At 29.9% G+C, this 115,343-nt stretch carries 103 protein-coding genes (1 of these 103 running past the window's edge); 43 read left to right on the forward strand and 60 right to left on the reverse strand.

All coding sequences use genetic code 11. From position 1 onward, the window contains the following. Positions 1 to 648 (forward strand): T9SS type A sorting domain-containing protein (locus tag ACYEKI_RS15750; RefSeq protein ID WP_459212159.1); only part of this gene is annotated, 648 nt, incomplete at its 5' end. 274 nt (positions 649 to 922) lie between these two features. Here ACYEKI_RS15750 and ACYEKI_RS15755 read toward each other — a convergent pair. From ACYEKI_RS15755 to ACYEKI_RS15825, 15 genes are all read right to left on the reverse strand, one after another. Beyond that, a complete protein-coding gene (locus ACYEKI_RS15755; protein ID WP_459212160.1) occupies positions 923 to 3,133 on the reverse strand; it encodes a T9SS type A sorting domain-containing protein in 2,211 nt (736 codons plus the stop codon). A 207-nt stretch (positions 3,134 to 3,340) separates the two neighbouring features. Beyond that, positions 3,341 to 4,135 carry a hypothetical protein gene (locus tag ACYEKI_RS15760; protein ID WP_459212161.1) on the reverse strand — a complete coding sequence of 265 codons (795 nt, stop codon included), beginning with the start codon at positions 4,133 to 4,135 and terminating at the stop codon, positions 3,341 to 3,343. Positions 4,136 to 4,246: 111 nt separating this feature from the next. Then, positions 4,247 to 4,663, reverse strand: a complete 417-nt coding sequence (locus ACYEKI_RS15765; protein ID WP_459212162.1) for a hypothetical protein — start codon at positions 4,661 to 4,663, stop codon at positions 4,247 to 4,249. 111 nt (positions 4,664 to 4,774) lie between these two features. After that, complete coding sequence (gene argH / locus ACYEKI_RS15770; protein WP_459212163.1) at positions 4,775 to 6,070, reverse strand: argininosuccinate lyase; 1,296 nt, start codon at positions 6,068 to 6,070, stop codon at positions 4,775 to 4,777. After that, complete coding sequence (locus tag ACYEKI_RS15775) at positions 6,067 to 7,149, reverse strand: M20 family metallo-hydrolase (RefSeq protein WP_459212164.1); 1,083 nt, start codon at positions 7,147 to 7,149, stop codon at positions 6,067 to 6,069. The genes argH and ACYEKI_RS15775 overlap by 4 nt, the downstream gene beginning before the upstream one ends. Then, positions 7,149 to 7,925 (reverse strand): acetylglutamate kinase, encoded by a 777-nt coding sequence (argB, locus tag ACYEKI_RS15780; RefSeq protein WP_459212165.1) that lies wholly within the window; start codon positions 7,923 to 7,925, stop codon positions 7,149 to 7,151. The genes ACYEKI_RS15775 and argB overlap by 1 nt, the downstream gene beginning before the upstream one ends. Then, positions 7,918 to 8,862: an N-acetylornithine carbamoyltransferase gene (locus ACYEKI_RS15785; protein ID WP_459212166.1), complete on the reverse strand. Its 945-nt coding sequence runs from the start codon at positions 8,860 to 8,862 to the stop codon at positions 7,918 to 7,920. The genes argB and ACYEKI_RS15785 overlap by 8 nt, the downstream gene beginning before the upstream one ends. 123 nt (positions 8,863 to 8,985) lie before the next feature. Then, positions 8,986 to 10,119 (reverse strand): aspartate aminotransferase family protein, encoded by a 1,134-nt coding sequence (locus ACYEKI_RS15790; RefSeq protein WP_459212167.1) that lies wholly within the window; start codon positions 10,117 to 10,119, stop codon positions 8,986 to 8,988. After that, a complete protein-coding gene (gene proC, locus ACYEKI_RS15795; RefSeq protein WP_459212168.1) occupies positions 10,116 to 10,916 on the reverse strand; it encodes a pyrroline-5-carboxylate reductase in 801 nt (266 codons plus the stop codon). The genes ACYEKI_RS15790 and proC overlap by 4 nt, the downstream gene beginning before the upstream one ends. A 9-nt stretch (positions 10,917 to 10,925) precedes the next feature. Then, the gene (gene argC / locus ACYEKI_RS15800; RefSeq protein ID WP_459212169.1) at positions 10,926 to 11,897 is read right to left on the reverse strand and encodes an N-acetyl-gamma-glutamyl-phosphate reductase; all 972 of its coding nucleotides are present in this window, start codon (positions 11,895 to 11,897) and stop codon (positions 10,926 to 10,928) included. Continuing rightward, the gene (argG, locus tag ACYEKI_RS15805; protein ID WP_459212170.1) at positions 11,890 to 13,077 is read right to left on the reverse strand and encodes an argininosuccinate synthase; all 1,188 of its coding nucleotides are present in this window, start codon (positions 13,075 to 13,077) and stop codon (positions 11,890 to 11,892) included. Before argG ends, argC begins: the two co-directional genes overlap by 8 nt. A gap of 3 nt (positions 13,078 to 13,080) precedes the next feature. Next, complete coding sequence (locus ACYEKI_RS15810; protein WP_459212171.1) at positions 13,081 to 13,632, reverse strand: GNAT family N-acetyltransferase; 552 nt, start codon at positions 13,630 to 13,632, stop codon at positions 13,081 to 13,083. 382 nt (positions 13,633 to 14,014) lie between these two features. After that, entirely contained in the window at positions 14,015 to 14,863 is an 849-nt protein-coding gene (locus ACYEKI_RS15815; RefSeq protein WP_459212172.1) for a methyltransferase family protein, read from the reverse strand. Between the two features lie 91 nt (positions 14,864 to 14,954). Then, entirely contained in the window at positions 14,955 to 15,470 is a 516-nt protein-coding gene (locus tag ACYEKI_RS15820; RefSeq protein WP_459212173.1) for a hypothetical protein, read from the reverse strand. A gap of 33 nt (positions 15,471 to 15,503) precedes the next feature. Further along, positions 15,504 to 16,559 carry an SH3 domain-containing protein gene (locus ACYEKI_RS15825; RefSeq protein ID WP_459212174.1) on the reverse strand — a complete coding sequence of 352 codons (1,056 nt, stop codon included), beginning with the start codon at positions 16,557 to 16,559 and terminating at the stop codon, positions 15,504 to 15,506. Positions 16,560 to 16,776: 217 nt separating this feature from the next. On the opposite strand from ACYEKI_RS15825, the gene ACYEKI_RS15830 reads away from it, so the two are divergent. From ACYEKI_RS15830 to ACYEKI_RS15885, 12 genes are all read left to right on the forward strand, one after another. After that, the gene (locus tag ACYEKI_RS15830; RefSeq protein WP_459212175.1) at positions 16,777 to 17,208 is read left to right on the forward strand and encodes a hypothetical protein; all 432 of its coding nucleotides are present in this window, start codon (positions 16,777 to 16,779) and stop codon (positions 17,206 to 17,208) included. A gap of 18 nt (positions 17,209 to 17,226) precedes the next feature. Next, entirely contained in the window at positions 17,227 to 17,814 is a 588-nt protein-coding gene (locus tag ACYEKI_RS15835) for a hypothetical protein (protein ID WP_459212176.1), read from the forward strand. 281 nt (positions 17,815 to 18,095) lie between these two features. Then, on the forward strand, positions 18,096 to 19,937 hold the full coding sequence (locus ACYEKI_RS15840) for a cystathionine beta-synthase (protein WP_459212177.1): 1,842 nt from the start codon (positions 18,096 to 18,098) through the stop codon (positions 19,935 to 19,937). A gap of 127 nt (positions 19,938 to 20,064) precedes the next feature. Next, positions 20,065 to 20,502, forward strand: a complete 438-nt coding sequence (locus tag ACYEKI_RS15845; protein ID WP_459212178.1) for a MarR family winged helix-turn-helix transcriptional regulator — start codon at positions 20,065 to 20,067, stop codon at positions 20,500 to 20,502. Between the two features lie 68 nt (positions 20,503 to 20,570). Further along, positions 20,571 to 21,515: an NAD(P)H-dependent oxidoreductase gene (locus ACYEKI_RS15850; protein WP_459212179.1), complete on the forward strand. Its 945-nt coding sequence runs from the start codon at positions 20,571 to 20,573 to the stop codon at positions 21,513 to 21,515. 179 nt (positions 21,516 to 21,694) lie between these two features. Then, the gene (locus tag ACYEKI_RS15855; protein WP_459212180.1) at positions 21,695 to 22,744 is read left to right on the forward strand and encodes an alpha/beta hydrolase family protein; all 1,050 of its coding nucleotides are present in this window, start codon (positions 21,695 to 21,697) and stop codon (positions 22,742 to 22,744) included. A 149-nt stretch (positions 22,745 to 22,893) separates the two neighbouring features. Beyond that, the gene (locus ACYEKI_RS15860) at positions 22,894 to 23,748 is read left to right on the forward strand and encodes a helix-turn-helix domain-containing protein (protein ID WP_459212181.1); all 855 of its coding nucleotides are present in this window, start codon (positions 22,894 to 22,896) and stop codon (positions 23,746 to 23,748) included. A 97-nt stretch (positions 23,749 to 23,845) separates the two neighbouring features. After that, entirely contained in the window at positions 23,846 to 25,996 is a 2,151-nt protein-coding gene (locus ACYEKI_RS15865; RefSeq protein WP_459212182.1) for a DUF885 family protein, read from the forward strand. Beyond that, positions 25,993 to 26,976, forward strand: coding sequence for an NAD-dependent epimerase/dehydratase family protein (locus tag ACYEKI_RS15870; RefSeq protein WP_459212183.1), 984 nt, complete (start codon positions 25,993 to 25,995; stop codon positions 26,974 to 26,976). The genes ACYEKI_RS15865 and ACYEKI_RS15870 overlap by 4 nt, the downstream gene beginning before the upstream one ends. After that, positions 26,973 to 27,698 (forward strand): class I SAM-dependent methyltransferase, encoded by a 726-nt coding sequence (locus ACYEKI_RS15875; RefSeq protein WP_459212184.1) that lies wholly within the window; start codon positions 26,973 to 26,975, stop codon positions 27,696 to 27,698. The genes ACYEKI_RS15870 and ACYEKI_RS15875 overlap by 4 nt, the downstream gene beginning before the upstream one ends. A 176-nt stretch (positions 27,699 to 27,874) precedes the next feature. Next, positions 27,875 to 29,542: a tetratricopeptide repeat protein gene (locus tag ACYEKI_RS15880; RefSeq protein WP_459212185.1), complete on the forward strand. Its 1,668-nt coding sequence runs from the start codon at positions 27,875 to 27,877 to the stop codon at positions 29,540 to 29,542. A 126-nt stretch (positions 29,543 to 29,668) separates the two neighbouring features. Further along, on the forward strand, positions 29,669 to 30,841 hold the full coding sequence (locus tag ACYEKI_RS15885; RefSeq protein WP_459212186.1) for a Kelch repeat-containing protein: 1,173 nt from the start codon (positions 29,669 to 29,671) through the stop codon (positions 30,839 to 30,841). Between the two features lie 228 nt (positions 30,842 to 31,069). Here the strand turns inward: ACYEKI_RS15885 and ACYEKI_RS15890 are convergent, their stop codons facing one another. The 6 genes from ACYEKI_RS15890 to ACYEKI_RS15915 form a co-directional block, all read right to left on the reverse strand. Further along, positions 31,070 to 31,933: an alpha/beta hydrolase gene (locus ACYEKI_RS15890; RefSeq protein WP_459212187.1), complete on the reverse strand. Its 864-nt coding sequence runs from the start codon at positions 31,931 to 31,933 to the stop codon at positions 31,070 to 31,072. Positions 31,934 to 32,094: 161 nt separating this feature from the next. Continuing rightward, complete coding sequence (locus tag ACYEKI_RS15895; protein WP_459212188.1) at positions 32,095 to 32,667, reverse strand: hypothetical protein; 573 nt, start codon at positions 32,665 to 32,667, stop codon at positions 32,095 to 32,097. Beyond that, positions 32,627 to 32,878: a hypothetical protein gene (locus ACYEKI_RS15900; protein WP_459212189.1), complete on the reverse strand. Its 252-nt coding sequence runs from the start codon at positions 32,876 to 32,878 to the stop codon at positions 32,627 to 32,629. The genes ACYEKI_RS15895 and ACYEKI_RS15900 overlap by 41 nt, the downstream gene beginning before the upstream one ends. Before the next feature lie 91 nt (positions 32,879 to 32,969). After that, a complete protein-coding gene (locus tag ACYEKI_RS15905; RefSeq protein ID WP_459212190.1) occupies positions 32,970 to 33,620 on the reverse strand; it encodes an SMI1/KNR4 family protein in 651 nt (216 codons plus the stop codon). A 125-nt stretch (positions 33,621 to 33,745) separates the two neighbouring features. Next, positions 33,746 to 34,339 carry a DJ-1/PfpI family protein gene (locus ACYEKI_RS15910; RefSeq protein WP_459212191.1) on the reverse strand — a complete coding sequence of 198 codons (594 nt, stop codon included), beginning with the start codon at positions 34,337 to 34,339 and terminating at the stop codon, positions 33,746 to 33,748. A 221-nt stretch (positions 34,340 to 34,560) separates the two neighbouring features. Beyond that, positions 34,561 to 35,436, reverse strand: coding sequence for a nuclear transport factor 2 family protein (locus ACYEKI_RS15915; protein ID WP_459212192.1), 876 nt, complete (start codon positions 35,434 to 35,436; stop codon positions 34,561 to 34,563). A gap of 431 nt (positions 35,437 to 35,867) precedes the next feature. On the opposite strand from ACYEKI_RS15915, the gene ACYEKI_RS15920 reads away from it, so the two are divergent. The 4 genes from ACYEKI_RS15920 to ACYEKI_RS15935 all read left to right on the forward strand — a co-directional run bounded on the left by ACYEKI_RS15920 (position 35,868) and on the right by ACYEKI_RS15935 (position 50,372). Next, the gene (locus ACYEKI_RS15920) at positions 35,868 to 40,211 is read left to right on the forward strand and encodes a leucine-rich repeat domain-containing protein (protein WP_459212193.1); all 4,344 of its coding nucleotides are present in this window, start codon (positions 35,868 to 35,870) and stop codon (positions 40,209 to 40,211) included. Between the two features lie 12 nt (positions 40,212 to 40,223). Further along, positions 40,224 to 41,312: a T9SS type A sorting domain-containing protein gene (locus ACYEKI_RS15925; RefSeq protein WP_459212194.1), complete on the forward strand. Its 1,089-nt coding sequence runs from the start codon at positions 40,224 to 40,226 to the stop codon at positions 41,310 to 41,312. 115 nt (positions 41,313 to 41,427) lie between these two features. Further along, complete coding sequence (locus ACYEKI_RS15930) at positions 41,428 to 48,360, forward strand: T9SS type A sorting domain-containing protein (protein ID WP_459212195.1); 6,933 nt, start codon at positions 41,428 to 41,430, stop codon at positions 48,358 to 48,360. 287 nt (positions 48,361 to 48,647) lie between these two features. After that, complete coding sequence (locus ACYEKI_RS15935; protein ID WP_459212196.1) at positions 48,648 to 50,372, forward strand: tetratricopeptide repeat protein; 1,725 nt, start codon at positions 48,648 to 48,650, stop codon at positions 50,370 to 50,372. 137 nt (positions 50,373 to 50,509) lie between these two features. Here the strand turns inward: ACYEKI_RS15935 and ACYEKI_RS15940 are convergent, their stop codons facing one another. The 35 genes from ACYEKI_RS15940 to ACYEKI_RS16110 form a co-directional block, all read right to left on the reverse strand. Continuing rightward, positions 50,510 to 51,256 (reverse strand): hypothetical protein, encoded by a 747-nt coding sequence (locus ACYEKI_RS15940; RefSeq protein WP_459212197.1) that lies wholly within the window; start codon positions 51,254 to 51,256, stop codon positions 50,510 to 50,512. 289 nt (positions 51,257 to 51,545) lie between these two features. Beyond that, positions 51,546 to 52,991, reverse strand: a complete 1,446-nt coding sequence (locus ACYEKI_RS15945; RefSeq protein WP_459212198.1) for a S41 family peptidase — start codon at positions 52,989 to 52,991, stop codon at positions 51,546 to 51,548. Positions 52,992 to 53,168: 177 nt separating this feature from the next. After that, complete coding sequence (locus ACYEKI_RS15950) at positions 53,169 to 53,939, reverse strand: LytR/AlgR family response regulator transcription factor (protein WP_459212199.1); 771 nt, start codon at positions 53,937 to 53,939, stop codon at positions 53,169 to 53,171. Beyond that, on the reverse strand, positions 53,932 to 54,984 hold the full coding sequence (locus ACYEKI_RS15955) for a sensor histidine kinase (protein WP_459212200.1): 1,053 nt from the start codon (positions 54,982 to 54,984) through the stop codon (positions 53,932 to 53,934). The genes ACYEKI_RS15950 and ACYEKI_RS15955 overlap by 8 nt, the downstream gene beginning before the upstream one ends. A 78-nt stretch (positions 54,985 to 55,062) precedes the next feature. Continuing rightward, positions 55,063 to 55,809 (reverse strand): hypothetical protein, encoded by a 747-nt coding sequence (locus ACYEKI_RS15960; RefSeq protein WP_459212201.1) that lies wholly within the window; start codon positions 55,807 to 55,809, stop codon positions 55,063 to 55,065. Positions 55,810 to 56,033: 224 nt separating this feature from the next. After that, on the reverse strand, positions 56,034 to 56,408 hold the full coding sequence (locus tag ACYEKI_RS15965; protein ID WP_459212202.1) for a VOC family protein: 375 nt from the start codon (positions 56,406 to 56,408) through the stop codon (positions 56,034 to 56,036). Positions 56,409 to 56,479: 71 nt separating this feature from the next. Next, positions 56,480 to 57,337 (reverse strand): DUF6597 domain-containing transcriptional factor, encoded by an 858-nt coding sequence (locus tag ACYEKI_RS15970; RefSeq protein WP_459212203.1) that lies wholly within the window; start codon positions 57,335 to 57,337, stop codon positions 56,480 to 56,482. Between the two features lie 168 nt (positions 57,338 to 57,505). Next, on the reverse strand, positions 57,506 to 58,552 hold the full coding sequence (locus ACYEKI_RS15975) for a serine hydrolase domain-containing protein (RefSeq protein ID WP_459212204.1): 1,047 nt from the start codon (positions 58,550 to 58,552) through the stop codon (positions 57,506 to 57,508). Positions 58,553 to 58,898: 346 nt separating this feature from the next. After that, positions 58,899 to 59,297 (reverse strand): VOC family protein, encoded by a 399-nt coding sequence (locus tag ACYEKI_RS15980; RefSeq protein ID WP_459212205.1) that lies wholly within the window; start codon positions 59,295 to 59,297, stop codon positions 58,899 to 58,901. Positions 59,298 to 59,657: 360 nt separating this feature from the next. Next, positions 59,658 to 60,440, reverse strand: coding sequence for a DUF6090 family protein (locus tag ACYEKI_RS15985; RefSeq protein WP_459212206.1), 783 nt, complete (start codon positions 60,438 to 60,440; stop codon positions 59,658 to 59,660). A gap of 186 nt (positions 60,441 to 60,626) precedes the next feature. Then, positions 60,627 to 61,292, reverse strand: coding sequence for a helix-turn-helix domain-containing protein (locus tag ACYEKI_RS15990; protein ID WP_459212207.1), 666 nt, complete (start codon positions 61,290 to 61,292; stop codon positions 60,627 to 60,629). A 167-nt stretch (positions 61,293 to 61,459) separates the two neighbouring features. Continuing rightward, entirely contained in the window at positions 61,460 to 61,801 is a 342-nt protein-coding gene (locus tag ACYEKI_RS15995) for a hypothetical protein (protein ID WP_459212208.1), read from the reverse strand. A gap of 263 nt (positions 61,802 to 62,064) precedes the next feature. Further along, complete coding sequence (locus tag ACYEKI_RS16000) at positions 62,065 to 63,459, reverse strand: serine hydrolase domain-containing protein (RefSeq protein WP_459212209.1); 1,395 nt, start codon at positions 63,457 to 63,459, stop codon at positions 62,065 to 62,067. Positions 63,460 to 63,610: 151 nt separating this feature from the next. Continuing rightward, positions 63,611 to 64,822 (reverse strand): alpha/beta hydrolase-fold protein, encoded by a 1,212-nt coding sequence (locus ACYEKI_RS16005; protein ID WP_459212210.1) that lies wholly within the window; start codon positions 64,820 to 64,822, stop codon positions 63,611 to 63,613. Positions 64,823 to 64,944: 122 nt separating this feature from the next. After that, positions 64,945 to 65,679 (reverse strand): LytTR family transcriptional regulator DNA-binding domain-containing protein, encoded by a 735-nt coding sequence (locus ACYEKI_RS16010; RefSeq protein WP_459212211.1) that lies wholly within the window; start codon positions 65,677 to 65,679, stop codon positions 64,945 to 64,947. A gap of 200 nt (positions 65,680 to 65,879) precedes the next feature. Then, a complete protein-coding gene (locus ACYEKI_RS16015; RefSeq protein ID WP_459212212.1) occupies positions 65,880 to 66,401 on the reverse strand; it encodes a hypothetical protein in 522 nt (173 codons plus the stop codon). 79 nt (positions 66,402 to 66,480) lie between these two features. Beyond that, positions 66,481 to 67,362, reverse strand: a complete 882-nt coding sequence (locus tag ACYEKI_RS16020; protein ID WP_459212213.1) for a hypothetical protein — start codon at positions 67,360 to 67,362, stop codon at positions 66,481 to 66,483. A 230-nt stretch (positions 67,363 to 67,592) separates the two neighbouring features. Beyond that, positions 67,593 to 68,033, reverse strand: a complete 441-nt coding sequence (locus tag ACYEKI_RS16025) for a hypothetical protein (protein WP_459212214.1) — start codon at positions 68,031 to 68,033, stop codon at positions 67,593 to 67,595. 196 nt (positions 68,034 to 68,229) lie between these two features. Continuing rightward, a complete protein-coding gene (locus tag ACYEKI_RS16030; protein WP_459212215.1) occupies positions 68,230 to 68,700 on the reverse strand; it encodes a hypothetical protein in 471 nt (156 codons plus the stop codon). Between the two features lie 264 nt (positions 68,701 to 68,964). Next, a complete protein-coding gene (locus tag ACYEKI_RS16035) occupies positions 68,965 to 69,624 on the reverse strand; it encodes an SDR family NAD(P)-dependent oxidoreductase (RefSeq protein WP_459212216.1) in 660 nt (219 codons plus the stop codon). Between the two features lie 124 nt (positions 69,625 to 69,748). Next, a complete protein-coding gene (locus ACYEKI_RS16040; RefSeq protein ID WP_459212217.1) occupies positions 69,749 to 70,207 on the reverse strand; it encodes a GNAT family N-acetyltransferase in 459 nt (152 codons plus the stop codon). 161 nt (positions 70,208 to 70,368) lie between these two features. Continuing rightward, entirely contained in the window at positions 70,369 to 71,880 is a 1,512-nt protein-coding gene (locus ACYEKI_RS16045) for a S41 family peptidase (protein WP_459212218.1), read from the reverse strand. Positions 71,881 to 71,945: 65 nt separating this feature from the next. After that, positions 71,946 to 72,716: an AraC family transcriptional regulator gene (locus ACYEKI_RS16050; RefSeq protein ID WP_459212219.1), complete on the reverse strand. Its 771-nt coding sequence runs from the start codon at positions 72,714 to 72,716 to the stop codon at positions 71,946 to 71,948. A 222-nt stretch (positions 72,717 to 72,938) separates the two neighbouring features. Then, positions 72,939 to 73,859 (reverse strand): helix-turn-helix domain-containing protein, encoded by a 921-nt coding sequence (locus ACYEKI_RS16055; RefSeq protein WP_459212220.1) that lies wholly within the window; start codon positions 73,857 to 73,859, stop codon positions 72,939 to 72,941. Between the two features lie 104 nt (positions 73,860 to 73,963). Beyond that, positions 73,964 to 74,950 carry a bestrophin family protein gene (locus ACYEKI_RS16060; RefSeq protein ID WP_459212221.1) on the reverse strand — a complete coding sequence of 329 codons (987 nt, stop codon included), beginning with the start codon at positions 74,948 to 74,950 and terminating at the stop codon, positions 73,964 to 73,966. A 255-nt stretch (positions 74,951 to 75,205) separates the two neighbouring features. Then, positions 75,206 to 75,973 (reverse strand): meso-2,3-butanediol dehydrogenase, encoded by a 768-nt coding sequence (gene budC / locus ACYEKI_RS16065; protein WP_459212222.1) that lies wholly within the window; start codon positions 75,971 to 75,973, stop codon positions 75,206 to 75,208. A gap of 584 nt (positions 75,974 to 76,557) precedes the next feature. Further along, positions 76,558 to 78,018, reverse strand: a complete 1,461-nt coding sequence (locus ACYEKI_RS16070; RefSeq protein WP_459212223.1) for a serine hydrolase domain-containing protein — start codon at positions 78,016 to 78,018, stop codon at positions 76,558 to 76,560. 221 nt (positions 78,019 to 78,239) lie between these two features. Further along, positions 78,240 to 78,887 (reverse strand): alpha/beta hydrolase, encoded by a 648-nt coding sequence (locus tag ACYEKI_RS16075; protein WP_459212224.1) that lies wholly within the window; start codon positions 78,885 to 78,887, stop codon positions 78,240 to 78,242. Between the two features lie 86 nt (positions 78,888 to 78,973). Next, positions 78,974 to 79,717, reverse strand: coding sequence for a LytR/AlgR family response regulator transcription factor (locus tag ACYEKI_RS16080; RefSeq protein WP_459212225.1), 744 nt, complete (start codon positions 79,715 to 79,717; stop codon positions 78,974 to 78,976). Continuing rightward, positions 79,714 to 80,742 (reverse strand): sensor histidine kinase, encoded by a 1,029-nt coding sequence (locus ACYEKI_RS16085; RefSeq protein WP_459212226.1) that lies wholly within the window; start codon positions 80,740 to 80,742, stop codon positions 79,714 to 79,716. Before ACYEKI_RS16085 ends, ACYEKI_RS16080 begins: the two co-directional genes overlap by 4 nt. Positions 80,743 to 80,792: 50 nt before the next feature. Beyond that, positions 80,793 to 83,162: a TonB-dependent receptor gene (locus ACYEKI_RS16090; RefSeq protein ID WP_459212227.1), complete on the reverse strand. Its 2,370-nt coding sequence runs from the start codon at positions 83,160 to 83,162 to the stop codon at positions 80,793 to 80,795. Between the two features lie 214 nt (positions 83,163 to 83,376). Continuing rightward, positions 83,377 to 85,026 (reverse strand): tetratricopeptide repeat protein, encoded by a 1,650-nt coding sequence (locus ACYEKI_RS16095; protein WP_459212228.1) that lies wholly within the window; start codon positions 85,024 to 85,026, stop codon positions 83,377 to 83,379. A 388-nt stretch (positions 85,027 to 85,414) separates the two neighbouring features. Continuing rightward, positions 85,415 to 85,789, reverse strand: coding sequence for a hypothetical protein (locus ACYEKI_RS16100; RefSeq protein ID WP_459212229.1), 375 nt, complete (start codon positions 85,787 to 85,789; stop codon positions 85,415 to 85,417). A 123-nt stretch (positions 85,790 to 85,912) separates the two neighbouring features. Beyond that, a complete protein-coding gene (locus tag ACYEKI_RS16105; RefSeq protein WP_459212230.1) occupies positions 85,913 to 86,722 on the reverse strand; it encodes a hypothetical protein in 810 nt (269 codons plus the stop codon). Positions 86,723 to 86,892: 170 nt separating this feature from the next. Next, the gene (locus ACYEKI_RS16110) at positions 86,893 to 88,041 is read right to left on the reverse strand and encodes an alpha/beta hydrolase-fold protein (protein WP_459212231.1); all 1,149 of its coding nucleotides are present in this window, start codon (positions 88,039 to 88,041) and stop codon (positions 86,893 to 86,895) included. A 319-nt stretch (positions 88,042 to 88,360) separates the two neighbouring features. Here ACYEKI_RS16110 and ACYEKI_RS16115 point away from each other — a divergent pair, with 319 nt between their 5' ends. The 13 genes from ACYEKI_RS16115 (at position 88,361) to ACYEKI_RS16175 (ending at position 97,003) form a co-directional block, all read left to right on the forward strand. After that, on the forward strand, positions 88,361 to 88,924 hold the full coding sequence (locus ACYEKI_RS16115) for a DUF6515 family protein (RefSeq protein ID WP_459212232.1): 564 nt from the start codon (positions 88,361 to 88,363) through the stop codon (positions 88,922 to 88,924). A 4-nt stretch (positions 88,925 to 88,928) separates the two neighbouring features. Further along, positions 88,929 to 89,558, forward strand: a complete 630-nt coding sequence (locus tag ACYEKI_RS16120; RefSeq protein ID WP_459212233.1) for a hypothetical protein — start codon at positions 88,929 to 88,931, stop codon at positions 89,556 to 89,558. Positions 89,559 to 89,599: 41 nt separating this feature from the next. Next, entirely contained in the window at positions 89,600 to 90,607 is a 1,008-nt protein-coding gene (locus ACYEKI_RS16125; RefSeq protein ID WP_459212234.1) for a sensor histidine kinase, read from the forward strand. Next, complete coding sequence (locus tag ACYEKI_RS16130; protein ID WP_459212235.1) at positions 90,604 to 91,365, forward strand: LytR/AlgR family response regulator transcription factor; 762 nt, start codon at positions 90,604 to 90,606, stop codon at positions 91,363 to 91,365. Before ACYEKI_RS16125 ends, ACYEKI_RS16130 begins: the two co-directional genes overlap by 4 nt. A gap of 112 nt (positions 91,366 to 91,477) precedes the next feature. After that, positions 91,478 to 92,239, forward strand: a complete 762-nt coding sequence (locus ACYEKI_RS16135) for a sterol desaturase family protein (protein ID WP_459212236.1) — start codon at positions 91,478 to 91,480, stop codon at positions 92,237 to 92,239. 4 nt (positions 92,240 to 92,243) lie between these two features. After that, on the forward strand, positions 92,244 to 92,942 hold the full coding sequence (locus tag ACYEKI_RS16140; protein ID WP_459212237.1) for a hypothetical protein: 699 nt from the start codon (positions 92,244 to 92,246) through the stop codon (positions 92,940 to 92,942). Between the two features lie 201 nt (positions 92,943 to 93,143). Next, positions 93,144 to 93,641, forward strand: a complete 498-nt coding sequence (locus ACYEKI_RS16145; protein WP_459212238.1) for a hypothetical protein — start codon at positions 93,144 to 93,146, stop codon at positions 93,639 to 93,641. Further along, entirely contained in the window at positions 93,638 to 94,477 is an 840-nt protein-coding gene (locus ACYEKI_RS16150) for an alpha/beta hydrolase (protein ID WP_459212239.1), read from the forward strand. The genes ACYEKI_RS16145 and ACYEKI_RS16150 overlap by 4 nt, the downstream gene beginning before the upstream one ends. A 30-nt stretch (positions 94,478 to 94,507) precedes the next feature. Beyond that, a complete protein-coding gene (locus ACYEKI_RS16155; protein ID WP_459212240.1) occupies positions 94,508 to 94,927 on the forward strand; it encodes a hypothetical protein in 420 nt (139 codons plus the stop codon). Positions 94,928 to 94,937: 10 nt separating this feature from the next. Then, a complete protein-coding gene (locus ACYEKI_RS16160) occupies positions 94,938 to 95,252 on the forward strand; it encodes a hypothetical protein (protein ID WP_459212241.1) in 315 nt (104 codons plus the stop codon). A 26-nt stretch (positions 95,253 to 95,278) separates the two neighbouring features. Then, positions 95,279 to 95,920, forward strand: a complete 642-nt coding sequence (locus ACYEKI_RS16165; RefSeq protein WP_459212242.1) for a hypothetical protein — start codon at positions 95,279 to 95,281, stop codon at positions 95,918 to 95,920. Between the two features lie 50 nt (positions 95,921 to 95,970). Continuing rightward, positions 95,971 to 96,531 (forward strand): hypothetical protein, encoded by a 561-nt coding sequence (locus ACYEKI_RS16170; protein WP_459212243.1) that lies wholly within the window; start codon positions 95,971 to 95,973, stop codon positions 96,529 to 96,531. Between the two features lie 100 nt (positions 96,532 to 96,631). Further along, positions 96,632 to 97,003 carry a DUF2200 domain-containing protein gene (locus tag ACYEKI_RS16175; RefSeq protein ID WP_459212244.1) on the forward strand — a complete coding sequence of 124 codons (372 nt, stop codon included), beginning with the start codon at positions 96,632 to 96,634 and terminating at the stop codon, positions 97,001 to 97,003. A gap of 78 nt (positions 97,004 to 97,081) precedes the next feature. Here the strand turns inward: ACYEKI_RS16175 and ACYEKI_RS16180 are convergent, their stop codons facing one another. The 4 genes from ACYEKI_RS16180 to ACYEKI_RS16195 form a co-directional block, all read right to left on the reverse strand. Next, positions 97,082 to 97,462: a DUF4345 domain-containing protein gene (locus ACYEKI_RS16180; RefSeq protein WP_459212245.1), complete on the reverse strand. Its 381-nt coding sequence runs from the start codon at positions 97,460 to 97,462 to the stop codon at positions 97,082 to 97,084. A gap of 58 nt (positions 97,463 to 97,520) precedes the next feature. Continuing rightward, positions 97,521 to 98,231, reverse strand: coding sequence for a helix-turn-helix transcriptional regulator (locus tag ACYEKI_RS16185; RefSeq protein WP_459212246.1), 711 nt, complete (start codon positions 98,229 to 98,231; stop codon positions 97,521 to 97,523). Between the two features lie 78 nt (positions 98,232 to 98,309). Next, complete coding sequence (locus ACYEKI_RS16190) at positions 98,310 to 98,729, reverse strand: hypothetical protein (protein ID WP_459212247.1); 420 nt, start codon at positions 98,727 to 98,729, stop codon at positions 98,310 to 98,312. A gap of 22 nt (positions 98,730 to 98,751) precedes the next feature. Continuing rightward, positions 98,752 to 99,420 carry a hypothetical protein gene (locus tag ACYEKI_RS16195; RefSeq protein WP_459212248.1) on the reverse strand — a complete coding sequence of 223 codons (669 nt, stop codon included), beginning with the start codon at positions 99,418 to 99,420 and terminating at the stop codon, positions 98,752 to 98,754. Positions 99,421 to 99,687: 267 nt separating this feature from the next. On the opposite strand from ACYEKI_RS16195, the gene cobW reads away from it, so the two are divergent. From cobW to cobN, 13 genes are all read left to right on the forward strand, one after another. Beyond that, positions 99,688 to 100,785, forward strand: coding sequence for a cobalamin biosynthesis protein CobW (gene cobW / locus ACYEKI_RS16200; RefSeq protein ID WP_459212249.1), 1,098 nt, complete (start codon positions 99,688 to 99,690; stop codon positions 100,783 to 100,785). A gap of 32 nt (positions 100,786 to 100,817) precedes the next feature. Next, the gene (locus ACYEKI_RS16205; protein WP_459212250.1) at positions 100,818 to 101,402 is read left to right on the forward strand and encodes a cob(I)yrinic acid a,c-diamide adenosyltransferase; all 585 of its coding nucleotides are present in this window, start codon (positions 100,818 to 100,820) and stop codon (positions 101,400 to 101,402) included. Positions 101,403 to 101,407: 5 nt separating this feature from the next. Then, positions 101,408 to 102,100: a precorrin-2 C(20)-methyltransferase gene (gene cobI, locus ACYEKI_RS16210; RefSeq protein WP_459212251.1), complete on the forward strand. Its 693-nt coding sequence runs from the start codon at positions 101,408 to 101,410 to the stop codon at positions 102,098 to 102,100. Between the two features lie 4 nt (positions 102,101 to 102,104). Then, on the forward strand, positions 102,105 to 103,469 hold the full coding sequence (cobJ, locus tag ACYEKI_RS16215; RefSeq protein ID WP_459212252.1) for a precorrin-3B C(17)-methyltransferase: 1,365 nt from the start codon (positions 102,105 to 102,107) through the stop codon (positions 103,467 to 103,469). 4 nt (positions 103,470 to 103,473) lie between these two features. Next, the gene (bluB, locus tag ACYEKI_RS16220; protein ID WP_459212253.1) at positions 103,474 to 104,127 is read left to right on the forward strand and encodes a 5,6-dimethylbenzimidazole synthase; all 654 of its coding nucleotides are present in this window, start codon (positions 103,474 to 103,476) and stop codon (positions 104,125 to 104,127) included. Beyond that, on the forward strand, positions 104,128 to 105,309 hold the full coding sequence (cbiE, locus tag ACYEKI_RS16225; RefSeq protein ID WP_459212254.1) for a precorrin-6y C5,15-methyltransferase (decarboxylating) subunit CbiE: 1,182 nt from the start codon (positions 104,128 to 104,130) through the stop codon (positions 105,307 to 105,309). Positions 105,310 to 105,428: 119 nt separating this feature from the next. Beyond that, complete coding sequence (gene cobM, locus ACYEKI_RS16230; RefSeq protein ID WP_459212255.1) at positions 105,429 to 107,285, forward strand: precorrin-4 C(11)-methyltransferase; 1,857 nt, start codon at positions 105,429 to 105,431, stop codon at positions 107,283 to 107,285. 3 nt (positions 107,286 to 107,288) lie between these two features. After that, a complete protein-coding gene (locus ACYEKI_RS16235) occupies positions 107,289 to 108,020 on the forward strand; it encodes a precorrin-6A/cobalt-precorrin-6A reductase (RefSeq protein WP_459212256.1) in 732 nt (243 codons plus the stop codon). A 7-nt stretch (positions 108,021 to 108,027) separates the two neighbouring features. After that, positions 108,028 to 109,125: a cobalt-precorrin-5B (C(1))-methyltransferase gene (locus ACYEKI_RS16240; RefSeq protein WP_459212257.1), complete on the forward strand. Its 1,098-nt coding sequence runs from the start codon at positions 108,028 to 108,030 to the stop codon at positions 109,123 to 109,125. Then, positions 109,122 to 109,835, forward strand: coding sequence for a hypothetical protein (locus ACYEKI_RS16245; RefSeq protein ID WP_459212258.1), 714 nt, complete (start codon positions 109,122 to 109,124; stop codon positions 109,833 to 109,835). Before ACYEKI_RS16240 ends, ACYEKI_RS16245 begins: the two co-directional genes overlap by 4 nt. Position 109,836: 1 nt before the next feature. Continuing rightward, on the forward strand, positions 109,837 to 111,513 hold the full coding sequence (locus tag ACYEKI_RS16250) for a VWA domain-containing protein (RefSeq protein ID WP_459212259.1): 1,677 nt from the start codon (positions 109,837 to 109,839) through the stop codon (positions 111,511 to 111,513). Between the two features lie 3 nt (positions 111,514 to 111,516). Then, complete coding sequence (locus ACYEKI_RS16255; RefSeq protein ID WP_459212260.1) at positions 111,517 to 112,809, forward strand: cobyrinate a,c-diamide synthase; 1,293 nt, start codon at positions 111,517 to 111,519, stop codon at positions 112,807 to 112,809. A 32-nt stretch (positions 112,810 to 112,841) separates the two neighbouring features. Next, a protein-coding gene (cobN, locus tag ACYEKI_RS16260; RefSeq protein ID WP_459212261.1) for a cobaltochelatase subunit CobN crosses the window boundary here: on the forward strand, positions 112,842 to 115,343 show its 5' portion. It continues 1,245 nt past the right edge of the window; 2,502 of the gene's 3,747 nt are visible here — the first part of the coding sequence; the start codon lies at positions 112,842 to 112,844; its stop codon lies beyond the right edge, outside the window.

Here is a 115,343-nt window from a genome sequence, read left to right on the forward strand (position 1 = left end):
GGAATAGCAACAATGAGTTTGAATACAACAGATTTTGATTGTAGTAATATTGGGACAAATACAGTAATGCTAACAGTGACTGATAATAACGGAAATACAGCAAGTGCAAATGCTAGAGTAACGATAGAAGATATGATGGCTCCTGTTTTTGATACAAATACATTACCTATTGATCAAGATGTAATTGTAAATAATGCCTCTGATGATGCTTATATCATAGAAGATTTTACAACAAGTATTAGCGCTCAAGATAATTGTAGTATGAATATGATAGTTCAATATCCAGCAGTTGGAACAGCCTTACCATTAGGAGATCACACTATCACTATAAAAGCTACAGATAATAATTCTAATGAGACTATAGCAACGTTTATGATTACCGTAAATACAGTACTAGGAGTAGCAGAAGAAGAATTTAAGAGTATTAAATTATTTCCTAATCCAGTTTCTAATAGTTTTGTTATTGATGGTATAAGAAAGTCAGTTGATTATATTCAAATATATGCTTTAGACGGAAAAATAGTTAAGGAAATTAAAGACTATACTTCAAGAGCTATTAATGTATCTGATTTTGAAGAAGGCATATACCTTGTTAGAATAATAGAAGGGAACTCCTTAAAAACATTAAAATTCTTAAAAAGAAAATAATTAAAATTCACTTTATCTAAAACCTAAAAGAAAGAGATTGTATAAGATATAAAGTGTGATGATAATAAAGAAAGTTTTATTAAGATATAGGTTGAAAATAGCATTATTAATTCTGTATATTTTAATAGTGTTGGGGCTATTAAAAGTGTTAAAAGGGGGATAATATATCGCGATAATGGGGAACGTGATATAATGAAAATATGCAGAGTATAAGGGGTTGCGATATTTCGCAACCCCAATATTTAATGCTAATTATGAATAAACCATAGTAAAACTATTTTTTGATGATTTTTTTAGTATAATTTCTATCGTGATTATCTTGAATTTGTATAAAATAAACACCAGAATTAAGCTTAGAAATATTAATAAGAGTTTCGTTAGTCGTTATAGAACCTTGAATAACTTTTGATCCTTGTAAGTTAATAACCGTATAGGTACCAGAGTTAAAACTCATATTCAAGTTGATGATATCATTTGATGGATTGGGATATATAATAAATTCATTTTGTTCTAAATTGTTATTTTTTCTATGAGTTCTATCACAATCATATTTCAAAGATTTTTTATAAGTAAAAGTACCAGTAAATCGACATTGTTCTCCATTTGCTAATTCAAAAAGAATAGTGACTTCATAAATACCTTCACCAAGAGATGTATCAAAAGAGCTTGTAAAGAGAGGTTGTCCCGCAATATGAGATCCGTTAAAAGACCAACTACTTATTCCAACTCCAGCAAGATTAGTTGGGAAATTAGCGATATAAATTTTTTGATTCTTACAATCATAAGCTAAACTTAAATCATCTGGACAACATTCTTTTATTTCGACACTAGTAGTTACGCCTCCTTTACATTCTTTATTGGATATTTCTACAGTGATAATTCCACTATCAAAAGAAGAAGTAAGTGTAGTGCCTCCTTGTTGTACAATAGTATCATTATAAAACCATGTAATTTCATAGTTGGTATTGTCAAAACCTTGACCAGCAATACTAATAAGATCACCTTTACAAATTTCACCATTTAAACCTAAAACTGGTTGAGGTAAGGGATTAAGAACTTCTATTGTATAAGTAGAAAAACTTCCATCTTCGTCTTCAATAACTAGAGTATAAGTTCCGTATTGATCTGGAGTATAACATTGATCATGAGGATTACTATTACTTACTAAATTTGATGTTTGTGTAACAGGATCATTGTAATACCAATTATAAGTTAAACCACAACCCATATTAGGAGGCCCGCATAATTCTACAAAATTTTTATTACAAATAGATAGTTGTTCTGGTAGGTACATGGGAGTTGAAGGAGAACTGATATTTTCGTACCAAGCAGCTCTTATTGAAGAACCATAAGAAGCCATAATATCCATATCTCCATCATTATCAATATCTCCTGCAGAAACATTAAACACTGCAAATGCTGATGAGTCTATAACTTGTGTAGCAGCAAATGTTCCAGAACAATTCAAGTTATTTTCATGCCATAAAATTTCATGAGGAGTTAAAGTAGATTGATGATAAGTTGATACTATATCTAGATCATTATCTCCATCTAGATCAACTAAAGCAATATCTTTTAACCCTATACCTTGATCATAAATGATTTGCTGTGATCCAAAATTACCTTGTCCATCCGTATTTTCATACCATGCAACACGATTATCTCCATAAGAACCAGATATAACATCCATATCTTGATCACCATCCATATCTGCAGCATAAACAATCAAAGCTTCATTTGCAGCAGTAGTAATAGTTTGTTGAGGTCCAAAATTACCTTGTCCATCTGTATTTTCATACCAAGCAATACGGTTATCATCACGAGAAGCAGATAATACGTCAAGATCTCCATCACCGTCAATGTCTGCAGCATATACATCACGCATGTGATTAGGTGAGGTGATAATAATTTGTTGAGGTCCAAAATTACCTTGCCCGTCTGTATTTTCATACCAGGCTATACGATTGTTGAGAAATGAGGCAGATAATACGTCAAGATCTCCATCATTATCAATATCTACTGCATAGACACTACTTGCTCCATATTCATTTGGAGCGATAATTTGAGGAGGGCCAAAGTTTCCTTGACCATTTAAATGTTCAAACCAATAAACATCTCCCGTACCTAAAGAAGCAGTAATAATATCCATGTTACCATCACCATTAAGATCTCCTATATAAATATCATTCATCCATAGATTGGTATTCATAATAATTTGTTGCGATCCATAAGCTCCTAAACCATCTATATTCTCAAGCCAAATGAATGAATTACTTGAACCACTGGGGTATGAAATGATCGCATCAAGATCACCATCATTATCCAAATCTGATAAATGAGACATAATAACAGAAGATATACCATTATTTAAAAAAATGTCTTGTTCTGGATTAGGAAAGTTTTGAGAGAATAATCTTGAAGGTAATACTAATATTAGCATTAGTAATAAAAATCGTGTCGTAATAATGTAAGAATTTGTTTCCATAAGTTGTGTTGTATTATTTACAGTTTGTCTCAGTTATGAATAAAACTACAACCTAAAAGAAGTACAAAAATGATGGAATTAATTTTTGAAGATTATGAGATTATAAATGTGGCACGAAAATTAATATGTGTTTTTTTGATTTAAGGTAATGTGTTGTAATTCAGTTTTGTGTGAAAAAATCTTGTCTATTTAATAACATGTTGTTTCTTATTCGACTGTCCAATAAGTGTAAATAATAAATGTATCTCCCATATCAAATAAATGAACATGATTATTCCAATCCTTACGCATTAAATAAATTTCTTTAATATCTTCTTCATTAAACCAATCTATTTCTTTTTTAATTTGAGCAGGCTCATGTGATAACTCATCAATTGACATAGGAATACATGCCCCATAAAAAGGATCAAACCATCCTTTTTCTGTAAAATAGCTTAGATCAGAGTATATCATTTTGGCATGGCAAACCCAAATCAAAAATGAAACCCAAAATCCAATCAAATCAATATGTTTATCTTTAGAACCAGAGTATAAATCAATTTGTAGATGGTCATAGTCACCTATACGCTCAATTATAGGTTTAGAAATATTGGGATTGATTTCTATCGTATCTATTCGTTGTTTAATCTTAAAAGGATCAATACTTCTACCAAATTCATCTATCTGATTAATTTCATAAGTATTAAGTGTCTCCAAATAATACCATAAATGTCCATTAATTTTGAAATAATCTGCTACTAATAGAACAAGTTGAGGGTATAGTGTGTTAGAAGAAGATTTCCAATTACTTGAAGATACAGTTATGATGAGTATATTATTATTAATTTCAAAATTAAGATCAAAAGTACATCCTAGTGAATCTGTAATGACATCTGATTGATAAACAATAGTATAATCTCTTTTTTTTAAATGCGTTCTTAACTGAGAATATATATAATCAATTTGACCAAGATAATTATCATTAAAGTGTTTTTTATAATATGTTTGTATTTGCCATTTCATGTTAGTTCACTTAAAGCCTTTATATAAGGATTAAAAAAATATTCATTTCTTATTAAGAATAACGTAGTTTATACTAAACAAAGAAAGCCCATATTAAGGACTTTCTTTATGTTAATTTCTAGTAGCTATACCACTACACATCTCATTGTCATTATTAGGATTTGAGTAGGAATATTGAATTGTATTTCCATCACTTTGTAAATTACCTGATCCAGTTATATTATCAGAATTTGAATCAAAAGTAAAACCTGTACCATTTACTGTAGCACTATAAACAGCATTTGTACCCGTAATGTTTTTAATAGCAATTTCATTGGGATTCCCACTAGTGGAGGCTGTAATTGTTATTTGTAATCCACCACCACTACCTGAACCAGTATCACTGCTACAGCTATACGTGTCAATAGTAAAAACACCTATAAAAGGATTGTTTTGAGTTTCATCATTTCCATCGTCATCACTACTGCAATTGGTAAATAGGATCATGGAAAGCATTAAAAATGTAAGTAATTTGATTTTTTTGATCATTAAAATGTGATTTTTGTTAGGCCTACTTTGTGTTTATAGTCTTTTTTCGGCTAATTCAGACTTATGCATTCTTTGTTAGAGAATAAATTACATGTAAATGTATATATTTTTTTAATGATTTAAAAGCCCGATCGTTATAGACCATTTATTACGTATTTTATCCAATCCCAAATGATGTATACTTCCGATATGAGTATGTTTTTTCTCAGTATTAGGATTAAAAACACTACGAGCTACTTGTTCACTTATAGTTTGGTAAGCATCTCTAAAAGGAATCCCTTCAACGACCAAATTGTTAATGGCGTCTACCGTAAAAAGATCTTGATAGCATTTATTATCAGGTGAAATTTCTTTAACTTTAATTTGTTTGATGCTATATTCAAAAATGTCCAAAACAGTTTTGAGTTGTTCAATACCGTTAATCGTATTTTCTTTGAGTAATTGATAATCCCTGTGATAACCACTAGGTAGATTATTTGTTAGTAATAACATTTCATGCTGTTTTGTCTGAATTTGGTTGCATTTACCTCTAATCAACTCAAACACATCTGGATTCTTTTTATGTGGCATGATGCTACTACCCGTAGTGAGTTCGTCTGGAAAAGAAATAAAATCAAAGTTCTGACTCATATATAAACAGATATCCATAGCAAATTTTGAAAGTGTATTTGCTAAATTACCAAGAGCACTCATCAAAATACGTTCATTTTTTCCTCTAGACATTTGAGCAGCAACTACATTATATTTAAGTGTAGCAAAATCTAATTTTTCAGTCGTAAACGATCTATCAATAGGGAAGGAGCTACCGTAACCAGCAGCAGATCCCAGAGGATTTTGGTCAACTACCTTTAAACTAGCCAAAATCAACTCTACATCATCAATAAGAGATTCAGCATAACTAGAGAACCATAGTCCAAAAGATGAGGGCATCGCTATTTGTAAATGTGTATAACCAGGTAAAAAACAATTTTTATACTGATCTGCAAGTTGTAGCAAGGATTCAAATAGTTGTTCTGTTTTTTGTATGATAAGCTTTAATTCATGTTTGTAATATAATTGTAATGCAACTAGAACCTGATCATTTCTTGATCTAGCGGTATGAATCTTTTTACCAACAGCACCTAATTTTTGAACAAGCTCATATTCAATTTTAGAATGTATGTCTTCAAATTCCTTTTCGATGACAAAATCATTTTTTTCTATGCGTACTAATAAAAGATCTAGTTCCGTAATTAATTGGTTAGCCTCATCATCAGTTATCAGATGTACATGAGCTAGCATTTTGGCATGAGCTTTAGATGCTATAACATCATATTTAGCTATATGTAAATCAATTGTTCTATCATTACCAACAGTAAACTCTTCAATAAGTTTATCTAGTGTAACTTCTTTTTTCCAAAGTTTCATAAGGAGATTTTTTTAATTAAAACATGTGTTAATAATTGGATATAAATGACAATACCTTCTTTTATTTCATCGATATAGATAAATTCATCGGCGGTATGAGATCTTTTACTATCTCCAGGCCCTAATTTTAAAGACGGACAGCTTAATACTGCTTGATCTGATAGCGTAGGTGAACCATAAATGTTTCTACCCAAAGCTACTCCAGCTTGTACTAATTCATGCTGTATCGGAATCGAAGAAGAGTTTAATCTTAAACTACGTGGAATAAGCTCATCACAAGGTGCTTCATTTTTGAGTATGGTTGTAATTTCTTCATTGGTATATAATTCATTTACGCGAACATCAATAACCAAATTTACTTCAGAAGGAACAGCATTATGTTGTTGTCCAGCGTTAACTTGTGTAACCGTCATCTTAACCGCACCTAATGTTTTAGAAACTCTTTCAAATTGATATTGCTCAAACCATTGTAAAACATTACTTGTTTTGTAGATTGGATTATCATCATTATCATGTGCCGCATGACTTGGAGTTCCTTTTACTTTTGCATCAAAAACAATTAAGCCTTTTTCGGCTATAGCCAACTGCATTTGAGTAGGTTCGCCTACAATAGCTACATCAATTTCAGGAAGTAATGGCAACATACTATTTAGTCCGTTTTTGCCACTATTTTCTTCTTCGGCAGAAGCCACAAAAATCAAATTATATGCTAAATCTTGATGTGTATAGAAATAGGTAAAGGTAGCTAATAAGCTAACTAGCGCTCCGCCTGCATCATTGCTTCCTAGTCCATATAATTTACCATCTTGAATAATAGGAGTAAAAGGCTCTTTTGTATACCCTTTATTAGGAAAAACAGTATCATGATGTGAATTCAACATGAGTGTAGGTTTAGCAGCATCAAAATATTTGTTCTTTGCCCATATGTTATTTTTAGTACGTTGGTATTCGATATGATGAAGTTGAAACCAAGAAGCTAAAGTTTCTGCTGTTGTATCTTCTTCGGTTGAAAAGGATGGGGTTGCTATTAATTTTTTCAATAGATCAATAGCACTATATATAAGTTCTCTTTGTGTCATCAGTATTCAAATTTTGTATGTGAAATAGCAGTATCAAATGGAAATTCATAATTTCCTATAGCTACGTGTGCTACACCTTGTGCAATACTGTTAAAACAATTCGTTATTTTAGGAAGCATTCCTGCTGTAAAAGTTCCTGTTGATTCCAATTGTTGGCACCTCTCTGTATTCATTGTTGTGATCACGGAATTAGGAGCGTTAACATTTTCAAGAATACCGTTTTTATCAATACAGTAATACAACGAAACCTTATAATGAGTAGAAAAAGCTATGGCCAATTCGGCAGCAACTGTATCTGCGTTTGTATTCAATAATTGTCCGTTTGTATCATGTGTAATCGGGCAAAAAACTGGTGTAAGTCCGTTAGTGATCAACGGAATTAACCATTGATGATGTATAGATTGAATATCACCTACATAACCATAATCGATTTTGGAAATCGGTCTTTTGCTAGCAACAATAGTATTGCCATCAACACCAGAAAGCCCTATAGCATTGCAATTTTTGGCTTGAAGTTGTGCAACGAGATTCGTATTGATTGTGCCACTATATACCATAGTTACGATATCCAGAGTAGCTTTGTCTGTAACTCTTCGTCCCTCAATCATTTTTGACTCAAGCTGTAGTTTGCTGGACAAATCCGTAGCTAGTTTGCCACCTCCGTGAACCAAAATTTTTGGAGTTTTTAATGCTGCAAAATTCTCTAAAAATGAATCTAAAAGCGATTCATTATCTAATAGTGAACCCCCTATTTTAATGATCTTTAAGTTATTCATTTTTTGGAGTTTTTAAGAGTTGTTTTAAAACTGCTTGCGCAGCATAAGTTCTATTATTTGCTTGATTGATTACTAATGAAGCATCACTATCTAATACGGCATCTTCGACCACAACATTTCTCCTCACAGGGAGACAATGCATAAACTTTGCCTTTTGTAATTTTTCTTTGGTAAGCATCCATGTTGTATGAGATCCCAAAATTTTGCCATAAGATTCATAAGAGCTCCAGTTTTTGGTATAAACAAAATCAGCATCTTTTAGCGCTTCTTGCTGGTCATGTAATACAGTAGTGTCCTTAGTGATTTCTGAATTTAAATCATATCCTTTGGGATTTGTGATGACAAAATCCACTTCTGATTTTTGCATTATTTTAACAAATGAATTTGCTACAGCATGAGGTAAAGCTTTAGGATGAGGTGCCCACGACAACACTACTTTAGGTTTCTTTTTTGTAGTATGCTCCTGTAAAGTCAAAGCATCTGCCAATGCTTGTAAAGGATGTGCAGTAGCACTTTCTAGATTTAAAATAGGAACCGATGCATACTTAACAAAATTGTTTATAATAATTTCGGATTCATCTTTTTGTTTGTCCTTTAGCAAAGGAAATGCTCTAATGGCAATAATATCTGCATATTGTGATATCACTCGAGCAGCTTCTTTAACATGTTCTGAATTTGCTAAATGCATTACTTTACCATCTTCAAATTCAAGATTCCATGCATTGTTAATTTGTAACGAAATGACATACATACCAAGATTTTTTGCTGCTTTTTCTGTGCTTAATCGAGTTCTTAAGCTTTCATTAAAAAAGAGCATGACTAGTGTTTTGTTTTTTCCTATGTTTTTATCTTGAAAAGGGTTTTCTTTACAGTGTTTTACTTCTGTTATCAATTGTGATAACTCTTGTATATCACTTAGGTCTGTATATTTTTTCATTTTTATAATCGTCAATAGTTTTTATAAGGTTATGATAGTTAAGTAGCGCTTCAAATTTTTTTGAAGTTTTATTGTTACAAGGTGGCTTAACTACTACTTGATCACTGTCATTTTTCATATGTGTTAAAGTGTAGAAAGCTCTAATTGCAGGGCTTGGATAAAAATGTCTATATGTTGTTTTTGTAAAGTAAGAGGAGGTAAAATCCTTAATAAGTTAGGATCCTTTGAATTTCCTGTAAAGATGTGATGTTTGTATAACAATTCTTTACGTAATGCAGTGATCGGAAAGTCAAATTCGAGTCCCAACATAAGCCCTCTTCCTTTGAGTTGCTTTATAGCTATAATAGCAGCTAATTGTTTACGGAAGTATTTAGCTATCTCTTGTGTATGTACTAAAAGTTTGTCTTTTTCTAATACCTCTAAAACACTTAACGAAGCTGTACATGCTAGATGGTTTCCACCAAAAGTAGTTCCTAGCATTCCCAATGAAGCTTTGATTTTAGGGTGAATTAAAAGTCCGCCCATAGGAAAACCATTTCCCATACCTTTTGCCATTGTAATGATATCAGGTTTTATCTGGTGTTTTTGAAATGCAAAGAAATCACCAGTTCTTCCAAAACCAGATTGAATTTCATCTACAATGAGTAAAATATCATATTGCTGACATAATTGTGATAGCTCTTGATAGAAAGTGGTTGAAGCTTCACCTAGACCACCAACTCCTTGAATAATCTCGATAATAATAGCACAAACCTCTCCTTGAGATGCTATTTTTTCTACAGTTTCAAGATCACCTAAATCAATAAATTCAACTGGATGATGTGTATTGATAGGAGCTTTAATTTTGAGATTATCTGTAACAGCGACAGCTGCAGATGTTCTACCGTGAAACCCATTTTTAAAAGCGATTACCTTTGATTTTTGAGTATGAAAAGAAGCAAGTTTTAAGGCGTTTTCATTGGCCTCGGCTCCAGAGTTACACAAAAAGAGTTGATATTGAGAACAATCAGACATTGTACACAACTTATGAGCTAAAGTTTCTTGTAGTGTATTTTTGACCGAATTGCTATAAAAACCAAGTTGTTCCAATTGCTGCTGTAGGTTTTTTACATAGGTTGGATGAGAATGTCCTATCGAAATAACGGCATGCCCACCATATAAATCTAAATATTTGATTTGATGTTCATCATATAGATATACATCATTGGCATGTATTGGATTGATGTCAAATAACGGATATACATTGAATAAACTCATATTTGTTCTTTTTTAATGGTATTAATTTTATCGAAAGAAGCTACCATACCTTGAATCAAAGAAGAGCTTAGCCCTTTATGTTCCATATGATTTAAACCTTCAATTGTACAGCCTTTAGGTGTTGTTACTTTGTCAATTTCTTGCTCAGGGTGGTTTCCTGATGCTATAAGTAAACTAGCAGCACCTTGACTGGTAAACATGGCTAGCTCTTGAGCTTCTTTGGTATCAAATCCCAATTGAATGGCAGCTTGAGTTGTCGCTCTGATCAATCGCATCCAGAATGCAATTCCGCTTGCACAAACTACTGTTGCAGCCTGCATCAAATGTTCCTCGATATGTAGTGTATGTCCTAATGTTTTAAAGATAGCTTCTGCTATAGCTATTGATGCAACATCGTTTGTATTTGAAGCAATACAGGTCATAGATTTCCCCACAGCAATAGCAGTATTAGGCATAGCTCTAATAATAGTATGATGACCTCCAATTAGTTCTTGTATTTTTTGGATACTAAATCCTGTTATGGTTGAAATTAATACATGATCTTTTGTAAGTTCATCTTTGATTTCGTTTAGAATTTTAGTCAGTTGTTTTGGTTGTACTGCAAAAACGAGAATATTAGTATTTTTAACAGCTTCTATATTATTATCAGTTACAATAACTCCTTTTTGATCTGTAAAACCTGCTAAAGCTTTTATGTTTCTTTTGGTTAAATACAAACTTTCAAAAGTATCTTCTTGTACCAATCCTTTGGCGATAGATTTTCCTAGATTACCAGTTCCTATAATGGCTATTTTCATATTATTTTTTTAGAAATAGAATGATTTTAATTGTAAACCTTCAGTCTCATTAAAACCAAAATGTAAATTCATGTTCTGTACGGCTTGACCAGAAGCACCTTTTAATAAATTATCAATACAACTAGTGATCAATAATTGATTTTGATACTTGTGTAAATGAATCAAACAGTTATTCGTATTGACTACTTGTTTTAAATGCAAAGGTTGATCTACAATATGTGTATACGGTGCTTTGGCATAAAAGTCTGAGTATAATTGTTGAGCTTCAGATAAGTCACCTTCAAAATGAGTATACAAAGTCACAAAGATTCCTCTTGAAAAATTTCCTCGATTAGGAATAAAGAATAGTTGATGTTTAAAATCACTTTGTATTCCCTGAATCGTTTGCTGTATTTCGTCTAGATGTTGATGCTTAAAAGGTTTGTAATACGAATAATTTGCTGTTCGCCATGCAAAATGCGTAGTTGGAGAAGGCATAACACCTGCACCAGTAGCTCCTGTTACTGCATTTATATGCACATCACTTTTTAGCAAATTGTGATGAGCCAGAGGCAATAAAGCCAATTGAATAGCTGTTGCAAAACAACCTGGATTAGCAATAGCCGAAGCTGTTTTTATGGACGTTTTATGTATTTCGGGCAAACCATACACAAACGATTTGCCTTGAAATGTATGTTTTAATCTGAATTCATTACTAAGGTCAATAAAGATTGTATCTTCCGAAAATTGTTGTGTTGAGAGAAACTTTCCTGAATTGCCATGTCCTAAACAAAGAAATACGACGTCTACATTAGGATTGACAGTTTGTGTAAATTCTTGAGTTGTTTGATGAACCAAATCTTGATGAATCGAACTGATTTTTTTTCCATTATGAGAGGTACTGTATACAAAATCGATAGTAACTTTAGAATGATGTAATAATATTCTAATCAATTCACCTGCGGTATATCCCGATCCGCCTATAATGCCTACTTTAATCATAAGAATTGATGTTTTGAAAAATTGTAGTTTGATTTCCGTAAATTTTAATGAATCCTTTAGCTTCTTGGGCAGACCATAAGGTGTTCATTTCTCCATAACTACCAAATTTGGATTGCATAAGATCATGAGATGATTCAATACCGTCTAAAGTAAAGTGATAAGGCTTTAGCGTGATAAAAACACTACCACTTACATATTGTTGACTAGAACTAAGCATGGCTTCTAGGTCTTTCATTACAGGATCTAAGTACAAGCCTTCGTGTAAATGTGTTCCATACCAATTAGCGATATATTCTTTATGTTGTAATTGCCACTTGGTCAAAGTGTGTTTTTCTAATAAATGATGTGCTTTAATTAATATGAGAGCTGCTGCTGCTTCAAATCCAACTCTTCCTTTGATGCCTATAATAGTGTCGCCTACATGAATATCTCTACCAATTGCATATGCAGAGGCTAGAGTGTTTAATTCTTGTATCAATAGCACTGGCGAAAGTTGTTGATCGTTTATGGCAATAGGTTCTCCTTTTTGAAATGTTATTTTAAGAGATTCGGTTTTTGTTTTTTCTAAAGCAGAAGGATAGGCATCTTCTGGTAATGGTAAATGTGAAGTTAAGGTCTCATCACCACCAATGCTAGTACCCCATAAACCCTTATTGATAGAGTATTTTGCTTTCTCCCAAGTCAATTGTACTCCGTTCTTTTGTAGGTAATCTAATTCTTCTTGTCTACTCAATTGTAAATCTCTAATCGGAGTTATGATTTTAATTTCTGGTTCGAGTGTCTGAAAAATCAAATCAAAACGAATTTGATCGTTACCAGAACCCGTGCTACCATGAGCAATATGAGTAGCTCCTATAGATTTTGCATATTGTATGAGTGCTATCGCCTGAACAATTCTTTCGGCACTAACGGATAGGGGATAAGTGTTGTTTTTTAAGATGTTACCATAGATAAGGTACTTGATGACTTTTTGATAATATTCTTGAGTAGCATCTATATTCTTATAGGTTTTAATCCCTAATTGGTATGCCTTATTTTGAATGGTCTGAATTTCGGAAGCTGTAAAACCTCCAGTATTTACACTTAGGGCATGTACTTCAAAATGCTGTTCTTTGGATAAATAGAGTGCGCAATACGAAGTATCCAATCCTCCGCTATAAGCTAATACTAACTTTTTCATAGTTTATTTTTTATGGGAATTTTCTTTTTTCTTGTGAGTTGGTTCATAGAGCATGCCTGTACATAAGCACATTTTTTGTTGTGTTCTTTGTAGCACATCATAATTGATACAGGTTTGACAACCATCCCAGAAACTTTGATCTGTGGTTAATTCTGAAAAGGTTACAGGTGTATATCCCAGATCTGTATTGAGTTTCATGACTGCTAATCCCGTAGTAATACTAAAGATTTTTGCTTTTGGGAATTTAGCTCGAGAGTGTTTAAAAATTTTCTGTTTAATTTTTTTAGCCAATCCAATACCTCTGTAGTTAGGATGAACAATCAATCCTGAGTTGGCTACAAATTTGCCATGACTCCATGACTCGATATAGCAAAAACCCGCAAAGGTTTGTCCATCGAGAGCAATTACAGCATTACCTTGTGCTATTTTGGTAATGATATAAGCAGGATTTCTTTTAGCAATTCCAGTACCTCTGTCTTTTGCGGCATTGGCAATTGTATCACAGATGATTTGAGCAAAACAGATATGAGATCTATTTGCAATAACAATTTGCATTGTTTTGGATTTTAATTAGTAAATAAAAATGTGATGGGTTTTGAAGAAAGAACTGGACTCACCTAAGTTCCATAAATATGAATGACGCCTTTACAGGCGAGGGCGTAAAAATGGGCGTACAACAAAGCGGTTATCAATAAGGATAACTAAAGCTGTAAGTAGTATGTATATGAAGTTGTACAAAAAGATAAAAAATAAAAATTACGTATAGATATTCGATTACTGTTTAGTAGTTACAGCGACGTCGAATGGGAGCAGGGATGCTTGTACGTATTTTATTTTTTGTTATTGTCATGGGACAAATGTAGTAATTATTTTTAAATGAGAGTTGAAGAATAAATATTTAATGAACTATACAAAAGGATATGATTATACTAGATAATTACTTTCCAATCCTTGGTAGCCATAACCTAACAGACTTTTTATAGTGTAAATATTCGTCTCCAAACCGTTGAAACATATTTTTTTCTTCGATAGGACGTACAACAAAATGCCAAATAAGACCACCTATTAAAGTGTAAATAAAAATAGGTAATGAGGTATATAAAATACTAATAGCTAGTCCTTGTCCCAGTCCAGCTATTGCCATGGGATTTCTTACATACTTATAAGGACCTTTGATGACTAGGGTATTAGTTTGATCAAGTGGAAGAGGTGTTCCTTCACCATATCGAACAATGTAAAATGAACTCGATAAGCCTAGAAAGCTAAACAAACCGAAGAGTATATATGAGATTACACTGATAAATATCGAAGTGCTAATATGATTTTCGAATTGATTAATAAGAATCAGAGGAATTACAACCAAAGTTAAAAACCATACACAGATGATTTGTATAAAGGTTTTTATAGCATTGACAAAGAAATTTTTGGAGTTTGATTCTTGAAAAAACTTAGCATTATAAACTAGAAAAATGTTGTAAAACAATCCTAATGACATCAATAATGTGGGTAAATAACCACTGCTAGATAATATTGTAGCGTTTATACAATATAAAGCACCATATGCGAAACCACCTAGAATAATGAATTCAAAATCTTTAACTTTTTTATACGAACGGATAATTGATAGAACTGTAATGATAACTAAATCTGGAAAGAAAAAGGAATTAAAAGCCAGAGGTGAAATTTCAGGAAATTGAAATGCTTGATAAAAACGATCATTAAATAGTAACCCTAACCACCAAAGTGATACTATAGTTCCTTGAATTAAATAAGCAGTGTTTTTCACTCTTGATGAATTTATAAACAAATATAATCTTTAGAAGGTATGGAAGTTAACGAAGATGACATAATAATAGATAAGTTTTAGAATTTCATTTTCAATCTATCCCTTGAATTTGTAAAACAATCATTTTGGTATCTTCAATTTCAAAAATTAAATCAATACCTATTAATCGATATAAAGCATCACTTTTGGTTATTTTTAATTCGTAAATGGCATTAGCTTTTTTTACAAATTCTTTTTCGATTAAATGGATAAAAAAGGATATAGTTTCTTTAATACGAGAATTTAAATTTGATATGAGGTCATTACTAGAAGTTGTATCTGGATTTTGTGACTCCCTATCGAAATACAATTGTGATTGTAATTTTTCTTTCCAATTGGTACATTTATTTATTTCGAGTTCCCAATCATTAGGGTATACCCCAAAGAGTTCATAAGCATTACTTTGAATGGCATACGCGATATCGCCAGCAGAAAAGTTATATGCAAATAATTTATAATTCATAAAAATACCATTGGTAGAATTCAGTATTTCTAAAGCATTGAGATATCCATTAAGATAAGTCAATTTTGTTTGTAGGATTTGATCGTAGAGTTCTTCGTTTAACATCATTATAAATTTAGATGGATTAATGTGATTTAATTATTTTTTAGATAAAGCTATATAATTATCGCCATTCCAAATAAGAGTATCATTAAATTGCAAAACCAAATCATGAAAACCATTTGTTTTTGAAGATAAAACACCTATTCTTTTTGTCATTACATCAAAATCAATTTCTATATCGTCATTTCCAAATGTTATAGTACAGTCGGTCATTTTTCCCCATCTGGACCATAGATTACAACTAATAGAATCTAATTGATGATCTCCATTAAGATCGTAAACTAAAGAAGCAATGTCATTTTCACTTTCAAACATATCGGATCTTATCTCTTTAATAGCTGTTACTTTTTTCGCTACAAATTGTTCTTTAAGAATTAAAGAATCTTTAGAAACGATAAAGGTTTCATTTTTATAAAAAGGAGGTTCTGTGTTTATTCCTTCATTATCTGTTTCTACGATAAATTCATAATGTTTTTTGTCTTCGACTATATCAATACCGTCCCAATCCCAACCTTCTAAATTCAATAACGAAAAACCTTCTTCAGAGTAGGTGTAAATACGATAACTATTTCCACAACAATTACCACCACAACCATTACTGATTTCCAAAAGAACATCATTGTATCCATTTTGATCAAAGTCTGCTATTTTTTTTATGGAAAAACATTGTTTTGATTCTTTGGGAATTAATACAGTATCTTTTTCCTGTATTTTAACATGAAGTTCATGATGTAAATGGTGAACAACTTCTTCGCTATCCTCTAGAACATATTCGGGGAGGTTAGCATTAGGTTTTAAAACATTAAGATAATAATCAAAAACATAACCTGTTTCTTTAGTGTTTTTAATTTTGACTTTAACCCATTGTCCGTTTAGTTTTTTATTATTTTCGATTATAGATAATGGGATATCAGTTCTTTCTAAAGTTACAACTTCGGTACCTTGCGGAATAGTTGTTATTTTTTGAGCAGCTACCTTGGGATGTTCTCTAAGATTAAGCCCATTAGTTGCAGAAACAAATAAGCTTTTTTCATTAGTACAACTGGACAGGATTAACGTGATGATTATAAAGTAAGAGTATTTTTTTATCATATAAAAAGTTTTGATTGATCTAGCCTTAATAAGGGATTTATGATAGCTATTGACTAGTTTACGTTAGCTGATGTGATAAAAATGCTAAATTTTAATCACAATTAAAAAAACAGTAAGAAAAAATTAATAAGGAGAAGTAATTAAAACTATCCTTGATTATTTTAATTACTTGTTATATTGCGTTTAATAAATACATGAACTTCTTATTATTTGTGTAATGGATAAAGAAACAGTAATAGTCAAAGAAAAGCTTGTGGGGAAGTTTATCTCTAGGTTTAGCTTAGGAGATACTTGGGAATTGTTTATTGATGATTTTTGTCTTTCTGCTCATACAATCGAATTTAAAGAAGAAACTATGATTACAAAGTTAATTCAAGAACATTACGAAGCTTTTAATTATAGTATAGATAAAGAAGATATTTCTAAGGCTACATTAATGGCTTCAAATCTTAGAAAAATGATAAGTGCTATTAGTTTAGACGAGGATAAAAATCTAATTATTGATTTTGAAAAAGGATCAGCATTAAAAATAGCAACTAATACCACTATTGTTGATTGGCAGTGGTATATTAGTAAATCAGGAAAAGATCCATATATAGATTATGATATAGCTTGTTTTTGGGCAGGTGAATTAAAAATTAAGGAGTAACAATCAATAACGAATGTAATGTATCGAAAATCATTGCCTAAATGTGTAAAAAAAGGTTCATATGAGCCTGTATTATATGGACATCTGTGTTTTACAGGAGCAGTACCACATAAATGTTCTACTTGTATACATTTGTTTGAAGGAGAATGTACACGAGCTTTAGATAAATTAGATCATTTATTAAGACTTGATTATGAGTCTTGTCATATTGCTGGCTCGACTGAGCCTATTGCAATTGAAGTTATAAATGAGGATTCAGTTTTTGTACCTAAAAAATGTGTAAACTGTGAACATATTACTAAATCTGATATTTACGGATATTTTTGTAGTTATGAAAAAGATATATGGAAGGATTTTCCTAGAGATTTAGATTGGGGAGATTGGAAACCTGATTATCCATTGATAAGCATAAGAAGGTATCAAAAAAGGAAGACATCATTATTTGATTCAGGATTAGCTGTAATCAATAGAGAATTGATTTTATTATTACAAAATAAAGAGAAAATCAAAGCAATGAAGCTCTACAGAAGTCTAAATAAAATAGATACAATAAAAGAAACTATGGATGATATAAATGAAATGATGGAGAAATTGAATAATAATTAAAAACTTTTAAAAAGATTAAAAGTTACGATATTACTACTAACTCACCTTTTTCATTGGCGAGATGTGTACCCCAATCGTTAGTAACTTTAATAATAGTAATAAGATCATATGGTACATTAAAGGAATCTTTTTTCCTTGTGATATTTAACATAAAATTAGGTAATGTAAAACTTAATTTACGAACTAAGAAAACGCTATTAAATAGATCAATAAAATGCTTTGAAATAGTTTAAAAAAAATCTAATTAATGTATATTACCGGTCTATCAAAAGATGATGATTATGCAAGACAATAAAACAACTAACTATATAAAAAATGTATTAGCTAATATGCCATCTGATTGGCTAAGGCTAACTACACATAGACTTGATATTTATAACGAAGGATTAGCAAAAACTGAGTTTTTAGAGCAGTTAGAGCTATTATACAATGAGAATATTTTTGATCTTACCAGTTTGAGTAATTTACCGACAGCGTATGATTATATAAGATTAGGACATCCACTATCAAGTGTATTAGAATGGGGAATTGCTAAACTTCATAATTTAAATCCCAAGAGTGTTATTAGTTTTTCGTCTAAAACAGTACCTGTATTGGCGGTTCTGCGAAAGAATTTATTCGAAAATAAAAAGACACGTATCGTTCACATGGGATCTTTACCAGTTGCTTTTGATGCTGAGGTGATTAAAAAAGTATATGGATACGATTTTGAGATTGAACAAATAGATGCTGTAGAAAATATCTCCTCATTTGATGGAAGTACTATATGGATTACAGAACAAGATGATGTAGGTAATTTTGAAATACCATCTACAGTAGACTTTCTTATTGCGATTTATCCTGATTTTGGAAGTATTTTGTTGGCAAATGGAACAGCAAATGAAAGCTATGTTTCAGAAATTCAGCATGTGCGTAGGAGAGAAACCATAGCTATGACTCCGGCAAATTGTTTGGTAGTATTACAAACTTTGGTAGGAGATACTGTTGAGCATACAATAAGTGATCGACAAGCTAATAAAGCGAGTGTTATTGCTTCAATCAAAGAAATTACAAATGCAGATACAAAGGCTGTTGTAGGTTCTAGTGGACTTTCTATACAATATGCTATTATGATGGGGTTAGTACATAATGCACAAGAACATCATCCAGAGAAACCTATTCGATTTATTGTTCCACCTAACTGTTACGGAGGAACAAATGATCAGGCTAGGAGAGTTGCTGCATGTAATCCTAATATTGAAGTAATGGATTTACCAGTAGATGGAGGTCAAGATATGGTTAAGAGTGTCGATATTGTTTTAGATACTATTGCAAAAGAAGATGCAGTACCTTATATCATAGCCGAGATACCAACAAATCCAAGAGTTGAAGTTCCAGATCTAGATAAACTAAGAGAAGTCTTAAGTAGAGAACGAAAAACTAATGATGGAACAACAGCTATAGATCCTGTATTTATTTTGGATCAAACATTCTGCCCTAATGTGCATTTCTTAGGAGAGAACGATATATTATCTTCTGTACGCACTATCTCCTATGCTAGTGGATCTAAATTTCCAAGTGGAGGTTTGTGTACAGCGGGATATAGTATAGCAAACAAAAAAGCTGAAGCTTTGATGGATAATATAGAGTTTCACCTTGCGCTTTGTGATAATGAAGCAACTGCGTTACAATACGAAATTTTGGCAAAGCAGTTACCATCAATGAATCAAAGAATTAAAGATGCGTATGCTTATACACGTGAGTTTGTAACATTTGTAAGTAAGACGTTACCAGATGCAAAAATCAATTTTGTTTCAGAAGAGTTAGCTGCACAAGGATTTACTCCCTCAGTATTTTCATTAGACCTACCAACCAAAGGAGCTACAGAAGAAGAAAAAGAGACTTACAAAAGAGCATTGAATCTAAAATTAATCAATCTTATGATTAATGAAATTCCTAATGAGAGTAAGTTTTGTGTTAGCTATGGACAATTAAAAGGATGTTATTGGACCATCCCAGCTACATCGACACAAGGAACTACCAAAGAAGGAGATAAAGATTATATAGTTCGTGTAGCACTATCAGGTAGTATGGATTTAGAATTACATAAAAAGGTGTTTACAGATTTTGTTAACAGTCTGTAGTTTCAATAAAAAAAGAATAGTTGTATTAATACGACTATTCTTTTTTAAAACATAAATTTATCTTAAAAACATAAGATATTAGTTGTACATACAACTTTATGTTTTACCTTTGCAACAATAAAAGTTAATGGAAGATTCAAAAACTACATATCAAGAATGTTGTCTTTATTTTACATCTAATTCATTGTCACGATTCATCAATACAATGGCTGAAGATGCATTTAAAATAACAGGTTTATCACCATCATATGCTCACTTAATGATTTTATTACTAGAAGAACCTGGTTTGAGTCAGAATGAAATATGTAATAGAATGAATGTTAAAGCATCAACTATGACACGTTTTATAGATAAATTGCTTTATATGAACTATGTAGAAAGAAGGCAAGAAGGGAGAAAGGTTTATATATATGCAACAGAACAAGGAGAAAAACTTAGAGTAAAAATAGATGAAGCCATGACTATTTTGTTTGAAAATTATTGTAAAATCTTAGGGAGAGATTTTGCTGTAAAATTAACAGCAGATATTCATCAAGCAAATGAAATACTAAAAAAGAAAGGATAAAACTCTTTTAAAGGAGTTTAATTTTTTTTGAATAAAATAAATTGTATGTACAACTAAATAATAATGTAATGAAAACTTTAATCTTAGTTTCTCACCCTAATATTGAAAGGTCAATAGCTAATAAAACCATAATCAAACAGGCAGAAGAGAGAATAGAAACAATTGAAATCAGGCATTTAGAAAAATTATATCCTGATTTTAAAATAGATGTAGAAGCAGAACAAAAAGCTTTAGCAGCAGCAGATATTATCATATTACAACATCCATTTTATTGGTATAGTGTTCCCGCTATGTTAAAACAATGGTTTGATACCGTTTGGACTTGGGGTTTTGCATATGGTCAAGGAGGAGATAAACTAAAGGATAAACATTTAATTCAATCTATAACTGTAGGAGGACCGAAAGAAGCTTATACACCGCTTGGCTATAATCATTTTGAGATAGAAGAATTTTTGAGACCTGTACAACAATCAGTTTATTTGGCACAGTTAAAATATCATAAACCGATTTATTCGTTTCGTAATTTTTATGCAGAAAATATATGGAACTCCGTAACCGAAGTGCAGCATAATGCTAAAAAGCATGCTACAAGACTAATCTCTGTTATAGAGAATATTTCGAAAAGTAATACAGAAAAAGTAGAGAAGTTTATATATGAATGGTTTAAACATTTCGATATTTTAGACGAGAATGGATACTTTACACAATACTTAGATACTAATGTTTTGATGAAATTTCCAGAAAAAGGTGAATTTAATGGTCATGATGGTTTTCATAAATGGTATAACGAAACCAAAGCAGATTTTATAGGAAATACAACACATGATATTAATGGTCTAAATATAAAAGAAGTTGAAAAAGATACATTTCAAATTACAATGAACATCCAATTAGGAGCAACAACAATTGCTGAAGAAAAACTAAAACTTGATGCTAGAGAAAGTTGGATGTTAGTTTGGGATACCACCAGTGACAGACCAATTATTAAAGAATACTTTGTTAATACTAAATAATAGAAAGGAACATTATTTCATCAATATCTCTCATAGTCCTAATTAATTAGGGCTATTTTTTTTAATACAATTTGTAACCAATTATATAGAATTTACCTCTTAGAAAAATAAGAAATCAATTTATAAATATGAGGTTAATTAAAAAGATAATAATTGTAATTGGATTAATGTTGTTATGTATGAAAGCAAAGTCTAATGATATCACTGGCTTTTGTACCAATGAAATAGTTGATATTAAAGAAGTTGATCTTGTTATATCAAGAGCTAATATTAAAATAGGAGGAAGTTTAATGATTCCTACTCATAAAAAAACTAAAGCATTAGTAATTATGAGCTCGGGGAGTGGACCTCAAGACAGAGATGAAACGCTTGATGGATTTAAAGTTTTTAAAGAGTTAGTACAAGAGCTGGCATCTCAAGGAATAGCTTCGTTTAGATATGATGATAGAGGAATAGGAGAAAGTACTGGAGATTTTGTAAATAGTACACTTCAAGATCATTCGAACGATTTACGAAGCATCATCAGTTTTTTTAAAGAACATAAAAAATATCCTTTTAATGAGTTTATTTTATTAGGACATAGTCAAGGTGGAATTGTAACTGCAAATGTAGCTGTTGATAATAAAGATGTTAAACAACTTATACTGATGGGCGCTCCGGCAGTACCACTGATCGAAGTAGTTTTATATCAAGTTAGACAGGAGTATGAACAGAAAGAAATTGATAAGTCATATGTAGAAGACTTGGTCTCTGCACATAATAGATTAATGAGCGCGATTAAGAAGAATAAGAATATAGACAATGCACTTAAAATATTTAGGAGAAGTACTATAGCTATATTAACTAAGCTTGAAAAAGATAATGATGTTGAAATGTCTAAAATAACAAAAGTAGCAGATGATATCGCCAAAGAACATAGAATAATCTATGATTTACCATCACTAACATCTTTTTTATATCATGATCCATCAAGTGATTACGAAAAACTAAAAATACCTGTTTTAGGATTATTTGGAGGTAAGGACCTACAAGTGACTATTGCTCAAAACAAAGATCGTATGGAAAATGCGCTTTTAAAATCAGGTACTATATATGACTTTCTAACCTTTAATGAAGCTAATCATTATTTTCAAAAAGCTGTAACAGGACAAAAAGAAGAATACGGAACATTAGTTCCCAAATTTGTAGATAATTTTTCAAGAGCAATTTCTGCTTGGATTCTTAAGTAGAAATTAGTTTTTTAAATCACTTGAGATTAGTTATTGTTTTAGAATGAATTAATAATTTGAGAATAATTGTATGTTCTGCTAGACGAGATTAAATATTTTTATTTAGTATCTTGTAAATTCGGATTAATTTTTGATTGCGTTTAGTAGTAATGAAATTGCAAGAACACTTACAGTATATAGAGATAAATAAAGTATCCAATTTATTTAACAGTAAAATTGTTTTATCTAAGTTTAATCAATTTTCAAATAAAAAAAATGATTCTCCTTTATCTATTAAAATGGTATTAGAAGGAGAAGAATGTTATCAATTAAACAAGCAATATTATAGATTAAAAAAGAATAACTATATCATTGTAAATCAAGGAGAAAATTTTGAGGTGACTATAGATTCAAAACAAACTACAAATGGGTTGTGTATTTATCCTCCAATTGCGATAATTAATGATGTTTTTTCATCGTGTTTTTTAAATAGATATACTAATGTATTGGATAATGTTACTGATATTGAAAATTTATTTTTTACGACACATCGATATAATATAAATTATACTTCTTTTGGAAAATATATAAAAAGCCATCTATATCAAATTCTTAATGCTTATAAAAATGATGTTGATTTTCATGAATTCTATTGTGGTTTGGCAGAAAGTATGATTGGAGATCAAATAGAAGTAGAAAAAAAATTAATAGAACTTCAAGTATCAAAACGACAAACCAGAGAAGAATTGTTTAGACGCTTAAGTATTGTAAGAGAGTATATTCATGAAAATCAAGATGAGATATTCAGTTTAGAAAAATTAAGTCAGTTATCAAATCTATCTAAATATCATTTTACAAGAAGCTTTAAACAACTTTACAAAAAGAGTCCTTATCAATATGTATTAACCTTAAAGTTAATGAAAGCTCAACAGTTAAAAGAGAAAGGGTATTCTTTTAAAGAGATATCTGATAGTATTGGTTTTTCTGATGTTAAAAACCTTAAAAAGAAACTCAGAAATTTCTAATTAGCAATTTTTACCCCTTTATGAATATCAAATCTAGATACATTTGTTTTTAAACATTAGGAGCTATTTATCAAATAACTCTTTAAAATAAAAACGAATGATCTCTAGAATTCTATGTATAAGCTTTCTACTCTGTATTCAGAATGTAATAATCGCTCAGAAAAAGACATATGAAACTGAAGAAATACTAAATGTAAGTTATTATAATAATTCGACTAAAGATTCTATATATACAAAACTTAATATTGTTTTACCTAAAGGAATAGAAAATCCGCCTGTTCTTATGTGGCTTGGAGGTGGAGCATGGGCTTATGTAGATAGGCATAAACAAATGGATTTAAGTAGAAATCTTGCAAAGCAAGGAATAGCGGTTATATCTGTTGGACATAGATTAAGCCCAGCCTTATTAGAAGGAAGACCTAAAAGAGATAGTGGTGTTAAGCATCCAGAGCATATTAAAGATGTAGCAAAAGCATTTGCTTGGATTTATAAAAACGAAAAGAAATATAATTACGATACAAATAATATTTTTGTTGGAGGTTATTCTTGTGGAGCACACCTAAGTGCTTTGTTGGCTGCTGATAAAAAGTATGTAGAGGCTTTAGGTTTAAAAACAAACTTGATTAAAGGAATTATCCCAATAGCAGGAGCTTATAACATCCCTTTATATAAAAAGCTATTAGAAGAGGTAAATCCAAATTATATTACCAATCATATTAATCCAGTTTTTGGAAAATCGAATAGTGAACATATAGAAGCTTCACCATTAACTTATGTAGAGCATTTGACTATGCCAATTTTATTAATTAATGAAGGTCAAACATATATTTACAATGGCGATTTTGAAGAAAGAATCATTCAAAATGGTAATAAAAACTTTGAAGTAATCAATTTATATGATCAAACTCATCTAAGTTTATGGACAGAACTTTCTGAAAACCCGAATAGTATTAATAGGGATTTAATTACAGCATTTATAACTAAGCATGCGTCTAAATCATTAACACAATGGAACACTTTTGTAGGTAGATTTGTAGAAAGCTACAAAAGTTTTAATATTCCTATTTTAAAGGCTTCTTATATTGAAAATATTGAAGCAGTACAGCGTACAGAAGAACTTGATAAGCAAGAAAACTTCTTTAGAGGTATACAAAAAGAATTACCAAAATATGCTACAGTAAATTTATCTTCAAATGATTGGTTAGATTATCAATTAATAAATTATGAAACTGAATTAAATCTAGAGCGAATAGAAATAGAAAAACAATGGAGTAAATTAAAGCCAGATTCTATTTCTAAATTAGGGATCTATCATGTTCCATTAGCAAAAAAATGGTACCCATACTTCCTAAAGAAATGGATTGATATTGAAGTAAGCCCAGATGAGCTCTTCAATTTTGGATTAAAGGAAGTTGATCGTGTTACATCAAAAATTGAAGATATTCAAAAGAAGCTAGAAATGGATAATCTTACCTTCGAAAAACATATTTCTCAAGAATCTTTCTTTTATTCAAACGAAAGAGAAGTTCAAAAGGCTTTCGAAAAAAAACAAGAAATAGTAGATCAAAAAACAAAAGAACTTTTTCCATATTTAGAAGAAATAGATAAAGTAACCATATCCAAAGGAGAAAATCCAGCAATGGCTAAAGTACCAGCCTTTTATAATCCATTTAGTAAAGTCTTTTATTACAATTATTTTGATAAACCATATAATAAAAGACAAATAGGATGGACGTATATTCATGAAGGGATCCCTGGACATCATTATCAAATGAGTTTAGAGAAGATTTTGTCAAGATCAGAAGTTCAGAAATTATTTGAATATTTTGGTTATATAGAAGGTTATGCTGCTTATGTAGAAGAAATAGGATATGATTTAGAAGCGTATCAAACTATTTATGATGAGCTAGGTAAATGGGAATGGGACTTGATACGATCGGTGAGAGTACCTTTAGATATCGGAATTAATTATTATGGATGGGATGATACCAAAGCTTTAAAATTTTGGAAGCAACATATTCACGGAAAAGATGATATTGCGCTAAGAGAAATAAACCGAATAAAACAATGGCCTGCTCAAGTGATTACTTATAAATATGGAGCAGATAAATTATTACAGTTAAAACAATTAGCTGTAGAGGAAAAAGATTTTTCAATGAAAAAATTTCATACAAAAATACTTGAAAATGGAGTATTGCCGATATCTATTTTGAAGAAAATGTTCCATAAAAAACTAGCTGAAAAATGAAAAACATATTGATTCTAGGTGGGACAAATTTCATTGGACGTAACCTTATCCAGAAGCTTAAAAATTTAGGTGAATACAAAATAACTTTGTTTAATAGAGGGAAAACCAATGCTACGATTAATGATTCTTTTAATTTTATTAAAGGAGATCGACAAACAGCAGATATTGAAAAATTAGCAAATCAACATTGGGATTATATAATAGATTTGTCTTGTTATTATCCAGATTCGATTAGAAATATATTAAAGACAATAAACACTGATGTTGTTAAGTATATATTGATTTCAACTTGTTCGGTCTATGATTTGTCTATAGATCAATTTGATGGATATACAGAAGAAAGTCCGGTGCATAAATGTACTAAGGAAGAAAGAATTGATAATAGTATAGCTACTTACGGAAAACGAAAAGTAGCATGTGAAGAAGAGTTAAGAGAATCTGGAATATCTCATTTGATTTTAAGACCAGCATTGGTTTATGGAGCCTATGATCATACAGACAGATTTTATTATTGGCTTTATCAAGTATATCAAGAAAGAGAAATATTAGTACCTAATCAAAAAAATAGTTTAGTATCATTAACTTATGTAGATGATTTAGTAGCTATGATATGTAACGCTATTGATCATAATATAAAAGGAACTTATAATGTGGTTACAGAACCTAGTAGTTCAATTGCATCTATAATTGAATATGCAAGTGATATCTTAAAAAAGAAAAATAGGATAACCGAGGTATCCAATCATTTTTTACATGAGAAAAAAATTAAAGAATGGATAGATATTCCATTATGGCTAGATTCTGATAAAATGATTTTTAAAGCAAATAAACTAAAAAATACAGGTATATATATGCCTTCTGATTTTATAAATACTATAGCACATACTATTAAATATTATGATGCTAAAAATTGGTATATACCTACTTATGGTATTAGTGAATCATTAAAACAAAAACTTCTAAAAGAAAGTATTTCATGACAGTAAAAAAACATTATGACGAGCATTTGTCAAATTTCTATTCATGGATGATAGGAGATTTTGAGAAGAAACAAAAAGAGTTTCAAAGCTTTCTCAAAAAAAATAAAATACATCCATACCATACCAAAACTGCGATAGATTTAGGTGCAGGTCATGGTATTCAAAGTATATCTTTATCCAAAATAGGATTTAATGTTATAGCAATTGATTTTAATAAAAAACTTCTTGAAGAGCTAGAATTAAATTCAAGAAACGCTGCAATCAAAATAGTCAATGATGATATACGTAATGTTTCTACTTACAACAAAGAACATCCAGAACTTATTCTTTGCTGTGGAGATACGTTAACACACTTAGAGAGCAAAGAAGAAATACAAATGTTTATAAAGAATTGTATTACATCTCTGATACATAAGGGTAAAATGATACTGTCATTTAGAGATTATACGACTGAACTTATAGATCAAAAAAATTGTATTCCTGTAAAAAGTGATGAAAATCGAATTTTAACATGTATTCTTGATTATGAGCCAGAAAAAGTTAAAGTGACAGATTTACTGCATGAAAAAATAAACGACGAATGGAAACAAAAAGTAAGTTCTTATTATAAAGTTAGAGTCTCACCTTTTGAAATTGAAAAAATAATGAAGGATAACGGAATGAATATCATTTTTCATGAATCAATTCATCAAATGCATACCATAATAGCAGAAAAAGAATAAGTAAATATTTATGGTTTATCTAGTAGAGAATATAAATTAATGTTTGTATCTAATAATTTATATTTTCTATATAAATCATCTTGTTTATTCTAGATAATAAACTAAAACAGTCAATATTTTGTAACAGTACTTTTGTATTAAAATTGAATCTATAATTTTGTTAAAAAAATTAAGAGATGCACAATTTTATTCGTTTAGTGCTATTTCTTTTTTGTTGTAATTTAATAACAGCACAATCCAAAGATGATAAATCTTTGTTAGGTAGACTTAGTAGTTTTAGTAATGATGTTACACAAGAAGAAATTAGTTCAAAGCTTAAGAATTTACATACGATACCCAAAGACGAATTGGCTGATTTTTATATAGCTTTGGCTAACTACCAACAAGTAATCTTTAGAGATTATAAAAAAGCCAACGAAAATTATCATTTAGCATTAGCGCAATCTATAATAACAGAATACAACAAAGCAGACGCCTTAAACGGTATAGCAACTGTTTATAGTTATTATTTCCATAATGATTTGGCTATAAAAAATTATAAAAAAGCATTAGCAATAATCAAGAAAAATTATTCAGACTCTATAATAGATATAAATAGTATTTACAGTAATATTGGTCATGTATTTTCGAAAGAAAATCATGTAGATAGCGCTACATATTATTATAGAAAGGCAATTGATTTTGGAAAACTAAAAAATAAACCCGCATTAGGAGCATATTTTAATTTAGGTAATATTATAAAAAATCAAGATTCTGCATATTCTTATACTAAGCAAGCTTTGGCATCAACTATAGCGCTTAACAAAGAGTATTTATTGACTTTTTGTTATTTAAATCTAGGTAGTATAGAGGTTAATCGACATAATTTAAAAGAAGCTGATAGTCTGTTAATGCTTTCAAAAAATAACGCTATTAAGTTTAAACAAATTCCGTATATCAATGAAATAGAGATTCAAAGAGCCAGGAGTTTAATAGCTAATAATAAAATAACTGAAGGTATAGCTTTATTGAATTCTGTTAAGGATTATTTTGTAAAAGAGAATAATTACAAGCAACTTGAAATTATATATCTTAATTTAGAAAAAGCTTTTTTAAAGAATGGAAATTTCGAGGAAGCACACAAGGCCTTAAAAAAGTATTATCAAAATTTAGATAATAAAGAAAAAAGTAAGAAGCTTAAATATACAGAAGGTTTTGAGTTCTATAAGGAATGGAAACAACAATTAGATATCAAAAATAGAGAAAGGGCTAAAGACAAATTATTCTATGTAATAATCATTATAAGTTTGATTATATTAATAAGTTTTGTTGTAGTATTCTTTTTTAAATATCGAAAAGAGCAGAAAGCACAAAATGATATTATAACACATAAAAATGTAACACTTCATTCTAAAGTTGATACATTAAAAGATAAGCAACTTTTAAATCATCAGCAACTATTATTTAAAAACATATTGGTAGACGAAAAACAAAATTTTTTGAAACAATTATTAGAAGATCTTAAAGAAATTTCAAAAGATAGTAATGCTAATACAAGAAAGAAAATCCTTAGTCTACATCAAAAAATACAAATGAATATTAAAGATGATGTAAGTAAAGAATTTGAATATTATTTTGAAAAAGTTCATCCTACTTTTTATAAAACCATTAATGAGAAAGGTTTTACTTTAAGTAAAAATGAAATGCGATTAGCAGCCTTAATTAAGCTCAATTTTAATACTAAAGAGATATCAGATATAACAAAACAAACTACCAATACCATATATGTAGCCAAAAGTAGATTAAAAAATAAACTAGATTTAAGTAAAGAAGATTCACTTTATGATTTTTTTCAACGTATTTAAAAACAGTATGATATGTGGTTGTGTAATGATAATGTAAGTACGTTTTAATACATATACAGTTTTTGTAAGGTAGTGTTATTTATACAAGCATCGTTCAAGTTATAGTTTTACATTAAAAAAGAAAATATGCTAAAAAGATGTTTAATAATAACAAGTGTTTGTGGCTTGTTATTTAGTGCTTGTAGTAGTGATGATATTATAGTAAATGGAGCTACCGATGGTATTATTAATACAGATAATACAAACAATGAGGATTTTGAAGAGCTAAATCTTTCCGTAGGTTTAAATCAAAGTAATTTACCAACGCGTAAAGGTTTTGAAATGATTGAATTTGATGGTAAATATTGGTTTTTTGGAGGAGAAGAGCCATCTATTACTAGAAACAGTACTTATTACAATGATATATGGAACAGTACAGATGGAATAAACTGGAATAAAGTAGTAGATAATGCTGCATGGCAAGAACGCTCTAATTTTAATTTACTAGAATTTGATAATAAACTCTGGATTGTAGGGGGGGAGAACGAAAATAATGGTGCTGATGTTCTTAATGATGTATGGAATAGTACAGACGGAGTTACATGGAATCAAGTAACTCAGCACGGTCCTTGGGAGACTAGATATGCTATGTCTGTAAATGTGCATGACAATAAGCTTTATTTAATTGGTGGGCATACTTTAACCACTTGGCATTTATATCAAGATATTTGGGAATCATCAAATGGTGTAGATTGGGTGAAAGTTGGTAGCATAACAGATGAATTACTTGGTACTGAGCAAACAAGACAAGGAATAAATGAACACCATATTATTAAATTTAAAGATGAATACTTTCTATTTGCAGGACAGCTAGCTACGATATTCACTCCTTTAACTCGTGTTTTAAAAAGCCGTGATATGATTAATTGGGAAGTAGTTACAGAAAATACACCTTGGGCTGCATGGAAAGAGTTTGGATATAATCATTTTAGTAATTTACGCCCATTTGTTTATAAAGGAAACCTGATTATGGTTGTTGAAAGAGGAATCGAAATTTCGGGTAATTCTCCTAATCCTTTAGACAATATCATACCAGGAGCTCAGTTTGTTTTTAATTCTACAGATGGTGGCGTAACATGGGAAGAAGCTTTTGAATTAGAAAAAATACCATCAGCTACTGGCACGGGTAATCCTTTAGCTGTAGATAGTTATATGACTAACCCAAGATCACTATTAATTAATGGTGAAGTATTCCTTTATGGCTCATTAACTAGTGGTTTCTTACCTACAATGAGATATTTTAAGCTAACAAATAATTAATAACTATACCCCCATAGAACTAAACTTTCGATTTAGTAAACAGCCTGTTTTATAATTATCCCCTTATAATTTAACAGGTGTTGTGTATGACTTTCCCTAGTTTTTAACTAGGGGTAGTTGACACAATTTTAGGTAGAATTATGTATTTAATATATAAGTTTAATACTTATCTGATTTATTATAAAATGTATGATTCAATATGATTGCTATTTAATAGTATAACAGTATTTATTTGTCAAGCATTTTCATAAATTCATCTACATATCTTTCTTCATGATCATAAATTCCCATTATATGTTTACTATTGATATCCCAAAACGTAGTATTTTTTTTATTTGAAGCTTTAAATATTTTTTTTCCTAATTCATAAGGTACTTGCTTATCTGTTTTACTATGTAGAATTACAGTAGGAATAGTCAAATCTTTGATTTCATCTTCTGCAGGAAAATCATTATTCATAAGTATAGGGACTATCCATTTAAAATTTTCTAGATTAAGTACTTGAGCATAAACTTTTCCAATATCAGGGAAAGAACTAAAAGTTCCTTCTAATAGTAATCCTTTAATTTTTTCTTGCCGTTCTTTAGCAGTCATAGTAGCAAAAGCTCCACCTAGCGATTGCCCCCAAATAATAATTGGTTTATCAGTAATATTTTTAAGTTGACTCACTTTATCAAAAATAAATAAAGCATCATTCTTTAACGTCAAAGAACTGTCTGCTTGACCATTAGATTTTCCAAAGTTTCTTCGTTCAAAGCAAAAAACTTGAAATCCTTTTTTTAAAAGCGGTTTATAGGAGTTTTGAATAGAAGACATTAAATGCATTCCTTTTCCTGAATAATGAAAAATTGTACCTATTGTGGGAATAGAGTCAGGCTTAAAAAGAACAGCATGTAATTTTACATCTTTATCTACTTCAAAGTAAAATTCGTCATGGTTTAAATCAGAAGTAAACTCTGCATAATCTGTTCCATTCATTTGATAAATCATCTTATCAGAAAACCTTGAAAAACGAAGATATAAGATGGATAGGATTAAGAATGATAAAACTGTAATGAAAAACCATTTTAAAATTTTTAAAAATTTACTCATAAGTTACTTTTAGGTAAAATACCCGTTTAGTTAGTTTATAAATTTTGACGTGACAAAGACTAAAAAAACCTTTTAATACGTGGATTCTAAATGTTAATATGTTTTAAAAGTACAATATTTATGGATAAACAGTATGTTGTTTTTTAGTTTATTATAATATTTTATCCATAGGTAATGATAATTCCTTTACTATTTAAATTAGCATCATAAAATGCTTTATATAATTCAAAAAACTCTGAAACGACATGCTCTTTATGTCTAATACGTTCGTTCCAATAACCTTCAATATTGCTTATTCTTTCTACTATATTGGGTGTGTCAATTGAATTTTCAATGTTGCCTATGGAAATATTCTTTAATTCATTCCAAATCAGTTTTACTTCTTTCGAATAAAAAAAACGTATACGAGGATTCATAGCACTATCTTCAATCAATCTTTGATCATTTTTAAATTCACTTAATATGTTATTTTCAGAAGTATCTAAAATCTTCAAAAGATTGTACATTGGACTCCAACATTTTGTTGATGCTTCATATATAAAGACAACGTCTTCAAATTTATATTTTTTATCAAATGAACTTGAATCACGTTCATCTGCAAAACGTTCAAAATCAAATTCTTGTTTACGATAACTATTGATTATTTCATCTTTAATCACATAATTTATTGCTTCAACTCCCATTTGTATAGATTTAATCGTTTTTTTGTAAGCAATAATTTTTTGGATACTCATTTTCTATAAGTTCCAATATCTTTTTAACATTGGTTATTGCTGTTTGATAGTAGCTTATTTTATAGATTCTAAACCACAATATTTCAGACATTAAAAACTTAAATTCTTCATCTTTTTTCGATTTATCTTCATCCAAAGGAATATATCCTATTATTTGTTTTATACCGTTTCCAAAATCTCTAGAATAGGTGATTTTTAAAGAGTCTCCCAAATACAAATCATATTTAATATTTGGATTTCGGTTTATTTTAAAGTTCTTTTTAAAATAAGGCGTTAAGTAATTATTTATGTCTGGATGTAGGTTATTTCCTTTTTGTTTTATTATTCACAGCTTTTTTCAATATACCATCAAGCCATTTTTCATACCAATCTAAGAATAAACCTTCTTCAGCTATGTGTGGTTTATATTCCATTTCATTATACAAATAGATTACTTTTCCTCTATCTTTTCCATTAATAATTAATCCTTGATATTGAGAGCAGCCTCGGTGACCAATAATCATAATGCCTGATAACATTTCACCATATTTTAGTTCAAATTCATCATCTGTAATATTATCATCTAATGATTCATAATTTTCGTACCATTCGTCATCAGTAATTTTAGAAGAAAAGTAAGGTTCTTCTTTTAATTTTATTGAAGAATAATCATTAATGTAATTTATTCCAATTCCTAATTCAAATATACCATAACCAGGACCTGCTCCTGATTTAGAATTAATATAATTGGGATGTTCAATTCCGCCATTACCGATTTTAGTGATAAAAGATCTATAACCAGATGGGAGTATGATGTTATATGTATTCTCAAATTTAAGTAACTGTTCTGTTGTTACTGGTTTATTGAGTTGATACTTATGAGAACGAGCTCCAAATTCATTAAAATCAGGATCTGATATTTTTACTTTATCCAGCTTTAATTTAATTCGTTTTATTTGATTTAAATCACTCAAGTAGTCATTTTTATATTGTGGTAATTTAGGTATAAAAATAATATTAACATATTAAAAATCTAATTGAAGAAAATCAATTTATTTTAATTAAACAAAGGAGTATGATTATCCAACAAGACAACTCGTTATTTATATGCCATCAGTTTTTGAACTTCTCTTGTATTTTCTTCACCCGTTAATTTTTCTAAAATAAAATAAGCGATATCCAATGAAGATGTTGGTCCTTTACAACTAATGATATTTTTATCGTATTCTATGTTTGCAGCTGTGTAAATTGCTTTTCCTTTTTGTAGTCTTCCTATATTATCATGATATCTACTCAATCCATAAGTAGTAGCTTTAACGCCTTCAAGTAAACCAGAATCAGAAATAGGTAAAATTCCTACACACATAGTAACTATAAGTCTTTGGTTATCATGAATAATTTTAGCGATATCATGAATTTCTTTTGAATACGCCTCATCAAACCCTGCATCATGAAATCCTCCAGGAAGAATAAATGCATCATAATCATTAAAATCTGGACGTACTTTATTTAAATTATATGTAGGAGAAAATTCAACTCCAAATTTTCCACGGACTTTATCATGAAAAGCGACTGTTTCAAGAGTTATTGAGGTTAGATTACTTCTTAATTTGGTCCACCCAAAAACATCTATCATTGTTACTGCTTCTAAATCTTCGACACCTTGGCTCAGAAACATTACGACTTTCTTCATTGTAAATAAATTTTATATATACTGATTTATAAAATATGTAGTAAACTATTATATGAAAAAAAATGTTTACTTATGAATTAAAAAAGCTGTTTTGTCAATTAATTAACAAAACAGCTTTTTTAATGAAGTGTTATCCTTTGTACTGTAGCTGATCTAAACTTAAGATCCCATAAAACATGAATTCATCAATATATTTTGTATCATATAAATGATGTATCTTTTTAAAAGAAACCATTGTCATGTGCAAAATCTGCTTCATCAGGAATGGATTGAATAATATCCCAATGTTCTACAGCTTTTCCATCTTCATTTAACCTAAACATATCTATATTGGCATTATTAAAAGAAATAATATGATTAAAGGTAACAACAAGATCTCCTTCTGCAATGACTTGTTTTATGTCAAGATCTAGAGGGCCATTATTTGTAAGGAAATTTATCAATGCAGCTGTTCCATTAGGTATATTAGGATTATGCTGTATATAGGGTTCTTGAAAAAGTGTAGAAACTAAATCTAGTTGACCATTACCCAAAACACTATTAATTATAGTAGTAGCAGTATTAATATTTCGATTCAAATCTGAGCTAGAAATTTGGGCATCAGTATTTCCCTCTCCATCAATCATGGTATTATTATTAGCGATAGAAACAATAGGGTCAGGTTCTTGCTGAATAACATCCCAATGCTCCTTGATTTTTTGATTTTCTATTCTAAAAATATCACCAACAATTACAGAGTTTATAATATTTCCGTTTTGTATAAAATGTAATTTTGAATGTGTAAAAACGCGATCTCCTTGTGCTAAGACACGAGGCATTTCTCTTTGAATACGGATACCATTATCGATCATGTTTTGTATTGCTGCTATTAAACCAGCTTTTCCGTCTGCAATAAAAGGATTGTGTTGGATATATCCATCGGCATAATAAGTGTCTACAAGAGTTAGATTTTGTCCGTCGAAGACTTTTTCTATTGCTTCTAAAACAATTTGTTTGTTAATCCTTTTTTCTGAAGCAGTAGCCGTATTATCGTCATTACTACATGAAATAATTCCTATAAGTAAGCTTACCAAAGTAATTAATTTTAATAATTTCATTGTTATGTTTTTTAAGTATAGAACAAAGTTGACATAGCTATAGTTAAAAAACATTGAAGTAGTTCAAAAAACAATTTGATTTTGTTTTAACCAACTTCTTTAAAAATTCGTGATAATAATATGGATTGTACATTGAAGCTTTTATTGATGTGAATATTTTTCATGATGTTTTTGGCTACTATTTCCTAAAAACTCACGAATTATAATAATGTCTCCTAATTGTCTCCCGATTCCTCTTTTTGTTGATTACCAGATGAATTAGTATTGCATACAAATATTGTCCCCCTATGTGTACCCCCTTTATAATTGGTTTCTCATAAGGTAAGTTTTACTATTGTATAGAACAGGAATACAATCAAATTAAGAACAACTTTTTTAACTCTTTTAACCCTATGACAAAAAGATATTTTTTAATACTAATATTATTTTATTTGGGAATAGGCATAAATTATGCCCAATATACAAGTATTCCCGATGCTAATTTTGAGGCTGCTCTTGAAGATCTAGGTTATGATGATATTTCTCAAGATGGACAAGTGCCAACGACTAATATCAATAGAATAACCAAATTAGATATACGAAACAAACAAATCGCCGATCTTTCGGGTATTGAGGCTTTTGTAGATTTAGAAGAACTAATGGCTAATTTCAATAGTATTAATACAGTAGATTTGAGTCAAAATACAGCTTTAGAGACACTTTTTATAGGTGATAATAATTTAACTTCTTTAGATGTTTCTGCAAATATTAATCTAGAATATCTAGGCATAAGTAATCTTAATTTAGCTTCAGGAATTGATATTTCTCATAATATCAATTTAACAAGTCTAGGAGCAGAAAACGCAAATCTAAGTACTATTGATCTTTCTAATAATATTGATTTAGAATATGTAGTACTTAATGATAATGCATTAACTAGTTTAGATATAACCAATTTAGTAGCTCTAGAAAGTTTAAATATAGAAGATAATCGATTAACGGTCATAGATTTATCTAATAATGTTTTACTTGAAACTTTTAATTTTAAAAACAATAGTTTTCTAAGTCTTGATTTTTCAGGTCTTGTTAATCTAGAAGTTATTAATAGTACTACGGGTAACAATAATTTGTCAAGTATGAACTTGACGGGAGTTAGCTCCTTAGAAACTATTCAAATTATTAATGGTTCTTTAACATCAGTGGATCTCAGTGATGCAGTAAATTTACATTATTTAACTCTTGCTGATCATCAATTAGAAAGCCTCGATTTAAGTAATAATACCGATATCATCATTATTCAGGTATCTAGTAACAATTTAACAAGTATAGATTTACGTAATATTGATGTCACGCAGATCACCAATTTTAGTGTTTCTAATAATGATGACTTAGCTTGTATATCGGTAGATGATATCGCTTTGGCAGAGCAAAGCTTAGGTTCGAGTTTTTTCTATAGTAAAGGTTGTGATACCTATACTTATATCCCTGACGATAATTTTGAAACTGCACTTGCGGTATATGATGATTTCCCAGATGATAATTTTATTCCTACATCGAATATCGCTAGTATAGTGAACTTAGATATTTCTAATCTTAGTATCGTTGATTTAACAGGAATTGAAGATTTTACAGCATTAACAACATTAAATGCAAGTGTTAATGATATAGAAAAAGTTGATTTATCAAAAAACACAAATCTACAAAGCATTGACTTAAAAGAAAATTCATTAAAACTATTAGATGTTTCAGCTTTAGTTAATCTAACTAGTCTAGAGGTTAATAAAAATGAATTATTTCAATTGAATATTCGTAATGGGGCTAATTCAAATCTAACCACTTTTAATGCAACAGAAAATAGTGATCTTAATTGTATACAGGTTGATAGTGTGACAGATGCAACGAATGATTTTACTAATATAGATAATCATACCTCTTTTAGTGAAACTGATTGTACAGTATATGTTTCTATTCCTGATTCAAATTTTGAAGCAGCATTGGCTGCTTATGATGATATTAGTAATGATGGGCATATACCTTTAGCCAATATTTATTTTGTGACAACATTAAGTTTACGCAATGCAGGGATAACTAACATTACAGGAATAGAATCATTTAAATCATTAGAACAATTAGATTGTAGTGAGAACACGTTTACTTCTATAGATTTATCAAATAACACCAACTTGTTAAGATTAAATGTAGATGATAATCCGCAGTTAACAACTGTTAATATTAATGGGTGTACGTTACTTGAAGAAGTGATAGCCGATGATTGTAATATTAATACATTGGATTTAAGTACCAATACAAATTTAAAAAGTATTGACCTGGATAATAATAATCTATCGACATTAGATTTAAGCAGTAATCTCTTTTTAGAAGAAATTGATTTGAATAATTGTTTATTTACTTCAATAGATTTTAGTAATAATAGGCAATTAAAGGATGTAGATTTATCAGAAAATCAATTGACAAGCATAGATGTATCTGTAAATACGTTGTTAGAAGCGTTAAATCTAGAAAAGAATAATTTAACTGCAATTGATGTAAGTACGTTAACCAATATTGAATACTTGAATGTAGAAGAAAATGCATTTACTGCGATAGATCTTTCTAATAATAGAGCATTGATCAATGTAGATTTAGATGGTAATCAATTTACTCAAATTGATTTGAAAGTCAATACAAATCTTGAACGAGTGGACATAGATGAAAACCCGTTATTAACAGAGGTTATTTTTGGAAACTCACCTAATCTTGAATTTATTTATGCAGATGAGACAGGGCTTGAAACAATTGATGTTTCAGTACTTACAGGATTACTTACATTGGATTTAGGTGAGAGTAGTCTAAAAACACTAGACGTTTCGGCAAATGCTTCTTTACGAGATTTAAGAGTTGACAGTACAGCATTGGTAAGCTTGGATTTAAGAAACGGTAACAACAGTAATTTTACTCGTATGGATGCAACTGGAAACACAGGTCTTATCTGTATTATGGTAGATGATGCTGCGGCTGCGGTTACTGAATTTACAGATATAGACATGGGAGTAACTTTTAGTGAAACGACTTGTGGATATACTTTAATTCCTGATTCAAATTTTGAAGCGAGATTGAATAGGTTAGGGCATGATGATATAGCCAATGATGGCCAAATACCGACAGCGAATATAGAGGGTATTACTTTTCTTAATTTGGCAAATAGAAATATATCAGATCTAACAGGAATAGAAGATTTTAAAGCATTAGAAACTCTAATTGCAGTAGATAATAAATTAACAACTATAGATTTAACTAATAATGTAAATCTAATTGATGTAGATTTGTCTAGAAATGATATAGTTGACATTGATCTCTCCAAAAACACACTATTAACTACAATTGAACTTGGTAATAATAATATTTCTTCTATTGATCTTTCTTCTAATACTTTAGTTGAAGAATTAGATTTAAGTGGTAATGAGTTAAATAGTATTGATCTTTCAAACAATACGGAATTAGTCAGTTTATGGATATCAAATAATGAAATTACAAGTATTGATCTTTCTAATAGCACAAAGTTAGAGAGTATTGATGCAGAATCTTGTGAATTAGAAAACATTACGCTTACGGGGCTTACCTTGCTTGAGGATTTAGACTTAGAAGAAAATAATTTAGTAGCAATTGATTTAAGTGATAACATAAGCTTAATTGATGTTGATTTAAGTTATAATAGTCCGATTACTACTATTGATCTTAGTAATAATATTGATCTAGAGATTTTAAGTCTTTCAAATTGTGTTAATCTTGAATCTATTTTATTTGGTAATAGTCCAAATCTTGAGGAGGTAAGTTTAGGCGATACTGCACTTACAGCTATAGATGTAAGGCTATTAACTGGACTTGAAAATTTGAGTATAAGTAATACAGCTATAAAATTTTTAGATGTAACAAACAATGTACTCTTAGAACGTTTGTTTGCTAACAATGGACAATTAACAGGGATTAATTTACAAAATGGAGCCAATAATCTAATTACAACTTTGAATATTGCCAATAATCCAGATTTATACTGTGTAAAGGTAGATGATGTAGATTATGCCAATGCTACATTTACAGCAAAAGATGCACAAACAAGTTATAGCTTTGATTGTGAAACTTTATATATAGATGCAGTTGCGATTTTAGAAGGAGCTTTTGAAATAGGTTCATCAAATAGAATTATGAGAGATGATCTTAATGATAATGATTTATTACCTACAACATCGCCATATACTGATGCCGCTATTTTTGGTGGACAAACGTTTAATGGACCTGCTGATCGATCTATAGTTGATTGGGTAGAAGTTCAATTAAGAAACCCTGATGATGTTTCTGAAGTACTGTACAGACGATCAGCACTCTTGCAACAAGGAGGTAAAATAGTTGATATTAGAAATGGACAATCTAGTGTGGAAATAACAACACGATGGGCGGGTAATTACTATGTTGCTGTTGCGCATCGAAACCATTTAACCATAGTATCTAGCACACCTCATTTAATAAATCAAGATGATCTAGAATTAGATTTAACCAATATATCAAATGTATTAGGAGGTAATAATGCAGTAAACGATATGGGTAATGGATACTACGCAATGCCTTCGGGTGATATGGATGGTAATGGAGAAGTACAAAACTCTGATATAGTCAATATTATTCAAAGATTAGGAAGAACAGGATATAATGATGCCGATTTGGATATGAATGGGCAAGTGCAAAATACTGATATCAACAATCAATTAAATCCAAATCTAGGAAAAGGCGAACAATTTTAAAACCTACACAAAATGATCACTATAGTAAATATGAAAAACACTATTAAAAGACAAATTATACTTGTGTCAATGATACTTTTGAGAATTATCTCAATGACAGCACAAGATATTACGTTCACTTTTGCTAATGCACAAATCACTAATGATGGTAGTGACGATTATTATGATGTAGATGTAATGTTGCAAAGTACTACGGATTTTAAATTAGGATCAGGACAATTATATTTAACGTATAATACAGCAGCTTTTGGAGATAATATTTCTGCAAATAATAATTTAATATATACACAGCCTACAGGATCGATCTTAGCAGAACATTACAGTACTTTTCCAGCGTATAAAAGTTTTATTCAAAATGATAATACAACATCCAGAGTTTCATTGGCCTTTCAACAGGGGTTAAGCGAAGGAGTAATTACCACAAATAATGTAATTACTACACCAAAAGTATTGTTACATGTTCGTATTAAATTTATCGATGTAACCCAAGATCCTATGATTGCTTTTGAAACTGGAGCAGTATACTTAGATCAGTTTTATACAGCATGTGGTTCTACGACTAATACCGGTTTAGCAGATTGTAGTGTAGCACCTGGAATACAGTTGCTAAATGATAGTTTTGATTCTTCAAATGCTGCAGATACAACTGCTCCTGTAATTGTTTTGGATGGAGATGATCCTCAGGAAATTATAATAGGTTCTGGATATACAGAATTGGGTGCATCTACAGATGATGGGTCAGATATCACTATTGATTCATCTGAGTTTATTGATGCTATTGGTAGTTATACAATTTATTATGATGCAACTGATATTGTAGGGAATGCTGCAACACAAGTAAGGAGAACTGTAAATGTAGTGGCTGTATTGAGTACTCCTAATCATACCATAGAGGATTTGTCTATATATCCTAATCCTACTAGAGGTAAAGTATTTATAACCGATGAAGTGAACAAAGTAATCATTTATAATATTTCTGGTCAACAAGTATTTGTTAGTAACGAAGAAGAATTAGATATCTCCGCTTTAGAAACAGGTATTTACTTTGCCCATATTTTTACAAATAAAGGAAGTGATATCATAAAAATAGTAAAAGAATAAACTATTAGTGCACTATCTGAACCTTCTTATGTTTCTTTTGGTTTTTGATAAGAAGGTTCATTTTAGAGTGTATTAGAAAAACTTATTACTATTTAATCAATAAAACCCCATTGAGATGAAAAAGAGAATTACCTATTTAATACGTAGTGCTACTAATGCTATTATATATATTAGGAGTAGTTATAAGATATTAACTGTTATAGCTTTTTTATGTTTTTTATTAAAATCAAACGCTCAGTACACAGCGATTCCAGATGCAAATTTTGAAACTGCATTAGCAGCATATGATGACATAGCTGGAGATCAACAAATACCTACGAATAATATTTCTTCGATAACTGCATTAGATGTTTCTAATAAAAACATTAGTGATTTAACAGGAATCAAAGATTTTCTGGCATTGCAATCACTTAATTGTAGTGATAATAATTTAACTAGTCTAGACTTGCAATTCAATGTGGCATTAACAAGTGTTAATGCCAAAGGGAATAATCTAGCTTATTTTTATGGAGAAAATCTTGAACTTCTTGAAAATCTTATTCTATACGAAAATGATTTAACCTCATTAGATGTAAGTGAAATGCTTGCACTTAAAGAGATTGATATTTATAGTAATCAAATTACTACGCTAGATTTTACTAAAAATATAAATATCCAAAAACTGTTTATCGATACCAATGATTTACAAACCATTGATTTAAGAAATGGAAATAATGTTATTATCACAGATATTGATATAAGTAATAATCCTAATTTGACTTGTGTTTTGGTAGATGATGTTGATTATTCGAATAATAATTGGAATACTTCAAATACAAATACATTTTTCTCTGAACAATATTGTGAATATACAGCTATTCCCGATACAGCGTTTGAAGCGTATCTTGAAACGATAATTACAGATGATATTTCTGGAGACGGACAAGTGCCTACAACATTGATTGAAGCTATAACTACGCTTCAATTTTCAAACTTAAATATAGCAGATTTATCAGGTATTGAGAGTTTTGTAAATCTTGAAAATTTAGATATTGCTAATGGTACTTTTACTACAATTGATTTAACAAATAATACGCTACTTCAAAATTTATTGATTACCAATACCAATGTTGCCCATTTGGATTTATCTGCTAATAATCAACTTCAAACAGTTGGAATTACAAATAACACTGATATAACAACTATAAATCTTAATAACGGAAATAATACAAATATTACTACAATTAATATTTCAGGAAATACTTTATTAGATTGTATAAAGGTAGATGATATTGACCATGCCACAAATAATTGGGGAAATGTACAATCTGTTACGTACTCAAATGTTGATTGTGGTTATATCGATATACCAGATGCTAATTTTGAAGCAGCATTAGAAGATTTAGGATATGATGATATTTCTGGTGATGGATTAATTCCTGAAAATCTGATAGAAAACATTTCGCAATTGATTCTTAATAATAGGAATATTTCTGATATCACAGGAATAGAACATTTTACAGAGTTGGTTTATTTGTCTGTGTTTAATAATAATTTAAGTGCTATTGATGTTTCTAATAATTTAAAGCTGACTTATCTCGATGTATCAAGCAATGACCTGAATGATTTAGATGTATCAATGCTTACTGATTTAGATAGTTTGGATTTAAGTAATAATGCGATATCAAGTATTGACTTATCAAATAATACATCACTTACTAGAGTTTTATGTACTAACAATCAATTTGCAAATTTAGATTTAACTGGTTTGGTAAATTTAGAATACTTGAATTGTCAGAATAATAATAATCTATCTAGTTTAATATTTACTGGAGTAGTTAACCTAACAGAAATATATGCTGGTTTTTGTGATTTAAATGCGATAGATGTTAGTGCTATGCCAAATCTAGACAATATATGGGTAAACAATAATAATATTAGTCAGATAGATCTGAGTAATAATCCTGTTTTAACAGATGTATTTATTAATGATAATAATCTTACAACTGTTGATTTAAGAAATGGGAATAATCAAATTATAGATTCTTTTAATTCAGAAAAGAATGATGACTTAACATGCATTGCCGTAAATGATATTGGATATGCAGCAAGTCAATTTGAAGTGGATGATCACACAACTTTTACTACAGATTGTAATACATATTCTTATATCAAAGACATAAATTTTGAAAATGCTTTGTATGCTTTAGGCTTAGACGATATTCAAAATGACAATCAGATACCTACCAATAATATTGAATTGCTTCAATCACTAGATGTTTCTAATGCTAATATTAATGACCTTAAAGGTATAGAAAGCTTTATATCATTAGTTACATTAAATGTTAGTAATAATAATCTTCAAACTATAGATTTAAGCAAGAATATATTACTTGAAAACTTAAATATAGAAGATAATCAATTAGGTGTATTAAACCTCTCATTTCTTCCTAATCTGGTAAATTTAAATGCTAGTGGAAATCAACTTTTTTCACTTAATGTTCAAAATGGCAATAACAATAATTTTATAAGCTTTGATGCTACTAATAATACAGAGTTAGTCTGTGTATTGGTAGATGATGACAGCAATGTGCCAAGTATTTTTACTAATAACGTTGATGTGCAAACGTCATTTAGTCATACTAATTGTACAATATATACAGCTATTCCTGATGCTAATTTTGAAAGTGCTTTATGGGATTTAGGTTATGATGACATAGCTGGAGATGGACAAGTGCCAAAAGATATGATACACGAAATTACTTCTTTAGAAATTTATCGAGAAAACATTACCAACTTATCAGGAATAGAGGACTTTACTTTATTAGAAACATTAGCATGTTATAACAATTTAATAACTACGGTAGATTTATCTCAAAACACCAAACTTAAGGAACTTAATATTAGTAATAATGAGCTCACGACTTTAGATCTAAGTGTAAATATAGCTTTAGAAGAAGTAACCTGTTATAGTAATAACTTGAATGATATAAATGTAGCAGGACTTACAAACCTTACATATCTTGAGAGTTATGGAAATCAACTTAATGCTATAGATATAAGTTCTAATATAGCATTAGAGTATTTGGACTTAGGTAATAATGATTTAACAATATTAGATGTATCAAATAATGGTAATCTTAAAAATCTGCGAGTATATAATAATTCATTTTTAACAAATATAGACCTTAGTAATAATGTCGAGTTAGAATACCTAAATCTTAATGAATGTAGATTTTCGAATATAGACTTAAGTCTTAATACCAAACTAGTTGAATTGGATTTGTCGGGTAATTTTCTCTCTTTAATAGATTTAACTAATAATACGTTGCTAATAGATTTAGATTTAGAAGATAATGATCTTATTGCTATAGATCTTTCTAAGAATACAGCATTAGAAGAAGTTAATATGGGAGAAAACAAGTTTACAAGTTTGCATTTTCCTGATAATATTAACTTGAGAGATATAGATGTAGAGGAAAATTCGCTTTTGACAAAAATAAGTTTTGGAACATTACCCAATATAGAGAAGATCGTTGCAGATGATTGTATTATTTCTAGTATTGATGTGTCGCATTTAAGTAATTTGAAGAAAATTGATATACGTGATAATCAATTGACCTATCTTGATTTATCAAATAATAGTGCATTAACAACTATTGTAGTTAATAGAAATAAACTCACATATTTAAATATTAAAAATGGAAATAATGCAAATGTTACCTCTTTGCTTGCTACAAATAATGATGATTTAAGGTGTATAATAGTAGATGATTTACAAAGTACGGCTAACTGGACGAATATTGATGCAGGAGTTACTTTTAGTACTACAACTTGTGGATATGTATTGGTACCTGATGCCAATTTTGAAACAGCATTAGATGCTTTAGGATATGATGATATTGCTAATGATGGGAAAATTCCTGTAGCATTAATAGAGAATATTACCTATTTAAATGTAGCTAATAAAAATATTACTGATGCAACCGGAATTGAAGGGTTTAAAGCTTTGGATGATCTGTATATTCATGATAATAATCTAACAAATTTAGATATAGATAGAAACAATGCTTTAAAATTTCTTTTTTGTCAAAACAACAATTTAGAAGCGTTAGATATTACTTCGAATAAAGTATTAGAAGTTGTTGGAGTTCAAAACAATAATTTAACAAGTATTGATGTAAGTAATAATACGGTATTAAAAACATTGTTTATTTCAGATAATCCAATAGCTAGAGTAGATGTTTTAAAAAATCCATTACTTATAGATTTCCAGGCGAATAATACCAATTTGGTTTATATGGATTTTACAATGAATACTGCTCTTGAAGAGATAGAGATTGAAAATACGCCGATTGTTTCTTTAAATTTAAAAAATGGAAACATTTCAAATATCTCCGATGTCAAATTGATCAATAACCCTAATTTAATTTGTGTATCGGTTGATGATGTGAATTATGCAATGAATAATTGGATGGATATTAGTGATTTTAGTATGTTTACTACTACAGCATGTACTTTTACAACTTACACTACAATTCCTGATTCATATTTTGAAGAACGTTTATATAATTTGGGATACGACGACATATTAGGAGATAATCAAGTGCCTACATTATTAATTGAAAGTATAACATCTTTAGATTTAAGTCAGTCAGGTATTACGGATATCACAGGTATCGAGGATTTTACTTCATTAGAAGTGTTAAGGATTAATAGTACATCGATTTCAGACCTTGACCTTAGTGGAAATTCAACCATAAAAGAATTGTATGCATATCATTCTATAAGCGGAACATTGAATTTGACTAATATGACTGCTTTAGAATATCTAGAATGTTATGAAACAAGTGTAAATAATCTCATACTTACAGGAGCAACAGCTTTAAAAGAAATGCAAGTATATCGTACAAACTTTACAGATTTAGATATTAGTACAAATACAGCATTAGAAAAATTAGTTTGTTATGAGTCTAGGTTAGCTAATATAAACACTACTGGAGCTATAAATATTAAGGAATTAATTATTTATAGAAATGATATTGAAGATTTAGATATCAGTACTAATATAGCATTAGAAAAAGTAGAATGTTATGAGCAGAATTTAAAAACTATAAATACCAGTGGAGTAGCAACACTAAAAGAATTATATGTTCAACGAACAAGTCTCACAAGCATAGATGTTTTATCTAATATCGGTTTAACAACTTTACATTGTTATGATAATGCAGGTATAACTGTTTTTGATATATCTACATTATCATTACTAGAAGATTTAGATGTAAGTGGATGTGACATTGCTACTTTGGATCTATCTTCAAATCCTAATTTAAAAGATATAAATGTACGATATAATGATTTGATTTCTTTGGATTTAAGAAATGGAAATAATGTTAATATTACTAGTTTTGATGCAACAGAAAATACAGATTTAAATTGTATTAAAGTAGACGACATTGATCATGCAGAAAGGAGTTTTGTAAATATTGATAGTGGCACTTTATTTACTACAGCATCTTGTGGATACACGTTAATTCCAGATCCTAATTTTGAAGCAGCATTAGCCTTTGCAGATGATATACCTGGTGATGGTAAAGTACCTACAGCTAAATTAGAGGTTGTAAATATTGTAAGGCTAGATGGAAAATCTATTTCTGATTTGACAGGTATTGAAGATTTTACAAACATGGAAAGTCTTTTATGTAGAAATAATAACCTTACAAGTTTAGATGTATCTAATAATGCTAATTTAGTATCATTGAGTTTAGACAATAATGGTTTTAATTCAATTGATATAAGTAGTAATGTCAACTTAAAATCTTTATCAATTAGCGGAAATAATTTAACAACTATTGATCTAAGTAATAATATAGTACTAGAAAATTTAAGTATTGACCGTAATAACAATCTTACAAGTTTGGATGTGTCTCAAAATACAGTATTAAAAAACTTATCTGCATATGATTGTTCATTATCACAAATAGATTTGTCTAATAATACGGGAATTATAGAAATTTACCTTGACCAAAATGAGCTGACAAATCTTGATTTATCAAATAATTCATTATTAGAAGACCTGTATATTTCATTTAATTTAATAGATACGTTAGACCTTAGCGGACTTACTAATCTCGAAGAATTTTATGCAGAAGGCTGTGCTTTAGAAGAGCTAAATATTAAAAATGGAAATAACGCTAGTATTACTTATTTTGATACAACTAATAATCCTAACCTAACATGTGTGTTAGTTGACAATGTTTCAGATGTCAATGGTAATTGGTATTATGATGTTCAAACATCATTTAATGAAGTAAGTTGTGATACAATTGATCCAATTGCAGTTTGTCAAAATATTACAATACAACTGGATAATACAGGTAACGCATCAATTACAGCACAAGATATAGATAATGGATCTACAGATAATGGAACTATTGTATCATGGGTAATTGATAATGATACATTTGATTGTAGTCATATTGGTGATAATACAGTGATCTTAACAATAACAGATACAGGAGGAAACAGTGATAGCTGTACAGCAATTGTTACTGTAGAAGATAATATAGCTCCAGAGTTTAATACAGCTACTTTACCTACAGATATTGATGTAGCTTTTAATAATAGTAATGATGACGCATATATACTTGAGGATTTTGTAAATAACATAACCTATACCGATAATTGTGATGTAGTAGGAGTAGGGGTTATCATTACTCAAGACCCAATAGCAGGTACCGAATTAATACAAGGAGATCATATAATTAGTGTTACAATTACAGATGATTATGGGAATGATGAAGTACATACTTTTACTATTACTGTAAACCCTACGCTAAGTATTGAAGATAATGTAATACAAGATGTTTTAATATACCCTAATCCTACCCACAATATGCTAAATATTAATGTGGAAGTGGAGCAGATGGTTTTCTATAATCTTAGAGGACAAAAAATAATGGAAACTACAGTGAATAAAGCAGATATATCACATTTTGAGTCTGGAGTATATTTTGTACATATTACCACACAAAAAGGGCGCATGGTAAAGCAAATAATTAAAAACTAATTGATACCAATCAAAGAATTTATAACAATTGTAATTTTTATACCATTATTTTACTGGATTTAATCAACTACTTAAAATTAGTTGCCTTTATAAATATTTATTGGGGAATAAAGGTCTATGATTAAATATATCAGTAATTAAGACTGCCTAATTTTTTAGGCAGTTTTTTATTAGCTTATAATTAAAAGGTGTTTTTTAAAAGGAACTAGTATTTTTGTTAAATTTTGAAATAAATTTCAACCTGATTCTTTTTAAACTAATACCTTTATAATAATTCAACTTATAGAATGAAGCTAGATAGATTCTTTTGGTATATCGTGATTTTTGGATTTTATTTTTCTTTTGCACAGCAAAAAGATTCCACGCTGGTTGTACTTAATAACGAAATAAAAAAAGCAACAACAGATTCTTTAAGAATAGAGGCATTACTACAATTAGGAGTATATCAATTAAAAAGAGATTTTAATACAGTAGAATCATATATGAATGAAGCTGATGAAATTCTCAAAAAAAAGAATATTTCCTATGATACAAGAGGTCAGCAAGCAGAAGTTTTTCAACAGCTAGGGATTTTAAATCGTAAAAGAGCTAAGTATATTCAAGCATTACAGCATTACTTAAATGCCCAAAAAATATTTTTAGAATTAAACGATTCATTAAATCTATCTTCTAATTATCATAATATAGCAACAGTATTTAGATATCAAAAAGAGTACAGAAAATCTGTCGAAAATTTTAAAAAAGCAATTAAGATTAATGAAAAACTAGATATACCCAAAAAAATTGGAGATAATTATGGCGGAATAGCAATAACTTATAAAAAGATAAATCAAATAGATTCTACATTATATAGTTATAACAAAGCATTACAAAAATATAAGCAGGCAGGATATGAAGAGGGGATATATCAAGTAAAATCTAATAAGTCTCAAATACTTAATAAACAAAAAAAATATCAAGAAGCACTTCAATTGCAATTGGAATATTTAACTTTTGCAGAAAAAGTAGGAAGAAAAGAAGCAATTGTAGTTACACATTTCAATTTAGCGGGTACATATAATCTTTTAAAGCAGTTTCCAAAAGCTTTATTTCATATTGATAAATCCATTAGAATAGCAAAAGAAGAAGGTTTAAAAGAACAATTGACTTCATCATATAAAAGAAAAAGTAAAACCTATTATATGATGAAGGAATATGAAGAGGCATTAGACTATTATCGAAAATATTCAAAAACAAAGGATAGTGTTTTTAATCTGGCTAAGGCTAAAGAAATTAGAGAAATTGAATTGCGTCATGAATTTAGCCAGCAAAAATTAAAGGATAGTATTCAATTTGCAGAAGAAAAGAAAGTAATCTTGGCACAAACAGAGACTCAAATAATTAGAAAAAAGTTGTATTTGGTTTTGTTTATTATTACGCTGATTTTATCATCAATTGTCGGGTATTATGGTATTAGATATTTTAAAATTCGTTGGGAAAAAGCAAGATTAGCAAAGGAAGAACTGGATGAATTATTAACCTTATCTACTCAAAAGAATGAACAACGAATGAGACAAGTTCGTGTTGAAATTGAAGATTTAGAAAAGGAAATAGAATATAAAAGAGAAGAAGTAGCTAAGTTGATGACAGAGTCGCTACAACATATACAGTCCAAAGAAAAGCTTATGGGGGACTTAAAAAAGATAGCGTCTAATGAAAATGAGATTTCGATCCAAAGCATAATAGCTGATCTTAGATCCGAAGTTATAGAAGACTCGAGATTAACAAGAATTAAAAATGACCTTGAAGAAATTAATTATGATTTTTTCAAAAGACTAAAAGCTAAACATCCTAATTTAACAAAAACAGATCTTGAAATATGTTCTTATTTAAAATTATCTTTAGGTAGAAAAGAAATAGCACGTCTACGTTTTACTTCATTAGAAGCTGTAAAAAAATCCAGAAGTCGTTTACGAAAAAGATTAAACCTTAAAGAAGAAGAAGACTTAGTAGTTTATATAAAAGCTATTTAATAGTGGTTTTATAGAAATTGAGATATTATAACTATAGAACTTGTACATTAATTATATTCAATAACTTTAAATATTATCCTTTTGAAAAGCTAAATATAATTAAACTCAAGTGTTTTTAATTCGGGGTTTTTAGCTATTTAAGACAAACCTTTTAACCTTATAGATACAATATGAAATAAGATTAACGATAATGTATTTAAGAAGTAAAAAGAAAAAGAGAAAGGGGTGATTCTACTATTAAAAATAACTAACCCAATATAGATAAGTAAGACCGATAATATTACTATAAATATCAAGTGATAAATATTTTTTCTTTCAGTTTGTTTCAAAAAATAAGTTAGAATTAGAGGAACAGAAAAAATTAAACTGACTATTAAATGAGGTATATCAAGTTGGGAAATAATTGCCGTAATAGCACTAATTAAAATACAAAAAACCGAGAATTTTGAGATATTATATAGATGTTTTTGAGTTTGTATTAAAAACTCTCTGTCATCATATTCATTAGCTTGACTTGAAAGCGTTTTCCCAAAAATTATTATTTTACAATATATGTTTGAGAGAACGATAAAAACCATAAGACTAGTGTTTGATATAATATCGTTACTTACGATTTGAAAATTTATAAAAGTTAAAGCTACTATTGAGATCAATCCAGCTCGATGAGAATATTTGACATTTTCTGGAGTTAAAACTTTGCCGAATCCAGTATACGATATGGTAATAAGGGCATATATTGAAGTGACAAATCCCAATATTGAAATTATTTGAATATGAGATAAATTATAATGTCTGTATGCTAAATATAAATAAACAACTATATTGATTATACTTAAAGCGATAAGTAAATAGCTTGCTTCTTTTTTATGGTAATTAATTTTCATTTATGCTTTATTTCTGATGATATAATATATGTCTTGCAGAGGGAAATGTCACTTAGTATTTTGATTTATTGTATTCGCTGCTAACCTTTATTTTTATTATACTATTGAATTCATCATGCAATAAAGATAAAAATTATTATTTCTAATTATAGTAAGCAAGTATAGAAGATGCTAATATGTGATATTTTAAAAAGAAGGACTTTTTTAAAGTGATATGACGATTTAAGAATCCCCCAGTACAAGAGTTCTACTGAGGGATATAAAGAGTTAAATATAATGATTATCGATATTATTTATTCAATATTTCGGATACATAATTTACCCATTTATACTTTTGAATTCCCTTATCAATATAATAATCTGGTTGTATTCCTTTATCGTCAATTGTCATTTCTGGTATTCTCATACTTTTTGATAAGCAATACCCTAATTTAAATTCATTACAAGGAGAATTAACAAAATACATATTGGATATATCAAGTACTCCAGCAGTTGTAGTTCCAAAAAGTTTTACTTTTTTACTTTGCTTTGCAGCGAGTAAGAATTGCTCAGTTGTACTACCATTATTTTCATTGATGATTATTCCAATATTCTTAGGATATTGATGAATGGTATCAAAAGTTGTTTCTGTAACAGGAGATTCTTTTAGCATCACAAATTCACCTATATGTTTTGATAATTTGTCATAAGATTCTTTCGCCCATTTTTTTCCTTTTTCGTCAAACCCGTATTCATCATTATTAATAAAATCTAACATTCTTTGATTATTCAAAAGAGTAGATTTAAACTGTACTCCTACAGTTCTTATTGAATTAGTGTATAAAAAAGGAAGTAATTCATGAAAGCTGTTATCACTACCACCTCCATTATTTCTAATGTCTATTATAAGGTTTTTAGTTTTTAAAATTTTTGCTTTATGCTCATTTATGACACTATCAATTTTCTTTTTTTCAGATCCCCAAAATCTTGGGATTCTTAAAAGAACAGTCTCATTATCAATTTCTTCAAAATATGGATTTGTTGCTTCAATTGTACTGAAATATTTTTCTATTTTAGAATTAGGAGTAACTTTCGGAAAAACTCTTTTAAGGGTAATAGATCCTATTTCTAGATAGTTATCTTCTAAAAGGTTAACCGATTTAAATTCTTGACCAGAATGGTTTCGAAAATAGAATACAGAAGAATTATCTTCTTTTATCCTTAATTTAATTTGACCTTTTGTCCAATAAACACCATCAGCTTCTATAATAAAGCCTAAGTATTCATTTCCAACTTTTTTTATACCTATTTTATAAGGTTCCGAAACCCAAATTCCTTCATAATCTTGCTTGTTTTTTGAAGAGAGGTATTTTTTGAATTCTTTTAAATTGACATCTATTTTATCCCAATCCTTAAAACTGTCTATGATATCCTGATTACTCTGTTTCTTTTCAGATTGAGATTGATTTTGGTTTATCATTTGGATAGAAACATGGCCAGAACGAAAAAAAGAAAGCCATTTAGAGATAACTTGAGTACACGCTTTAGGTTCTTCAATTTTTGAAACCTGATCTCTAAAAGTTTTATTATGCTGTTCATAAGCTTTTTCACCTTTGCGATCAATAACAAATTGAAATCCAGCATCATTTTCTTCAAATGTCTTTTTAACCCATTCAAAATTTGATGTACAATCACAATTTTGAGAAAAAGAGAATAGAGGTAGAAATAATAGTAATGTTAATATTGTTTTTTGCATTTGATATGTTTTTTTTAAAAGACAATTAACTATTAAATTTGTTACAGTTTGTTTACTAGTAAATAATGATTTTTTGCTAATGTCTTATAATTAATGAATATGTTTAAGTAATAAAACAAATTATCTTTTTTTGGGTATCTTAAAGACAATACAATAGAGTTTATTTATATAGTAGTATCATAATCCTATCCAGGAATTAAATGCAGCAGTGTTATTCTGACTTGTTTTTAGATTATGAGATTTTATTTGAATAGCAACAGTATTTTTTGTGTAGCGGCTAATTTTTTCGATATAGAACTTATTGATTAGTTCACTTCGGTTAATTTTAAAAAACACTTCTGGATTTAGTATTTCTTGGATTTCTTTTAACGAAGTTTGGTTTAGTAAGTGTTTTTTATTCGCAGTATCATAAGCAAAAATAACCCCATAATCAGATTGAATAAAAGTGATGTCGTTTACTTTTAAAAAATAAATTTCACTGTTAGATTTTATAGGAATATAATCTTTATAAATAGGTTTTGATTCTAATTTACGCTGATAATAATCATCTAGTATAGTATAAAGCTGTTTATTAGTTGTACTCATTTTGTTTTTAAGCGAAATATATTTATTCCAGGCTTTAACAAAACGATCATAAGAAAATGGCTTTAGTAAATATTCAATTCCACTAGTTTCAAAAGCATTCATCCAAAAATCATTATAAGCTGTAGCAAAAATAATAGGGAAGTTCATTGTGATTTTTTCGTAGGCTTCAAAAACATTACCGTCTCGCAGTTCAATATCAGAAAAGACCAAATCAACCTCTGGTACTGTTTTAAAATAGGATAGAGTTTCGCTAACAGTTTCGATTTCTTTTATAATCTCATACGGCTCACCTAATTTGTTTAAAAAACTTTTTAATTTTTTTCTAGCAGGAGCCTCGTCTTCTATAAGTACTACTTTAATCATTGTTGCTCATTTTGATAAAGGGTAAAGTAACTGTAAAATTATCATTAGTCTCATCAATACTAATAGGAGTGTTTGTTAGTAATTGAAATTGATCAGATAAGTTTTTTAAAGCCACACCATTTCCTTTTTTTGTTTGATGTTGAGCTACTTTATTATTAGATACTTTTAAACCATCTTCTAATAAAATAGTTATGTTTACTGGATTAGATATAGTACCCAGATTGTGAACAATTGCATTTTCAACCAATACTTGTAAGCAAAATGGAGGAACTATTATAGTTGAATTTTTAAGGTTTTCTTGAATAATTAAATGGTAATATCCTTGATATTTTTTTTCCATTAATTCAAAATAGTTTTGTGCAAATGTCAATTCTTCCTGTAATGTAGTAAGTTCCTTGTTTGCATTTTTAATAACATAACGATATAGTTCTGCAAACTGACTTAAAAAATCAGATGCTTTTTCTTGATCTTCTTCAATTAACTGATCCAATATATTTAAATTATTAAATAAAAAATGAGGATTTAACTGTGCTTTTAATTGTTGAATTTTACTTTTTGAATTACTGATTTCGTATGCGTTTATCTTCTTTTTATAAGCTATATTTTCTTGTGAATATAGATAGGCTAGAGAAAAACCACCGAAAATTATAAAATCTAAAATCTGACTAAAAACCCTATACGTAATTTGATATGATGTACCATAATTTCTTGAAACTGTATCAAAAATAACAGAAATCATAATGCCAAATAGATTCGCTACCACTACATAACCAATAAAACTTATCCCAAAAAACTTTAAATATGTCCATATAGAAGGAGAAGTCTGCGTAGTTCTTTTTTCAGTTTTTCTTTTTATAAAATCGGTGAAAATAAAAATTAAAAAACCTCCTATAAATACCCAAAAAGGAGCATCAGGATGAAAAACATAATTGTCCCATGAGCTTGCAACTCCAATCTTGTTTTTAAGGGTTAATACCCAACTGAATAAAAAAAGAAAAAGAATATAAGCTCGATTACTTTTAAGATATTGAGTTACTTTTTTCATAATAAATGAGTTGTAAATATATAGAATTAGTTAAGACAGTCTTTAAAGAAAACCATCTTAACTAAAATTCAGATACTATTATTTTGTTGGCCAGGAGTTTACCTTGTTTCCGTTTTGATCAAACATTTCTAAACGGACGTTATTTTCTGAATCTATACAAAACATAGCTCTCATTTTTCCTTGATCGTCATAAAGAAATAATCCGTTTGGACCTCCTTTACCACGATTTGCTAACTCCAATCTTTTGGTAATTCCTATTAATCCTTTCTTTTTATAGGCTAGATATTTATCTCTCTGTACTTTTTTATCAGTAATAGTATCTAATTCGGCCATTATTTTTGCAGTAGTAGCTTGTGTAGAATGTTCAGCCAGATCATTAAAAACTAGAGAGCTTCGTGTTCTTCTTTGTCCATTTCTTTCTAGATCTGTATTTAAAAGTTGCATAGCCTGATCACCATCATATTTATCATATGTAAAAGATAACCCAGAACTATGACCATTCTCTTTTTTATGCCCATCATAAATAAAACCTCCACATTCAATACCATCTTCATTAAAAAACAACATTCCAGAACGTTTTTTACGTTTCGCATTTGTTGGTCTATTGTTTATAGTATCATTTCCATTAGGAAATTCTGCTACATTAGTAATAATCATCTTTACGGTTCCGTCCTTCTCTACAATATTTATACGTTCTACGTCTATTGTACCAAATTTCTTGTTTCCAGAATGTTTAAAGGCTACAGATGCAAATGCAAAGATTCCTACAACTGTACTAATAGCAAACGTTCGTAAAAAATATAATTCCTTTTTAGTATGCTCCATGATAAATAAATTTAAGTGTTAATGATGCCACAAAACTATAGTGAGAGTAGTTTTTAATAAACCTATTTCTGATAAACGAAGGAATAATTAAATAGAATAAAGGAAAAATAAAGAAAATTAAGTTAGTCTAGAGTAGAGTAGTAGTTAATAGCAAAGAGTTAAATACAAAAAGGTTCGAATTTGCATCCGAACCGTTATTGCTTAATAGAATATCATATATTGACTTACTTTTTTGAATATAAACCTATTTTATTTCCTTCTGTATCTTGTAAAATAGACACAAAACCAAACTCTCCGATTGATGTTTTTGATTTTAAGACTTTTCCACCTGCATTTTCAACTCTACTTTCCTCTGTAATACAATCATTAGATGAAAAATACACCACAGTATTATTCTTATTAGCAACATAGTTTTCTTTTTCAACAAGAGCTCCTGTTGCATTCGATCCATCATTTTCAAATGGAAATGTGGATTGATTTCCCCACTCAATGGGCAAATCAGTTAGTTTTATATCAAAAACAGTTTCATAAAATTTTTTAGCTCGTTCTAATTTGGATACATTGATGTCAAACCAACAAACTGGATTTACAGTATTCATTTTTATAAATTTTAAGTTCTCTGCAAAGTTGAAGATTAGGTTTTACTCAAAATTGTAAAAATGGGACAGAGCTATTTTTTCGAATCAAAAATCAATGACATCTTTAAATTTTCTCCATAAAATTCTTTTGGTGTAATTCCTGTGAATTTTTTAAAGTCTTTGATAAAATGAGCTTGATCAAAATATTCATTCTCATAAGCCAAATCGGTTAATTTTGTTTTTTCTTTTTGTAACAAAGATTTTAGTGAAGTTTGCAATCGCACAATCTTTGAGAGTTGTTTTGGACTTAATCCTATATCTGAAGAAAATTTACGGGTTAGCATTCTACGATTCAAATTGACTTGTTTTGAAAGTTCATTAACAGTAAGTTGTCCTTTATATTTCAAAATTGTTTCTATTGTAGAATTTATGATTCGATCTTTTACCTCTTGGTCTTTTAATAACTCAAGTAAAAATGTTTCAGCGATATTTATCCGTTGCCTTGTAGTTTTAGCATTTAAAATTTCTTGCTCTAATTTTTCTCCTTTATCACCAAATAACTCCTTTAAAGGAGTAGGTTTATTTTCCATCTTTTTTATGGGAATGTTGGTAAAAGGTGAAAATCCATTTGGATGAAACCTAATAACAAAGGTTCCTGTTTTTCCAGTAGGTTCAACGATATAAGGTTTTGTTAATTGACCGATTAAAAAACATCTTGGTTGTAGAAAACTATTCTCATTTTCAGGATGGTGCCAATATAAATCTCCATAGTGAAAAATCAATTTCATAGTTCCATCTGGAACAATAGTGTTTCTTTTTGGTGTTTTTTCTATCGAACTTTCCAATGTCCAAAAACACTTTACAAAGTTTACTAAATCACTATTTGGTTTAAATATTTTTGGATTCACTAGGCGAATTTTCTGATGATATACTACAAAAATATAAAACATATATAGCATGTAAAGGCTATATATGTTTATTTACAAATCTAGGAGATTTCTAGTTCATTTAAAATTTATAATAATTTATCTTGTTTTGAATTATTGTGTTTTGCTAGATATATCTTTAAATAAAAAACAAATGTTTCAATAAGATAGCGGAGACTCTTTTATAGGTGGCTAGTTATTCTTATTTAAAGCTTGCATGTATAATTCAACTATTTGTAATAACTTTTTTCCTGTAGGACCAGAAGAAGCGTTAAGCGTTAAAACAATAGCAGATTTAAATTTTGGAATATAAACCGCCATTGAGCGAAAAGCATCAATTGCACCATCGTGACCATAAACAGTTAATCCGTTAAAATTATTTACAGAAATTCCCATTCCCATTTCTTCTTTTGGTGTAGTCATTAATTGTAAGCTTTTTTTCGAAAGCAATTTCCCTGTAAAAAGAGCATTGTAAAAGACACTTATATCTTTTGCATTAGATATAATGCCACCTGCACCCATTGTTCCTGTTAAATTTGTATGAAATGTGATAGGTTGCCATGCACCATTTTCTGGATAATAACACATTGCTTCGTTTTTAGTGAAATCAATATCTTTACCAAAATCAGTATTTGTTAAATCTAGCTTTGTAATAATTCTTTTTTGTACGATTTCTCGAAAAGTTTGTTTGTCTACATCTTCGGCTATATAAGACAATAATATATAATTAGAATTTGAATATTCGGTTTTAGAATCTGGTTTAAATAAACTTTTATACCCTTTAATTTTAGTTAACATTTCCTTTTTGCTTCTAGGCTTACTAATCCAGGCTTCAAAGTTATTCTCTGATGTAATATTATAAATTCCGCTTCTATGATATAACATATTAGAAATGGTAATTCTTTTTGAATTTGGGATTTCCGGAAAGTATTGATGTAAATAATTATCTAAGGATAATTTTCCTTCTTCTACTAATTGTAAAATAATGGTTGCAGTAAAGGTTTTACTGATAGAACCAATTCTGAATTTGGTTTCGACATTGTTTTTTTTGTTTAATTCGATATTAGAATATCCAATAGCTTTTGTAAAAAACTCATTACCATTTTTTAAAATTGAAACGGTTCCCATTGCTTCATTATCATTTTCATAATTGGATAGTAAATTATCCAAATTTTGATTTTGAGAATAATTGATAAAAGAATAAGTGATTACAAATAAGAATATAAATGCTTTTTTCATAGATAAATGAAATTTTTGAGTTAATACTTGAAAAGTTCAACTCAAAAGTGATGTTTTTATATGTCTAAATGATGAAAAAGCGATAGATAACAGAATCTTTAAGTTATTTGACTAAATGAGCAACTTATATAGATTTGCGAGTATGCAAAATAAGGAGAACATCTTTTGTAAGTTGTATTTTAATATAGTTTTATATTGTGAGGGTTGTTGTATGTTAGTGTTTTAATTTTTTTAGCTAGATATATGTCTAATCAAAATTCTTGTTAATATACCCACTTGATTATTTCAAATTTTATGATATAATAAACCTCTACTATTCATATATATTGAGAATTTAAGGCTTTTTTTATTGTAAATTGAGTTGCCAAGAGATTCCAAATTTATCTTCTACAAAACCAAATTTTTGACTGAAGCCATAGTTATTTAAAGGCATCATAATTTTTCCGTCTTCAGATAGTTTGGTAAATAATTTTTCTAGATCACTTTCGTTTACACATTCTACATAATTTGAAACTGCTGGAGTAAAATCCCAATCATGTATTGCTGGACTGTCGCTGCACATGAACAACTTACCATTTAAATCAAATATAGCATGCATTATAGTTCCTTCTTTTCCCGGACCTTCTTTTCCCCAACGCTTAATATTTATGATTTTAGAATTATCAAATAATCCAATATAAAAATTCATAGCCTGTTCTGCATTTTCTTTTTGAAATGTTAAGAATGTTGTGATCTGTCCTTTCATGTTATTTGGTTTTTTTGTTATTATTTTGTTTAAAGCCTGAACAATTTAAATTAGTAAAGTTGTGCATCTTTAATTGTTATGTGGTTATTTCAATTTACTGCAAATTTGCAGTTTGCACAACTTTTTATAAATGCACTACGGGTAATACTAAATCTTTTGATACATTCAAAACTAGAATTATATCTAAAATCACTACTTTGACTCCTGTTCAATATCTAAATCATTTTGTTTTAAATAAAAACTTGAAGAATATTCAAGTCAATTTATCTTAAATGCACTACGAATTACTTTAGTTTTTTATAGTTAGCAGAATTCCAATTGAATTCTATTATATCAATAGTAAGAACCCCGGGAGAACTATCACTTGTTTTTTTGCAAGCAATAATTTTTTGGATATTCATTTTCTATAAGTTCCAATATCTTTTTAACATTAGTTATTGCTGTTTGATAGTAGCTTATTTTATAGATTCTAAACCACAATATTTCAGACATTAAAAACTTAAATTCTTCGTCTTTTTTCAGTTTTTCTTCATCCAAAGGAATATATCCAATTATCTGTTTTATACCATTTCCAAAATCTCTAGGATAGGTGATTTTTAAAGAATCTCCTAAATACAAATTGTATTTAATGTTTGGATTTCGGTTTACTTTAAAGTTCTTTTTAAAATAAGGAGTTAAGTAATTATTTATGTCTGGATGTAGGTTATTTCCTTTTGATATTCTCGGAAAATAATTGTTATACACTAATGTAATTAAATCTCTTAATGAGTCATTTTGAATAATGCCCATTCCTGAGTTTTTTAAATTCTCAAAAGCTGATGTATTAGGAAAAATATATTCATCTTTTGTAGTCCAATAAAAATCCATCATTAAAGAATCTGCATGTATTTTACTTGAGTCAATAAATTGCTGTACTTTTAATTGACTTTTAAGAGCATTTCTATGGATTTCAATATCATTTTTTAAATCGATTAAATTGTCATTTAATTCAAAGTAAATCTGACAGATAATTTCTCTTTCAGTCTTTTTTTCTTTAATCTTTTCACCCCAATTGGTCAAATAAAATGCTATTAAAACACCGATTACTATGATTATGATTTCGATCAAATATTTATAGATATTCTTTTTTGTTGATGTATTCATTCTAATTATTGTCAATAAACTATAGTGCTGAATCGCAAATCTATAAGATTTTCAATGAACTTAAAATTATTAGAATCAATAAATAACCTCAAATAGTGTTGAACTCTTTGAGGATACTTTATAAGCTAATTTGTTTATATTTTACGAGTGATGACTTAAATAGATATTATCATGACCAGTCATTTTTTAAAACGATAAAGATCTATTTTGCTTTTTTAGTCTTAAATCCAATAAAAAGGCTATACCTATCAAAAGTATTGCTGTCAAGATTACTCCAGTTTTGATAGTAATAGCAATATTACTTTGAACTGTAAAACCAATAGCAAATGAAATCGCAAAACTTGATACCCATAGGGTATAAAAATTTGCAGGCATGAATCCTAAATTATTTTTTAGATACTTTTTGAACATTATTAATTTGCGTTTGAAAATTTCATTACTAAATGACGGAATTTTTTCAAGTTCCAGATATTGAATATAACTTTCAATAGCTTCTTTCTGTTCAGGAGCTAAGTCTTTTTGCTTTAGTTTTTCTAATATGGAGATAAATGCTTCAAAGGTTTTGATTTCTGTTTTTTTATTAGTTTTTGAAAGCTGTTTTTTGAGAAAGATTATAGTAGCTTTTAAATCATTTGTTTCAGCAATAGCATTGACACCTGTTAGTTCAGTTAAAGGTATGTCTAAGGCATGGGCTATTCTTTTGATAGTTTCTCCAGTTGGTTGGGATTCATTGTTTTCAATTCTTTGGATAGTCCTTAAACTTACTCTTGATTCTTCTGCCAGATATTCTTGAGACAGACCTCTTAAAGCTCTTAATTCTTTTAATCTTTTTGCTAAATCTTTTGTTTCCATGTTATAGTATTTATTGTTTTAGCAAATGTATACGGTAAACATATTTGTTCCCCACGTCATGCTGACGTCATCTTTGCGTCATTGTATATAAAAGTTTGTATATGAGTTGTTAAGAGTTTACAGGGGGACATAAGACACCTTAATAAGATTGTTTATTCTAGCTGATATTAGATATCATTTACGTTTGAAAAATGTTTAGTTGAATCTATCCAATTCCATTCTGATTTTCCAAAATTTCCTGAATCTTCAATGACTTTTAAATGAGTTTCATTGATTATTTCAATTTTAATTTCTCCATATAAACAATCTTTCCCAACTGGGATATCTGACCAAGTCAACTCGATAAAATTGTCTATTATTTTTCCAAACCCAACATGACACCAATTTACTGCTAAACCATATTCTATAGTTTTTTGATTCATACCTAACCAGTAAATAGAATCTTCTACAATATTTATCCAAAATGGATTTTTTCCTTTTGATTTCCAATATCCAGGTTTAACTTTCATGGAGTGTTTTTTTATTAGACGAACAACAAATTTATAAAGAATATGGTTACTTTATATTCTAATCATTAATCCTTTTATAACAATAAAGATATCTGGGTTTTCTTTTAACAAAAGAACACATACTATCAGGTTAAAAGAGAGGAAATGATTTATATATGAAAAAAGTTGAATGCCTTTTTCTAATTAAAATAGATAAACATAGAAAGCCTATAATCTTCAAATAACTCTATTTTATAGTGCAGTGTGAGATATTTCACTCTACACTATTTTTTTTGTTTAAAGTTAGTTTTTGCTTTATTAAAATAAATTATTAACGAAATTAAAAATAGTAATACAGCTATTAGAATAACACTATAACCACTTGTAGGATCAAACTGTAAAGCTAATTTTAAATTAGCACCATTAAGTTTGGGAAACAAGACTAAAATTGTTATTGAAAAAAGAAAGCCTGAGATTAATAATAAATTGGGAAATATTTTTCTAGACAGTTTTATTGGAAAAGATAAACGCTTCCATTTTTTGATTTGAAATAAGAAAATAGCGAATAAGAGTAATACTATAACTGGTAAATTTCTATAGTAACGAAAAGAAGAGGTATTATTATATTTTTGATCCATTAAGATACTTGCAATTCCATCTATAATTTCTGAACTTGGAGTTTGATTTGAATTTATTAAGACTACGATCGATTTATTAATAGAAGGTAACATATACATACTAGATTCAAAACTCTTATTGGTTCCATTATGATAAAATATATCATTAAAAATGCGCCAACCAAGCCCATAACCAGATTTATTATTTTGATTAGGGGTGAATAATTGTTTTGTAGTATTGGGGTTTAATATAGTATTAGTGTCATTATTATAACTATTCATTAATTGACGTAAATAAATAGCCATATCATTAGCAGTGCTTGAAATCAGACCTGAAGGAATTTCTTGATCGTGAAAACTTTTCTTGAATTTTAATATAGGATAGTATAAAAAATATTGATAGCTATCTATTAAGTTTGAACTTGAACTAGTCGATGTTTCGTTTAAATTCATAGGTTTGGTAATATAAGTATATAAGCAATCTTCAAATTTCATACCTGTAACATGCTCAATTACGAAGCCTAATAATCTATAATTAGCATTAGAATACATATAAGGTTGTTCTGATAAATCCTGTGGTTCAAGCTTTTTAAGTATTTGAGCATAATAATTTTTATAATTAAAGCTTGTATCATTTTCTATAAAAGTTTCACCTATAGAAGTACTTATACCTGAAGTATGTTGAAGTAAATTTTTTAGAGTAATCTTATCAGAAATATTTTTATTTTTATATTCAAACCAATCTAGGTATTTATTGACAGGATCATCAATACTTAATATTCCTTTTTCTTGTAATAAGAGTGTAAGTAAAGCCGTAAAAGACTTACTATTTGATCCAATTAAATATTTATCACCTTTTTGAGCATCTCCAAAATGTTTTAGATATATAGTATTATGTTGATCTGTTATAGCGACAGCAATACTGGGGGAGTTATAAAAAGCTTTTTTGTTTTCGACAAATTCAGTGATTTCATTAATTTTTTTAGTAGTAAGTATGGAATCATTTTGAGCTGAGATTGATATGTAAGTGAAGAGCAAAATGAATAATAAAGTTGTTCTCATAAAGTTGTTTTTTTATAACGTAATCAGTTTAGTGTCTTAACTTTTTATAGTTAAAACATGATTTTTGAATGTTAAATCCGTGATTTTAGATTAGATTATTTTTTAGTAATAATTAGTACAGAGGTTATAGTACTATTAGTAAGCAAGGCGTTTATTTATCTAATTTTTTAAGCCTTTCTTGAGCAGCTATATTACCATCTATTTTGATAGCTTTTTTATAATATGCGATTGCTTCTTTTTTGTTACTTTCTTTTTCATGAAATTTTCCCATAGCAAAATAACTTCTAGAATCATTAGGATAAAAATGAAGATTGATTTCAAGAAAAGCTTTTGCTTTTTTGGGTAAATCATGAGTTTCTAGAATAAAGAATGCAACATCATTTACAAATTGCCAATCAGGTTTCATCTCTCTCTTAAAGTGTGTACTCAAGGTTTTAAAATGAGAATAATAAGGATCTGTAAGTTCTTTTGCCGTATAACCCTTAGGAGTATTAAACAGCCATCTTGCATTAAATTTATACCAGCTAAATAAGTTTTTTATTCCAGAATACATAGAAGGAATAATAAGACTTCTATGATCGTCATTAGGATAATATTCCCAAGTAACGTCAAGGTGTTTTTTATGTTTTACCAGAATGTCATGAAAGTTAAGGTTTGATCTTAAATGTTGAGTATGTCTATCATTCATTCTCCTAACTCTTACACTATCTACAGAGGTACTATTTGCGACAGCAACATAAAGTGATTTATCTTGATAGATATTTTTTTGAAGTAGTTTTTCAGAAGTGTCAACTAAAACCTGATTATCCCATGAAATAGATGGGTCAATAGCTAGATATTTGTCGAATATGCGTGGATGAGAAACATAAGTGTTTAATACAAAAAGACCTGCAAGAGAATATCCTACTAGAGTACTCATTTCATCTATTGGATATTTATTTTTAAGGTAGGGAGCTAATTCACATTCCATAAAATTCATGAAATTATCATAACCTCCAGAGTTTTTATAAGGCTCTCCACGTGAGGGCGGAACAACAGTAGGAGTGAAATCTCTAGTTCTATCTTTATTGGGAATTCCTACAATAATAGTTTTTGGCATATCCCACCTTTCTAGATGCCTTACGATACCTGTGATTGGATAAAACTGTTCTGAAGCATCTAATATATATAGGACAGGATATTTTTTCCCTTTTTCAACTTTATCAGGAAGATGTACCCAAACTTCTCGATATTCCTTAAGAGATCTTGAGTACATAGAATCTACAGTAGCAATAGTAATCTCTTTATTTCCGTTTTTAGAAAATTGTGAATTTGCTTGAAAATGTATGCTTATAATGACAATTATTAAAAGTATATTTTTCATTTAAAAGTGATTTTTGATGATTGTTTAACACGTTTATCTTAACGTAAATGTACATTCAAAAAAACTTAGAATTACAAGCAGAATAAGGGTTTGGTATAAAAAACACCTATTAGGGACGAAAATTATAAGGCTAAAACAACATCTTTGTATTTTTTAGAAATAGTGACTTCCATTTGGGTTACATAAATCGTGTTTTGATTTTTCCAAGATTTAAAATGAGAAGGATTTATTAAGTGAGATCGATGCACTTGTATTAAAAAAGGAACGGTTTGATAAATGTTTTTTAGTGAAGATCTTATTAGTTTTGAATTCAAAGTATTATTATCTAAAAAGAAAATCTCAACATAGTTTTGTGAACTTGAGACAGCGATTACATCAGATGGATATACTTTGAGGATGTCTAATTTATTATCACCCTTTATAGTGAGTAGACTTTCTTTATGAGGAATTAATTTTACCACATATATTCTAGCAAGTATTAAAATAGGAGTTAGAACGATAGAAATCCTTGCCATTAAAAATGAGAAATAGGTAAAACTATAAGCAGAATTTATCAAATCACTTTTTGAGTAAACATACAGTACAATTGTAAAAAGTAAACAGAAAAATACAATAGTTATAATTTCAAATGATACATTCCATCTTGAAAGCTTTTGATAAACTATTGCTTGTAACACAGCAACTATAGCATAGCAAAAGAAGCTTAATAAACCAAATCCAACACTTATAGGTACCCACTCATAATCAAACATAGGATCATCAAAAGGCCTAATAAAAAATCCAAAACAGAAAATCCAAAAACCTATAAATAATCCAACAAATAAGTGATGTTTTATAGATGGATTAAGTTTATTCATATATTGATAGTTTTTGATTTTTAAAATATTCTCAATAAATCTACTCAAAAATACAACTCTGATTAATATAAATTTTAAAGCGTTTTATAGACAGTTAAGATACGTTTTTATTCAAATTTAATATGCTCATGAAACATCTTGATTTCTTTTCATTTTTTGAAATCCATGTACTTTTTCCAGACTTTATTTCATTGCTCATTTTAAATATGTTTTAGTTTATTGTTTAATTCTTGCGAAATTTCGTCATAAGATTTTCCAAGATCATCAATGAATCCGTGTTTAATTCCAAAAGCTAGTTCATTAATTAGTTCTTTCTCGATTTCGGTTAAAGGAATGCGTTTTTTACTCAAAGAATCTATCGCGTTGGTTTCAAAAAAAAAGATACTATTTAAAAAGGGAATAAATGTTAATTCATTAGTATTAAAAGCTTTTATTCCGCCATATTTTTCTTCATAAACTAAGAAGTTATGGAATCTGTTGAGCACATATTTAGCTGCTTTAATATCAGCGATTAAGACATAACCTCTAAAATACTTTGTACTTGAAGTTCCGTAAACTATTTTAAGTTTTTCTTCCCAATCGTTTATATCAACTTTAAGCTTGTCATATTTTTCAACTACATCAATTTCATTGCCATTACATACTACATACCAATAGTTTGATTTAATACCTAATGAAGGATTAAATCCTTGTGTATTATAACCTTGCTGAGTCCATCCCATTTTAAGTTACTGTAAGTGGTTTTTTATATGATTATAATCCTTGTTTTGCAGAGCAGTTATAAAATCAAACAAATACATTTTATTCATATCTTGAAACAAAGCAATACGCGAACTTATTATTCTTGTCATAAGCTTTTTCTGACCTTAGTAGACCATTATCATAATATTCATAATAGGTCGTTAACCATATTTTACCATACCTATCATATTTAATAGATTTAATTAAAATATCATTATCATATATTTCTTCTTCGACATCTTTCCATTTCTTATCTCTTAAAGATCTTTCAATTAGAATTGTTTTTTTTCCTTTAGAATATTTGTATTCTGTTTTATAAATATTAGTTGTTCCATCATTACTATAGATTTGATTGTTAGTTTGAGTAATCAAACCTTTAGCATCATAGAAAAACTCCTTTATTTTTTTAGTGACATAACTGATTTTAATATTAGGTCTATTCAATATTCTAGGTTCATAGACTTTGATTTCTTTTACTTTTTTCCCCTCATCATTATATATTAAAGATTTTGTCCATTCAAGATTTCCTCTTTTTGACCATGGATAGTATTTGATTAAGGATAGATTACCTTTATCAAAAAACTTAATTCTTGTTGTAGTATCTATACTTATAAACTTATTTGGTTCTTCAAAAGCACTATCAATTTCTAAAGTTTTTAAGGAATCTTTAAAGTATTCGTAAATGATTTTTTTTTGGATATAATATACATCACTTATATATCCTATTTCCTTAATTTTTTTACCTGTTTTAGCATTAAAATGGATGCTTTTTAATTCTTTGAAAGGTAATCTATAATTATTTGAAGAAGAATCTAATGTAATAGTTAACCTTTTTATATTATATGTTGTAATTTCCTTGTCTGATATTGAAACTTTAGGGCTTTGTGAGTATAAATTCAGTGATGTTATTATTGAGAAAAGAAGAATAATTAAGAATTTCATTTATTTTTTGACTAATGATTGTTATAAATACGAATTTAAAAATGGTGACATTTAATTTTATTCGATATGGCTTAAACTTGGAATGTTACTTTTATCGAATAATGGTTTATAATGATCAAAAAAGCTTTTAAATTTTTCTTGATCAACAGTAATGTTTAAGAATTGTATAGCATCTAGAAGTAGATCAGTAAAAATTGCTTTTGAGCTTAACGTATCTTCAAGTAAATATGTTAGAAACGTATTTTTTGTACTGTATTTAGTTTAGGAATGTCATATCCTTCGATACCCCACTGACCAGAAAGACTACCAGATCTAGCTGCAAGCAAGAATAATGTTTGGTCGCAAATCTTCCACTTGTTGAGTAATAATTCGATGAAGAAGGATTCGTATACTTCATGATTTAAATCAAAAGTTCTTAAAACAGTAACGAAATCGAAAATGTAGCGCTTATCGTGAAAAGCAAGAGCAAAAACAATACTAAGACCCATAGGTATTTCCTCATTCATCCAAACGGGTTCAATACTGTTTCTATGAATAACTATTTGAGTGATTTTTTTTAATTTCTCAATACTACCGCTAGTTTTAATGACTTTTAAATAAAAAGCGAGCTCACTATAATTAGGTATTTTTGGATGTATTGAATTTTCTAAGACTATTAAGTTTCCTGTCAATTGATCATAAAACTCAATTCCTGAATTTTCAAAACTATCTCTGGCTATATGCTCATAATTATTAAATATATGATCAAGTGTATCTAAGATACTTTGATCTGAAGAAAGGTCTACATGTATTATATGATTTATTTTTGTGATGCAATTTAATTAGAGATAAGAATCAGCGTGTTTTTATATAATGCTGAGGTATATGTTAATCTTCTTTAGCTTCAGTAGGAGTGAACTCCCATTTATCCCATGGTTCAAAGACTTCGAGAATATTATCAAAATTTCTATTATCCCACATACTTACGATGAATGAACTTAAGTTTTCAGTTATTTCTTTCCACGTGACATTTTGAAAAACACCAATCTGATAATGACTACGATCCCAAGTGCCTATCATTTCCAAATCGGGTAAATACATTAATATTCCCAGAGGAGTGTAATATTCAGAATCTTTTATGAAGTTAATGGCTCTTCCTGTATAAATGCCATGATCTTTTTTTGGGTCTTTTCCTTTTGGGGAAAAATATGCTCTTTCGTCATCTAAACCATAACTATATATTTTAGGATAAAACTCTTGAACCTCATCTGCCTTACATAATGTGAATTTCCCTTGACTGGTTTCAACTTCAATATTCTTGTTTCCCAAAAATGACTTTATTTCTTCTAATGATACCATATTAAATAATTAATATTCCTGATTTTGTGATAAATAACAATAATCCTATGAAAGAGTATAGGTAAGTTTTATTATATATGTATTTAAACCAATTGATATTGAATTTCCAATGTTTTGTAAAGCTAAAACAAAATTTTTACATGTACTTACTGTTTGAGAATTTGTTAAGATAAATAAATGGCTTTAGTAGCATTTTCCGTTTAGTTTAATGTAAATATCTTGAATTTTTATAGTTAAGATCATATCCAAAACTAAGAAATAGCATTACCATGCGCGTATTTTTCCTTGATGCCAAAAATTACCGCTTTCAGGAATGTTACTTAATAAATTTTTAATATCATTAGCAACTTCTTGAGGTTTTCTTGTTGCATCTGTACCTCCCATATCAGTTTGAGTCCATCCTGGATCAAAAGAAGAGACAATTATATTTTGATTTTCAAGTCTTTTTGCCAATAATTTAGTATACATATTTAAGGCAGCTTTAGACATTTTATAATGTGGTTGAAATTCATCAAAATTCTTTTCGCTAAAAGAACCCCAATCTGAAGTAATATTGATTATTTGTCCATTTTTATTAAAATTAGGAATAAGCTTTTCGGTTAGCTCAATTGTTCCAAATAAATTTACATTAAAGGTTTGCCTTAAGTATTCGAGATTTATTGCAGATTCGTTCCAGTTTTCTAGTAAAATGCCTGCATTATTAACAAGAAAATCAATCTTTGTATTCCCAATAAGATTAGCAAAATCATTTATAGATTTACTTTTAGAAAGATTTAAAGGAAAACATTCAAAATTTGATTTTGTGATAGCGCAATTCCCAGTTGTAGAAGTGCCTATAATTTTCATGTTTTCATTTTCTGTTAGCAAATCAACTGTAGCAAAACCAATTCCTCTGCTACAACCAGTTATTATTCCTGTTTTCATTTTTATTAGATTTTAATGAGCTATATAGTGCTCTAAACTATCGAGAAAGTAAGAGTTAGGAGTGAACTTATTCAACTCTGATTTTACAAATATTATATATAAGTCTAGTATTTTGCTTAGGAAGTTATTTTAGTTCAAATGTAAATTTTTCATGGGTATTTATAAACTGCTCCCTTTTATAAAATCGATGTGAATCAGTTCGTTTTTTGTTTGAAGTGACTTCTAATTGTGCGATTCCGTTTTGTTTAGCAATACGTTTTAGTTCGTCAATTAACTTTTTTCCGATGCCCATTTTTCTGTTTTCTGGATTTACATACATTTCTTGAATTTCGGCTATCTTTTGTCCAGAATGATGTAACAAATATTGAGCATGACAACTTATAAAACCAACTGGTTCTTTATTTAATTCAGCAATCAAATAAATGAAATTTGTATTCTTTATATTCAGTTCAAAAGCTTTTTTTATGGTATTAATTTCGAAAACTTCACCTTCTAATTCATTCACAAATTGATAAATCGCAATAAAATCAGTTTCATTTGCTTGTCTGACAGTAATTTCAACTTCCATTTTAACTGAATCCATAATTTTTATTTAATGAAGCTTTTAGTTTGCACACAAATTGGAGAATATTATACACTATTGTTAAATCATCATAATCTATTACATTCCGTTGTGTTATGTAAATCAAATGTAATAGATTATTGAATAGTAACTATTATTTATGTCAATATATGATTAGAATTCTATTTATTTATCAGTTCTAGTGCAAAATTCATTTGAGTATCTACATTGTTTAAAAAATCTTCAAAAGTCTGTGTTATAGTATAATCAGGAATGATTCCTCTATTGTAGAATTGATTAGATTTTTTAGGAACATCTTGTTCTATATTATCTATAGAAAATTCGGTTACAATTTTTGATTTTGGTAAAACATATTCAAATCCTGTGTGTCCGTTATGTCCATAATATCCTCCATTAGTCTCTTCACCAATTGTAGTGGTATTTTCATTTCCTGCTAGCATAGCTGCAAATAAACTACCAGCCGAAGCAACTTTTGGGCTAATCAATAGGTATATATTTTGAGTAAAAGCATTCTTGTTAGGTGTTCTAACTTTCATTTCATTCGTTTCTTTACTTATAAAATATTTACCATTCTTTTCGTTTGGGAATCTTTTTTGGAAATAACGATTGAATTTTCCAACTCCAAATGGTCGTAAAAAAGTAGGGATTGAAGAATTGTAATATCTCAATAATGGTATTTTATTAAAACTAATCCAAACTTTTTTACTTTCTTGAAACTTTCTCGAAGTCAAATATGAATATGTTATGACATCATTAGGATCAGTACCACCGCCATTATTGCGAACATCTACGATTAAATTTTTAATAGTAGTTTTTTTAATGTTTACAAAGATACTGTCTAACCATTTTTTATATAGATTATGTTCTATTGATTTTTCATTGTCTCCGATACTAAAAGAATTTATAGTTAGAATCCCAGTATTTTTGTTTATTTGATTATAAGTGTAGATTTCATTTTTATTAGGCCTATTATATTGCAATCGGTCAAAAACTTTAGAATGTCTATTTTTGAAATTCTTTAGATAGTCAGAATATCCCACACTTTTTACTACAACAGATTTTTTTACATCTGAATCTTTAGTTTTATAGGTTATTTTAAAATCGTTTTCAAGACCATATAGGTATCTATAGTATTTGCTGAAAGAACGATTAATTCCGATTTGCTTTCCCGTTTTATTAATTCCATCTGTTGTATAGAACTTGTACATATTAGGAATGATATCTGTGATTTTTTGATTGTTAATTGAAATTATTTCGGCCCCTAGTGGGATGTTGTCAATTTGAAAATTCAGATAAACTTTATGAGCTATAATTTTTACTGGAAACGGAAAGTATCCTGATTTTTCTGTTTTCACAGTTTCAAATCTTTTTTGTGGAAAGAGAGTATTGTTATGTAAACTTCCTTCGTAGTCTGTAAGAATCGAAATCAGATTATAAAAATCTCTATAAGTCGAAAGATTATTAATTTCTTGTTCTGCCCAAGAATAAATGCTATCGATTTGTTTTTTAGTTCGGTATTTATAAAGTCCAGAGTTTGCTTTTAGGCGAATTTCTTTAAAAACTTTTAAATCTTTCCACATTTTCTTTTGCGAAAAATTTGCATCGATAGATTGTGAAAAAGGAGTATTAGATATAATTGAAAATATAAAAAATAAATAGAGTGTTTTTTTCATCTGAGCGTTGTTTTTTCAAATGTAAGTACACAATAAAAAGAAAGCTTGTATAATATTGGCAATTATTAAAGTTTAGTATATCTTGATTGATATTCTTTTGGCGAAATACCCATATAACGTTTAAAGGTTTTGGAAAAATGAGCTAAGTCAGAAAAATTGTATTGATATGCTAAATCAGTAAGCCCAGCATTTAGGGTGATTTGCTTTTTAGAAGAAAATACTTTTTTCATCAAAATATAGTTCATGGGAGTTAATCCAGTAGAAGCTTTAAATTTTTTTACAAATCCATATTTATTAATGTTAGCCATTTTTGAAAGCTCATCTAGAGAAAACTTATCGCAGATGTTATTGTCTATGTAACATTTTATTTCTGCAAAATCGTAAGAATACTTTTCGTCGTATTCGTTTTTGTTTTCTTCAGAGAGGAGTTTTAATGTATTTGCAAATTGCTTTAGGAACAGTTCAATAGTTTTTGAATTCTTTGAATCAATAGCCTCGATAAGTTCTATAAAGGATTGATTTACGTTTTCATTATTGATTTTTCGGTTATTAAACCTAATGTTTTTTCCATTAAATAAATATTTCATTAAGTCATTTGATAAATATAGAGTATCAAACTTTAAAGAACTATTTTTATCTACTAGAGGATTTGCATGTATTTCGTATGGATTGGTAATCGAAATACTTCCGTTTTCACTAAAAATACTTTGATGTTCAAAATCAAGTTGTTCAACTCCACTATGTATTAATGAAATACAAAATGTTTCATGAAAATGTTTAGGAAAATCAATAGTTTGATTTTCTATACTTATATATTCTAAATTATCAAATAACATATTTGTTTATTAGAGGTAGCATTAGATTTAATCTGATTGTTGTGTATAATTTCGTTACATGTTTCGTTAAAGTTAGAAAATAAATCAGAGATTGAAAGTCTGAAGAGATATTCATAAATAAGCAAATACAAGCAATGAGATATATATAATGTAGCTGTTGCACAGGTATTAGATAAGAATAGTATTCTTTGAGAAGTTAATGTATTTAAAATAAACTAAGAATTAGTTTGAAGATATTGAATTAATATATGCTTTTGGACTCATACCTGTTTTCTTTTTAAAGAGTTTGCTGAAGCTTTGACGTTGTTCAAATCCTAAATCATAAGCTATTTCACTTATCGAATCTGATGAATTCAATAATAAATTTTTTGCTTTTTCAATCAGGAAGTAATGAATATGATCAATAGCACTCTTACCAGTTTCCTGTTTTAATAAATCACCAAGATAATTAGATGACAAGTGTAATTGTTCAGCACAATATTTGACAGATGGCAATCCATTGTTTTTGACAAGATCTGACTCAAAATAATCAAATAATATTTTTTCAAATCGAGCTACAATTCCTTTGCTATGATGACTACGGGTGATAAATTGCCTACCATAATAGCGATTACAATAATTAAGTAAGACTTCAATATTTGAAGCAATTAAATCATGACTATAAGGATCTAACTTATCGCTAAATTCTTCTTGAATAGTTTGAAGTATAGAAAATAAAGTATTTTTTTCTTTATCAGATAAATGAAGTGCTTCATTCATATTGTATGAAAAGAATGTGTACTTCTTAATATTAGCGTTTAACGGACTGGATCGAATTAAATCAGGATGAAAATACAATCCCCAGCCTTCCATAAATGCATCTTTTTCAATATCTGTTACGATACTTAATTGCTCAGGAGCCATACATAAAAGTGAAGCTTCAGAGAAATCATAATCCTTTCTTCCATAGATAACACCAGCGCCTTTAACTTTTTTTAATGCAATTGAATAAAAACCAAAAATTTTGCGGGTACCACTTTTAATCGCATGTATATTTATTTTCGAAAAATCTATAAACGTAATCAGGGGATGAGTTGGTTTTTCAGGATATCCGAAAAACTCATGAAGTTTACTGGTAGAATTTATTTTAACGATCTCGCTCATAATGGAACTTTTCTAATATCAAAGTTAAGGTTTTAGTTTTAAGAAATCATGAAGTGTGGTAGCAATAGATTCATCAAGGGGTTTTTATGATTAACCTATTTGATTTACATTAAAAACCCGTTCTTATCTGCTTCAATTGGATCAGGTATATCTTTATCGTTTATCATTTCTCGAATATCTATTTCTATTGTTCTAGAAATAGCTGTAATTGGTACGTCATTATAAGTTCCTTCAAAAGGATTTTCTGATGAATTCCCGATTTTTTCCATTAATATAAATACCCATATAACCAGAGCACTTAAAACAGGACATAACCAAATCCAAACTTCTTTTTCACTCATAACATCCATTAATCCAAAGGGAACCAAAGTGCAAAAAACAAGTGTAATCCATTCTCCTATTGATGTGTATTGCCTAGGAAGAGGAAAATTCTTTATCCTTTCTGATTTACCCTGATCTTCATAAAAAGATGTTATTAATTGATGCAATTCCATTTGCCTGAAATCTTCAAAATAGTTCATGTCTCTAAGCCCTTGTAATCTCTGAGATTGCAATTTGAGGATTTGTGTTGCTTTATTGGAATTGTTCTTAATATCATTGAGTTCTTTTTCAGAAATATATAAAGCCAATTCAGTATCTAATTTTGTATTATAGTCTTCACTTATAGTTGGAGCATATAATCCATTTAGCCTATCATTGATATGCTCCCATGGTCTACTTACACGCAGTTGATGTCTTAATGCTGTTATCCAGGCAATATGTCTATAAATTAATTCTTTCTTGATTTCGTCTTGATTATCACCTTGAACAAATGAAACCACAGGAGCACTAAAAGTTCGACTATTGTTTACGATACTTCCCCAAATTTTCCGAGCTTCCCAAATTCTATCATAAGAACTATTATTTTTAAATCCTAGATAGAATGCTACTGCAATACCTATTAAACCCAATGGAGACCAAGGAATAGACATCTTAAATTCTAATAAATACGAGATAAAGCATAAAGTACCACTATATATCACACCAATAATGAAAGGCCATTTTGACCAACTAATTACTCGCCAAAGACTGACTCGTTTTTTTACATACATTTTTGAACTTTTAAAATTATTAGTATAAAGAATCTGAGTTATATGGCCATTAGATATTCTAGATACCTGAACATTATAATAGTGATGATCCTTATTCAATGCACTAAAACATTACATTTTTTCTAGATTAAGTTCAATTTTGAAGCTCTTAAATACTGTTTTAAGCATTTAAGATTAACCAATTTTAGAATAGATAAATTTTCACTGCCATAATTTTTAAATTAAAGCAGTGAAAAACGTTTTAGAAATACAGATTTATCCTAAAAAATTTGGTTGACCGTTTGAAGCCATAACTCCTCCGTCAACTGGTAGGATAGCTCCAGTAATAAAGCTTGCATCCTCACTTAAAAGAAAAGCTATAGGAGCAGCAATTTCATCTGGTCTAGCAGCTCGACCTAAAGGCATACGATTTTTAACCTTAGCCATCATTTCTTCACTTCCAGTTACAAAGGAAGCCATATCGGTATCTGTTAAACTAGGTGCTACTGCGTTAATACGTACTCCTTGTGATCCTAATTCTAGAGCTAAAGAGTGAGTGAAGTTAGTCACGGCTCCTTTGGAAGCACAATAAGGACTAAATGTCCAATCTCCACGAACACCTGAAACAGAAGAAACATTAACAATGGATCCTTTTACTTTTTTCAAATGATCGATAGACATATTAATAGTATTAAAAACCCCTTCTACGTTAATAGCCATTACTTTTTGCCAATCCTCAATAGTTACATCACCAATTGAACCGCCAACAACTACTGCTGCATTATTAATAAGTCCATCTAATCGACCAAATTTCTTAAGGTGAGCAGTGATTAATGTATTAACATCCTCACGATTTGTAACATCTCCTGGTATAGCAAGAGTTTGATCAGGTTGCGCTATATCAGCAAGAACCTCTTCAAGTTTACCTTGTCGACGTCCAAAAATAGTTACTGACCAACCATCTTTCACTAATCTTTTAGCTGTAGCAGCACCCATTCCTGTACCACCACCTGTAATAATTGCTGATTTCTTTAATTCAGTCATAATTTTTCCTTTTTATTAAACGTTGAATAAGCCAAATGACTTATATAATATTTTCTGTAGGACTATGTTTAATAGCTTCATTTATTGCGTATTAAACTTGTGTGATAATCATCTTTAATTACCATTACAAAATTAGATTGAAAGGTGTTTTTGTATGAAGCCATTTTACAGAAATGGGAAGTCATATTACAGATGCTTTATTAAAATTTGAATGCCATTTAGAGTAATAGTAGTTTTTATTAGAAAGAGGTTATCTTCTTTGTAAGCTCATACAACAGTTATTTTATTAGCTTTAATTCCACTTTGAATTAAGCTGTCAATTTGATTTACTATTCCAATTGGAGATTAGTAGGCAATTATATTTCCGTTTTTTTTACTTATAGTTTTATCTCATTAGGATTAAATTTCTCTAAGATCTCTTTGTATTTTGTTAGATCAAATTTATGATGTATTTCATTTAGTTCATGAGTTTCTAGTAACCGATTATGAAGAAAGAAAATAAATCGTTCATCAGTATTTTCTTGGCAAGCAAAAAGTGTTGAACAAAAAAGAATTCCAATGAAGAGACTTATTTATAGCTATTGTTATTCACTTAATTTTTGAATCATTTTTTTAGAGCGATTAACAAGGCGCTGTTCATTAGGGGGATTTAATTCAACTACTTTTTTATAGTTTTCTATAGCCAACTTTTTATCCTCAGTTTTATAAGCATAATATTGTCCTAAACCATAATAACCGCCAAAATAATTTGGGAATTCAGTTTTAATTAATTCGAATACTTTTTGTGATTTTTCAGGTTCACTATTAAAATAACTAAAACCTAATCTAATCAAACCCTCTGTATAGATATCATATTTATGTTTATTGCCTTTTATTTGGTTAAATTTAGTGAAGATATTATCTATTCCGTTATCTTTTATATCTTTTTCAAGTACAATTTCTGCAGGCATAGGTATTTCACCATCAGAAAAGTAACTTGCTAGAAATAAGGCTTTTCTTTTTAGCCCACCTGAATTCCCGTTATTTGTAAAAATTGCAACAGTGATTTTTTCTGAAGGAATTCTTAATGTGGTATTTAAAAAACCAGTAGAACTTCCTCCATGTAATAAATATTTTTTACCTTTTTTTTCGTCGATTTGCCAACCAAATCCATAGCCTTTTCCATTGGTTTTACCATTTTCATCCCAGTTTGAAAAAGCATCATTTATTAAATCTTTGCTTATAAGCGTGCCGTCATACAAACTCTTATCCCATTTGGCATAATCGTTTACTGAAGAATAAACTCCACCATCACCTTGAATAGCCGACCACTTATTTTGATCTTTGTTTTGATACTTCTTTTTAATTAATTTATAACCATATGCACGATTTTTAATTTTTAAATCACTTAAGTATACGCTACTATTAGTCATTCCTAATTTTTTAAAAACCTCATCATCCATGAACGTTTTAAAAGTTTTACCAGAAATCCTTTCTATGATAGTTGACAAAACAGCATATCCAGAATTACTGTATTTGAATTTAGAATTAGCAGGAAACAACAAACTATCTTGCTTTATTAAAAGATTAAGTACATCTTTATCAACAAGCTGTTTCTTCCAATCTTTTGGGTATAGTTTTGCATATGATTGTAAGCCAGATCTATGTGTCAATAGGTTTTTAATAGTGATTTCTTTTCCGTATTCTGGAAATTCTGGGATTACATCTGTCAATTTAGTATCGTAGTTTAATTTCCCTTGATCGATTAAAATCAAAATACCCATTGCGGTAAACTGTTTTGTTACAGAAGCAAGTCTGTAATTAGTTTCGCAATTAGCTAGAATTTTATTTTCCAAATCAGCATACCCAAAACTTTGACATTCTTTTAATTTACCATCCTTTATAACAATAAAGCTTGCACTTGGTTTTTCTCCTATATAATCTTGAAATAGAAAATTTATTAAATCTTGGTCTGAGTTAGTTTCTTTATGGGTTATTATTTTTTGTGAAGGTTTACATCCACTGAGTATTAATAAAAGAACTAAAGTTAAAAGCTTGTATTTCATTTTCTTAATTGTGTCCAATAGTTTTGTGTAACTGCTATTTACTTGTTTTATGTACTAAATATCGAAAAAAACATTAGATTAACAATACTGAATTTACGTTAGTTAATCTAGAGTGTAATAGAGGAGAAGCTTAACTCATAGTAATCGTACTATAAAGTAATATACTATACTATGCCTTCTAATAGCACAATAATCCAGTGAATTAATACATTTATTTATAGCTATTTATCCAATGTATAATTCCCATTTGCCCATTTAATAGTGGGTTCAATCCATACTTTTAAAGATTTAAATAAAAATCCATGTCTCATTCCTGTATTTAGTTCTATTTCTTTAAAGTTATTAATATGGCAAGTCGAATTGTTTTTTCGTTCAATTGCAGAAACACCAAAAGGATCAGACTTATCGTAAATAGTTAATATATTTCCGCAATAATTGATTTCAGGAATATTTTGAATATCAGAATTTCTATAGCACGCAATAAATACAAAATTTAAATCAGGATTATTGGCTAAAGTAGAAACATATTGTGCAATGTAACCTCCTTTTGAAGTTCCAACAACAGTTATTTTGTTTGCTTTAACTCCACTTTGAATTAAGCTATCAATTTGATTTACTATCCCAATTGCATATTCACGAGCATTTACATTTCCATTTCTTTTTTCGCTGATAACGTTTAGTCCGCTAGTTTCAAACTCTGCTAAAATCTCTTTGTATTCTGTTCGACCAAATTCAGGATGTATTTCATTTAATTCATGGGTTTCTAAAAACCGATTATGAAGAAAGAAAATAAATCGTTCATCAGTATTTTCTTGATAAGCAAAAAGTGTTGAACAAAAAAGAATTCCAATGAAGAAACTTATTTTCATTTATTTTTAGTGTTTTTTATTCAATTCTTTAAATTTAAAATAATTTATTATTATGCTGTAGTAATACTTTTGAAGTTACTAGTTGTTTATTCAAGCCATTTTCTAAAGTCACTAGTAGTAGCAGCACTTGTAATCAAGTGTTGTTTATGATTTTTTATGGAAATAGCTAGCCTATCACCAAAATAAGGTTCTATTTTTTCGATATAATTAATATTTACAATTTCGCCTCGGTTTATCTGAAAAAACTCTTTTGGATTAAGTTCTTTAATTAAATCTGATAATTTATAGCGAAACTCATTTTCTTTTCCATTTTCATCAATGGCGATACATTTACCAGAATTAGATAAGATAGCACCTGTGTTTTTTACACTTAGGATTTTAATTTCCGTTTTGGTTTTGATGATAATTCGTTCTTTATAATTGAAGTTTAGTTTATGAATAGTTTCTGATATTTTCATCCAATCTACTTCTTTATTTTGTAAGCTTTCAAACTTTTCCATTGCCTTACTAAACTTGTTAAAACTGATTGGTTTCAGCAGGTATGCTATTCCGTTAACATCAAAAGCATCTTGGTAAAAAGTATTATAGGCGGTTGTAAAAATAATTGGAGATTTTACAATATTGGTTTTCAGAAGAGAAAATACATTTCCGTCTAACAATTCGATGTCAGAAAAAACCAAGTCAACCTGTTCATTGGTCTGATACCATTTTTCAACTTCTTCCTTACTTTGTAATGAAGCTATTATTTCGATTTTGTCATTGTAACGAAGAATATGATCTGAAATAATTTCAGTGTTAATAGCCTCATCTTCTATAATTAATACTTTCATATTTCTGAAATTAAAGGGATTTCGACAATAAAATCATTATCTGTTTCTTTGTAAATAACGTCTTTGTTAAAGTTGAGTTGGTATTGACGTTTTAAATACTCATTTCCAGTCCCTGTTCCGAGTGTAAAATCCACTTTATTTAGTTTGTTTTTTATTACAATTGTATCCTCTTTCCGAGAAAGCGAAATCAATAGTGGATTCTCCTGATTCCCTTTATTGTGTTTTATTGCATTTTCTACACATAGTTGTATAGAACACGGAATGATAAAACCAGCTGCATTTTCAATATTGTTTTCAATTTGATAAGCGTTACCAAAGCGTTTTTCTATCAAATTCATATAGCTTTTTAAGAATGATAATTCATTTTTTAAATCGACTAATTGTTGTTTTCCATGCTGAAGATAATAACGATATACCTCAGAAAAATCATCAATAAAATCTTCTATTTGATCAGGTTTCTTTTTTGCTAATCCTGCTAATACACTCAAATTATTGAATAAGAAATGAGGTTCTAAATTCTTTTGTAGCATTTGTGATTGTAATGTTGTCTTTTCTTTTTCAGTCAATTCTAATTCTAATGCTGTTTTTTGAGATTGTCTGAAATATAAAAATGCAGAAGTAAGCGCAAAAATATCAACGAGTATAAAAGCAACTGTCATTGTATTTATAAATCTAATTATAAAATCATAATTACTATTATTCATTATAATACCTAAAAGGACATAGTCAACAATAGCTCCTATGATAATAAAGATTAAAAATGATAACATATAAACTTTTACAAATTTTAGAATTGTATTTGTAGTGTCTATTTTATTAATGAATTTCCAGGCAATTAGAACTGATATTACCGCAACTGCAGAGAATAAGAAAACAGAGATGTGGTCAAAATAATCATAAAAACTAATATCACTTTTAGTTCGTAAACTATATAACAGATAAATTTTACCAGCATTTCCTAGGAGTAATAGTACAATGACTATTAAAACCTGTTTTAAATTTATTTGTTGATTGAAAACCTTCATTTCTCAGTGTTGTTTTAGATTTACAAAATACATTTTTAGTTTATAATGTATTAATTATTTTTTGCTCTGTTTTGTTCTTCTTGGTTTCCAGAGTTACGTTGCTTAACTTTTATCTTTTTATTACCAAAGCTATAGTTTAAACTAATTTTAAAATTTCTAGTGTCAAAATAATTATAGTAGGTTTGATCTATTCCATTGGTTTTGGTATTTACGCTCGTTGCTTTACGTTTTAAAATATCGTTTAGAGCTACAGTACAATTTAGTTTTTTATCAAGTAACGAAAACTTTAATCCTAAATCAAGACTAACCATTTCTGATATCGAAAAATACATCAACTTTTGAGGTAAAGCATAAATTAATGTTGTTTCTGCTTGTATTGTTTTTGCTGCGTTTAAATTAAATGTATTTCTGTTATAAAATTGAAAGTTCCATCCACTTAATAATTCTGCATCTAAGCTAAATCCATCTTTATAACGAGTATCCATTTTTGATAAGGTAGCTTGAGTTGTTGTATTCCACCATTTTGTTGGGTTATAGATAAAAGTTTCAGTTAATCCATAAGTATAAGCCGTATAAAAATTGTCAAATGTTACTACTATTCTCTGTTGCGCTTCGTCTTCTGCTTTAATGATATTGAAATAACCATCATCAATATAACTTACAAATGCTTTACTAATGAGTTTTCCTTTGTAAATATGTTTTAATTCTAAATTATCAGAAATTAGAGGTCTCAAAAATGGATTTCCTTCTTGGTATGAAATTGAATTAATATAAAAGCGAAATGGATTTAAGCGTTCAAAACTAGGACGTTTAATTCTTCTACTATAGCTTAAATTAAACCTGTTTTTATTATTTGGATTATATCCTAAAAATAGAGATGGAAATAGTTTGTTATATGAATTTACATCAGTTTGATTATTGGTTTTTGAAACTCCTTTTGTTTGCGTATTTTCAAAACGAAGTCCAATTTTTGTTTGCCATTTTTTACCTAATGGTTTAGACATGTCTGCATATACAGCATTAATATTTTCAGAATACATAAACTCATTACTTTGCGTTGGGTCAAAAACAGGTATCCCTGTAGTAGTATTGTGAAAAGTTACATCATTATCTGTTTTTGTAATGGTAGTTTTGACTCCATAAGAAAAGTTAGCCCATTTACTAGGGTGTTCCATATCTATTCGTCCACTATAATTTTTTATGTTTTGATGAGTGCTATTTTCTGCTTCAAAAAAGTTTGGGTTTGTTATAAACTGTTCACTACTAAAATTTCTAGTATTAGAATTGTTGAAATCAAAATAATCAACATCAATAGCTAATTTTCTACCAAGTGTATCTAATTTTTGAATATAATGTGCATTTACTGAATGGTTTTTATTTGTTGTTTTGGCATTACCTTGATTGATTGTAAATGTTCCATTTCCATCATTTGTCAATGTTCTACCATTATCATGGATACCTTTATCTTGAAATGAACCTGTATATAAAATGCCAACTGTAGCATTAGCTGTTAATTTGTAATCTAAGCCCAATCTACCAGAAATCATATTTTCTTTATTTTTCATATCAAGAGTTGTAGCTGTAGCTGCTGAAGGATAAATAATATCAAATTCATTGAATTGAGCGATATTTCCTTGAGTAGTGTTCAAGCTTGCAATTAGACTTACTTTATCTTTGTTATAATTAAAAGTATTTCCAAAATTGAATAACGAATATGTTGCTTGTGTGTATGAAGTTCTTATTTGATTATTCCAACTGTTTTCTTTTGATTTTTTTAAAACGATATTGATAAGACCACTATCTCCTTGAGCATCATATTTTGATGGAGGTGTTGTAATAACTTCAATATTTTTAATGTCATCTGATGCAATTGTATTTAAATAAGCATACAATTCATTTCCTGATAATTGTACGATTCTATCGTTAATCATTACTCTAACATTTCCTTTTCCTATAATAGCTAAATTGTCTGTATCTACATTTACACTTGGTGTAACTTTTAAAGCATCTAGAGCAGTTCCGCCTGTACCAGCAACTGTGTTTTCAACATTAAAAACTAATCGGTCTACTTTTTGTTGAATGAGTTTTTTATGTGCTGTAATGATAACCTCTTGTAGTTGCTGACCTTCTTTTTCTAAAACAATTGTTCCTATATTAGATTGAGTAGGAGTTATTTTTTTAGTGGTAAACCCAACAAAACTAATTTCTAAATAGATATGCTCTTGGTTTGCTTTAATTGAAAACATTCCGCTGTTATCAGAAATAACTCCTGTAATTAGCGAGTTATCGTTTGTGCTTTTTGCAACTATATTGGCAAATGGAATGGGGTGATTTTGTTTGTCTATTATTTTACCTATAAAAGTTTGCCCAAAACTAATTGAACAAATGAGAAGGGTTATAAATGTAGTTATAGTTTTCATAGTTTATAATATTTCAAGTTTAATAACAGATCAAAAGTATCTCGAGAGTGTGTTTTTTGAAATGGCTATAAAATGAATTGAGGGAAAAGTGAAATGAATTAGCTGAAAACAAAAAAGGTGTTCAATTAAACTATTGAACACCTTTTTTATTAGATATATTAGTAAGCGGTTATTGACGTATTTTTTTAAGAAGTTAAGGGGCAATCGAAACTCATTAATTAGCTATTTCTGATAAAAGAGCCTTAGCAGCTTGACTTAGTTCTCCATTATGACCTAAAGCAATTGTTTTATGGAGTAATTCTTTTGCTTTTTGGGTATTACCTAATTGTAAATATGATTGACTTAAATTTTTATAAGTAATTGCCGAATTAGGAAAAAGCTTTGCGATCATTGAAAATACTTGAACTGAGGCTTGAATTTGAGGTTTACGACCTGTTTGTAATAAAATGTTTCCAACTTTGTTTAATTCGGTTTCAAAGTCAAAAAAAGCATATCTTGGGTCTTTGATCATTTTATCAAGTTCTGTTATCATTTTTTGTGTTTGTCCAGATATAAATAAATCTACAATATATCGCATTGGCTTAGGTTCAAATCCTTCTGCATTAAAATTTAGCGCAGCTTCTAAGACAGGATCTTCATTATTTATATATTGATCAAAACTCATAGAAACAGGAATACTAGGTGTGGTCCAATCTGCATTTTCTAAAGCAGGCATATCCTGCCACCATAAATAGGATAAATAAGCTGTAATCTTACTATTTGGTAGTTCTACTGGTCGTGCGTCTCCATAGAAATTGATATTTTCTGAAGTAGGCTCACCTACCAAAATAGCTTCTGTATATCTTGTAATTTCATTGGTTAAATTTTGACATGCCGAATAAGTTTCGCGCCCGATAATAAGATAAAAACTTCCTTTTTTATTAATTTTTGGTCTAGCTATCAAGCCTTTTATTAATGGAAGATTGTTGTAATTATTACCTCCCCCATTTAAGCGAACATCATAGACTAGCTTTTCTACATTGTGTGTATCAATAAATTTAAACAAGCGTTTATAAAATTGTTTCAAGGTTTCATTAGCATCATCAAATACTGAACTTTGTCTTACATAGAGTGTTTTTAACTCTTCTAGATATTCAAAATAAAACAGTTTTTCATCAAAATGTTTTAGATATAGGGGAGTGGTTTCTGTATTTCGTGCAGTAAGCCATTCTTTTGTTGGTAATGTAAAATTGAAAGTTCTAGGTTTATCTTTTATATCGATAGTTTTAAAGTTATGTGTAAAAACTTTTCCTTCTTTTTCTAGAGTTAATGTAACCGTTTCTGTAAGTTCTGGAATAACACCTTGGGTGTGTAATACTTCTGGTGATAATAAAAAACGTAGTCCATATGCCTTAAAATATTGTTCGTTTTCAACAGGAACTACAGGATAGATTAATGTTAAAGCTTTATCTATAGGGGTATCGCCTATCTTCAAGATTTTTGCTCCTAAAGCCTTTTTTTGATCTTTTTGAACACCTTCAATATAGATGTCATCATCAAATTGATATAGGTTGATTGGTAAAATTCCATTCTTAACCGTTGTGCTATAGGGAATCTGTGTATGTCCATATTTAAATTGAGATACGATGCGTGTTAATCCCACACGTATTTGATGTGTTTTTAAGTTAGGAATGTTATTATAAAGTGTTTCAACTTGATTATCAAAATCTTGTTTTGTTGTTTTTACAAAAAGATGTGAATAGTCTTTATGTATTATTTTTTGTAAATAGTGTAGATCTTCTTGCCATTGTTTTGAAGTTAATTTTTCCTGTGCAAAGAATGTTGAAGCTACGAATAATAAAGAAATAAAAAGTATATTTTTCATAAGACATAGTATTTTAGATTAATAACATGCCAAAAATATCTTGAGGGTAGAATTTTAGAAATAGCTATAAAATGAATTGAGGGAAAAATGAAATGAATTAACTAAAAACAAAAAAGACCTTAAACAAATTGACGATGGCTATTTGAGTATTTATAGTTGTTGTTTTGATAGTATTTTATTTCAATAAGAGTGTGATATATCTTAAAATTGTATGGCTTTTTGAGAAAGGAGTAGTAGATGGAAACCTTAGTTAAGTAGTAGTTATAGATTTGAGGGTAGTATCTCATAAACTGTGTAAGTTATAAAAATATCACTCATCTTCATTTGTTACTAAAATTTTGAATAAACAATCCGTTTAATATTATTTATTCTTTGTTATAATTAGTTTTTAATTCGCTTGTAAATAACAATTATCTTTTAGTTGGATTTTCTCTCCATCATAAAAGTCTATTTCTTCTTTTAAATCTTCTATAAATTTCATTTCATCTATTGGACAAATTTTTAGAAATCTTTTGTTTATGATTAATTCCCCTGTGTTATAATCGTAAATTGAAATTTGAGCATTGTTTTTATGATTGTGAATGGAATTGATTAAAAACCAATTTAATTTATCTTCTTTTCCAGCCAAAAATGCATTTTCTGGAATTACAGGAACTCTTTTTACATTTTTTTCTGTATGAGAATTATCTGAATTTAATTGATTTAAGTATTGACAAGAAATTAAAGTTAAAAATAGTAATCCGAATATTAACAGTTTTCTCATTTTGAAAATTACTTATAGCTATTAATTTAAGAATCGTAGCCAATAGTTTGTGATAAATCAATGCTAAAATTTATGATCAGAGCAAAGTAAAGAAATAATACTGAATTAATTTGATTATATATGTTAGCATATGTTTTTTACTATGTTTTCAATTCTAAAAATATCGACTGTATTGATAAATTTTGTATTTTTAATGAATAAGTTATTCTCAAAAAACTCTATTTCTAAGCCTTTTTCGTTTTCAATTTTTTTCAAGATGTTAGTTAAAAGGATTATATTTTCTGTTTTCTTAAATGTGAATAATTCATAATTGTTCAATTTGAAATTATCATCACTATTTATTAACTCAAATATTTTTTCAGTTTTAGATTTTTCTCTCAAGTAATAATGTCCTAAATCAATATTAAGTTTTAACCAAAACATAATTTGAGATTCATGATAATCATTTTCATAATAACTATGTCCATTTAATCTAACGGCAGGAAGAAATATAAAACCATCGCAATATGTTATTTTAAATGAATTCGAATAACTCCAATCATCATATTTTGATAAGATTTTAGTTTTTTCTAAAATTTGAATCTGGTGATCATTCAAATTTTGTTTTCTATATTCGATTTGTTCCTTAAGATAGTTAATTCCTCTTTCAGCATTTTTTTGTTCTTCTGTAAATAATTTATCTATTTCGTATTCTGAGATAGTATTAAATTCGTTATCGTGAGCTATCCAATGTCCAGATTCTGCTTGCTCCAATGTGAGTTTTGCTCCAGTTTCGGGGTCAATTATAAATTCATCGGCTAAGCTTTCTTTTAATTTCTTGTGATACTCTTGTTCTTCGTTGGTTCCTTTAAAAATGAATCTATGGAGCTTTGAAAAAACATAAAAAACAAATAATCCAATAACTGTATAAAATACTATTTCTCCAAATGCCATTTAACTATTGATTTGTTTTTATATATGTGATTATCGTTGTTGAGTTTCATTTTTATTTCTTTTCTAGTTTGATAATCTTCTCTTTTAAGAATGAATCATCTTTTATTGAAATTACTTTTGTGCATAATTAGTAAAAGATATCTATTAATAAACGTTTGATATAGTCAATTTTAATCAATCTTTCCATTTTTTGCATTAATAAGCCCTTTTTGCATTTTTTCTTCAAACTGTGAGTTTGGATATTTTGTAAGACCTGCTTTAAAGTATTTAATGGCATTTTTATAATCATTATGCTTTAAATAAAATTGACCGAAACGATTTTGCCAATAAGCTGAAGCATATCTTTGTGTTGTTAAAACATCTTCAAATTCTGTCATAAAATGCGTAAAATACTTAAAGTTGTTTCTTTTCCAGGCTAACCAGATTAAAGCATCTTTTGTGCTGTTGTCTATTTGCTTATCCATACCAAATCGTTCTGACCGTTTTTCAAAATAGTTGGTTAAGTAATTCATTCCACCTAAATCAATATACTGTTGTATGCTTTCAAATACTGGAGAATTATAATTGTGATAAAAATATTTCAATCCTTTATAAAGAGCCAGATGACCAAGAGATTCGTGCACTTCGTCATTAAATAAACTATAGTTCCAAATAAGATTTTGTGGAGCGTTATCTTTAAGCACTTTGTTAAACGCATCTGTAGAATTAATATAGTAAATATCCTTTTTAGAATTGGCCATGAATAGGTATACATCTTTTTGTGATGTAAATCCTTTTACTTTGTCCTCTGAAGCATAACCTCCATCGGTTATGATGACTCCATCAAAAATTTCACTTTGTTGTAGTATTAAATTACTTAAATAATAAGCCGCGGATTCCCATCCAAAAACAACACGATGGTTATTTGTTCTGTAGTTTGAATCTATATAATGAATAACTTCATTAACTAAAAAATTAGTAAACTTTTTGTTTTCATCGCCAAATAATCTTCTCCTTAATGGATTACTAGTATTAATACCTACAACAATCATTTCTGGAATAGATCGAGGCGTTTTCATCGCGGTATGAACTGCTACACCACTTAAGAAATACCATTGTCCATCCAAAATATATAGTACAGGATATTCTTGTGTGGAATCAGAATAACTATCGGGTACATAAATTTGAATCGTTCTATCTTGATTTAGTATTGAAGACTGAATTGTATGATTAATTCCTATACTAATAGAATTGTTCTCCTGTGCTATAGATAATCCTATACTTATAAAACATAGCGTAATGAAAATAAATGTTTTTGTTAAGAAGTGTCTTTTTTTCATGATGATTTTTAATATTTTAAAGTGGATTGATGTAAGAATAGAGTGTTTTGGCATAAAACAAATTTTTACAATAAAATCCTGAGTGTACTAAGGCTAGAATTCTTTTAAGTGGAATTAAAAATAACAAATATTATTACAAGTTATAGTTTGTTTTTATTTCGATAATAAAGTATAGCGATTAAAAAAATAAAATAGCTATTCAAGTTGAAATACAGAAAAAGTTGTTTCACCTTTAATTTTGGTCACTTCATTATAAATCCCAAAAAGAGCTTTGTATTGCTAAATACATTTGTAGTGTAGAAAGTAAAAAAAGCTAAAAATGAAAGCAATACAGTTAATAAGAATAATGAGTGTTATAGGAATTATGATGATAACACAAATAACAGAAGCACAAAGAAGAGTTGTAGTAAGAACTCCCCATAGAACGGTGGTGAGAACAACAGGACCAGCAGTAGTTTATAGAAGACCCGTTCCTGTAGTAAGAGCAGTAAGAGTACTGCCAGCTACAACAGTCGTAATCAAAAGAAATGGATTAAACTATCATTACTATAATGGTGTTTATTATAGATATTATGGAGGGAAATATGTAGTGGTAACAGCTCCTAGAGGAATAAGAGTAGCCGTATTGCCTATAGGATATAGAAGAATTATAATAGCAGGAACACCATATTTTTATTATAACGGAACATATTATATCGAAATAGATAATGGATATAAAGTAGTTGAAGCACCAGATAATATCATAGTATATGACTTGCCAGAAGAAGCAGAACAAGTAGATATAGACAATGAGAGTTATTATGAATATGATGATAAATTATATAAAGTAGTCATTACACCAGAAGGAAAAGCATTTAAAGTTGTAGGTGATATAAAAGAATAAACAGATGAAGAATATAGTTATGATAATGATGTTCTTGATAGGTATAACAGCAATAGCTCAAGAAAAAAACATTACTGCAGAACAAAAACAACAAGCAGAAGAACAATTAAAAATATATTTTGAAAAATTAAATCTTACAGATGAACAAAAAACGGTATATGAAACTACTGTAAAGGATCACGCTAATCAAATGAAGATGATCAAAGATAGCGGATTGTCTAAAGCAGATAAAATTAGAGAAATTCAAAAGATTCAGCATAGTAAGGATACAAGATTACAGCAAGTATTATCAAAAGAACAATACGAGGTTTATTTAGAATTTAAAAAGGAAAGACAACAAGTAGTCAAAGCAAATTATACTGGTGAATTTTCGGAATACATAGAACGATTAGCCTTAGAAGAACATCAAAGAGATCCATTTTTTGAGATATCCAAAAAATATGGAACGCAACTAAGAAGCTTAAAAAATAGTTCACAATCGAGATTTAGTAAATATAGAGCATATAAAGAGATACAAAAGAATAAGAATAGAGAAATGAAAACGCTATTGTCTTCTCATCAATATGAAGTATATTTAGATATACAAAAAGAAGTCCAAAAGAAGATGAAAGAACAACGTAAAAAGAAAAATTAAATAAATAAAAAAAGAAGCTTGCTATGCAAGCTTTTCTGCTTATGAATAACAATAAACTTATTACAATTGTATCAATAAGCTTTTCTTTATTGGTAAATATACCTCGAATAGTATTCCTATTTGGGAATACTGACATGGTGGTAAATATATTTTTAGAAATATCGATAACAGACACCATATTTAGAATTATATCACTTTTTGGATTTTGTTTTATTATACTCAAAGTAAATATAGAATGGGGACAAAATTGGTTTAAAAAGCGAATTTTTATCAAATCTTGCGCAATAAGCATTTTAATGGTCTTTTTGTGGGTAACAGGATTTAGAATATTTGATGTAATTGTTAATTCGGGAGGGTCATCAACCTTATACCCTAGATTAAACATCTTTGTACATCTCTTTATCATGATCATGTTACTAGTTATAAGTACAACAATTAAGCTTAATAATCAAGCAAAATTAGATGCTATAGAAAAAGAGCAACTCAAACAACAAAACCTACAAAACGAGTTACAAGTATTAAAAAATCAATTGAATCCACATTTTTTATTCAATTCATTAAATTCCTTGAGTTTGTTAGTTAGAGAAGATCAAAAAGCAGCAGGGAAATTTATCAATAAACTCTCAGTGCTTTATCGGTATATATTGCAGAGTAAAGAAAGAGATCTTGTAAGTATAGAAGAAGAATTAAAGTTTTTAGAAAGTTATGTTTATTTGATAGAGCAGCGATATCGAGAGAACTTTAAAATAAATATAGCAATAGATAAAATTTTATTTCAAAAGAAAATTCCGTCATTGGCTTTACAACTATTGGTAGAAAATGCAGTAAAACACAATGAAATTTCATCAAATAAACCTTTAGTAGTAACTATATATAACGACGAACGTAATCTTATTGTAAAAAATAAAATACAAGAGAAGATAGGACAAATACAAAGTACCCATACTGGATTAAGTAACTTAAATAACAGGTTTAAATTAGTATTAAATAAAGAAATTACTCTTAAAAAAGACGAAGATTGTTTCATTGTTAAACTACCAATATCATGAAAGTACTTATCATAGAAGATGAACAAGCTGCTGCAGAAAATTTAAGTTATTTCCTAAAAAGCATTGATACCTCTATCGAAATTGTCAAGGTTATTGATACTATAAAAGAAGCCGTAGCTTTTTTTAAAGAAGAAATAGTAATAGAATTAGTATTTATGGATATCCATCTGGCAGATGGTATTTCTTTTGAAATATTTGAGCAAGTTCAAGTACAAACACCTGTGATATTTACTACAGCATATGATCAATATGCAATCAAAGCATTTAAAGTAAATAGTGTTGATTACTTATTAAAACCCATAGACGAAGACGAACTTAAACAGGCTATTGATAAATATAAAGGAACTCAGCAAGAAGAACCAGTAGCAGTACAGTTTCAAGAAATGCTTAAGCTTTTAAAAGGAGAACAAAAAAACTATAAAAATGCATACTTAGTACAACAAAGAGATACTTTAATTCCGTTACAAGTAAGCGAAATTGCCTATGCTACAATTGATTCAGGTATAGTAAAAGTAGTAACCAAAGCGAATAAGAGTTATATTCTGGATAAGAAATTAGAAGAGCTCGAAAGCGAATTAAATCCAGCACATTTCTTTAGAGCCAATAGACAATTTATAATAGGACGAGAGGCAATAGAAAATTTACAATTGTATTTTAACGGAAAATTGATTCTCAACATAAATCCTAAGCCCAAAGAACAGATTGTAATTAGTAAAGCAAAAGCTCCACAGCTTAAAAGTTGGATGAATGATTTTTAGTTGAGTTAAAGCCAAAGACATTTCACCTATCAATTAGGACGCTTAACATTCATTATTACAGAAACAGCTGATATCTACAATACTTTTGAAATGTAAATCAAAGAAAAGTATTATGGATACAGCATACGGCGAACTATTTTTTATCATATTTATCAGTCTCATTTTTATAGAGATCATCTGGTCGATACTAACCAAAACAGGAAGCTATAACCTCAAAGATTCTATTTCAAATTTCATAATCATTATTATAGGAAGAATACTAAAACCAATTTCTATAGCATGGGGATTGTTTTTATTTGAAATGGTCGAACCGATTAAAATATTTACGATTCCTACCAATGTCTATACAGTAATACTTACATTCTTAATTGTAGAAATGGTGTACTATTGGTATCATAGATGGAGTCATGAGATTCCCTTTTTATGGGCAATTCATCATACACATCACTCTAGTATGTGGTTTAATCTTACTGCAGCAGGACGTTTAAATTGGATCGGGAAATTCACTAGTGTGTTGTTTTACATTCCATTAGTCATTTTAGGTTTTTCTCCTATTATCATATCAATGAGTTTGGCGATAAGCTTAATATACCAATTTATATTGCATACAGAGGCTATAGGGAAATTAGGATTCTTAGAAGGTTTGTTTTTAAATACACCATCTGCACATAGAGTACATCACGGTTCTAATCAAGAATATCTAGATAAAAATTATGGAGGAATGCTCATTCTATGGGATAGAGTTTTTGGAACCTATGTACCAGAAACAAAGAAAGTGCAATACGGAGTTACAACAGGATTTATAGGACACAATCCGTTGGTAATCATTTTTAAACCTATAATAGAATATTCAAAAACAATACTTAAGAAATAAAAAGATGAAATCACTTACAATAATTTTAACAATGAGCATATGGTGTATAGGAACAACACTTATGGCTCAAAATACAAAAGAAATAAGACAAGATCGAAATCAGATAAGAATAGATAAAGCTTTGTTAGATCGAGATACCAAAGAATTAGCAGTATTTAGAGTTAATGCCGAAGCGCTGAAAACAGCGTTAGATAATCGAAATGATAAAGAAGTAAAAAGATTAAAGACAAAGTTGGTAGCTAGTATGAAGAGAGAACTTTGGCAAACAGAAGCAAAACTACATAGTGCTAAAATTGAAGTAAAACAAAGCGAACAAGAAATTAGAACAGATCGCCGCGAAAATCGAAGAAACAGAAGACAATACACAGGAAGTGATGATGACCATAAAGATATAGCTAGAGATAGACATAATACTAGAGATGATAGAAGAGATAAAAGAGATGATCAGCGAGATCTAGAAGAAATAAATAGAAGGCTTACTAACCAAAGAGCATTATATGAAAGATTAAAAATAACAAGTATAAATGTTGTAGATAAGGATCTTAAAAAAGAAATTAATAAAAATATTGTGGCAAAATTTATAGCGACTATGGTGGCTGATATTGATGAAACTAGAGAAGAATTAAGAGAAGATAAAAGAGAAAAAAGAGAAGACAAAAGAGAGCGTAGAGACGATAGAAGAGAACGTTATGAAAAGTTCTAAAAAAGAAAGAAATAGTGTAATGTTAGGTTAATTAGATAAGAACGGAGTTAAGTTGTAAAACTTAGCTCTGTTTTTCTATGCTCAAAAATATGTCGAGTTCAAACATAAAAAAGATGTGTAACTAGAGTATTACAAGTAATTTGAAATCTATTAAAAACCAATTAGTTTTGTAAATATCATAAGAATCAGTTAAATAATATTATGAAAAAAATATTTTTAGTCATATTCCTTACGGTATCAATGAGCAATTTAATGGCTCAAGAATACAGTAAAAAAGAATTAAAAAATATCAAAACATATCTTCAGGAAATTCAAGCAGCTAGTTTAGCAAAGGATCCAATTCAATTAACAAAACTGATATATCCTATTCAAACAAAAGATGGAAAAGATTATAGAAAACGAATTGTAGCTAGAATTTTAGAAAACAATACCATTAACGGAGGAGATTTTGCATACTCTGATAAAGCATTTAAAATGATTGTAGATTCTTTATATCAAAAATTTAAACCTATTCCAGAAGAGTTATATCTTAGCTTATCAAGAAAAACCGAATATGACATTTTAAAAAAAATAAAGAGAGAAGATATTTTGATCTTTGATTATAAAAACGTTCACATTATTTTAATTAGATATAAAGGCAAACTTCAATTGCTATTTTGGGAGAATATGAATAAATTATCAAAACCAATCAAAACATGAAACAGCTTATAATATTTTGGACTTTATTATTCATAATCACAGTGTCATATGGACAAGGAATACCTCATAAAATTAGTGAAACTGAATTTTCAATAGGTAAGACCATTACAATTAAATCAGAAATATTAAACGAAAACAGAACGTTAAATGTTTATTTACCGCTGAGTTATACTAAAGAAAAATCCAAAAAATACCCAGTGATTTATGTATTAGATGGTTCTAAAGATGAGGATTTTATACATATATCTGGAATAGTTCAATTTGGCTCTTTTTCTTGGATAAACATGCTTCCAGAATCTATTGTTGTTGGAATTGCTAATGTAGATCGAAAAAGAGATTTTACGTACCCTTCTCAATATAAACGAGATCAAGAAGAATTTCCGACTTCGGGAAAATCAGCACATTTTATAAACTTTATCAAGAACGAGTTACAACCATTTATAGATACAACATATAGAATAACTACAACCAAAACTATTATCGGACAATCATTTGGAGGATTATTAGTAACAGAAATACTTTTTAAAAAACCAGATCTTTTTGACAATTATATCATTGTAAGTCCTAGTTTATGGTGGGATGAAGAAAAGTTATTAGATATAGAATTGAGCACATATCATACTAAAAAAGCTATATACATAGCAGGTGGAAAAGAAGGTGAAGTAATGGAAAGAACTGCCAAAGAATTGTACAATAAGCTAAAAGAAAATAAAAAAGAGAATACTAAGTTGTTTTATGAGTTTATGGAAGATAAAACTCATGGAGATGCTTTACATATAGCTGTATATAATGCTTTTGAAAAAATATTTAAGTCCAAAAAGAAAAAACAGAAATAAAGCAGCTGTATTAATCAAAATTAAATATTGATGTTTATAAAAAATTTGTTCTTAAAAATATGGATATGGAGGTTATTCTTGATCAATAAGAATAAGTTACCTACAACATCAAAAATCGAGAATCCAAAAATGGAATATGAAGTGCTCTCAGGAGCATTTATATGGGAAGATGAAGGATTATGGGGAGCTAAGCATAGTTTTGCTAGTGCATTTAACTATGTAATTCATCATAGGATGAAATTAGTTGTAGGGCCTACAAATGATGTTGGATTTATACACTCTAAAAATTTTGATAAACAGATTTTTAAAATGGCTAAAAAATATTTTCCTAATTGGATAGGGTTTGATAAAGCTAGATGTTCATACAATCCAGAATTAGCTGATAGAATGATAAGAATCAGAAAAGTTGCAGACTGGAGGTTGCAAAAATCATTAAATGAAGAATACTAAAAAATGAATAATGATTAAAAGAAATGTAAAATCACATAATGGATTTAAATATGGGGTTATAAGTTTTTTGATGATTTTAGTATTAATAATGATTACTGCTGTTATAAATACACTGAAGTTTTCTTTTTCATTATTATTAATTGGATTTCTGACGATACTAATAGGTTATATGGGAATAATTGGGTTAATAAAATCTCTAAAAGGAATAAAAGAGCCTAATACATCAAAAAAAATAATAGGATTAATATTAAATATTGGAATAGTAAGTCTTTTTATCTCATTGATTATCGCTAATTTTTTGGATATATATAAAGCTTTTAATTAAAAACAATATTAGATTTTATATCAAAAATGAATAATAATATTAGAATAGTTCCAGAAACCTATGCAGGAGAAATTGATACTAGGGTTTTAGATTGGATAGAAAAACATAAAAACGAATTGGATACATCCTTTCTGAGTTTTATAAAAAAATATCATGGAACGATCCCTATAGCTTTAGAATTTAAATCTGAAAAAGGGAACGTATATAAAATTGGACGCTTTTTGACTATCGTAGATGAAAAATCACAATTACCATTACCGATAATTCAATCAAAGTTCAATGATAGAGACGCTAGAATTGATAGTAGTATCTATACTTTAATTGATGAAGATAGTATTACGTTAAGAAGTTTTATAGATGGAGAAAGATTGATTCCGTTTGCATCTTTATATTATGGCAGTCACCATCCGGACGAAATGGAGCTTTCAAAGGCTAATGTTGATTTACTTTGTTTTTTCTATATACCAGGTGAATCAAGACCTCAAATAGTTGTTTGGAGCGGGCAAAAAGCGATGAAAGAAAGCTTCAGAATGGAAGAAGTATTAGAGGAAAATGAAGACATAACAGACGAAGAATATTATAAAACTATTAGATATGAATGCTTCATAGAATTAGTTAGTCAAAATTTTGATGATTTTCTCAAAAAGATATATCAAAATAAAATTTGATGAAGTATTTTAAGTTTATGTGTTAACCAATAACAAAAGCTAAAAAATATATGAATAAAGTTATCCTAGGGATTCTTTGTAGTCTAATTGTTTTTTCGTGTAAAAAATCAAATTCAGATAACGAAAAAACAACCCATAATTTGACGATAGCTAGATTTGGAGATTTTAACCTCAAATCCATGAAGATCGATAAAACGCATCAATATAGTAGTGGAGATTATGAAGGTACCATAACCAAATATACAACAGTAGAAAAAGCCGTAGTAATCGATTCAAGTTCGTATGGTGAATATGGATATACCCATACCTGTTATTTGTTAGATCAAGATAATGGTATCCAAAAAGTATATCAATCACAATGGGAATCTTTGAACGGAAATCATGATAATTTTATATATGTAGTAACAGAAAAAGTATTTGATTTTAAAAACGATCCACCGATTCAATTAAAAAGAAAAGACACTATAGCAGAGCATTATATGTTTAGTAAACAATATCCAGAGCCGCTGGATAAAACATACAATCAAGTAAATATTGGTGACAAAGATTTAAAATATTGGAATAAAGAACTTTCAGAAAGTTGGATAAGAGAATACAATACAGAGTACTAATCAAAAAAGAGTTGAAAACTTTTTAGCCATACAATTCCATACAAAACAATCCATAGAATATAAGTATCTTTAAGTAGTGTACAGTTAAAGGGAAAACAAAATGAAAGTAACAAAAGAGCATAACGAACGAATAGCAAAGATGATCTTTGGATCTATATATCCGCACTATCTAAATAGAATTGTTAAAAACGGAAGAACCAAAGAAGAACTCCATCAGGTGATCGAATGGTTGACTGGATATGACGAAAGCCGAATCCAAGAATTAATCGAACAAAAAGTGACGTTTAAAACCTTTTTTGAACAAGCAACTTTGCATCCTAACGCACAGTTAATCAGGGGAGTTATCTGTGGCTACCGAATCGAAGAGATCGATAACGAACTTACACGACAAACACGCTATCTAGACAAATTGATTGACGAATTGGCCAAAGGGCGCAAAATGGACAAAATCTTAAGAGTCGAAAAGAAATAAACCATTAAAAGAACACGAACAAGACCACTTAACAATTCTGTTGAGTGGTCTTGTTGATTTCTATATGTTAAAGATAAATTATAAACTCATTAAACAAAGAATATTAGCAGTACCCAAAACAAGTTCGAATACAATACCCTGTGTAATTTGCTTACTAGGAGTTCCGTCTGCTTTTAAACTTATCAATCTACCAATGGCAAAACCTAAAAAGATAAGTGCAGCAACTACATGAGAGGTAAAAGTTAACGGGGTGAATACAATTCCTAATAATGCAAGAATACCCGCACTCAGCATTACAGCACTCATACCTCTAATTTCGTTAAGTAAACTAGCATCTTTGGACAAAGTAATACCAGAGTTTTTTAAATACGTTTTCATAGGATTGCTCAGTCGCATTAGTCCTACATAGATTAATAAAAGACTTGATAACGATAAGATTACGATTTTGATAATTTCCATTGTAATTGTTTTAATGAATAACAATGCAAATCTAGAAGTGGCGTGAGACAAAGGTATGTCAGGGGTGTTTTTGATCCTTAATATATTTTTCAAAATACTCCTTGATCGTCATATGATGAGGCGGAAAAGTCTCTTCTAAAGGCTGTAGCTTTTTGATAAAGTCAATTCTAAAATTTCTAAATTCATTACGCAATCGACAAAAAGCGACCAATAAGAAATTGCCGTGAATGCTATAAATAGCAAAAGGTTCAATAGTACGTACAGTCTCTTGTTCTTGAGAAGACAGATAGTTGATTTCTACTACTTGATATTGAGTAATAGCCGACTGTATCTTCATTAAGTTATTGCTTGTTTTCTCTTCCTTATTATTGCCACCAAAATAGATCCGATCCGCCAACAAATCGGCATTTCCTTTTTGGGAATAGCGTAGAATCGCTTTGATTTTTTCTAAAGCACTAGACACATTTTCGACCAAAGACTGATCCTTATTTTTAAGAACCAATTGCTCAATGGTAATCAAAGCATTTGCTTCATCCTCAGAAAAAACAACAGGAGGGAGATGATACCCTTCCATAATAGCATAGCCTTTACCTTCTTCGATGATGATCGGAATACCAGATTTTTCAAGCGTACGAATATCACGATAAATAGTTCGAACACTTACCTCATGCCGCTTAGCAAGTTGTTTAGCAGTAACAATTCTTTTGGATTGTAATTGCGTCAATATCGCCGTTAATCTCGCAAGTCTTGGTTTTTCCTTTTCTTCCATTTAACAAGAATTATGTACGATTTTAGCGTTTTGTTGATTGCAAACTTAAGTAATATTCTCAATATGTATAACAAACAGTTATTGAATAGAAAGTAAAGTTCTTACCCCATAAATCATAATCATAGAAGCTTTTCCTGTTTCTATAAAATACTTGAAATCACGACCATCTTTAAGTGTAATAGAACCAAAAGTAAACTCTTTTTGAGTAGCTTTAAAAAGTCCATATCCTTTATCTTTAGCATCAATCAGATTTCCAATGGAAATTTGACCATCAATACGAGTAACTAACTTTTGAGTGGTCAAAATGCTATAATTCTGCCTATCGATAATAGTAGCACAAATGATCAATTCGTTTTCTGATAATGATAGGACTATATCAGCATGTAAAAACTCAATATTTGCTTCATAAAACCGTGTTAGTTTATAATCATAAGGTTTAAAAGTACTCCTTTTAATAGCCGCTATACAGAGATGATGTTTTGATTGATCGGTTTTCATTGTTTTTGGTTGAAGGTTTGGTTTATGAGTTTTTAATTAAATCTTTTAATCGAGTTATACAAACAGTCCATAATTCAGAATCTGGAGCTGATGATTTTAAACGTTTTCTATATTCCTTTAAAACTTCTATCATTGCTAATAAAAATGCATTTGCTTGAATTATTTTGGAATTATTTGAAATCTGTAATAGACTAGAAGAAGTATCTCTTCTAATTCTCCATGACTTTCTTGTCTCTCCATTATGAAGTATTCCACATCTTACATAACTGTAAAATTCCTTAGGAATTCCTTTTCCTTTATTTCTAAAGTTAGTAGATAGATCAATATATTGTTCAGGTTTTAATCCTCCACTTGCGAAAACACTAAATTTTGATTCTGTAACAAAAAAATATCCAAAACATCTTTCACTTTTATTATGAGTATTGATAAACTCTTTTACTGTAAAAGAAATATAAGTCTCAATTAATAAACAACAATTTGCCATTATAGCAAATCCATTTTTATAATTTTTCGTATAATCTAGATTTTTAAAGTCAAATGGTTTTAAGTATCTATTAAAAAGTCTAAAATATACCATATCAGCAATTTTTTCTTTATTCAACTCAATATCTTGTATCCATTTTTCAAGAGTTTCAATATCAATTTCTTTATTATTAGAATCAGTACCTATTATTAAACTTTTATCGTTCATTTTTAATTTATTTTATAATTACTATTAAAAGTTGGATTATTAAAGAATGGGAGTATAAAATTTATGATAACCCTATAAATTAAAATTATCTACATTATCATTGTAATTTAACAATAATAAATCTACTTGTACCGTAACCGTCTTTAGAAATTTTCAAAAAAATACCTTCTTTTTATTCAAGTAAAACCTCCTTGTTAAAAAATAGCTACCTAATATTAAAACAAACTATATTTTGATACCTTTGAGAGAAAATACAGATAAGAAACAATGGCAATTCACACACATAAAATCCCCGTAACCATCATCACTGGTTTTTTAGGGTCAGGAAAAACTACATTAATACATCAAATTGCAAAAAATGCTAACGGAAGACGTTTAGCCATCATCGTTAACGAGTTTGGTGAGCTAGGCATGGATGGAGAAATCCTTAAAGGAAATGATTGTGGATGCGATGAAGAAAATATATTAGAACTTAGCAATGGATGTCTGTGTTGTACAGTACAAGAGGAGTTTTTACCTACCATGCTAGAATTGATGGAGCGTAAAGATCAGATAGATCATATCATCATAGAAACTTCTGGTTTGGCATTGCCTAAACCATTAGTAAAAGCGTTTAATTGGCCAGATCTTAAACCGCAAATTACTGTAGATGCTGTAGTAACGGTGGTAGACAGTGTAGGACAAGCAACTGGTGAGATTTGTGATCGAGCACGTGTACAAGCACAACGTTTAGAAGATGATAGCCTAGATCATGAATCGTCTATCGAAGAGTTATTTGAAGATCAATTGTCATGCGCAGATTTAATCATCATGACGAAGTCAGATTTAATCGACGAAGAAAAATACAAAGAAGTAAGTGGTATTATTCAAAATAAAGTAGGATCACAAATCAAATTGATTTCGGCTGTAAAAGGAGATATTCCTGTAGATGTTTTATTAGGAATAGGAGCCAAGTCTGAAGATTATATAGATCAAAAACACTCACACCACGAAGCACATCACCATCATCATCATCATCATGATCACGACCATGACCACGATCACCCGCACGATCATGACCATGACGAAACCATTAATTCTATCGTGATCACTGTAGAAGCACCACATACTCCTAAAGCATTGATCAAAGTTTTAGAAAAAATGGTAGCCGATTTTGAAGTATACAGAATAAAGGGAATCATAGAAGTACCAGGAAAACCTATGCGTATGATTGTACAAGGAGTTGCCAATCGATTCGAAAACTATTTTGATAGAAAATGGAAAGAAGGAGAATTACGAGCTACACGCTTGGTGATTATCGGTGAAAAATTAGAAGAAGCAAGCATCCTTAAGTATATAGAAGCGCAATTAACCGTTACGGCATAATCGCGTATTAAGAATTCAAAATCAGTATTGAGATGAAAATATATACAAGAAAAGGAGATACCGGAAAAACAGGAGTTTTTGGAGGTAAAAGAGACTACAAAGATTCTCCTAGAATAGAATGTATCGGAACTTTGGACGAAGTGAATTCTACGATAGGATTGCTAAGAGCAAAATTAGGAGAAACACACGAATGGCAAGCCAACTTACACCGTATCCAAAAAGACATGATGGATATGATGTCGCATTTAGCTAGACCCTCAGATTCCAAAAAAGAAAACACAAATCCTAAACCTATAGACGGTGCCGAGTTTTGCGAAAAATGGTTAGACGAATTAGAAGATAATATCAGTTCGCCTTCAGATTATTTTATCTTACCGGGAGGAAACGAAATATCGGCTTTATGTCACGTATGTAGAACACAGATAAGAAGAGGAGAACGTACATTAGTAACCTTAATGCGACACGATCCAGAAAGTGTAGAAGACTATGTGATGGCATATATCAACAGATTATCAGATCTGTTTTTTACCATGTCACGAGCAGAAATGGATAAAAAAGGAGTTGCAGAAGAAAAATGGCAATTGTTTTTATACAAACGTAAAAAGAAAAAAAGTTAAGCATTGTGCATAAAATTTATGGAGTAGCATTAGGGCCAGGTGATCCAGAATTGATGACCCTAAAAGCCTTACGTATCCTTAAAGAATCCGATGTGATTTTCTATCCAGGATCGATTAACAAAGGCATCAAAAAAAGCTACGTATATCCACTATTGCAGCACCACCAATTAGAAGATAAAGATTTGATTGGGTTCTATCTAGAAATGTCAACAGATAGAACCCAAGTCAATCAAATCTATAAAGATACGGTGGCTCAAATCAAGACCTTGCACGAGCAAGGCAAAAAAATAAGCATCGTTTGCGAAGGAGATATCAGTTTATATGCTTCATTTTCATATATTCTAGCACAACTGCAAGAAGAAGCATTACCCGTAAGTTTAATTCCGGGAATCAATTCCTTTAGTTTGGGAAGTGCACAGCATCAAATTTCGTTGAGTTTATGGAATGAGAAGTTAGCCATATTACCTAGAGTTTCTTCAGTGGCCGAAATACAAACACATTTCGATACATTTGATACCTTAATTCTAATGAAAATTAGAACAAGATGGAAAAAAATGTACGAAGAATTGAAGCAACAGCAATGGAATTTTTATTATTGCGAACGATTAGGAACAACAGAAGAATATATCACTACAGATTTGCATGAAATAGCAGAAAGAGAGATACCATATTTTTCGTTATTGATTATTAAAAAGTAAGCGCATGATTAAAGTTGTTGGTCTAGGACCAGGACATCAAGACTATATAATTCCTATGGCATCCCAAGCCATTACAGAAGCTACGGTGATCATAGGATATCATTATTATTTCCAGTTTATAGAACACTTAATCACGCCAGATATAGTATGTATTGGTAAAGAATTGAGCCAGGAGGAGAAAAGAGCAGAAATCGCTATAGAACACGCCTCTAGAGGAGAAAATGTAGTCGTGATCGGTTCTGGAGATGCAAGTATCTATGCCATGGCTTCGATTGTATATCAAAAAGTAGCAGAACAAGACTTAGACATACCAGTAGAAACCGTTCCAGGAATTTCAGCATTTATAACAGCAGGGAGCAAATTAGGCGCCATCTTAGGACATGATTTCTGTTGTATTTCTTTATCCGATTTAATGACTCCGTGGACAACGATCGAAAAGCGTATTACAGCAGCTGCTCAAGGAGACTTTGTAACAGGATTGTACAATCCAAAAAGTAAAAAGAGATATTGGCAGTTACAAGCCTTAAAAGACATATACTTAAAGCATAGAGGAGGAACGACACCAGTAGCCATCTGTAAGCAGTTAGGGCGTACAGAAGAGCAAATTACGATAACGACTTTGGCAGATCTAGATCCAGAGCAAGTAGATATGTTTAGTGTGGTATTGATTGGTAATAGTCAAACTTTTAGATACAAAGACAATTTAATTACACCTAGAGGATATTTGGATCGAAAACCACATACAGGCATCGAAATCCAAGAAGCGAGTTTTAAAGAAATCTTAGCCGATTTACCAGCACATCAGCTAGAAAAAGACCAACTATGGGCAGCGATTCGCTGTATCCATACATCGGGAGATAAAGAGTATATCAAGTATGTAGAAACAACTAAAAATGCCATCAAAACATGGCATGAATACTTGAGTAAAGGCGGAACGATTGTTACTGATGTAACGATGGTACAATCAGGAATTACCAAAACTTTTGTAAAAGCCTATGGGAATAAAGTAGTATGTATGCTCAATGATGAAGCTACTTTGCAATTGGCGAAAGAAGAAAACCTAACGAGATCTCAAGCAGGCATCAAACTAGCAGCACAACAATATCCCGAAGCCTTGTTTGTGATAGGAAATGCACCAACAGCCTTGATCGAAATTGCAGATCAAGTATATGAAGGAACGCTAAATCCAATCGGAATCATAGGTGCTCCAGTAGGATTTATCAATGTAATAGAATCCAAAGAACGCTTAAAGATGTTAGCCAATACGCCGTATGCGATCGTTAAAGAACGCAGAGGAGGAAGTAATTTTGCAGCCGCATTGGTCAATGCAGCATTTACATGGGGAGAAGCAGAAACCTTAGAATTGTAATCAAATGAGTGGAGAAGAACAACGTGTTTTTACAACAGACGAACAACAATTATTAGAAGAAATATTGTTGCATCGTAGAGATGTAAGAGGAAATAGATTTCTAAAAACACCAGTAACTGATGAAGTGATTGAAAAGATATTGCAAGCAGCACTATCTGCACCTTCTGTAGGGTTTTCCCAACCTTGGGAGTTTGTGTTGATAAAAGATGAAGCGACCAAACAAGCTGTAAAAGCTACGTTTTCTGAAGAAACCCAAAAAGCAGTCGTTCAATTTGCAGACGAAAAACAAAAAGAATACATACAATTAAAATTAGAAGGTATTGTAGAGGCGCCTATTAATATTGCGGTCTTTTATAAACCTAAAAACGAACCCGTATTAGGACAAACAAGTATGCCTAATATGGGAAAATATAGCGTAGTCTGTGCCATACAAAATATGTGGCTTATGGCGCGTGCTCTCAATGTAGGACTGGGCTGGGTAAGTATACTCGACCCTCAAAAAGTAAAACAAATCCTTAATGCTCCAGCAGAAAATGAATTGATAGGCTATTTGTGTCTGGGATATACCGATATGTTTTATAACCAACCCGAATTGGAAATCAAAAAATGGGAACAACGCAAACAAGCCGATGAGGTAATTATACAAGAAAAGTATTAGATGACGTTTTACGTACTAGGCATACCTAATAAAACTCCTGAGCTTTCTAAAGAACAAGAAGCTTTGATCGCCAACACTAAGGTTTTTAGTGGAGGAGAACGTCACTATCGCTTAGTGAAAGAGCTCTTGCCTGAAGCACACGAATGGATTTCGATTTCTGGAGGAATGAATGCAGTATATGCAGCCTATAAAGAACAAAACACACCTATCGTTGTTTTTGCTTCGGGAAATCCATTGTTTTATGGGATTTCAAATACTTTACAAAAGAAGTTTCCTCAAGCAAAAATATATAGTTATCCAGCATTTAGTGCTATTCAAGTTTTGGCCAATGCCACCAATACCAATAGTAACGAATTGGTAACAGTGAGTGTGCACGGTAGAACATGGGAAGCCTTGGATAAAGCCATCATAGCACAATTACCCTTAATCGGAGTGCTTACGGATGGTCATAAAAATCCTAAAACCATAGCCGAGCGATTGTTACACTATGGATATGATAATTACGAAATCACTATAGGCGAAGATTTAGGAGGAAGTCAAGAATGTATTCAACGCTTGACTTTAGCAGAAGCTACAACAAAAGAGTTCTATAAACTAAACTGTATACTATTACATAAAATAACACATAGACATATTCCTTTTGGCATACCAGACCAATCTTTTAAAGGATTAGACGGAAGACCCAATATGATTACCAAATTACCGATCAGACTCACTACCTTACATCTATTAGAAATTGAGCGAACAAAAGTATTTTGGGATATTGGTTTTTGTACAGGAGCAGTAAGCATAGAAGCAAAACTTAGAAATCCATCCTTAGCAGTTGTTGCTTTTGAAAAAAGAACAGTATGTGAGGAAATTATAGAGACCAATCAGAAACGTTTTGGAGTACCCGGAATAACGAAGTTGATGGGAGATTTCTTTACGCAAGAGGTAGAAGTATTACCCATGCCAGATGCTGTTTTTATAGGAGGGCATGGAGGCAAACTAGAAGAATTATTAAATAAAATAGACCAATTGGTAGCTTCAGGAACTCGTATGGTGATCAATGCTGTACAAGAACAAAGCTATCGAACTTTTAAGAAGGTAAGTGCTACTTTAGGATGGCAACTAGAAGAAGAAATGACGATGGTACTCAATATGCACAATCCTATTAGACTCTTAAAAGCCATAAAACCATAAACGATATTTGGTAACGAATATCCATTATAAAATAAAAGAAAAAATAAGAGGGATTGTATCTTTGTTTGTCTATTGATAAGACCTAAAAGATAGCAGTACCGACCCTAAAAAAATAAATTGTGAAAGAAGCTGTATTAAAAATTGCCATTATAAGTTTTACAGACAATGGACTTACTATTGCGAAAACACTGCAAAGCGAATTTTATAGAAGTCGAATCTTTACGACAAGAACTATCGAAGAACAAAAAGATGTACGACATATAACTTCCGTAAATGAACTATTAGCAGATAATTTTCAGAAATACGATGCATGGATTTTTATAGGAGCCTTAGGTATTTGTGTACGTAGCATAGCTTCTTTTATCAACGACAAACATACTGACCCTGCGGTGATCAATATAGATGAACAAGGTAAGTTTGCTCAATCTGTATTGAGCGGACATATAGGGCAAGCCAACGAATTAACGGTGCAAATAAGTAGAATACTACAATTACAAGCTGTGATTTCTACTTCGAGTGATTTACAGCAACTATGGAGTTTGGATACTCTGGCAACAAAATATAATTGGAAACAAAACGCATCTATTACGTTAAACCAAATCATTTCACTATTTGTAAATAGAAAACCAACAGCTTTGGTCTTAAAAGTAAAGGACAAAGGAACCGAAATGATGGAAAAAACACTTCCAGATTTTGTTACAATACATTATGACATAGATACTGTCGATACCGCTGAATACGAATTGATAATTTATATAGGATACGAAAAAATCAGTACGATAATCCCTGTGTTGAGTTTTTACCCACCATGTATTGCAATTGGTAGTGGTTGTTCGCGTGATATTCCTTCAGAAGTATTTGAAAATGAATTATTAAAATGTTTAGAGAAAGAAGGTATTGCTTTCGAAAGTGTATTTGCGCTAGGGTCTGCAAATATCAAAAAAGACGAAACAGCTTATCTTGATTTTACCAACAAATACAAGCGTACTTTTCATACTTTTACAGCAGATGAACTGAATAGTATTCAAGTAGCGAATCCATCAGAAATCGTTAAGAAAAAAGTAGGAGTCTATGGCGTAGCAGAAGCATCGGCTGCCTTGTTGACCAACGCAACTTCATGGTTAGCCGAAAAAACTAAAATACATACCGATTCGGGTAAGAAATTTACCTATGCGATAGCACTTTCATCTACATATGAACGTAAAGCAAGTATTGCAATAGTAGGAGCAGGTTCTGGAGATCCAGAATTACTCACACTCAAAGGACAAGCCTTGTTAGAAGAGGCAGACTGTATTTTATATGCAGGAAGTTTAGTACCCGAAGCCTTAACGCATATGGCAAAAGAAGGAGCATTGGTACGTAACTCGGCTTCTATGACACTAGAAGAGCAAATACAAATCATGGACGATTTCTATGCTCAAGGAAAAAAGATAGTAAGATTACACTCAGGTGATCCATCGATATATGGAGCCATCCAAGAACAGATGACTATTTTTGATGCCAAAGGATATGACTATTTTATCGTTCCGGGAATCTCATCGTTTCAAGCAGCAGCTGCATACCTTAAATCAGAATTTACCATTCCGGAGGTAGCACAGACTATTGTTTTAACTAGGGGAGAAGGAAATACACCGACACCAGAGCACGAAAAGATTGCAGATATGGCAAAACTAAGAGCGACCATGTGTATTTTTTTAAGTGCTGGAATTGCTAAAAAAGTTCAAGGAGAACTATTAGAACATTATCCAGAAGATACACCATTAGCAGTACTGTATCGTGTAAGCTGGGAAGATGAGCAAGTTTGGACAGGAAAACTTACAGAATTGTCTAGTATTATCAAAGAAAACAAATTGACCAGAACAGTTCTAATTGTTGTAGGAGAAGCAGTAGGGGCTAGAAAAAATAGGTCTTGGTTATACGACGATAATTGGCATCATATCTTTAGAAAGAAAGAAAAAGTGGCACTAAAATCTTAAACAATGATTTTAGTTTTCGGAGGAACTACAGAAGGGAAACAAGTTGCCAAAACCTTAGACGAATTAGGAAAGCAATATACCTATTCAACCAAAACACCTGTTCGTTTTGAAGGAAATGGAATAGCGATTTCTGGTGCTATGCAAGCTCAGGAAATCGAAGAGTTTTGTGTAGCAAACAAGGTGACACAGATTATCAATGCAGCCCATCCTTTTGCAGTTAATCTACATAGAACCATTGCAGCACTTCGTATAGAGATTCCGTTGATTCGATTCGAACGTGCTTTTCCAAAGCGAAAAGAACATCCGTTGATTACGTATGTGTCAGATTTTGAAATAGCAATCACTCATTTTGAGGTTGATAGTTACCAAAGTTTATTAGCCTTATCAGGAGTACAGACCATAGTGAAATTAAAATCGTATTGGGAAAAGAACCAAACTTGGTTTCGTATTTTGGATAGAGAAGTATCTAGAACAATAGCAGCAAATGCAGGATTTCCTAAAGAACAATTGCTATATGGATTACCACAGCTAGCCGAAAAAGAAATCGAACTCATAGAAAAACTACGACCAGAAGTTATGCTTACCAAAGAAAGCGGAATTAATGGGAAATTAGAAGAAAAGATAAAAGCCGCCTTACAAACGCAAACACCTTTGGTCATTATCAAAAGACCAGAAATTTCAAAACGATATCTTTGTATCCAGACCATACCTCAATTGATAGAGGTGTTAAACTAGATTACTGTTGAGTGAATTACAAGACATACCTGATAAACCTTTACGCAGCGGCTACACTACAGGAGCTTGTGCAACGGCAAGTACCAAAGCAGCTTTATTGGCGTTGGTACATCAGCAAAACATCCCAAAAGTGGAGATCACCTTACCGATAGGTAAAACTGCCGAATTTGAATTAAAATCATGTGTTTTCAATAGCAAAGAAAGCACGTGTTCGGTGATTAAAGATGCAGGAGATGATCCAGATGTAACACACAATGCAGAAATTAGTGCAACCGTGAGTTTAAATGATTTGGGAACTATCGTTTTTAAAAGAGGAGATGGCGTAGGTTTGGTTACGTTACCTGGTTTGGATATCGCTGTAGGAGAACCTGCAATCAATCCGGTACCTAGAAAAATGATGGAGACGATATGCAAAAAAATACTAGCCAATCATAATCTCGAAAAACGAGGCGTTACCATCACCATAAGTGTAAAAGACGGAGCAAAAATTGCCAAACGCACTCTAAACAGTCGATTAGGGATTCTAGAAGGCATTTCAATCTTAGGAACTACAGGAATTGTTACTCCGTTTTCGGCCGCCTCTTATATAGCAAGTATACAACAAGGAATAGATGTAGCAGTAGCCAATAAGCATCAAGAATTATTGATCAATTCTGGAGGAAGAAGTGAAAAAGCATTAAAGCAACTTTTTCCAGAGATACCAGAGTCAGCATGTATACATTACGGAAATTGGATACAAGAAACTTTTGAAAAAATACAAGCAACACCACAGATAAAAAGCGTGGCAATGGGGATCATGTTGGGGAAAGCTTCCAAGCTAGCACAAGGCTATACCAATACCCATAGTAATAAGACCACATGGAACAAAGAATTTATTCATCAATTAGCCTTAGAAGCAGGTTATGAAAAAGCAATTGCCGATCGTGTTTTAAGTTTAAATATGGCAGGTAGATTGCGGGAAATTTTTATTTTTGGTGACGAAGAACCGTTCTATCAGAAATTACTTCAAAAATGTTTTGAGCACTGTCATAAAATTGCTCCAAACATACAACTTAGGTTGTATTTAATCAATAATGATAATCGCATTATAAACTATAAAACATGAGTTTTATAAACTTTACAAGACCTCTTATTGCAGGTATATTACATTCTTTTGAGCCTGATCATATTTCGGCAGTTTCAGTATTGGCAGCAGATAATGCCATTAACAAAAAAAAGGTAAACTTTAAGACAGTCTTTATCGCTTCGCAATGGGCATTTGGGCATTCGGTTACGTTATTGCTTTTTGGAGGAATAGCTTTATTCTTCAGAACTGTTTTAATGGCTTTTGTAGAAAACATTTCCTTTTTCGCAGAACTCATCGTAGGGCCAATTATGATTTGGTTAGGAATTGTAGCCATTCGCCGAAATCATAAATTGAAAGCCTTAATGCAAGATCATAAAAAGATAGAACCGCATGAGCATGATATCAATAATATGATCCATTTACATGGGAAATCAGGAGAAGAAATCGCTATGAATCCAGTAAACCGATCTTTCTGGGTAGGAATGTTGCACGGTTTGGCAGGAACAGGAGGTGCTTTAACTTCTGCATTAATTATTAGTGCAAGTACCGTAACTGAAGCTATATGGATTCTAGTGATTGAGTCAATCGGAGTGATCGCAGCCATGGCAGTATATAGTTATGTACTTATTTTTACGATGAGTCGTTTTATAGAACGCAATATGACTATTTTTAAATGGATGAATGCTTTAGTAGGAATCATCTCGATAGTCGTAGGTACGATGTTATTTTATAATACAGTAGCAGCTTAGTATGCAACACAAAATAAACTTTCCATTTACAGCAATTGTTGGTCAAGATGATTTTAAATTATGCTTGATACTCAATACTATTGATCCCAGTATTGGTGGCGTTTTGGCAACAGGAGACAAAGGAACAGGAAAAACAACAACGGTAAGAGCGTTGAGTCAGTTAATGGGAACAAGTACTCCTTTTGTTAACTTACCTATAGGTGCTACAGAAGATAGGGTATTGGGAAGTGTCAATCTAGAAGCACTGATCAAAGAACAAAAAGCTATTGTAGAAAAAGGATTGTTAGCCAAGGCGCATCAAGGGTTTTTGTATATAGATGAGGTCAACCTATTGAATGATTATTTAATGGATGTCTTATTAGATGCTTCAGCTTCTGGAGGCTATTATCTAGAGAGGGAAGGTATCTCTCAATGGCTTGATAGTCGTTTTTGTTTAGTAGGAACGATGAATCCTGAAGAAGGTGCTTTACGTCCACAGCTATTAGATAGATTTGGACTTAATGTGATTATACAAACGCCAAAGGAAGTAGCAACACGTAAACAGATAGCGAGTCAACGACTTAGTTTTGATACCGATCAAGATTCTTTTTACACAGTTTTTGAAACATCAGAAAAGGAATTAAAAGAGACTATAGCACAAGCAAGAAAGACTTTAAATGTGATCCAAATTCCCGATGAGGTAAAGGAATATTGCGCACAATTGACGATTGAGAATGAAGTTGAGGGAATGAGAGCAGATATTTTGTTGCTCAAAACAGCTAGAGCATATGCAGCATATCTGGGAGAACGTATAGTAACTACAGCAATAGTAGCATATATAGCACCTTTTGTATTACAACATAGAGCAAAGAATTATACACCACCATCTGATAATGAGGATCAGCATAATGAAGAACCCAATACTGAAAACGAGAATGATGCTCAGCAAAATGAAAGCGAAGCAAACAATGGTTCTAATAGTAAGTTTCAGTTGCCAGAAAACATACGTGGTGCTTTAAAATTTAATAGTGAAAGTAGCAAGCAACAAAAAATAGATGTAGCAGAGATCAAAGGTATCGTCAAAGAAGCAATACCTACCAATCAAGAAAAATCTATAGCTATTTTTAAAACTATAAAGCAGTATCTTATCACAGATAAAATTACACCTGTATATCAATACCAATCAACAAAAACGATGATGCGTATCGTATTTTTGATAGATACTAGTGCCTCCATGGCAATAGGAAAACAAATGGGCTATCTAAAAGGAATTGTATTAAAGACCTTAAAAGCAAATCCATTAAAGAAAATACAATATGCTATTGTGGGATTAGAAGGTACACAAGCAAAAATCATTCAGCCGTTTACAACTAATATCGAGCAGTTGTCAGAGATAAGCTATCAGCTGAAAACACAAGGGAAAACAAACTTAACCAATGCTTTTTTTAAGGTTTTTGAATTATTAAAATCGATTAATAAAAAGACGGTGCAATTGTTTGTTTTTACAGATGGTAAAGCCAATGTAGGAGGAAAAAATCCTTTTGCAGAAGCTATAGAAACCTATAAGAAATATTTATCAGGATTATCAAATACCACAGTCATAGATACCGAAAGTGGTTTTGTAAAATTAGGCAGAGCAAAGAAAATGTCTGAGGTATTACAACTAAAATACCTTTCGCTCTCCTCCTTAAACGCATAAAATATGTCGACATCTTTTTTAATAGGAGCTCCATGGAGTAATTCAGGAAAAACGACAGTTACTTTAGGACTAATTCGCTATCTAAAAAATAAAGGATATACAGTACAATCTTTTAAATGTGGACCCGATTATATAGATACGATACATCACAGTACTGCCGCTGGAAATCCCAGTATCAATTTGGACAGTATCATGATGTCCGAAACCCATTTAAAAGAAACATTCTATACCTATCAAAACAAAGCTGATATATGTATTGTAGAAGGTGTGATGGGCTTGTTTGATGGCGCTGTAAAAGATAAAGGAAGTTCTGCCGAAATTGCAAAAATACTAGACATTCCAGTAATTTTGGTAGTGAATGCGCAATCGATGGCATATAGTATTGCGCCGATTTTGGCTGGATTGAAAAATTTTGATCCTAAAGTCAAAATAGCAGGAGTACTCTTCAATTTTGTACGAACAGTATCGCATTATGCTTTTCTCAAGGAAGCTTGCGAACAAGTAGGTCTAAAAAGCTTAGGATATATTCCGCCTAATGACGACATAGCGATTCCATCAAGACATCTGGGCTTGCATATAGATGCTTCTTTTGAAGAAGTGATCGAAAAAGCAGCTGCTCATATAAGTGAGCATATTGCTATAGAAGAACTCTTGAAATTAGGAAAACAAGTTGAAGAAAAAGCAATTACTAAGCTTAAAAGTACTATAATAAACACGTATCGAATTGCTATTGCCAAAGACGAAGCCTTTTCATTTACCTATACACAGAATTTAGCATATCTAAAAACCTTAGGAGAAGTCCTCTTTTTTAGTCCGTTGCATGATGAAGAACTACCCGAAGCAGATTTTATCTATTTGGCAGGTGGTTATCCTGAATTGTATTTGGAACAATTAAGTGGCAACACAAAAATGAAAGCAGCCATTAAAGCACATGCGGATAATGGAGGCAAAATCTTAGCCGAATGTGGTGGAATGATGTATTTAGGAAATTCGATTACAGACGAAAACGGAGTAACATTCCCTATGGTCAGTATTTTTCCGTATCAAACCTCTATGGAAAACAAAAGATTACATTTGGGCTATAGAAGAATTAGTATGGATACAGAGCAACTATGGGGGCACGAATTTCATTACTCGTCTATACAACATAATGAAGCAGCGCATACCGATGCAAAAGTATATACAGCGAGAAACAAGGAGATAGATACGCGATTTTATACCTATAAAAAAGTGCTAGCAAGTTATATCCATTTGTATTGGGGAGCAGGAAATTTCAAGTGGTTAGAAAAGCACTAAAAAAATAAAAATAAGCAGAAAAAGAAAAGACTATGCATTTAATCGCTACCATACCGGGAGGTTGGAATCCTAATGACGACGGCGTTTTTTATATAGAACAAGAACCTGGAGATATCGTTTTTTTAAGTGCAAGCGATACCGAAATTCATACGATGAATGAAGCTTATAAAACACTTCATGAAGAAGCTACGTATGAATTACCCAGTTTGAGGATGACCAATTTGGTGTACCTAAAACAAGAATTGACAATAGATACCTATGCCGAAGATGTTTTAGAGAAAGCCAAAGTGATTGTATGTAGCCTGCTAGGAGGTATGAATTATTACAAATACCTTATAGAAACGCTTATAGCATTACAAGAAGAAACCGATTGTGTATTGCTCTTTATTCCGGCGCACGAGCCTGATTACGAATTGATGAGTCGATCTACAGAAACGATTGAAGTAGTACATCAGTGTAGACAATATCTTCAACAAGGTGGAAAAGACAATACCATTGCTTTACTGCAATACCTATATAAAAACTTTTTTGAATTACCTGTTACTGTGACTCCACCTAAAAGTTTGGAAGTACTGTTTTTATACAAAGGAGGTTTAGGAATTATAAGTCAGGAAGAATTAAGTTCCACTCTAGATACTTCAAAAGCAAATGCGGTAATCTTAGCATATAGAGCTCATTATTTAGCAGATAATTTAGAGCCGATACATGTACTTAGCGAAAATCTAGAAAAACGTAATATCAATGCAATTGTTGTTTTTGCGAATAACTTAAGAGAGCAAGGCGTATTACAGCAATTAGAAAAATTAATGACCAATGATGGGACGCGAAAGATTGATGTATTGCTTAACACGACTGGATTTACAATTAAATCTACAGAAGATTCCGATTTTATCTTTGAGAATTTAAACATTCCTGTATTACAAACAATATTTTCGACGAGTAATAAAACAGTATGGGAAGAAGGAATGTTTGGACTTCCGCCTACAGATATTGCCATGAATATTGCCTTGCCCGAAATTGATGGACGTATCATAGGAAGAGCAGTTTCCTTCAAAAAGGAAATCAGTAAAGATCCGTTGACCGATAGTGCGATTATCAAATATGAAGCCTATCAACCTGCTTGCGAATTCATGTCAGAAATGGCAGAAAATTGGGTAAAGCTACAGCGAAAAGAAAATAAAGAGAAAAAGGTAGCCGTGATTCTACCTAACTATCCTAATAAAGACAGCCGATTGGCAAATGGAGTAGGATTGGATACTCCAGAAAGCTGTATTGTGTTACTTCATAAATTACAAGAAGAAGGTTATGATTTAGGATCGCAATTACCAGAAAGCGGAACTGCCTTAATGCATTGGTTAACACAATTAACAACCAATGCTATTGATACAACACAAACGCGACCACATAGTATTGCGTATGATAAAGAAGCTTTCGCGAAAAAATTAGCAGCCTTATCACCAGAACTACGAGAAAAAATAAGAGAACAATGGGGACAGCCTGAAGAAGATCCATTTTATAATGGAACAGGATATATTTTTCCAGGTTTTTTATTAGGAAATGTATTTGTAAGTATCCAACCTTCTAGAGGATACAATCAAGATCCACAAGCAATTTACCATTCACCAGATTTACCGCCTACCTATCAATATTTAGCTTATTATTTCTGGTTACAAGATAGCTATGATGCAGATGCAGTAATTCATTTAGGAAAACACGGAAATCTAGAATGGTTACCTGGTAAAAGTGTTTCTCTAGACAATGCCTCTTGTTTTCCGGCGGCTGTTTTTGGTGCATTACCTCATTTTTATCCTTTTATTATTAATGATCCAGGAGAAGGAACGCAGGCAAAGAGAAGAAATCAAGCGATTATTATCGATCATTTGATTCCGCCAATGACCAGAGCCGAAAATCACGGTAGTTTATTGACTTTAGAAAATCTGGTAGATGAATATTATGAAGCTTCTAATTTAGATCCTAAACGAAGTAGAATTCTTGAAAAAGAAATTGCTGATTTAGTTAAAGAAACGCAATTGAATGTTGATTTAGGGATTCAGTCGGATGATGTAGATGAGTTATTGGTAAAACTTGATGGATATTTATGTGAACTTAAAGAAGCACAAATCAGAGATGGACTGCATATTTTTGGAACGCCACCAGTAGAAGAACAGTTGATTGATTTATTGATAGCATTACACCGATCAGGGAACTATCAAAGTTTAGGAATCACACAGGCATTTGCCAAAGATTTTGGGATAGAAGATGATATTTTGCAATTAGACTATACAGAACCTTTAGTGGTAACTATAGGCGAAAATATATGTAAAAACGTAGGACAGGTTGTAGCTGCTTTAGAAGGATTAAGTAAAACTTTACTTATACGTTATCTAAAAGAAGATACTCTAGACACAACATATAGTTATGGGAATAAAGTCTTAAAAGAAATTAAGGATAAAACTTTGATAGCGGTTCAACATACTACAGACGAACTTCATTATATCATAGAAGGGTTGAATGGAGCTTATGTACCTTCAGGA

It is taken from the genome of Aquimarina rhabdastrellae, assembly GCA_947387485.1.
GTDB lineage: Bacteria > Bacteroidota > Bacteroidia > Flavobacteriales > Flavobacteriaceae > Aquimarina.

What these genes read in the sequence shown, in the direction of transcription:
- ACYEKI_RS15755 (WP_459212160.1), bottom strand. Translation starts at nt 3,133, where the DNA reads ATGGAAACAAATTCTTACATTATTACGACACGATTTTTATTACTAATG.
- ACYEKI_RS15760 (WP_459212161.1), bottom strand. Translation starts at nt 4,135, where the DNA reads ATGAAATGGCAAATACAAACATATTATAAAAAACACTTTAATGATAAT.
- ACYEKI_RS15765 (WP_459212162.1), bottom strand. Translation starts at nt 4,663, where the DNA reads ATGATCAAAAAAATCAAATTACTTACATTTTTAATGCTTTCCATGATC.
- argH (WP_459212163.1), bottom strand. Translation starts at nt 6,070, where the DNA reads ATGAAACTTTGGAAAAAAGAAGTTACACTAGATAAACTTATTGAAGAG.
- ACYEKI_RS15775 (WP_459212164.1), bottom strand. Translation starts at nt 7,149, where the DNA reads ATGACACAAAGAGAACTTATATATAGTGCTATTGATCTATTGAAAAAA.
- argB (WP_459212165.1), bottom strand. Translation starts at nt 7,925, where the DNA reads ATGAATAACTTAAAGATCATTAAAATAGGGGGTTCACTATTAGATAAT.
- ACYEKI_RS15785 (WP_459212166.1), bottom strand. Translation starts at nt 8,862, where the DNA reads ATGAAAAAATATACAGACCTAAGTGATATACAAGAGTTATCACAATTG.
- ACYEKI_RS15790 (WP_459212167.1), bottom strand. Translation starts at nt 10,119, where the DNA reads ATGAGTTTATTCAATGTATATCCGTTATTTGACATCAATCCAATACAT.
- proC (WP_459212168.1), bottom strand. Translation starts at nt 10,916, where the DNA reads ATGAAAATAGCCATTATAGGAACTGGTAATCTAGGAAAATCTATCGCC.
- argC (WP_459212169.1), bottom strand. Translation starts at nt 11,897, where the DNA reads ATGATTAAAGTAGGCATTATAGGCGGATCGGGATATACCGCAGGTGAA.
- argG (WP_459212170.1), bottom strand. Translation starts at nt 13,077, where the DNA reads ATGAAAAAGTTAGTATTAGCTTATAGCGGAGGATTGGATACTTCGTAT.
- ACYEKI_RS15810 (WP_459212171.1), bottom strand. Translation starts at nt 13,632, where the DNA reads ATGCAAATTGTTATTGCAAATAGATCTCATATCTGTTTTGCTCAAATC.
- ACYEKI_RS15820 (WP_459212173.1), bottom strand. Translation starts at nt 15,470, where the DNA reads ATGTTAAACGAAGAACTCTACGATCAAATCCTACAAACAAAATTGACT.
- ACYEKI_RS15825 (WP_459212174.1), bottom strand. Translation starts at nt 16,559, where the DNA reads ATGATAAAAAAATACTCTTACTTTATAATCATCACGTTAATCCTGTCC.
- ACYEKI_RS15830 (WP_459212175.1), top strand. Translation starts at nt 16,777, where the DNA reads ATGGATAAAGAAACAGTAATAGTCAAAGAAAAGCTTGTGGGGAAGTTT.
- ACYEKI_RS15835 (WP_459212176.1), top strand. Translation starts at nt 17,227, where the DNA reads ATGTATCGAAAATCATTGCCTAAATGTGTAAAAAAAGGTTCATATGAG.
- ACYEKI_RS15840 (WP_459212177.1), top strand. Translation starts at nt 18,096, where the DNA reads ATGCAAGACAATAAAACAACTAACTATATAAAAAATGTATTAGCTAAT.
- ACYEKI_RS15845 (WP_459212178.1), top strand. Translation starts at nt 20,065, where the DNA reads ATGGAAGATTCAAAAACTACATATCAAGAATGTTGTCTTTATTTTACA.
- ACYEKI_RS15850 (WP_459212179.1), top strand. Translation starts at nt 20,571, where the DNA reads ATGAAAACTTTAATCTTAGTTTCTCACCCTAATATTGAAAGGTCAATA.
- ACYEKI_RS15855 (WP_459212180.1), top strand. Translation starts at nt 21,695, where the DNA reads ATGAAAGCAAAGTCTAATGATATCACTGGCTTTTGTACCAATGAAATA.
- ACYEKI_RS15860 (WP_459212181.1), top strand. Translation starts at nt 22,894, where the DNA reads ATGAAATTGCAAGAACACTTACAGTATATAGAGATAAATAAAGTATCC.
- ACYEKI_RS15865 (WP_459212182.1), top strand. Translation starts at nt 23,846, where the DNA reads ATGATCTCTAGAATTCTATGTATAAGCTTTCTACTCTGTATTCAGAAT.
- ACYEKI_RS15870 (WP_459212183.1), top strand. Translation starts at nt 25,993, where the DNA reads ATGAAAAACATATTGATTCTAGGTGGGACAAATTTCATTGGACGTAAC.
- ACYEKI_RS15875 (WP_459212184.1), top strand. Translation starts at nt 26,973, where the DNA reads ATGACAGTAAAAAAACATTATGACGAGCATTTGTCAAATTTCTATTCA.
- ACYEKI_RS15880 (WP_459212185.1), top strand. Translation starts at nt 27,875, where the DNA reads ATGCACAATTTTATTCGTTTAGTGCTATTTCTTTTTTGTTGTAATTTA.
- ACYEKI_RS15885 (WP_459212186.1), top strand. Translation starts at nt 29,669, where the DNA reads ATGCTAAAAAGATGTTTAATAATAACAAGTGTTTGTGGCTTGTTATTT.
- ACYEKI_RS15890 (WP_459212187.1), bottom strand. Translation starts at nt 31,933, where the DNA reads ATGAGTAAATTTTTAAAAATTTTAAAATGGTTTTTCATTACAGTTTTA.
- ACYEKI_RS15895 (WP_459212188.1), bottom strand. Translation starts at nt 32,667, where the DNA reads ATGAGTATCCAAAAAATTATTGCTTACAAAAAAACGATTAAATCTATA.
- ACYEKI_RS15910 (WP_459212191.1), bottom strand. Translation starts at nt 34,339, where the DNA reads ATGAAGAAAGTCGTAATGTTTCTGAGCCAAGGTGTCGAAGATTTAGAA.
- ACYEKI_RS15915 (WP_459212192.1), bottom strand. Translation starts at nt 35,436, where the DNA reads ATGAAATTATTAAAATTAATTACTTTGGTAAGCTTACTTATAGGAATT.
- ACYEKI_RS15925 (WP_459212194.1), top strand. Translation starts at nt 40,224, where the DNA reads ATGATCACTATAGTAAATATGAAAAACACTATTAAAAGACAAATTATA.
- ACYEKI_RS15930 (WP_459212195.1), top strand. Translation starts at nt 41,428, where the DNA reads ATGAAAAAGAGAATTACCTATTTAATACGTAGTGCTACTAATGCTATT.
- ACYEKI_RS15935 (WP_459212196.1), top strand. Translation starts at nt 48,648, where the DNA reads ATGAAGCTAGATAGATTCTTTTGGTATATCGTGATTTTTGGATTTTAT.
- ACYEKI_RS15940 (WP_459212197.1), bottom strand. Translation starts at nt 51,256, where the DNA reads ATGAAAATTAATTACCATAAAAAAGAAGCAAGCTATTTACTTATCGCT.
- ACYEKI_RS15945 (WP_459212198.1), bottom strand. Translation starts at nt 52,991, where the DNA reads ATGCAAAAAACAATATTAACATTACTATTATTTCTACCTCTATTCTCT.
- ACYEKI_RS15950 (WP_459212199.1), bottom strand. Translation starts at nt 53,939, where the DNA reads ATGATTAAAGTAGTACTTATAGAAGACGAGGCTCCTGCTAGAAAAAAA.
- ACYEKI_RS15955 (WP_459212200.1), bottom strand. Translation starts at nt 54,984, where the DNA reads ATGAAAAAAGTAACTCAATATCTTAAAAGTAATCGAGCTTATATTCTT.
- ACYEKI_RS15960 (WP_459212201.1), bottom strand. Translation starts at nt 55,809, where the DNA reads ATGGAGCATACTAAAAAGGAATTATATTTTTTACGAACGTTTGCTATT.
- ACYEKI_RS15965 (WP_459212202.1), bottom strand. Translation starts at nt 56,408, where the DNA reads ATGAATACTGTAAATCCAGTTTGTTGGTTTGACATCAATGTATCCAAA.
- ACYEKI_RS15970 (WP_459212203.1), bottom strand. Translation starts at nt 57,337, where the DNA reads ATGTTTTATATTTTTGTAGTATATCATCAGAAAATTCGCCTAGTGAAT.
- ACYEKI_RS15975 (WP_459212204.1), bottom strand. Translation starts at nt 58,552, where the DNA reads ATGAAAAAAGCATTTATATTCTTATTTGTAATCACTTATTCTTTTATC.
- ACYEKI_RS15980 (WP_459212205.1), bottom strand. Translation starts at nt 59,297, where the DNA reads ATGAAAGGACAGATCACAACATTCTTAACATTTCAAAAAGAAAATGCA.
- ACYEKI_RS15985 (WP_459212206.1), bottom strand. Translation starts at nt 60,440, where the DNA reads ATGAATACATCAACAAAAAAGAATATCTATAAATATTTGATCGAAATC.
- ACYEKI_RS15990 (WP_459212207.1), bottom strand. Translation starts at nt 61,292, where the DNA reads ATGGAAACAAAAGATTTAGCAAAAAGATTAAAAGAATTAAGAGCTTTA.
- ACYEKI_RS15995 (WP_459212208.1), bottom strand. Translation starts at nt 61,801, where the DNA reads ATGAAAGTTAAACCTGGATATTGGAAATCAAAAGGAAAAAATCCATTT.
- ACYEKI_RS16000 (WP_459212209.1), bottom strand. Translation starts at nt 63,459, where the DNA reads ATGAGAACAACTTTATTATTCATTTTGCTCTTCACTTACATATCAATC.
- ACYEKI_RS16005 (WP_459212210.1), bottom strand. Translation starts at nt 64,822, where the DNA reads ATGAAAAATATACTTTTAATAATTGTCATTATAAGCATACATTTTCAA.
- ACYEKI_RS16010 (WP_459212211.1), bottom strand. Translation starts at nt 65,679, where the DNA reads ATGAATAAACTTAATCCATCTATAAAACATCACTTATTTGTTGGATTA.
- ACYEKI_RS16015 (WP_459212212.1), bottom strand. Translation starts at nt 66,401, where the DNA reads ATGGGATGGACTCAGCAAGGTTATAATACACAAGGATTTAATCCTTCA.
- ACYEKI_RS16020 (WP_459212213.1), bottom strand. Translation starts at nt 67,362, where the DNA reads ATGAAATTCTTAATTATTCTTCTTTTCTCAATAATAACATCACTGAAT.
- ACYEKI_RS16030 (WP_459212215.1), bottom strand. Translation starts at nt 68,700, where the DNA reads ATGGTATCATTAGAAGAAATAAAGTCATTTTTGGGAAACAAGAATATT.
- ACYEKI_RS16035 (WP_459212216.1), bottom strand. Translation starts at nt 69,624, where the DNA reads ATGAAAACAGGAATAATAACTGGTTGTAGCAGAGGAATTGGTTTTGCT.
- ACYEKI_RS16040 (WP_459212217.1), bottom strand. Translation starts at nt 70,207, where the DNA reads ATGGATTCAGTTAAAATGGAAGTTGAAATTACTGTCAGACAAGCAAAT.
- ACYEKI_RS16045 (WP_459212218.1), bottom strand. Translation starts at nt 71,880, where the DNA reads ATGAAAAAAACACTCTATTTATTTTTTATATTTTCAATTATATCTAAT.
- ACYEKI_RS16050 (WP_459212219.1), bottom strand. Translation starts at nt 72,716, where the DNA reads ATGTTATTTGATAATTTAGAATATATAAGTATAGAAAATCAAACTATT.
- ACYEKI_RS16055 (WP_459212220.1), bottom strand. Translation starts at nt 73,859, where the DNA reads ATGAGCGAGATCGTTAAAATAAATTCTACCAGTAAACTTCATGAGTTT.
- ACYEKI_RS16060 (WP_459212221.1), bottom strand. Translation starts at nt 74,950, where the DNA reads ATGTATGTAAAAAAACGAGTCAGTCTTTGGCGAGTAATTAGTTGGTCA.
- budC (WP_459212222.1), bottom strand. Translation starts at nt 75,973, where the DNA reads ATGACTGAATTAAAGAAATCAGCAATTATTACAGGTGGTGGTACAGGA.
- ACYEKI_RS16070 (WP_459212223.1), bottom strand. Translation starts at nt 78,018, where the DNA reads ATGAAATACAAGCTTTTAACTTTAGTTCTTTTATTAATACTCAGTGGA.
- ACYEKI_RS16075 (WP_459212224.1), bottom strand. Translation starts at nt 78,887, where the DNA reads ATGAAAATAAGTTTCTTCATTGGAATTCTTTTTTGTTCAACACTTTTT.
- ACYEKI_RS16080 (WP_459212225.1), bottom strand. Translation starts at nt 79,717, where the DNA reads ATGAAAGTATTAATTATAGAAGATGAGGCTATTAACACTGAAATTATT.
- ACYEKI_RS16085 (WP_459212226.1), bottom strand. Translation starts at nt 80,742, where the DNA reads ATGAAGGTTTTCAATCAACAAATAAATTTAAAACAGGTTTTAATAGTC.
- ACYEKI_RS16090 (WP_459212227.1), bottom strand. Translation starts at nt 83,162, where the DNA reads ATGAAAACTATAACTACATTTATAACCCTTCTCATTTGTTCAATTAGT.
- ACYEKI_RS16095 (WP_459212228.1), bottom strand. Translation starts at nt 85,026, where the DNA reads ATGAAAAATATACTTTTTATTTCTTTATTATTCGTAGCTTCAACATTC.
- ACYEKI_RS16100 (WP_459212229.1), bottom strand. Translation starts at nt 85,789, where the DNA reads ATGAGAAAACTGTTAATATTCGGATTACTATTTTTAACTTTAATTTCT.
- ACYEKI_RS16105 (WP_459212230.1), bottom strand. Translation starts at nt 86,722, where the DNA reads ATGGCATTTGGAGAAATAGTATTTTATACAGTTATTGGATTATTTGTT.
- ACYEKI_RS16110 (WP_459212231.1), bottom strand. Translation starts at nt 88,041, where the DNA reads ATGAAAAAAAGACACTTCTTAACAAAAACATTTATTTTCATTACGCTA.
- ACYEKI_RS16115 (WP_459212232.1), top strand. Translation starts at nt 88,361, where the DNA reads ATGAAAGCAATACAGTTAATAAGAATAATGAGTGTTATAGGAATTATG.
- ACYEKI_RS16120 (WP_459212233.1), top strand. Translation starts at nt 88,929, where the DNA reads ATGAAGAATATAGTTATGATAATGATGTTCTTGATAGGTATAACAGCA.
- ACYEKI_RS16125 (WP_459212234.1), top strand. Translation starts at nt 89,600, where the DNA reads ATGAATAACAATAAACTTATTACAATTGTATCAATAAGCTTTTCTTTA.
- ACYEKI_RS16130 (WP_459212235.1), top strand. Translation starts at nt 90,604, where the DNA reads ATGAAAGTACTTATCATAGAAGATGAACAAGCTGCTGCAGAAAATTTA.
- ACYEKI_RS16135 (WP_459212236.1), top strand. Translation starts at nt 91,478, where the DNA reads ATGGATACAGCATACGGCGAACTATTTTTTATCATATTTATCAGTCTC.
- ACYEKI_RS16140 (WP_459212237.1), top strand. Translation starts at nt 92,244, where the DNA reads ATGAAATCACTTACAATAATTTTAACAATGAGCATATGGTGTATAGGA.
- ACYEKI_RS16145 (WP_459212238.1), top strand. Translation starts at nt 93,144, where the DNA reads ATGAAAAAAATATTTTTAGTCATATTCCTTACGGTATCAATGAGCAAT.
- ACYEKI_RS16150 (WP_459212239.1), top strand. Translation starts at nt 93,638, where the DNA reads ATGAAACAGCTTATAATATTTTGGACTTTATTATTCATAATCACAGTG.
- ACYEKI_RS16155 (WP_459212240.1), top strand. Translation starts at nt 94,508, where the DNA reads ATGTTTATAAAAAATTTGTTCTTAAAAATATGGATATGGAGGTTATTC.
- ACYEKI_RS16160 (WP_459212241.1), top strand. Translation starts at nt 94,938, where the DNA reads ATGATTAAAAGAAATGTAAAATCACATAATGGATTTAAATATGGGGTT.
- ACYEKI_RS16165 (WP_459212242.1), top strand. Translation starts at nt 95,279, where the DNA reads ATGAATAATAATATTAGAATAGTTCCAGAAACCTATGCAGGAGAAATT.
- ACYEKI_RS16170 (WP_459212243.1), top strand. Translation starts at nt 95,971, where the DNA reads ATGAATAAAGTTATCCTAGGGATTCTTTGTAGTCTAATTGTTTTTTCG.
- ACYEKI_RS16175 (WP_459212244.1), top strand. Translation starts at nt 96,632, where the DNA reads ATGAAAGTAACAAAAGAGCATAACGAACGAATAGCAAAGATGATCTTT.
- ACYEKI_RS16180 (WP_459212245.1), bottom strand. Translation starts at nt 97,462, where the DNA reads ATGGAAATTATCAAAATCGTAATCTTATCGTTATCAAGTCTTTTATTA.
- ACYEKI_RS16185 (WP_459212246.1), bottom strand. Translation starts at nt 98,231, where the DNA reads ATGGAAGAAAAGGAAAAACCAAGACTTGCGAGATTAACGGCGATATTG.
- ACYEKI_RS16190 (WP_459212247.1), bottom strand. Translation starts at nt 98,729, where the DNA reads ATGAAAACCGATCAATCAAAACATCATCTCTGTATAGCGGCTATTAAA.
- ACYEKI_RS16195 (WP_459212248.1), bottom strand. Translation starts at nt 99,420, where the DNA reads ATGAACGATAAAAGTTTAATAATAGGTACTGATTCTAATAATAAAGAA.
- cobW (WP_459212249.1), top strand. Translation starts at nt 99,688, where the DNA reads ATGGCAATTCACACACATAAAATCCCCGTAACCATCATCACTGGTTTT.
- ACYEKI_RS16205 (WP_459212250.1), top strand. Translation starts at nt 100,818, where the DNA reads ATGAAAATATATACAAGAAAAGGAGATACCGGAAAAACAGGAGTTTTT.
- cobJ (WP_459212252.1), top strand. Translation starts at nt 102,105, where the DNA reads ATGATTAAAGTTGTTGGTCTAGGACCAGGACATCAAGACTATATAATT.
- bluB (WP_459212253.1), top strand. Translation starts at nt 103,474, where the DNA reads ATGAGTGGAGAAGAACAACGTGTTTTTACAACAGACGAACAACAATTA.
- cbiE (WP_459212254.1), top strand. Translation starts at nt 104,128, where the DNA reads ATGACGTTTTACGTACTAGGCATACCTAATAAAACTCCTGAGCTTTCT.
- ACYEKI_RS16235 (WP_459212256.1), top strand. Translation starts at nt 107,289, where the DNA reads ATGATTTTAGTTTTCGGAGGAACTACAGAAGGGAAACAAGTTGCCAAA.
- ACYEKI_RS16245 (WP_459212258.1), top strand. Translation starts at nt 109,122, where the DNA reads ATGAGTTTTATAAACTTTACAAGACCTCTTATTGCAGGTATATTACAT.
- ACYEKI_RS16250 (WP_459212259.1), top strand. Translation starts at nt 109,837, where the DNA reads ATGCAACACAAAATAAACTTTCCATTTACAGCAATTGTTGGTCAAGAT.
- ACYEKI_RS16255 (WP_459212260.1), top strand. Translation starts at nt 111,517, where the DNA reads ATGTCGACATCTTTTTTAATAGGAGCTCCATGGAGTAATTCAGGAAAA.